General features: G+C 36.2%; 104 protein-coding genes and 3 riboswitches (1 of these 107 running past the window's edge). Of the genes, 65 read left to right on the top strand and 39 right to left on the bottom strand.

Annotated features, from left to right (window positions below; all coding sequences use genetic code 11):
• The 12 genes from panB to ACLMCG_RS18190 form a co-directional block, all read left to right on the top strand.
• Positions 1 to 405, top strand: the 3' portion of a protein-coding gene (gene panB / locus ACLMCG_RS18245) for a 3-methyl-2-oxobutanoate hydroxymethyltransferase (RefSeq protein ID WP_047381678.1). Its footprint begins 411 nt before the window's first position; 405 of the gene's 816 nt are visible here — the last part of the coding sequence; its start codon lies off the left edge, out of view; it ends in the stop codon at positions 403 to 405.
• A 3-nt stretch (positions 406 to 408) separates the two neighbouring features.
• Entirely contained in the window at positions 409 to 723 is a 315-nt protein-coding gene (locus ACLMCG_RS18240; RefSeq protein WP_223601379.1) for a hypothetical protein, read from the top strand.
• Positions 724 to 734: 11 nt separating this feature from the next.
• Positions 735 to 1,412 (top strand): RluA family pseudouridine synthase, encoded by a 678-nt coding sequence (locus tag ACLMCG_RS18235; RefSeq protein ID WP_413960700.1) that lies wholly within the window; start codon positions 735 to 737, stop codon positions 1,410 to 1,412.
• A gap of 20 nt (positions 1,413 to 1,432) precedes the next feature.
• Positions 1,433 to 2,275: a hypothetical protein gene (locus ACLMCG_RS18230; protein WP_413960699.1), complete on the top strand. Its 843-nt coding sequence runs from the start codon at positions 1,433 to 1,435 to the stop codon at positions 2,273 to 2,275.
• A 106-nt stretch (positions 2,276 to 2,381) separates the two neighbouring features.
• Positions 2,382 to 2,478: riboswitch (TPP riboswitch) on the top strand.
• A gap of 57 nt (positions 2,479 to 2,535) precedes the next feature.
• Entirely contained in the window at positions 2,536 to 2,742 is a 207-nt protein-coding gene (thiS, locus tag ACLMCG_RS18225; RefSeq protein ID WP_413960698.1) for a sulfur carrier protein ThiS, read from the top strand.
• 24 nt (positions 2,743 to 2,766) lie between these two features.
• Entirely contained in the window at positions 2,767 to 4,578 is a 1,812-nt protein-coding gene (gene thiC / locus ACLMCG_RS18220) for a phosphomethylpyrimidine synthase ThiC (protein WP_413960697.1), read from the top strand.
• The gene (locus ACLMCG_RS18215; protein ID WP_413960696.1) at positions 4,575 to 5,168 is read left to right on the top strand and encodes a thiamine phosphate synthase; all 594 of its coding nucleotides are present in this window, start codon (positions 4,575 to 4,577) and stop codon (positions 5,166 to 5,168) included. The genes thiC and ACLMCG_RS18215 overlap by 4 nt, the downstream gene beginning before the upstream one ends.
• Positions 5,138 to 5,875 carry a hydroxymethylpyrimidine/phosphomethylpyrimidine kinase gene (locus ACLMCG_RS18210; protein WP_413960695.1) on the top strand — a complete coding sequence of 246 codons (738 nt, stop codon included), beginning with the start codon at positions 5,138 to 5,140 and terminating at the stop codon, positions 5,873 to 5,875. The genes ACLMCG_RS18215 and ACLMCG_RS18210 overlap by 31 nt, the downstream gene beginning before the upstream one ends.
• A 4-nt stretch (positions 5,876 to 5,879) precedes the next feature.
• Entirely contained in the window at positions 5,880 to 6,494 is a 615-nt protein-coding gene (locus ACLMCG_RS18205) for a thiamine phosphate synthase (protein WP_413960694.1), read from the top strand.
• Positions 6,491 to 7,267 carry a thiazole synthase gene (locus tag ACLMCG_RS18200; protein WP_413960693.1) on the top strand — a complete coding sequence of 259 codons (777 nt, stop codon included), beginning with the start codon at positions 6,491 to 6,493 and terminating at the stop codon, positions 7,265 to 7,267. Before ACLMCG_RS18205 ends, ACLMCG_RS18200 begins: the two co-directional genes overlap by 4 nt.
• Positions 7,268 to 7,276: 9 nt before the next feature.
• Entirely contained in the window at positions 7,277 to 8,395 is a 1,119-nt protein-coding gene (gene thiH, locus ACLMCG_RS18195) for a 2-iminoacetate synthase ThiH (RefSeq protein ID WP_413960692.1), read from the top strand.
• Between the two features lie 140 nt (positions 8,396 to 8,535).
• The gene (locus tag ACLMCG_RS18190) at positions 8,536 to 9,246 is read left to right on the top strand and encodes a HesA/MoeB/ThiF family protein (protein WP_413960691.1); all 711 of its coding nucleotides are present in this window, start codon (positions 8,536 to 8,538) and stop codon (positions 9,244 to 9,246) included.
• Between the two features lie 187 nt (positions 9,247 to 9,433).
• On the opposite strand, the gene ACLMCG_RS18185 is transcribed toward ACLMCG_RS18190, so the two are convergent.
• Positions 9,434 to 11,659 carry an outer membrane beta-barrel protein gene (locus ACLMCG_RS18185; protein WP_223601390.1) on the bottom strand — a complete coding sequence of 742 codons (2,226 nt, stop codon included), beginning with the start codon at positions 11,657 to 11,659 and terminating at the stop codon, positions 9,434 to 9,436.
• Positions 11,660 to 11,778: 119 nt separating this feature from the next.
• A riboswitch (SAM-I-IV-variant riboswitch) is annotated at positions 11,779 to 11,876 on the top strand.
• A gap of 294 nt (positions 11,877 to 12,170) precedes the next feature.
• Here ACLMCG_RS18185 and ACLMCG_RS18180 point away from each other — a divergent pair.
• Complete coding sequence (locus tag ACLMCG_RS18180; RefSeq protein ID WP_413960690.1) at positions 12,171 to 14,915, top strand: TonB-dependent receptor plug domain-containing protein; 2,745 nt, start codon at positions 12,171 to 12,173, stop codon at positions 14,913 to 14,915.
• Between the two features lie 111 nt (positions 14,916 to 15,026).
• Here the strand turns inward: ACLMCG_RS18180 and ACLMCG_RS18175 are convergent, their stop codons facing one another.
• Positions 15,027 to 15,866 carry a DUF5694 domain-containing protein gene (locus ACLMCG_RS18175; protein WP_413960689.1) on the bottom strand — a complete coding sequence of 280 codons (840 nt, stop codon included), beginning with the start codon at positions 15,864 to 15,866 and terminating at the stop codon, positions 15,027 to 15,029.
• 28 nt (positions 15,867 to 15,894) lie between these two features.
• Positions 15,895 to 18,018 carry a TonB-dependent receptor domain-containing protein gene (locus ACLMCG_RS18170; protein WP_413960688.1) on the bottom strand — a complete coding sequence of 708 codons (2,124 nt, stop codon included), beginning with the start codon at positions 18,016 to 18,018 and terminating at the stop codon, positions 15,895 to 15,897.
• A 191-nt stretch (positions 18,019 to 18,209) separates the two neighbouring features.
• On the opposite strand from ACLMCG_RS18170, the gene ACLMCG_RS18165 reads away from it, so the two are divergent.
• The gene (locus tag ACLMCG_RS18165) at positions 18,210 to 19,229 is read left to right on the top strand and encodes a sensor histidine kinase (RefSeq protein WP_413960687.1); all 1,020 of its coding nucleotides are present in this window, start codon (positions 18,210 to 18,212) and stop codon (positions 19,227 to 19,229) included.
• Positions 19,222 to 19,899 (top strand): LytR/AlgR family response regulator transcription factor, encoded by a 678-nt coding sequence (locus ACLMCG_RS18160; protein WP_413960686.1) that lies wholly within the window; start codon positions 19,222 to 19,224, stop codon positions 19,897 to 19,899. The genes ACLMCG_RS18165 and ACLMCG_RS18160 overlap by 8 nt, the downstream gene beginning before the upstream one ends.
• 167 nt (positions 19,900 to 20,066) lie before the next feature.
• Here the strand turns inward: ACLMCG_RS18160 and ACLMCG_RS18155 are convergent, their stop codons facing one another.
• Complete coding sequence (locus ACLMCG_RS18155) at positions 20,067 to 22,334, bottom strand: aconitate hydratase (RefSeq protein ID WP_413960685.1); 2,268 nt, start codon at positions 22,332 to 22,334, stop codon at positions 20,067 to 20,069.
• Positions 22,335 to 22,653: 319 nt separating this feature from the next.
• Positions 22,654 to 25,437, bottom strand: coding sequence for a bifunctional aconitate hydratase 2/2-methylisocitrate dehydratase (locus ACLMCG_RS18150; RefSeq protein WP_223601397.1), 2,784 nt, complete (start codon positions 25,435 to 25,437; stop codon positions 22,654 to 22,656).
• Positions 25,438 to 25,790: 353 nt separating this feature from the next.
• Here ACLMCG_RS18150 and ACLMCG_RS18145 point away from each other — a divergent pair, with 353 nt between their 5' ends.
• From ACLMCG_RS18145 to ACLMCG_RS18100, 10 genes are all read left to right on the top strand, one after another.
• Positions 25,791 to 26,495: a WG repeat-containing protein gene (locus tag ACLMCG_RS18145; protein ID WP_413960684.1), complete on the top strand. Its 705-nt coding sequence runs from the start codon at positions 25,791 to 25,793 to the stop codon at positions 26,493 to 26,495.
• 142 nt (positions 26,496 to 26,637) lie between these two features.
• Positions 26,638 to 26,729, top strand: a riboswitch (TPP riboswitch).
• A gap of 103 nt (positions 26,730 to 26,832) precedes the next feature.
• A complete protein-coding gene (locus ACLMCG_RS18140; protein WP_413960683.1) occupies positions 26,833 to 28,950 on the top strand; it encodes a TonB-dependent receptor in 2,118 nt (705 codons plus the stop codon).
• A 202-nt stretch (positions 28,951 to 29,152) separates the two neighbouring features.
• Complete coding sequence (locus ACLMCG_RS18135; RefSeq protein WP_413960682.1) at positions 29,153 to 29,905, top strand: hypothetical protein; 753 nt, start codon at positions 29,153 to 29,155, stop codon at positions 29,903 to 29,905.
• Positions 29,893 to 30,435: an acyl-CoA thioesterase gene (locus ACLMCG_RS18130; RefSeq protein WP_034692538.1), complete on the top strand. Its 543-nt coding sequence runs from the start codon at positions 29,893 to 29,895 to the stop codon at positions 30,433 to 30,435. The genes ACLMCG_RS18135 and ACLMCG_RS18130 overlap by 13 nt, the downstream gene beginning before the upstream one ends.
• 77 nt (positions 30,436 to 30,512) lie before the next feature.
• A complete protein-coding gene (locus ACLMCG_RS18125; RefSeq protein WP_413960681.1) occupies positions 30,513 to 30,899 on the top strand; it encodes a GxxExxY protein in 387 nt (128 codons plus the stop codon).
• A gap of 48 nt (positions 30,900 to 30,947) precedes the next feature.
• Positions 30,948 to 31,877: a 2-hydroxyacid dehydrogenase gene (locus ACLMCG_RS18120; protein ID WP_413960680.1), complete on the top strand. Its 930-nt coding sequence runs from the start codon at positions 30,948 to 30,950 to the stop codon at positions 31,875 to 31,877.
• A 115-nt stretch (positions 31,878 to 31,992) separates the two neighbouring features.
• Positions 31,993 to 32,349, top strand: coding sequence for a hypothetical protein (locus ACLMCG_RS18115; RefSeq protein ID WP_413960679.1), 357 nt, complete (start codon positions 31,993 to 31,995; stop codon positions 32,347 to 32,349).
• Between the two features lie 145 nt (positions 32,350 to 32,494).
• Entirely contained in the window at positions 32,495 to 33,757 is a 1,263-nt protein-coding gene (locus ACLMCG_RS18110) for a serine hydrolase domain-containing protein (protein ID WP_413960678.1), read from the top strand.
• A gap of 25 nt (positions 33,758 to 33,782) precedes the next feature.
• Positions 33,783 to 35,582: an Ig-like domain-containing protein gene (locus tag ACLMCG_RS18105; protein WP_413960677.1), complete on the top strand. Its 1,800-nt coding sequence runs from the start codon at positions 33,783 to 33,785 to the stop codon at positions 35,580 to 35,582.
• A gap of 4 nt (positions 35,583 to 35,586) precedes the next feature.
• Positions 35,587 to 36,045, top strand: a complete 459-nt coding sequence (locus ACLMCG_RS18100; protein WP_413960676.1) for a heme-binding domain-containing protein — start codon at positions 35,587 to 35,589, stop codon at positions 36,043 to 36,045.
• A gap of 101 nt (positions 36,046 to 36,146) precedes the next feature.
• Here the strand turns inward: ACLMCG_RS18100 and ACLMCG_RS18095 are convergent, their stop codons facing one another.
• The 5 genes from ACLMCG_RS18095 to ACLMCG_RS18075 all read right to left on the bottom strand — a co-directional run bounded on the left by ACLMCG_RS18095 (position 36,147) and on the right by ACLMCG_RS18075 (position 40,412).
• The gene (locus tag ACLMCG_RS18095; RefSeq protein ID WP_413960675.1) at positions 36,147 to 36,659 is read right to left on the bottom strand and encodes an NUDIX hydrolase; all 513 of its coding nucleotides are present in this window, start codon (positions 36,657 to 36,659) and stop codon (positions 36,147 to 36,149) included.
• The gene (gene xerD / locus ACLMCG_RS18090) at positions 36,656 to 37,570 is read right to left on the bottom strand and encodes a site-specific tyrosine recombinase XerD (protein WP_142718876.1); all 915 of its coding nucleotides are present in this window, start codon (positions 37,568 to 37,570) and stop codon (positions 36,656 to 36,658) included. The genes ACLMCG_RS18095 and xerD overlap by 4 nt, the downstream gene beginning before the upstream one ends.
• A 6-nt stretch (positions 37,571 to 37,576) precedes the next feature.
• The gene (locus ACLMCG_RS18085) at positions 37,577 to 37,999 is read right to left on the bottom strand and encodes a deoxycytidylate deaminase (protein WP_034692520.1); all 423 of its coding nucleotides are present in this window, start codon (positions 37,997 to 37,999) and stop codon (positions 37,577 to 37,579) included.
• A 52-nt stretch (positions 38,000 to 38,051) separates the two neighbouring features.
• Positions 38,052 to 38,819, bottom strand: a complete 768-nt coding sequence (locus ACLMCG_RS18080) for an enoyl-CoA hydratase/isomerase family protein (protein ID WP_223601405.1) — start codon at positions 38,817 to 38,819, stop codon at positions 38,052 to 38,054.
• A gap of 105 nt (positions 38,820 to 38,924) precedes the next feature.
• Entirely contained in the window at positions 38,925 to 40,412 is a 1,488-nt protein-coding gene (locus tag ACLMCG_RS18075) for a catalase (RefSeq protein WP_413960674.1), read from the bottom strand.
• A 134-nt stretch (positions 40,413 to 40,546) separates the two neighbouring features.
• Between ACLMCG_RS18075 and ACLMCG_RS18070 the strand changes: the two genes are divergently transcribed.
• From ACLMCG_RS18070 to ACLMCG_RS18030, 9 genes are all read left to right on the top strand, one after another.
• A complete protein-coding gene (locus ACLMCG_RS18070) occupies positions 40,547 to 41,497 on the top strand; it encodes a LysR substrate-binding domain-containing protein (RefSeq protein WP_047377365.1) in 951 nt (316 codons plus the stop codon).
• A gap of 237 nt (positions 41,498 to 41,734) precedes the next feature.
• Entirely contained in the window at positions 41,735 to 43,015 is a 1,281-nt protein-coding gene (gene metK, locus ACLMCG_RS18065; RefSeq protein ID WP_413960673.1) for a methionine adenosyltransferase, read from the top strand.
• A gap of 85 nt (positions 43,016 to 43,100) precedes the next feature.
• A complete protein-coding gene (locus tag ACLMCG_RS18060) occupies positions 43,101 to 43,592 on the top strand; it encodes a hypothetical protein (protein WP_413960672.1) in 492 nt (163 codons plus the stop codon).
• 195 nt (positions 43,593 to 43,787) lie between these two features.
• Entirely contained in the window at positions 43,788 to 44,378 is a 591-nt protein-coding gene (locus tag ACLMCG_RS18055; protein WP_047377368.1) for an RNA polymerase sigma factor, read from the top strand.
• 202 nt (positions 44,379 to 44,580) lie between these two features.
• Complete coding sequence (locus tag ACLMCG_RS18050; RefSeq protein ID WP_413960671.1) at positions 44,581 to 45,276, top strand: YjjG family noncanonical pyrimidine nucleotidase; 696 nt, start codon at positions 44,581 to 44,583, stop codon at positions 45,274 to 45,276.
• A 190-nt stretch (positions 45,277 to 45,466) separates the two neighbouring features.
• A complete protein-coding gene (locus ACLMCG_RS18045; protein ID WP_413960670.1) occupies positions 45,467 to 45,916 on the top strand; it encodes a PepSY-like domain-containing protein in 450 nt (149 codons plus the stop codon).
• 25 nt (positions 45,917 to 45,941) lie between these two features.
• Positions 45,942 to 46,154 carry a PepSY-like domain-containing protein gene (locus ACLMCG_RS18040; protein WP_413960778.1) on the top strand — a complete coding sequence of 71 codons (213 nt, stop codon included), beginning with the start codon at positions 45,942 to 45,944 and terminating at the stop codon, positions 46,152 to 46,154.
• A gap of 206 nt (positions 46,155 to 46,360) precedes the next feature.
• Entirely contained in the window at positions 46,361 to 47,032 is a 672-nt protein-coding gene (locus tag ACLMCG_RS18035; RefSeq protein ID WP_413960669.1) for a response regulator transcription factor, read from the top strand.
• Complete coding sequence (locus ACLMCG_RS18030; protein ID WP_413960668.1) at positions 47,032 to 48,318, top strand: sensor histidine kinase; 1,287 nt, start codon at positions 47,032 to 47,034, stop codon at positions 48,316 to 48,318. Before ACLMCG_RS18035 ends, ACLMCG_RS18030 begins: the two co-directional genes overlap by 1 nt.
• 69 nt (positions 48,319 to 48,387) lie before the next feature.
• On the opposite strand, the gene trpS is transcribed toward ACLMCG_RS18030, so the two are convergent.
• From trpS to ileS, 7 genes are all read right to left on the bottom strand, one after another.
• Positions 48,388 to 49,356 (bottom strand): tryptophan--tRNA ligase, encoded by a 969-nt coding sequence (gene trpS / locus ACLMCG_RS18025; RefSeq protein ID WP_223601413.1) that lies wholly within the window; start codon positions 49,354 to 49,356, stop codon positions 48,388 to 48,390.
• A 242-nt stretch (positions 49,357 to 49,598) separates the two neighbouring features.
• Positions 49,599 to 50,243 (bottom strand): vancomycin high temperature exclusion protein, encoded by a 645-nt coding sequence (locus ACLMCG_RS18020; RefSeq protein ID WP_413960667.1) that lies wholly within the window; start codon positions 50,241 to 50,243, stop codon positions 49,599 to 49,601.
• Between the two features lie 14 nt (positions 50,244 to 50,257).
• Entirely contained in the window at positions 50,258 to 50,896 is a 639-nt protein-coding gene (locus ACLMCG_RS18015; protein ID WP_223601415.1) for a lipoprotein signal peptidase, read from the bottom strand.
• On the bottom strand, positions 50,896 to 51,081 hold the full coding sequence (locus tag ACLMCG_RS18010) for a DUF2683 family protein (protein WP_223601416.1): 186 nt from the start codon (positions 51,079 to 51,081) through the stop codon (positions 50,896 to 50,898). The genes ACLMCG_RS18015 and ACLMCG_RS18010 overlap by 1 nt, the downstream gene beginning before the upstream one ends.
• Before the next feature lie 17 nt (positions 51,082 to 51,098).
• Positions 51,099 to 51,344: a DUF6576 domain-containing protein gene (locus ACLMCG_RS18005; RefSeq protein ID WP_223601417.1), complete on the bottom strand. Its 246-nt coding sequence runs from the start codon at positions 51,342 to 51,344 to the stop codon at positions 51,099 to 51,101.
• A gap of 79 nt (positions 51,345 to 51,423) precedes the next feature.
• Positions 51,424 to 51,804 (bottom strand): TraR/DksA family transcriptional regulator, encoded by a 381-nt coding sequence (locus ACLMCG_RS18000; RefSeq protein ID WP_002983772.1) that lies wholly within the window; start codon positions 51,802 to 51,804, stop codon positions 51,424 to 51,426.
• Positions 51,805 to 51,862: 58 nt separating this feature from the next.
• Complete coding sequence (ileS, locus tag ACLMCG_RS17995) at positions 51,863 to 55,258, bottom strand: isoleucine--tRNA ligase (RefSeq protein ID WP_413960666.1); 3,396 nt, start codon at positions 55,256 to 55,258, stop codon at positions 51,863 to 51,865.
• Positions 55,259 to 55,712: 454 nt separating this feature from the next.
• Here ileS and ACLMCG_RS17990 point away from each other — a divergent pair, with 454 nt between their 5' ends.
• The 3 genes from ACLMCG_RS17990 to ACLMCG_RS17980 all read left to right on the top strand — a co-directional run bounded on the left by ACLMCG_RS17990 (position 55,713) and on the right by ACLMCG_RS17980 (position 59,469).
• A complete protein-coding gene (locus ACLMCG_RS17990; RefSeq protein ID WP_413960665.1) occupies positions 55,713 to 57,404 on the top strand; it encodes a M23 family metallopeptidase in 1,692 nt (563 codons plus the stop codon).
• 92 nt (positions 57,405 to 57,496) lie between these two features.
• Positions 57,497 to 58,789 (top strand): phenylacetate--CoA ligase family protein, encoded by a 1,293-nt coding sequence (locus ACLMCG_RS17985; protein WP_413960664.1) that lies wholly within the window; start codon positions 57,497 to 57,499, stop codon positions 58,787 to 58,789.
• Positions 58,790 to 58,866: 77 nt separating this feature from the next.
• Positions 58,867 to 59,469 (top strand): hypothetical protein, encoded by a 603-nt coding sequence (locus ACLMCG_RS17980; protein WP_413960663.1) that lies wholly within the window; start codon positions 58,867 to 58,869, stop codon positions 59,467 to 59,469.
• A 32-nt stretch (positions 59,470 to 59,501) separates the two neighbouring features.
• On the opposite strand, the gene ACLMCG_RS17975 is transcribed toward ACLMCG_RS17980, so the two are convergent.
• Entirely contained in the window at positions 59,502 to 60,758 is a 1,257-nt protein-coding gene (locus ACLMCG_RS17975) for an NAD(P)/FAD-dependent oxidoreductase (protein ID WP_413960662.1), read from the bottom strand.
• A gap of 98 nt (positions 60,759 to 60,856) precedes the next feature.
• Between ACLMCG_RS17975 and ACLMCG_RS17970 the strand changes: the two genes are divergently transcribed.
• The 9 genes from ACLMCG_RS17970 to ACLMCG_RS17930 all read left to right on the top strand — a co-directional run bounded on the left by ACLMCG_RS17970 (position 60,857) and on the right by ACLMCG_RS17930 (position 70,692).
• A complete protein-coding gene (locus ACLMCG_RS17970) occupies positions 60,857 to 62,377 on the top strand; it encodes an HAL/PAL/TAL family ammonia-lyase (RefSeq protein WP_413960661.1) in 1,521 nt (506 codons plus the stop codon).
• Between the two features lie 82 nt (positions 62,378 to 62,459).
• Positions 62,460 to 63,191 carry a 3-oxoacyl-ACP reductase FabG gene (gene fabG / locus ACLMCG_RS17965; RefSeq protein WP_142718894.1) on the top strand — a complete coding sequence of 244 codons (732 nt, stop codon included), beginning with the start codon at positions 62,460 to 62,462 and terminating at the stop codon, positions 63,189 to 63,191.
• Position 63,192: 1 nt separating this feature from the next.
• The gene (locus ACLMCG_RS17960; RefSeq protein ID WP_413960660.1) at positions 63,193 to 64,413 is read left to right on the top strand and encodes a beta-ketoacyl-[acyl-carrier-protein] synthase family protein; all 1,221 of its coding nucleotides are present in this window, start codon (positions 63,193 to 63,195) and stop codon (positions 64,411 to 64,413) included.
• 4 nt (positions 64,414 to 64,417) lie between these two features.
• Positions 64,418 to 64,672 carry an acyl carrier protein gene (locus ACLMCG_RS17955; protein WP_413960659.1) on the top strand — a complete coding sequence of 85 codons (255 nt, stop codon included), beginning with the start codon at positions 64,418 to 64,420 and terminating at the stop codon, positions 64,670 to 64,672.
• Positions 64,673 to 64,793: 121 nt separating this feature from the next.
• Positions 64,794 to 65,678, top strand: a complete 885-nt coding sequence (locus tag ACLMCG_RS17950; protein WP_413960658.1) for a lipid A biosynthesis acyltransferase — start codon at positions 64,794 to 64,796, stop codon at positions 65,676 to 65,678.
• A gap of 174 nt (positions 65,679 to 65,852) precedes the next feature.
• Positions 65,853 to 67,379, top strand: coding sequence for a phytoene desaturase family protein (locus ACLMCG_RS17945; RefSeq protein WP_413960657.1), 1,527 nt, complete (start codon positions 65,853 to 65,855; stop codon positions 67,377 to 67,379).
• Between the two features lies 1 nt (position 67,380).
• The gene (locus ACLMCG_RS17940) at positions 67,381 to 69,069 is read left to right on the top strand and encodes a C45 family autoproteolytic acyltransferase/hydolase (protein WP_413960656.1); all 1,689 of its coding nucleotides are present in this window, start codon (positions 67,381 to 67,383) and stop codon (positions 69,067 to 69,069) included.
• On the top strand, positions 69,066 to 69,431 hold the full coding sequence (locus ACLMCG_RS17935) for a hypothetical protein (RefSeq protein ID WP_413960655.1): 366 nt from the start codon (positions 69,066 to 69,068) through the stop codon (positions 69,429 to 69,431). Before ACLMCG_RS17940 ends, ACLMCG_RS17935 begins: the two co-directional genes overlap by 4 nt.
• Before the next feature lie 7 nt (positions 69,432 to 69,438).
• Complete coding sequence (locus tag ACLMCG_RS17930; RefSeq protein WP_413960654.1) at positions 69,439 to 70,692, top strand: DUF3887 domain-containing protein; 1,254 nt, start codon at positions 69,439 to 69,441, stop codon at positions 70,690 to 70,692.
• Between the two features lie 62 nt (positions 70,693 to 70,754).
• Here ACLMCG_RS17930 and ACLMCG_RS17925 read toward each other — a convergent pair whose 3' ends face one another.
• From ACLMCG_RS17925 to ACLMCG_RS17850, 16 genes are all read right to left on the bottom strand, one after another.
• Positions 70,755 to 71,927 (bottom strand): DUF2062 domain-containing protein, encoded by a 1,173-nt coding sequence (locus tag ACLMCG_RS17925; protein WP_413960653.1) that lies wholly within the window; start codon positions 71,925 to 71,927, stop codon positions 70,755 to 70,757.
• A 4-nt stretch (positions 71,928 to 71,931) separates the two neighbouring features.
• Positions 71,932 to 72,408 (bottom strand): hypothetical protein, encoded by a 477-nt coding sequence (locus ACLMCG_RS17920; protein WP_223601430.1) that lies wholly within the window; start codon positions 72,406 to 72,408, stop codon positions 71,932 to 71,934.
• Positions 72,405 to 72,785, bottom strand: a complete 381-nt coding sequence (locus ACLMCG_RS17915; RefSeq protein WP_223601462.1) for a 3-hydroxyacyl-ACP dehydratase — start codon at positions 72,783 to 72,785, stop codon at positions 72,405 to 72,407. Before ACLMCG_RS17915 ends, ACLMCG_RS17920 begins: the two co-directional genes overlap by 4 nt.
• An 83-nt stretch (positions 72,786 to 72,868) precedes the next feature.
• Positions 72,869 to 73,504, bottom strand: coding sequence for a hypothetical protein (locus tag ACLMCG_RS17910; protein ID WP_223601431.1), 636 nt, complete (start codon positions 73,502 to 73,504; stop codon positions 72,869 to 72,871).
• Positions 73,470 to 74,096, bottom strand: a complete 627-nt coding sequence (locus ACLMCG_RS17905) for a LolA family protein (RefSeq protein ID WP_413960652.1) — start codon at positions 74,094 to 74,096, stop codon at positions 73,470 to 73,472. The genes ACLMCG_RS17910 and ACLMCG_RS17905 overlap by 35 nt, the downstream gene beginning before the upstream one ends.
• The gene (locus ACLMCG_RS17900; RefSeq protein ID WP_413960651.1) at positions 74,089 to 74,844 is read right to left on the bottom strand and encodes a polysaccharide deacetylase family protein; all 756 of its coding nucleotides are present in this window, start codon (positions 74,842 to 74,844) and stop codon (positions 74,089 to 74,091) included. The genes ACLMCG_RS17905 and ACLMCG_RS17900 overlap by 8 nt, the downstream gene beginning before the upstream one ends.
• Positions 74,845 to 75,008: 164 nt before the next feature.
• Positions 75,009 to 76,070: a beta-ketoacyl synthase N-terminal-like domain-containing protein gene (locus tag ACLMCG_RS17895; protein ID WP_413960650.1), complete on the bottom strand. Its 1,062-nt coding sequence runs from the start codon at positions 76,068 to 76,070 to the stop codon at positions 75,009 to 75,011.
• Entirely contained in the window at positions 76,067 to 77,266 is a 1,200-nt protein-coding gene (locus ACLMCG_RS17890) for a beta-ketoacyl-[acyl-carrier-protein] synthase family protein (RefSeq protein ID WP_413960649.1), read from the bottom strand. Before ACLMCG_RS17890 ends, ACLMCG_RS17895 begins: the two co-directional genes overlap by 4 nt.
• 84 nt (positions 77,267 to 77,350) lie before the next feature.
• Positions 77,351 to 77,608, bottom strand: coding sequence for a phosphopantetheine-binding protein (locus tag ACLMCG_RS17885; protein ID WP_034692439.1), 258 nt, complete (start codon positions 77,606 to 77,608; stop codon positions 77,351 to 77,353).
• Between the two features lie 75 nt (positions 77,609 to 77,683).
• A complete protein-coding gene (locus tag ACLMCG_RS17880; protein WP_413960648.1) occupies positions 77,684 to 78,223 on the bottom strand; it encodes a 3-oxoacyl-ACP synthase in 540 nt (179 codons plus the stop codon).
• Positions 78,224 to 78,233: 10 nt separating this feature from the next.
• Complete coding sequence (locus ACLMCG_RS17875; protein ID WP_413960647.1) at positions 78,234 to 79,400, bottom strand: beta-ketoacyl synthase N-terminal-like domain-containing protein; 1,167 nt, start codon at positions 79,398 to 79,400, stop codon at positions 78,234 to 78,236.
• Positions 79,397 to 79,840 (bottom strand): acyl-CoA thioesterase, encoded by a 444-nt coding sequence (locus ACLMCG_RS17870; protein WP_413960646.1) that lies wholly within the window; start codon positions 79,838 to 79,840, stop codon positions 79,397 to 79,399. Before ACLMCG_RS17870 ends, ACLMCG_RS17875 begins: the two co-directional genes overlap by 4 nt.
• Positions 79,815 to 81,083: an ABC transporter permease gene (locus tag ACLMCG_RS17865; protein ID WP_413960645.1), complete on the bottom strand. Its 1,269-nt coding sequence runs from the start codon at positions 81,081 to 81,083 to the stop codon at positions 79,815 to 79,817. The genes ACLMCG_RS17870 and ACLMCG_RS17865 overlap by 26 nt, the downstream gene beginning before the upstream one ends.
• Entirely contained in the window at positions 81,070 to 81,828 is a 759-nt protein-coding gene (locus tag ACLMCG_RS17860; RefSeq protein ID WP_223601439.1) for an ABC transporter ATP-binding protein, read from the bottom strand. Before ACLMCG_RS17860 ends, ACLMCG_RS17865 begins: the two co-directional genes overlap by 14 nt.
• A gap of 1 nt (position 81,829) precedes the next feature.
• Positions 81,830 to 82,825: a BtrH N-terminal domain-containing protein gene (locus ACLMCG_RS17855; RefSeq protein ID WP_413960644.1), complete on the bottom strand. Its 996-nt coding sequence runs from the start codon at positions 82,823 to 82,825 to the stop codon at positions 81,830 to 81,832.
• Between the two features lie 61 nt (positions 82,826 to 82,886).
• Positions 82,887 to 83,291 (bottom strand): hypothetical protein, encoded by a 405-nt coding sequence (locus ACLMCG_RS17850; protein WP_223601440.1) that lies wholly within the window; start codon positions 83,289 to 83,291, stop codon positions 82,887 to 82,889.
• A 310-nt stretch (positions 83,292 to 83,601) separates the two neighbouring features.
• On the opposite strand from ACLMCG_RS17850, the gene ACLMCG_RS17845 reads away from it, so the two are divergent.
• On the top strand, positions 83,602 to 83,781 hold the full coding sequence (locus ACLMCG_RS17845; protein WP_180564740.1) for a hypothetical protein: 180 nt from the start codon (positions 83,602 to 83,604) through the stop codon (positions 83,779 to 83,781).
• A 457-nt stretch (positions 83,782 to 84,238) separates the two neighbouring features.
• On the opposite strand, the gene ACLMCG_RS17840 is transcribed toward ACLMCG_RS17845, so the two are convergent.
• From ACLMCG_RS17840 to ACLMCG_RS17820, 5 genes are read right to left on the bottom strand one after another with little or no spacing between them, the layout of a single operon-like run.
• On the bottom strand, positions 84,239 to 84,682 hold the full coding sequence (locus ACLMCG_RS17840) for an ABC transporter permease (protein WP_309434158.1): 444 nt from the start codon (positions 84,680 to 84,682) through the stop codon (positions 84,239 to 84,241).
• A gap of 7 nt (positions 84,683 to 84,689) precedes the next feature.
• A complete protein-coding gene (locus tag ACLMCG_RS17835; RefSeq protein WP_223601442.1) occupies positions 84,690 to 85,121 on the bottom strand; it encodes a hypothetical protein in 432 nt (143 codons plus the stop codon).
• Positions 85,121 to 86,260, bottom strand: coding sequence for a beta-ketoacyl-ACP synthase III (locus ACLMCG_RS17830; protein ID WP_223601443.1), 1,140 nt, complete (start codon positions 86,258 to 86,260; stop codon positions 85,121 to 85,123). The genes ACLMCG_RS17835 and ACLMCG_RS17830 overlap by 1 nt, the downstream gene beginning before the upstream one ends.
• 1 nt (position 86,261) lies before the next feature.
• Positions 86,262 to 87,176 carry a dialkylrecorsinol condensing enzyme DarA gene (locus tag ACLMCG_RS17825; protein WP_223601444.1) on the bottom strand — a complete coding sequence of 305 codons (915 nt, stop codon included), beginning with the start codon at positions 87,174 to 87,176 and terminating at the stop codon, positions 86,262 to 86,264.
• 39 nt (positions 87,177 to 87,215) lie between these two features.
• On the bottom strand, positions 87,216 to 90,872 hold the full coding sequence (locus tag ACLMCG_RS17820; RefSeq protein WP_413960643.1) for an MMPL family transporter: 3,657 nt from the start codon (positions 90,870 to 90,872) through the stop codon (positions 87,216 to 87,218).
• Between the two features lie 192 nt (positions 90,873 to 91,064).
• Between ACLMCG_RS17820 and ACLMCG_RS17815 the strand changes: the two genes are divergently transcribed.
• The 18 genes from ACLMCG_RS17815 (at position 91,065) to ACLMCG_RS17730 (ending at position 115,110) form a co-directional block, all read left to right on the top strand.
• The gene (locus ACLMCG_RS17815; RefSeq protein WP_413960642.1) at positions 91,065 to 92,072 is read left to right on the top strand and encodes a hypothetical protein; all 1,008 of its coding nucleotides are present in this window, start codon (positions 91,065 to 91,067) and stop codon (positions 92,070 to 92,072) included.
• Between the two features lies 1 nt (position 92,073).
• Positions 92,074 to 93,213, top strand: a complete 1,140-nt coding sequence (locus ACLMCG_RS17810) for an EpsG family protein (RefSeq protein WP_413960641.1) — start codon at positions 92,074 to 92,076, stop codon at positions 93,211 to 93,213.
• A 204-nt stretch (positions 93,214 to 93,417) separates the two neighbouring features.
• Positions 93,418 to 96,837, top strand: a complete 3,420-nt coding sequence (locus ACLMCG_RS17805) for a T9SS type A sorting domain-containing protein (protein WP_413960640.1) — start codon at positions 93,418 to 93,420, stop codon at positions 96,835 to 96,837.
• A gap of 277 nt (positions 96,838 to 97,114) precedes the next feature.
• Positions 97,115 to 99,691: a type I DNA topoisomerase gene (gene topA, locus ACLMCG_RS17800; protein ID WP_413960639.1), complete on the top strand. Its 2,577-nt coding sequence runs from the start codon at positions 97,115 to 97,117 to the stop codon at positions 99,689 to 99,691.
• Positions 99,692 to 100,065: 374 nt separating this feature from the next.
• Positions 100,066 to 100,440: a hypothetical protein gene (locus tag ACLMCG_RS17795; protein WP_413960638.1), complete on the top strand. Its 375-nt coding sequence runs from the start codon at positions 100,066 to 100,068 to the stop codon at positions 100,438 to 100,440.
• 245 nt (positions 100,441 to 100,685) lie between these two features.
• Complete coding sequence (locus ACLMCG_RS17790; protein WP_255812915.1) at positions 100,686 to 101,756, top strand: formimidoylglutamase; 1,071 nt, start codon at positions 100,686 to 100,688, stop codon at positions 101,754 to 101,756.
• 3 nt (positions 101,757 to 101,759) lie between these two features.
• Complete coding sequence (locus ACLMCG_RS17785) at positions 101,760 to 102,761, top strand: glycosyltransferase family 2 protein (protein WP_413960637.1); 1,002 nt, start codon at positions 101,760 to 101,762, stop codon at positions 102,759 to 102,761.
• 113 nt (positions 102,762 to 102,874) lie between these two features.
• Positions 102,875 to 103,993, top strand: coding sequence for a glycosyltransferase family 4 protein (locus ACLMCG_RS17780; protein WP_223601451.1), 1,119 nt, complete (start codon positions 102,875 to 102,877; stop codon positions 103,991 to 103,993).
• Positions 103,994 to 104,031: 38 nt separating this feature from the next.
• Positions 104,032 to 104,901: a polysaccharide biosynthesis/export family protein gene (locus ACLMCG_RS17775; protein WP_374200570.1), complete on the top strand. Its 870-nt coding sequence runs from the start codon at positions 104,032 to 104,034 to the stop codon at positions 104,899 to 104,901.
• 2 nt (positions 104,902 to 104,903) lie between these two features.
• A complete protein-coding gene (locus ACLMCG_RS17770; RefSeq protein WP_413960636.1) occupies positions 104,904 to 107,402 on the top strand; it encodes a polysaccharide biosynthesis tyrosine autokinase in 2,499 nt (832 codons plus the stop codon).
• Between the two features lie 213 nt (positions 107,403 to 107,615).
• The gene (locus ACLMCG_RS17765; RefSeq protein ID WP_223601454.1) at positions 107,616 to 108,506 is read left to right on the top strand and encodes a DUF6089 family protein; all 891 of its coding nucleotides are present in this window, start codon (positions 107,616 to 107,618) and stop codon (positions 108,504 to 108,506) included.
• Between the two features lies 1 nt (position 108,507).
• A complete protein-coding gene (locus ACLMCG_RS17760) occupies positions 108,508 to 109,257 on the top strand; it encodes an isoprenyl transferase (protein ID WP_047424845.1) in 750 nt (249 codons plus the stop codon).
• A 28-nt stretch (positions 109,258 to 109,285) separates the two neighbouring features.
• Entirely contained in the window at positions 109,286 to 111,820 is a 2,535-nt protein-coding gene (gene bamA / locus ACLMCG_RS17755) for an outer membrane protein assembly factor BamA (protein ID WP_223601455.1), read from the top strand.
• Between the two features lie 8 nt (positions 111,821 to 111,828).
• The gene (locus ACLMCG_RS17750) at positions 111,829 to 112,383 is read left to right on the top strand and encodes an OmpH family outer membrane protein (RefSeq protein ID WP_047424847.1); all 555 of its coding nucleotides are present in this window, start codon (positions 111,829 to 111,831) and stop codon (positions 112,381 to 112,383) included.
• Positions 112,384 to 112,450: 67 nt separating this feature from the next.
• Positions 112,451 to 112,954, top strand: a complete 504-nt coding sequence (locus tag ACLMCG_RS17745) for an OmpH family outer membrane protein (RefSeq protein WP_223601456.1) — start codon at positions 112,451 to 112,453, stop codon at positions 112,952 to 112,954.
• A 70-nt stretch (positions 112,955 to 113,024) separates the two neighbouring features.
• Positions 113,025 to 113,510, top strand: a complete 486-nt coding sequence (locus ACLMCG_RS17740) for an acyl-CoA thioesterase (protein ID WP_413960635.1) — start codon at positions 113,025 to 113,027, stop codon at positions 113,508 to 113,510.
• A gap of 48 nt (positions 113,511 to 113,558) precedes the next feature.
• Entirely contained in the window at positions 113,559 to 114,422 is an 864-nt protein-coding gene (gene rfbD, locus ACLMCG_RS17735) for a dTDP-4-dehydrorhamnose reductase (RefSeq protein WP_223601457.1), read from the top strand.
• A gap of 7 nt (positions 114,423 to 114,429) precedes the next feature.
• A complete protein-coding gene (locus ACLMCG_RS17730) occupies positions 114,430 to 115,110 on the top strand; it encodes a hypothetical protein (RefSeq protein ID WP_413960634.1) in 681 nt (226 codons plus the stop codon).
• Positions 115,111 to 115,343 lie beyond the last annotated feature (233 nt).

The raw sequence follows: 115,343 nt of genomic DNA, 5'->3' as shown, positions 1-115,343 counted from the left end.
GGAATTCCGGTAATGGGACACCTGGGATTAACCCCACAGTCTATTTATAAATTCGGAACGTATAAAGTAAGAGCTAAAGAAGAGGCAGAAGCTGAAAAACTGATTGCTGATGCACAGCTTTTGGAAGAACTAGGCTGTTTTTCTGTTGTATTGGAGAAAATACCTGCAGAATTGGCGAAAAAAGTGACTGAAAGCATTTCCATTCCTACTATCGGAATCGGTGCCGGAGCAGATTGTGACGGACAGGTTTTGGTATATCATGATATGGTAGGAATGAACAAGGGTTTCAGTCCGAAATTCTTAAGAAGATATCTTGACCTTTACACAGAAATTACAGGAGCAGTTTCTCAATATGTAAAAGATGTGAAGAATGTAGAGTTTCCAAACGAAAATGAAAGCTATTAATCTATGCAGAATCAACAATCTATCCAGGGAATATTATCTATTGCAGCACTGATTTGTCTTGCTGTAGGATGGTTTAATTTATTTTCCCCGGAAATCAATCATTTACTTTCAAGAAAAGTTTTTTATGTTCTGATAGGTGCGAGCTTCTTTATTCAGGCTCCACTGCTTACCAATAAGAATTTTGTCTATGCTATGTATGCTGCCGCTGTCATTTGTGTATTGGGAGCATTCATTCCGGAAGGTTCAAAACTTTCTGCAGTAAAAACAGTAGGGCTTCTGGCGGGAATCATCCTTTCATTATCCAATAGAAGAAGATAGACGGAAGAAGTATGAAGGAGCAGATTATATATGAAGACAACCATCTTCTGGTGATTAATAAAAAGGTTGGCCAGCTCGTTCAGGGTGATAAAACCGGTGATGAATCACTATTAGAATCCATCAAGAATTTTATAAAAATAAGAGATGCTAAGCCGGGAAATGTTTTTCTCGGCTTGGTTCATCGTATAGACCGTCCAACTTCCGGGCTGGTGATCTATGCCAAGACTTCCAAGGCACTTTCCCGTCTTACGCAGATGGTAAAAAACCGGGAGGTAAAAAAAACATATTGGGCGGTTGTGAGTAAAGAAATGATCCCACAAAGTCAGAGGCTGGTACATTATTTAAAGAAAAACGAAAAGAATAATAAAGCTATTGTTTTTCCTAAAGCTACCGAAGGCGCAAAAGAAGCAATTCTTACCTATAATGTTATCAAGACATTAGACAATTATTTGCTGTTGGAAATTGACCTTGAAACAGGTAGACACCATCAGATCAGAGCACAGTTATCCAAAACAGGAATTCCGATTAAGGGTGATCTGAAATATGGAGCACCACGTTCCAATCCGGATGGAGGAATCAATCTTCATGCAAGAAAACTGGAGTTTATTCATCCCGTAACCAAAGAAAATATTGAAATCATAGCTCCTGTTCCGCAGAATGATGCGATCTGGAGAGCTTGTGAAGAATAAGCATATTATAAAACTATACCATGAAATTCAAATCACTTTTATTAGCCACATTGCTGGTTATGGCATCTTGTTCAGACAATGATGAATTGCCGGTTGATAATTCACAACAGGCGATTACTGAAAATACTAGTAAAATATCGTGGAATTATCCTGTTTTGTCACCTGTCTTTAATGGATCGGAGCAAAATTATATGTTCGAATATGATGCTCAGGGAAGAATTAGTAAAAAAGTAGGAGGAAAGTTGGAACTTTCTAGTAGTACAGGGTTTCCTTATGCTTATTCAAAATCTGTTTATACAGCGGTAACCTATACAGGAAATACAGCAATTATGAAAGATTACAGCTCTGACCCTGGTTTCAATGTTCAGTTGAAGGAAAGAAGATTTGAATTTGATAACCAAGGTAGAGTTAGTAAAGTAGTTATTCCACAGGTTAATAATTCATATATGGATAAGTATTTGTCCTATACTTATGACGCTTCAGGAAAGTTAACTGAGATTTTAACTCAATATCCTAATGTTCCATACGATCCAACTGACTCGCAAGATTATATTTTGACCTACGTAGAAAAGTTTACTTATAATAACTCAGGAAATTTAGAAAAGGCAACTAAAACTGAAAAGCATAATAATGTTGATGCTTACATTACAAATGAAATTACATTTGATAACTTTGATTCTGCACAAAATCCATTTAAGAATTTGGGTATTTTTGAAGATTATTTTTACCTTTCATTATCAAAAAATAATCCTCAAAGAAGATTTTCAAAAGAGTTTAAACCTTATAGCTCCGAATTTTTTCTGAGCCAATCAAACTGGACTAATCAATATAATTCTGATGGAAGCTTGAAGCTTTTTTACTAAAAGAACTATTTAAAATAAAAGTGAAGACTGTCTCAAAATTGAGATGGTCTTTTTTCTTTAAAATCATTTCAGATTTTGCCCATTCTAAAAAAATGTCTAACTTCGTCTCAAACTTTAGGGGTGTCTGTTACCAACAGACTGAGACTTTACCCTTTGAACCTGATCTGGATCATACCAGCGTAGGGAAAAGTAGATGACTTTTGCTGTACATTCTATTGTACAATAATAGCCATTCCTAAAGTATATTTAAAATATTAGGAATGGAACTTATAATCAACCACACCCGAAAAACATTTGATGTACTTCCTGAAAATCTGGAAGCATTACTGGCTATTGAGCTGCCTGGAAAAAAGAAAGGTATTGCTGTAGCCCTCAACAATCGCATTATTCCCCTGACATTCTGGGCGGAAACCATCCTTAGCAACAACGATTCAGTTTTAATCATTACTGCCACTCAGGGCGGTTAATTCTCATATTTAATACCAATACTTATGGCTCACTCCATTACATGTTCGCCATTTCCGAACTCAAAGAAAATCTATGTTGAAGGTACATTACACCCTATCAATGTAGCAATGCGTGAAATACAGCTTAGCCCCACCAAACTTAGCAATGGCGGCTTTGAACATAATGCTCCGGTTACTATTTACGACACTTCAGGTCCTTATACCGATGAAAATGCAGTTATTGATATTCAGAAAGGACTTCCAAGAATCAGGGAACAATGGATTCTGGACAGAAATGATGTGAATATCCTGGAAGGAATCACTTCAGAATACGGAAAAGCCCGTTTGGCAGATCCACGTCTTGATGAATTAAGATTTTCTTACGATCATAAACCTAAAGTAGCACAGGAAGGAAAAGAATTGACCCAGCTTTACTATGCAAAACAGGGAATCATTACTCCGGAAATGGAATATGTGGCGATCCGGGAAAATCAAAGAATAGAACAGCTTGACTCCGTATCCAAAGAAATGTCTTTTCAACATCCCGGACATAGTTTTGGTGCCAATACTCCGAAAAGTAAGATTACTCCGGAATTTGTAAGAGATGAAATTGCAGCCGGAAGAGCTATTATTCCCAATAACATCAACCATCCGGAAAGTGAACCGATGATCATCGGAAGAAATTTTCTTGTGAAAATCAATGCCAATATCGGGAATAGCGCTGTTTCATCCAGTATTGATGAAGAAGTGGAAAAAGCAGTATGGGCTTGCCGATGGGGAGCTGATACCATTATGGATCTTTCAACAGGGAAAAATATTCACGAAACAAGAGAGTGGATCATCAGAAACAGCCCGGTTCCTATCGGTACTGTTCCTATTTATCAGGCTCTGGAAAAAGTAAAAGGAGTTCCGGAAGATCTGACATGGGAAATTTTCAGAGATACCCTTATTGAACAGGCAGAACAGGGAGTTTCCTACTTTACAATCCACGCAGGAGTTTTATTGAGATACATTCATTTAACAGCAAAAAGAGTGACCGGAATTGTTTCCAGAGGAGGATCTATTATGGCAAAATGGTGTTTATTCCATCATAAAGAAAGCTTCCTGTATACTCATTTTGAGGAGATTTGTGAGATCATGAAGAAGTATGACGTGGCTTTCTCTCTGGGAGACGGTCTTCGTCCAGGATCTATTGCAGATGCTAATGATGCCGCTCAGTTTGCCGAACTGGAAACTTTAGGTGAACTGACAAAGATAGCATGGAAACATAATGTACAGGTAATGATTGAAGGCCCGGGACACGTTCCGATGCACATGATTAAAGAAAATATGGAAAAGCAACTGGAAGAATGCCATGAAGCTCCGTTTTATACCTTAGGACCATTAACAACAGACATCGCACCTGGTTATGATCACATCACTTCCGGAATCGGGGCAGCAATGATCGGATGGTTCGGGTGTGCAATGCTTTGTTATGTAACACCAAAGGAACATTTAGGCCTTCCGAATAAAGATGATGTAAAAGTTGGAGTAATAACATATAAACTGGCAGCTCATGCTGCAGATTTAGCAAAAGGTCATCCGGGAGCACAATACAGAGACAATGCATTAAGTAAAGCAAGATTTGAATTCAGATGGGAAGATCAGTTCAACCTTTCATTAGATCCTGAAACTGCAAGAGCTTACCATGATGAAACCTTACCGGCAGAAGGAGCAAAAATTGCGCATTTCTGTTCTATGTGCGGACCAAAATTCTGTTCTATGAAAATTACCCAGGAAATTCGTGAATCTGCAGAACAGGGAATGCTGGATAAATCACAGGAGTTCATTGAGAAAGGTAAAGAAATTTATATATGATCTTTGTTATCACTCCTGATCTGATGGTTCCAAAGGAAACAGATAGTATCAATCAGATGTTTCAGGAAGGTCTTGATCTGCTTCATATCCGAAAACCATGGATCAGCAGAAATGAAATGACTGAATTTATTACTCAGATTGATGAAGCTTTCTATCCACAACTGGTACTGCATACGCATTACGATCTTGGAAAGGAATTTACTATTTCAAGGTTTCATTTCAGAGAGATTGATAGAAAGGAAGATATATACAAGCCTTTTGTGAAAGAGAAGACCATTTCAACATCGGTACACGATATTAAAACATACAATACTTTGGAAAAAGAATGGGAATATGCTTTCATAAGCCCATTCTTTCCAAGTATCTCCAAAAAAGGATATGGAATGGATTCCACCATTAAAGAAGAAATAAATTACAGGAATAATCCGGATGTAAAATTGATTGCCCTTGGAGGAATTAATCAGGATAATATTCATGAAGTTTTCAAATCAGAAGCAGATGGAGCAGCACTATTGGGTACTATCTGGGAAAGTGAAGAGCCTTTAAAAGTATTTAAAAAATGCAGGAACGTCCTTATGTCACAAGTATAGCAGGCTTTGATCCCAGTGGTGGAGCAGGCTTATTATCAGATTGTAAAACCTTTGAACAATCGAAAGTGATTGGGCTGGGAGTATGTACAGCATTGACATTGCAAACAGCTTCCCAATGTCTTAGTCTTGAATGGCGGCCATTGGAGGAAGTGACAAAAGCAATTCAGGTATTGTTGGAAAGCTATCCTGTTTCAGCAGTGAAAATAGGAATTGTGAAAGATGCAGAATTTCTGGATGAAATTATAAAAACCGTAAAGAGTAACGATCCTGAAGTAAAAATAGTTTGGGACCCTGTTCTTAAAAGCACTTCCGAATTCAATTTTTTTGATCTTGAAACACTTCCTCAATTAAAAAATACAGTTAATCAACTCAGTTTAATAACTCCCAATTATAATGAATACAAAGTTTTAAAGGAAAATAATCTTTTACCGGATTCCAATACATGCTCATTGCTGATCAAAGGAGGACATAGAGATGATCATTTAGGAACGGATGTTTTAGTTGAAAACGGAAAAGAAACTCTTTTAGTTGCAACTGAAGATAATACAATATATTTTCCTAAGCATGGTTCAGGCTGTGTTTTATCTTCAGCAATTACAGCAGAACTGGCCAAAGGTGAAAATATGGAAACTGCCTGTCGGAATGGAAAATTATATATCGAAAAATTTTTAAAAAGCAATTCCTCTTTGCTGGGAACGCATTCATAGAAACATGGAAAAATTACAATACATATCACAAGGAAACACAATACAGGAACAGGAATTTCATATCCGAAAAGCCCTTGATAACGGAATCAAATGGGTACAGGTAAGATGGAAAAATGCTCCTGAAAATGAATTGATTCATCTTTGTGAAATATCAAAACAACTTTGTTCAGAATATCAATCGGTTTGTATCATCAATGATCATGTACAAATAGCGAAAGAAATTGACGCGGATGGTGTGCATTTAGGATTGAACGACAGTGCCATCGAAGAAGCAAGATTGATCTTAGGTGAAAATAAAATCATTGGTGGAACAGCGAATACTCTTTCAGATGTCATACAGAGAATCAATGAATCTTGTGATTATATCGGTTTGGGGCCATTGAGATTTACCACAACCAAAGAAAAATTAAGCCCTGTTCTTGGGTTTGAAGGATATCAGAAAATCATAGATGGTTTAAGAGAGCAATCAATTGACATTCCTAAAATATTTGCAATCGGAAGTGTTGGCCTTGAAGATATTTTGCCATTACAAAAAATCGGGATTTATGGTGTCGCCGTTTCCGGGATTATTACCAAGCAGCCAACTATTATTAATGAACTAAAAAAAGTAATGATATGAAAAATCAGAAATTAGAAATAGCAGGAAGAACTTTTGAATCAAGACTGTTTTTAGGAACAGGAAAATTCGGAAGTCTGAGAGATATGGTACAGTCCGTCATCGCATCAGAAACCGATATGGTGACTATGGCATTAAAAAGAATTGATGCCCAATCCAATGAAGAAAATCTGCTTGATTCTTTAAGAGAAACCAATGTTCATCTTCTCCCTAACACTTCCGGAGCCAGAACCGCAAAAGAAGCTGTATTAGCGGCACAATTAGCCAGAGAAGCACTGGAAACAAACTGGGTAAAACTGGAAATTCATCCCGATCCGAAATATTTATTACCAGATCCTATTGAAACGTTATATGCAACCGAAGAACTTGCCAAACTTGGATTTGTTGTCATGCCTTATATTCATGCCGATCCTGTTTTATGCAAACGTCTTGAAGATGCAGGAACAGCTGTTGTAATGCCTTTGGGAGCACCAATTGGAACGAATAAAGGATTAAGAACACAGGATTTCCTTGAAATAATCATCAGCCAGAGTAATGTTCCTGTAGTAGTAGATGCAGGAATTGGTGCACCGTCAGATGCGGCAAAAGCCATGGAAATGGGAGCAGATGCTGTTTTGGTTAATACCGCCATTGCTGTTGCAAGAAATCCATTAAATATGGCTGTGGCTTTTAAAGAAGGAGTTATTGCCGGAAGAAGAGCTTTTGAATCAGGATTGGGGGCAATTGCTAGCCATGCCGAAGCTTCAAGTCCGCTTACTTCGTTTTTGTTTGAATAAATCAAAATTATGAAAACCTTTAAAGATGTTTTTGAACGCTACCAATGGGAGGAGGTAAAGAATAAGCTTGAAAAAGTAACTCTGGCTGATGTAAGATCCAGTCTTCAGAAAAAGAATAAAACCCTTGATGATTTCCTGAATCTTCTGTCACCAGCAGCTTCTCGGGAATTGGAACTGATGGCAGGAATGACGCAGATGCTCACCCAAAAACGATTTGGAAAAACCATTCAGCTCTATGCTCCGCTGTATCTCAGTAATGAGTGTCAGAATATCTGTACCTATTGCGGATTCAGTCTTGATAATCAACTGAAAAGGAAGACACTTTCCGATATGGAACTGATGATTGAAGCATCAGTATTGAAATCTATGGGAGTGAATCATGTACTGCTGGTGAGTGGTGAAGCCAATAAAATAGTTGGAGTTCCTTACTTTCAGAATGCTGTCCGTAAGTTAAAACCTCATTTTTCCAATATCTCCATTGAAGTTCAACCCTTAATGGAAGAAGAATACAGATTGCTGCATGAGGAAGGAGTGCATTCCGTGTTGGTCTATCAGGAAACCTATCATCAGGATGTTTACAGAGAATATCATCCGAAAGGTAAAAAATCAAACTTTCATTTTCGCCTGGAAACTCCGGACAGGATAGGAAGAGCAGGAATTCATAAAATCGGGCTTGGAGTTCTCCTTGGACTTGAAGATTGGAGAGTAGACAGTTTTTTCAACGCATTACACATTGATTATCTTCAGAAACACTACTGGAAAAGTAAGTTTTCTGTTTCCTTTCCAAGGCTCAGGCCAGCAGAAGGAATCATTGAACCTAATTTTATTATGGAAGATAAAGACCTTCTTCAACTCATTTGTGCTTACAGGATCTGGAATGAAGACCTTGAAATTTCCATTTCTACCAGAGAAAATGAAGTATTCAGAAATAATATAGTATCTCTGGGAGCTACAGCGATGAGTGCAGGCTCAAAAACCAATCCGGGTGGCTATGCCGTAGATAAAGAATCTTTGGAACAGTTTGAAACCAGTGACGAACGAAGTATGGATGAGATCAGACTCATGATCAAAAAAGCAGGCTACGATCCTGTCATGAAAGACTGGGATTCTGTTTATAGTGGATTTTAAAATTTTTAAACCATTAAGGACTTTGAAAAAGTAATTAAGAAAAAATCGAAGATTTTTAAGATAACATCTTTTTAAAGCGAAGCTCAGCTTAACTTTTCTTACCAACTTAAAGAATCTTAATGGTTCAATTATCATAAAGTATGAAAAAAGAAGATCAATTTTCACGGTACAGCCGGCAGATATTTATTGAAGAAATAGGATTGGAAGGACAAAAGAAAATATTAGCCTCAAAAGTCCTTGTCATTGGTGCAGGAGGCTTGGGAAGTCCTGTAATTCAATATCTGGCCGCTGCCGGAGTAGGAACTCTGGGAATTGCAGACTTTGATGAGGTAGAACTTCACAATCTGAATCGGCAGATCATTCATACTGAAGAAAAGGTAGGACTCTCAAAAGTAAAGAGTGCTAAGATATTTGTGGAGAACCTTAATCATCAGGTTACATTGAATGGGATTGAGGAAAAAATAAATGAAATAAATGCTCAAGAAATTCTTTCTCAGTACGATGTTATCGTGGACGGATCAGATAACTTTTCCACAAGATATCTGGTGAATGACACCTGTGTACAATTAAAAAAGGCTCTGGTTTACGGAAGCATCTTGGGATTTTCAGGACAAGCTGCTGTATTTAATCATAACGGAAGTAAAAATTTGAGGGATATTTTTCCTGAACCGCCTTTCGATGAAGATGTGCCGGATTGTGACAGTCTTGGTGTATTGGGAGCCCTTCCCGGAATCATAGGCAGTATGATGGCTCTTCAGGCATTAAAAATTATCACAGATCTTCCGGTGAGTGTTAATCAGCTGACATTGGTAGATACGCTGGACTGGAAATTTCAGACGATAGATTTTTGATGTAAATGTAAACACTAATGTCACTAATATTTTCACGAATAACACCATTTTACGATCAATAGGAACGGGCTTTAGCCCGTTTTACTTTTATAAAACCATCCTTCGGCTTTAGCCAAAACTTGCCCAACAAATAAAAAATAGGCGCAAATCATTTTACGCCTATTTTTATTCTATTACAAAAAAAGAATTATTGTGCCTGCTGCATTACGCCTCCGTTATCTTCTTTTTTAGTCTGGTTCAGGATGTTTGGGTCCTCTTTTGCCAGCTTATTTCTTGTCGGAATTTTATAATTGATAGAAAATCCGAAATTTCTCGTGTCATACTTGCTGCTTATCATTACCGGAGTTCCCGATGGCGGATTAGAACGTACCTGCATCATCTGTCCGTTGAAAATATCATTCGCGAAAACAGATAGTGTCAGACGGTTGTTCATAAACTTCTTCGTCAATGTGATATCAAGAGAGTTGTTGAATGGTTTCTCTGCCGTGAAGTAGAAATATCCTGCTTTTGGCGTCAGATAGCTGTAATTGGCTGTCATTTTGATGTCTTTAGGCAAAAGAATCTGAGTCATAATATTGAAAATCCAGAACCCTTTATTGTTCAGATTGTCGATTTCATGTTTCTGATAACCAGCATATAAGTACATGAAGTTGATTTTGTCAGGATTGAAATCAAATTTCATAATCTCACTCAAAGGCTTGCTGAAAATCATAAAAGGGACAGGTAGTCCAACGTTGAAATTGTGAATTTTCATATTTGAAATATTTACCTGCTCATTAAAGAGTTTTCTTCCGTCTTTTCTGATGATTTGTGCCACCTGATTACTTGCCGAACTTACGCTATACCCTATAAACGCATAATCAAAAGCTGATACTTTTATTTCATAATTATCAAAAATTGTGGGCTGTAGATTCGGGTTACCGTTTACTTCCGTGCTTGGTCCGGAGAACGTTACGTTATTCGGGTTAAGTGCGGAAATACTTGGTAAACTGATTTTTCTGTTGTAGTTTGCAGCAATATAAACCTGATTCATCATGTTATACTGCACACTTGCGTTCGGGAAAAATTTAAATTTATTGAAAGGAATAAGGTTAGCTTCTACAAGTTTTGCATCCTTATCAAAATATCTTGTTACCCCGGAAATATCATAGTTTTCAGCACGGGAACCCAATGTGAAGTCAAATTTTTTCAATTTAGCCTGAAATTCTAAATAAGTTGAAGCCGTCTGTCTCTGATATTCAAGATTGGTTAATCCAAAACTTTCTGTATCGTAATCCTGTTTTTCATACAATCCTCCAAAGCTTACCTTTCCTCCATCAAGAAGTTTGATCGGTTGGGCATAATCTACTTTAAAGTTGGCAATATTCATCACAGATTCATTGTTCAGAATATCTTTTAAGCCACTCATAGCACTATTGATAGGAGTGTTTGCAGGTATTACAAATGTACCGTTCTGGAAATAATTGTCCTGAGCAAACTTACTGTTAGACCTTGTATAGCCAAATTGGAAATCCAGCTTTTGAGATTTGTCAGCAAAGCGTTTCTGATATGTTACCACAGCTTCCTGTCTCAAACTATTGGTATGGGCAACATCCGAAGAAGTATAAAAAGCCTCTCTTAAATCCTTTGGATTATTTTCAAAAGGTAAATCCCCATGGCCGTTACTTAAAGTGTAGTTGTCATTATTGTTGTGATAAATATCGTAGTTTAATAACAATCTGTCCTGCCCTAAGTCAAAAGTTAACCCGGATTTTGCAAAATATCCACGTCCGTATCTGTCCGTATGACTCGTTAAAAGCTCATCCTGCTGACCATTCAGCATACTTTCACGATAGTTTTGTCCTACATTCAGCTGCCATCCGAAATATTTATTTCTGGCATTTAAATTAACGGAGTTGGTCGTTCTGCTTCTATACTTGTCGTAATTTGTAAAAGAATAATTCCCTGAATAAGTAGCAGTTAAATATTTATTGGCATTTTTGTTCGTGATGATATTCATGATCGCACCTCCGGAAGTGGCCGGAAATTCAGCGCCGGGTTGGGTAATCACTTCAATTCTTTCCACAGAATTGGCAGGCATTCCTTCCAGGAAGGAGTTCAATTCATTAGAAGTAATGTTTAAAGGTCTTCCGTTAAGATATACTTCCAGCATTTTTCCCTGATACATCATTCCTGCGATGTCGGTAGATACAAGTCCAGGAAGTTTTTTTATTCCTTCCAGAACGTTTCCGTTGTTTAGCTGAGGTTGCTCGGAAAAGTCAAAAATAGTACGGTCTGCCTTTTGTTCAACTGCTTTTTTAGTTTTGGTGATAACTACACCTTCAATTTGCTTTTCCTGAGGTTTATTATTTTTCTCCTGCGAGAAAACAAAAACAGAGCTTAATAAGGATAAAGCGAAAATCGTTTTTTTCATAATGTTTTTACTGATATCCGGTTAGACGCTGAAAAAGATAATTTGTTACGCTAAAATTGTGAAAATCGAAAAATTAAGCTAAAATTTTTTTTATTTCCGAAATAATTATATCTTTGCCAGGTAATTATCAAGAATCTCTAGATGGGATAGCAACCTGCAAAAACAAGCAAGGTGCTGCAATCGATAAGCCGGATCTTCCGGAAAAAATGTTTATCATTCTATCACACTCCCATCTTGAATTTTTGTTTTAAAGTTAAAACCAAATGTTTAAAGACAAGGGAAATCACATTCCATCAGTAATTTTTTATTCTTCGGATCATGAAGTGAATCTTCATTATTCCAATATGTTTTCATGCCATTTCTACATGCGCATGTGTTGTTGCTTCTAGCTATTTCTATTTTTAAAAAATAATATAAACATTTCGAAGACCGATGGTAACCTTAAAATTAAGGCTACAGGATTTGTATTGCTCAAAAACAATTTTTAACAACAAAAGAACACAACAATACTATGCACAATTTCAAAAAAAGAATCTTTGTTCCTTCTATCGCGCTCATTTCTACATTTTATTACGCACAGACGGACACTTTACAATCTAAAAAAATAGAAGATGTAGTCATCCTTGGATCAAGAGGCTCCGGAAGATCATTGACGGAGACCCCTGTTCCGGTAGATATCATTAACATATCAAAAATTTTAAAACAGAGCCCGACTAATAATATCAGCCAGGCTTTAAATTATATTGTACCTTCATTTTCATCCACTTCTCACACCGTTAACGATGGAACTGATTTCGTAGATCCTGCTCTTTTAAGAGGGTTAGGTCCAGATCAGGTTTTAGTTTTGTTAAACGGGAAAAGAAGATACCAGTCTTCATTAATTAATGTTACGCTTACACCGGGAAGAGGTTCTGTAGGAACTGACCTCAACGCCATTCCAGCTTTTGCTTTAGAAAAAATTGAGGTTTTAAGAGACGGTGCTTCTGCTCAATATGGTTCTGATGCCATTGCAGGAGTAGTTAACCTGGGATTGAAAAAAAGATTAGGACTTTCCGGACAGGTATTTCTCGGTGGATACGCTTCACCTGTTGCCAATAATTTCTCCGGAGGAGTGGATGGACAAACCATTTCTGTGGATCTTAATTATGGAGCTAAAATAGGAAAGTCCGGATTTTTTAACGTTACCGGTTCTGCCCAATATCGTGATCCATATTCCAGAGCAGGAGTGAGGGAAGGAGATATCTTTAATGCTTATAATGCAATTAATTACAGAGCATTACAGGATGGAGTGAATATTGACGGTTTGTATAAAAATATTACCAATACTCCCAATACTCAGCAGATTATCAACACGATTAAACAGTATGCAGCCCAAGTAAATTATTTTGGGAATGATTTTCAGTCTCAGATCTCAGGGGCAAACAGTATTTCTGAACTTCAAAAAATATTGGGTAGAGATTTTACCTCCCAGGAGCTTAATTACAGAGGGTTGGAGAGAAAAGATTTCAGTTTGAGAGCCGGACAGTCTAAACTACAGTCAGGGCAGCTCTTTTTCAACTCTGAAATTCCTGTTAATGATGAATGGAAGATTTATTCATTTGGAGGCTACAGCTACCGTCTTGGAAATGCAGGAGGATTTTACCGACTTCCGAATAATGAAAGGAACATCAATGCCGTTACTCCCAATGGATATCTTCCTCAGATTGAAGCAGCGGTAAATGATTATTCTCTTGCTGCCGGAATTAAAGGAAAATGGAAGGGCTGGAATGTAGATTTCAGTAATACGTTCGGGAAAAATGTTTTTGGTTTTGGCGTTGTCAATACTTTTAATGCTTCGCTTACAGACGGTTCACCAAGAACATTTGATGCCGGAGGATCTGAGTTCTCACAAAATACCGTCAATCTGGATTTCTCAAAAAAATACGATGTGCTGAAAGGTTTGAACATAGCATTCGGAGGAGAATACCGACACGAGAATTATAAAGTAAATGCAGGAAAAGAAAATTCTTATGCTTCTTACGACATTTATGGACGTGTGGTAACCGCTAACACTCCTGAAAATGAAAAAGTAACTGATTTCTTTGAAAAAGTAAGACCAGCTGGGGCTCAGGTTTTTCCAGGCTTTAGTCCGGAAAATGCCGTTTCAGGAAACAGAAACAGTGTTGCTGCTTATGCTGATGCAGAACTGGAGGTTACTGACGGATGGCTGTTGGAAGGAGCCTTACGATATGAGAACTATTCAGACTTCGGATCTACATTTAATTATAAGGTGGCAACAAATGTAAAACTGACTCCCAATCTGAACTGGAGAGGAGCAGTTTCTACAGGATTCAGAGCGCCTTCATTGGCTCAGATCTATTACAGTTCCACTTCCACGTTGATTCAGCAGGGAAAAACTACACAGGTGGGTACTTTCAGGAATAATTCTGAAGCAGCACAGGCATTGGGTATTCCGAAATTAAAACAGGAGACTTCACAATCTTACAGCACAGGAATTACCTGGAAGATTCCGGCATTAAGCCTTACTTTCACAGCAGATGCTTATTTAATAAAGATTAAAGATAGAGTAGTGCTTACAGATCTTTTCTACCGTCCTGATGGTAGTTTTACTCCAGGTTCTGATCAGGCTGTTCTGCAGAGTGCTTTTGATTTGGCGAGAGCAAGTGCTGCTAACTTTTTTGCCAATGCTGTAGATTCTCAGACGAAAGGTTTGGATATTACCATTTCTCAGAACTCAAAAATCTCATCGGGAGTTTCTTTGGAGAATAATTTAGGAGTCAATTTTAATCAGACCAAAAGAATCGGGGATATCCATGCATCTCCTAAATTGGTAAGCCAGATCGATAATTATTTCTCAGAACCGAACAGAGTGTATTTTGAAGAAGCTGTTCCACGAGTAAAAGCAACCTTGTCCAATACTTTAAGATTTTCCGGCTTTACTTTCGTACTACGTAATTCTTTCTTTGGTAAAGTGACAGATGCAGATGTAGTGGACGCTAATTTTGATGGGGTAACAGGAAGCACAGAGCATTTCATTCTGAATAGCCGTCTGGTCACAGATTTATCTGTAGGATATGATTTTAATAAAAATATTTCTGCAACCATCGGAAGTAATAATATCTTAAATATACTGCCTTCCAAAAGTCCGAATATAAGTTCTTTAACAGCTGATAATCAGTTTGTCTATTCCAGACAGGTTTCTCAGTATGGTATAGGAGGAAGGTTCTTATTTGCAAGAGTTGAATTCAGATTCTAATCAATAAAGCTTAGAAATTTAATAAAAAAACAGAGAATAAATCTCTGTTTTTTTATATCCTGTTACTCAATAAAAAATGAATTTTTTGTTATCGTCATTGTCGTAATTTATTTATTTTAATGAAGAAAATTCAATAAATTCATATTCTGCTGAAGATGTGAAAAGCTGTCTTAATACTGCCGCATGGCCATTTCCTGCAATCACAAGAATTCTGTCTTCACTGTTGTGTGGTATGTTTTGAATATTGCGGAACATTCTCAGATTTCTGCTGTACCAGTAAAGGGCAAGCATATCGGCACCATCATGTTCTCTTAGTTTAAAATCTCCGCTTAAATAAGCACCATATCCGTATTGATGACTTTCTTTTGAATTCATATAAATAAAAGTGTCTAAGAGCGATTTGAAATTCTTAGGTTCAGAACTCTTGAAGAAACGGTTAAACTGTTGGGAAATCGCATCATCACTACTGAAATCATAATCTTTGCTGAGGTTGTTAAAAAATGTAGAATCAGTTTTTCCAAAATGCTTCTGAAAATCATCCCAAACAGATTCTGCATCAATGCTGAAAAGTTCATTGATTTTAAGTTCATTGGCGATCCTCATAGCAAGCTGATACCGCTCGTCTCTTTTGTCCCGGTGCTTGCCCTCACTGTATTCTTTAAGCTTTTGATTGGCATTCCAGTTTGGCCAGGCTTCAATGGCAATTTTTGTAGGCTTAAATTTTTTGATATAATCCACCAGCTCCGTGACTTCTTTTGAAGTTTTAGGATCCAGTACATCCACCTGGTCTTCTTTATTGGTTTTATTGGCATCCAGATTAGGGTAATCAAAATGAAATGATCCAACAACCAAGACTTTAGTCTTTGGATTTTTAAAATAATCTGAAGGCTTTGTTTGGGCAAAAACAGATGTAGACAGGCATAATAGGAAAATATAAATAATGGTTTTCATAGTATTATTATTTTTTGTTTGTATTAAATTATTGAGCACGGTTTTTCTCTTCAAAATTTACCGTTCTGTTGTTTGATTTTACTTTCTGATTTCCAAAATTGTATGTGATGCTGAGTGTCATTCTTCTGGCATCCCAATAGTTGTTGAATGACTGTGTATTATCAGTAAAATACATATCAGCCTTGAATCCGGACTGCTTGAAAATATCACTCACCGAAAGGTTAACCTGAAGCGCTTTTTCCGCAAAGCTCATCTTTACTCCAGCATCCAGACTAGCTCTGTTCTTCACAGTAAGATAACCATCACGGGAAGGGAGATTATTCCAGTAGTTGATAAATAGCATGAATGTTTTAGCCTTATTCAGCTGGAATGTATTGTTGAAAGAATAATAAAATGACTGCCCGTTTTTAGGAATCAGATTAAACCTTGTAATCTGAGTCTGATTATAGCTGAACGAAGTTGAAATATTACTTTCCCAGATTTTGAAGAATGTATCTGTATAATTCAAATTGATTCCGTAAATATCCTGATTGTAATAGTTTTCAAAAGTGCTGGTAAGATCAATTCCGTTCAGGAAGGAGATCTGATCAAAATTATTCGTTGTTCTCTGGCAATAAAGATTGGCAGAAAATTTATTTTTAAAAATATAATTGAATTCAATATTGTGATTGAAAGAGGGCTGCAGGCTTGGATTTCCTGAATAGTAGGTATTCGGATTAGAATACCATCGGAACGGGTCTAAAGCCCGGAAATAAGGACGGTTGATTCTCCGGGAATAATTAATGCTGAACTGATTATCCTGATTGGCTTTATAAGATACATAAGCTGTCGGGAAAAATTTTCCGTAATTATTCTCAGATTTTATCTGTGTAGTGGGAGAGAAACCGCTGGTTTGTGAATATTCATAACGGAGACCTGCCTTCACAGACCATTTTTCGTTCAAATCTTTACTGGCGCTGATATACGCAGCATAGTTCTTTTCATTATAATCAAAAAGATTGCTTTTTGCAGGATCAATGATATGATTCCCATTGATAACATTAAAATATCCAATCTCTGAATTATTAGAAAACTCGCTGAATTTCGCACCGGTTTCTAACTGAATTTTTTTGAAGTTTAAAGTTAAATCTGCCTGTCCGGAATAGATTTTATAATCTACAGACGAAAGATTTTTGACAACCTGTGTTGAATTGCTGGCAATATTTTTTGTGGTAAAGTTAACTTCAGTATCCGGAAGATTTCCATAGTAATTGGTTCCTAAACTTAGTTTATGTTCTCCAAATTTCTGATCAAAATACAAATTCAGCATTTGTGAAATAAAAGAAGAACGGTGTTTAGAATCCGTATTTGTCTGCAACGTGGGATTGCTTCCGGTGAGGTAATTCTGTTTTGAATTGATGTCCATATTGGAGTGTCCCTTCGAAATATCATATATCAATCCGATATTGGAATTTTTCGTGAGAGAATAATCAAAATTGGCATTCAGGCCTAATCCATCATTCATATCTCTTCTTTCATCTCTGCTTATAGAGGAGTTTTCACCTATTATTTTATAGTTTTCTACCGATCTTTTGTCTCCATCGTATCCCTGAATTTTTACCGAAGCTTTCATCTTTTCATTCTGGTAGTTTACTCCTGCTGCGGTGCTGAATGCAGCGTATGTTTTTTGAGTATAATTCGTAGTCAGATAACCGTTCCACCCGAGATTCTGATTTTTTTTAAGAACAATATTAATAATCCCGCTGTTTCCCTGAGCTTCATATTTGGCAGGCGGTGTGGTGATCACTTCAATTTTAAGGATGTTTTCAGAACGAAGGTTTCTCAGATAATTGATCAGTTCAGATCCGGAAAGATTAAGCATCCGGTCATTCACCATCACAGAAACTCCATTTTTTCCTGCAATGGAAAGAAGACCTTTGTTCTCATCTACCTGTAATAAAGGAGTTCCTGCCAAAACCTCAGTTCCTGAGCTTCCCTGCGAAAGCATAGAATTCTGAACATTATAAACAAGACGATCTACTTTTCGCTCTACCAGAACTTTTTTACCGTTCACCGTTACTGCCTCAATTTTGTTAACGTTTGCAGTATCTTTAGTTTGTGCGGTTACCAAAGAACAAACAAGTGTAGTTATAAATAAAAACTGTTTTTTCATAAGATGTAAATAACAGATTAAATGCTGTTTAGTTTAAATTTCTGTGACAAAAGTATAAGAAGGTCATTTGAAAAGAAATAGCATTTAGATGAAGGCGATGATTTTGGATGTCAAAATAGTTTCGTCGGAAAAAAATAGGTTTTTGTCGAAAAAGGTTGATGAATTGTCCCTGCAGAGATTTATATTTGATTATGAATAAAAAGCAAATTATCTGGCTTCAAATTATTTACTGGGGGTTCAATTTTTTTGGAACCGTCATTACGCCTAATTTTTTTGTTCCGGAGACCAATCGTCTTGAATTACATATTCTGAGAATTACCTATTTTATTGTAAAAATTACCACATTCTATATTTCCTATCTGTTTATATTTCCAAAGGTTTTTAAACTTGAGAAACTGTATTCAGCGGTTTTCGTTTTTATCCTGACATTGTTATGTTTTGCCAGCATGAGATATGCTTTGGAAGAAATGATTCTGCCTTCTACTCTTGGCTTCCGTAATTATGATGAAAGAACAGGGCTTCTCTATTATTTCTTCGATAATATATACAACAGTTCTTTAACTACTTTTATAGCAGGTATTCTATGGATTCTGGAAAAATATGGAGTGGCGGAAAATGATAAGAAGCAGCTTCTGATCGAAAAGAAACAGGCAGAACTGCAGGCACTGAAGACTCAGATCAATCCTCATTTTATTTTTAATTCATTAAATAATATTTATTCCCTGGTCTATCAGAAATCAGATAAAGCACTTCCTGCCATTGAAGAACTTGGGCAATTGCTGAGGTACAGCACAAAAGACCTTGAAAAAGACTCTATTCCTCTGGATAAGGAAGTTGGATATATTGACAGTCTGATTGCGCTGGAGAAACTTAGAATCAGACATCCTGAGTTATTGCTTATCGAAAAAAATATTCAGCATCCTCATCTGAAGATTTCACCGATGTTGTTGGTCCCATTTGTTGAGAATGCTTTTAAACATGGTGATTTCCGGAATAAAGGGTTTGAGATGAAAATTTCAGATCATGACAAGGTGCTGCATTTTTATCTTTTAAACTTTAAGACACAGAAAATGAAAGATACTGTTTCCGGAATAGGAATTCAGAATGTGAAAAAAAGATTGGAAATTTTGTATCCTAAACACCAGCTGGAAATCAAAGATTCAGAAACGGAATTTATTGTAGATTTAAAAATTGATTTGAAGGATGAATAAGATAAAATGCATTATTGTTGATGACGAACCATTGGCAATCTCTCTTCTGGAGCATTATGTGGAGAAAACTCCTTTTCTTGAACTGGTTTTCTCTACAGAAAATCCGATTCTGGCTTTAGAATATCTGCAGAAAAATGATTCTGACCTCATCTTTCTGGATATTCAGATGCCGGAACTTACGGGAATCAATTTTATGAAGATTGTAGGAGCCAATCAAAAATATATTTTAACAACCGCTTATTCGGAATATGCATTGGAAGGCTATGAACATAATGTGGTAGATTATCTTCTAAAACCTATTTCTTTTGAAAGGTTTCAAAAGAGCGTATTAAAAGCTCAGGAACGTTTTTCTTTTCCACAGGAAGAAAATACCCATTTCTTTGTGAAATCTTCGGGGCAAAGGCATCGGATCGGTTTTCAAGAAATTCTTTACGTTGAAAGCATCAAAGACTATGTCAATATCCGAACAGAAAGTAATGAATATATTGTTTTGGATACTCTTAAATCTATGGAAAATCAGCTTTCTGAAAAATTTGTAAGAATTCACAAATCTTTCATTGTCAATTTGGATAAAATCAAAAGTATCGGGGCAAAAAAAGTTATTCTTTCTGAATATGAAATTCCGATTGGTGAAAGCTATAGAGCGGGGCTTTTGGATAGGTTAAAATAAGTATATTGTAAGTTTTGGCTAAAGCCAATTAGAATGGATGCCTAAAAATCTGGTGAACTAAAGTCCACCTCTATTGAATTTCCATAACATCGATATTTCTATGTGGTAAAACAAAAAGACGACTTCAATTGAAGCCGCCTTTATATTAATTAATCTAACAATTAATCTTATTTTTCCTGTTGTTTGATCAGGTTTAGAGCAGAACCAGCCTTAAACCAATCAATCTGCTGATCGTTGTAAGTGTGATTAGCCATGATGATATTTTTAGTTCCGTCAGCGTGAACGAATTCCAAAGTCAGTTGTTTTCCTGGTGCAAACTGATCAAGATCTAAGAAGTTAACCGTATCATCTTCCTGGATTTTGTCATAATCAGCCTCATTGGCGAAAGTGATTCCAAGCATTCCTTGTTTCTTAAGGTTGGTTTCATGGATTCTCGCGAATGACTTTACCAATACAGCTTTCACTCCAAGGTGTCTTGGCTCCATAGCAGCGTGCTCTCTTGAAGAACCTTCACCGTAGTTCTGGTCTCCTACAACAATTGTTGGAACGCCTGCAGCTTTATAAGCTCTTTGTACAGCCGGAACTTCACCGTATTCACCGGTTAATTCGTTTTTAACTTTATTGGTTTCCATGTTGTAAGCATTTACGGCTCCAATCAACATGTTGTTTGAAATATTATCTAAATGACCTCTGTATTTCAACCATGGTCCAGCCATAGAAATGTGGTCAGTAGTACATTTTCCGAAAGCTTTGATCAATACTTTAGCTCCTTCAATGTTTTTACCATCCCAAGCCGGGAATTCTTCCAGTAACTGAAGCCTGTCCGAAGTAGGGCTTACATTCACAACAACGCTTGAACCGTCTTCTGATGGAGCCTGATATCCGTTATCATCTACAGCAAATCCTTTTTCAGGAAGTTCAAACCCTTTAGGCTCATCAAGTTTTACCTGTTCACCAGCCTGGTTGGTTAAAGTATCTGTAATCGGGTTAAAATCTAATCTTCCGGAGATAGCAACAGCAGCTACCATTTCTGGAGAAGCTACAAATGCGTGGGTATTTGGGTTTCCATCCGCTCTTTTTGCAAAGTTTCTGTTGAATGAGTGGATGATAGAGTTTTTCTCTCCTTTTTCAGCACCTTCTCTGTCCCACTGTCCGATACATGGTCCACAAGCATTGGTAAAGATTCTTGCGTTTTCAAATTTTCTGAAAGAATCCAAGAAACCGTCTCTTTCTGCTGTGAATTTCACCTGCTCAGAACCTGGATTGATCCCTAAAATAGCTTTAGGTTTTACTCCTTTTGCTACTGCATCTTCTACAATAGATGCCGCTCTTGATAAATCTTCATAAGAAGAGTTGGTACAAGATCCGATAAGTGCCCATTCCACTTCTAGAGGCCATCCGTTAGCTTCTGCTTTAGCTCTGAATTCAGAAACAGGAGTTGCTAAATCCGGAGTGAAAGGTCCGTTTAAGTGTGGAGCCAGTTCAGAAAGGTTGATTTCAATTAATTGGTCGAAATATTGTTCCGGGTTTGCATATACTTCTGCATCACCTGTTAAATGCTCAGCAATTTTATCGGCAGCATCTACAACATCCTGTCTTCCGGTAGCAGCAAGATATCTTCTCATAGAATCGTCGTATCCGAAAGTAGAAGTTGTAGCTCCGATTTCGGCACCCATGTTACAGATAGTTCCTTTACCGGTTGCCGAAAGAGATTCTGCTCCTTCACCGAAATATTCTACGATGCATCCTGTTCCTCCTTTTACGGTAAGGATTCCGGCTACTTTTAAGATAACGTCTTTTGCGGAAGTCCATCCGTTCATTTTACCGGTTAATTTCACCCCGATAAGTTTTGGCATTTTAAGCTCCCAGGCCATTCCTGCCATTACATCTACTGCATCAGCACCTCCTACACCAATAGCTACCATTCCCAGTCCTCCTGCATTTACGGTGTGTGAATCTGTACCAATCATCATTCCTCCAGGGAACGCATAATTTTCCAGTACAACCTGGTGAATGATACCTGCTCCCGGCTTCCAGAATCCGATTCCGTATTTATCACATACAGAACTCAGAAAGTTGAATACTTCGGAGTTTTTGTTAATACCTTCTTGTAAATCTTTATCAGCACCTACCTTCGCCTGGATCAGGTGATCTGCGTGAGCTGTGGAAGGAACAGCAACTTTAGTTTTTCCTGCCTGCATGAACTGTAAAAGCGCCATCTGTGCAGTGGCATCCTGCATTGCTACTCTGTCTGGTGCGAAGTCTACATAAGAGTTTCCTCTTTCATAAGCCTGTGTAGCATTTCCTTCCCAAAGGTGGGTGTAAAGGATTTTTTCTGAAAGGGTAAGAGGTTTTCCCACGATTTGTCTTGCCGCAGCAATTCTTTCAGGGTAACGCTCGTACACTTTTTTGATCATATCAATATCAAAAGTCATATCGTATTTTAATTTTGTTCTTTTTCCGTTTAATGCTTCTTTCTCTTATGTTTGAAAAAGAAAAATCAATTCTTTATATATCAAAAAACGTTCCTATAATCCACTAACAGGATGATTTTGACGATATATTCAAGAGATTTTATAACTTTCAATTTAAGAAAAAATAGATTCTATTTTCGAGATTTTATCAGAAAAAAAATGTATTTAACTTAAAATAGAAACATTCTAAACAAAAAATTGGAAGATTTTAAATCCTAAAGGACTAAAATCTTCCAATTATATAATTTTCAATAGTCTTACGACTTATTTATGAATTCTATTAGTGAGCGCTTGTACTTGTTAATTCTTTAATAGAAGGTACAAAAGTTGTAAGATCAATGCCTTCAACTGCTGCCTTATACTCATCAATGTTAGGAATTCTTCCAATGATAGCAGATAAAACTACAACCGGAGTTGAAGCAAGTAGAGATTCTCCCTTTTTACGTTCAGAATCTTCAACGACTCTTCCCTGGAAAAGACGTGTAGATGTTGCTAAAACGGTATCTCCTTTAGCTGCTTTTTCCTGGTTACCCATACAAAGGTTACATCCGGGACGCTCAAGATACATTACATTTTTGTATTCAACACGAGCTTCTCCTTTTGGAGCATTATCATCAAATTCAAAGGCTGAATATTTCTCTAATAATTCCCAGTCTCCTTCTGCCTTCAGCTCATCAATGATATTATAAGTAGGTGCTGCTACTACAAGAGGAGCGCTAAATTCTACTTTCCCTTGTTGCTTTTCAATATTTCTAAGCATTTGAGAAACAATCTTAAGGTCTCCTTTGTGAACCATACAAGATCCTACGAAACCAAGGTCTACTTTTTTCTCTCCTCCGTAATAAGAAAGATCTCTGATGGTATCGTGAGTATATCTCTTAGAAACATCATCATTGTTTACATCCGGGTCGGCAATCATTGGTTCAACGATTACGTCAAGATCTACCACTACTTCAGCGTAATATTTAGCATTTGCATCCGGAGTCAAAGCAGGTTTCTCTCCTGATCTGATTTCTGCAATTCTCTTATCAGCTTTGTCAATTAATCCCTGAAGAACTTTATTATGGTTATCCATACCTTTATCAATCATGATTTGGATTCTGCCTTTTGCAATTTCCAGTGACTCAATCAAAGTATTGTCTTCAGAAATGTTGATAGAAGCTTTTGCTTTCATCTCAGCAGTCCAGTCTGTAAAGGTAAATGCCTGGTCAGCAGGAAGTGTTCCGATGTGAACCTCAATGATTCTGCCCTGGAATACGTTTTCTCCTCCAAACTGCTTCAACATCTGAGCCTGAGTTGCATGAACCACATCACGGAAATCCATGTGTTCTTTCATGTTTCCTTTGAAGGTTACTTTCACAGATTCAGGAATCGGCATAGATGCTTCACCGGTAGCTAATGCAAGCGCAACAGTTCCTGAGTCAGCTCCGAAAGCCACTCCTTTAGACATTCTTGTGTGAGAGTCACCACCAATAATGATAGCCCACTCATCTACAGTGATGTCGTTAAGAACTTTGTGGATAACGTCAGTCATTGCGTGGTATTCACCTTTCGGGTCACGGGCTGTAATAAGACCGAACTCGTTCATGAATTTCATAAGTTTAGGAATATTAGCCTGAGCTTTTTTATCCCATACTGAAGCGGTGTGACATCCTGACTGGTAAGCACCGTCTACGATTGGAGAAATTACTGTCGCAGCCATAGATTCCAATTCCTGAGAAGTCATAAGACCTGTCGTATCCTGAGATCCAACGATATTAACTTCTACACGAACATCTGAACCTGCGTGCAATACTTTTCCTGGAGTAGTTCCAACAGCGTTTCTGTTGAATATTTTTTCTACAGCAGTAAGTCCTTGTCCTTCGTGAGAAATTTCTTTTGATGGAGCAAAAACCGCAGGCGCTTCAATTCCTAAAAGCTGGGCTGCAAATGTCTGTAGTTTTTTACCAAATACGATCGCGTAAGATCCACCCGCTTTGATGAATTCCATCTTTTGCGGAGTGAAAGATTTGGTAAGGTCGATCAATTCTTTATCGCCGTTATATAATTTCTTTTCTTTTGTATTGATTGTTAAAACAGTTCCTGTTGCTACTGAATAAGCTTCTTCAAGAACAATGTCTCCATTTTCGTTACGAATTGGGTTTCCGTTTTCGTCAACTTTCTTTACCCAGTTTTTAAGGTCAACACCAATACCTCCGGTAACATCTACAGTTGTAAGGAAAATCGGAGAAATACCGTTTGTTCCTCCTACAATTGGAGCAATGTTTACGAATGGCACATATGGACTGGCTTGTTTTCCTGTCCAAAGAGCAACGTTATTTACTCCGGACATTCTTGATGAACCAACACCCATTGTTCCTTTTTCAGCGATAAGCATAACGCTTGCATCAGGATGTTGTGCCTGTAAAGCTTTGATTTCTTCCTGAGCTTCAGGAGTGATCATACACTTACCATGAAGTTCACGGTCTGATCTTGAGTGGGCCTGGTTACCCGGAGAAAGTAAATCTGTAGAGATATCTCCTTCACCAGCAATGAATGTTACTATTTTGATTTCTTCAGCAACTTCAGGAAGCTTCGTGAAGAATTCAGCTTTTGCATAGCTTTCAAGGATTTCTTTTGCAATTTCGTTACCGCTGTTGAATGCTTCTTTCAGACGGTTTGTATCTGCTTCATAAAGGAAAACCTGTGTTTTAAGAACGGCTGCTGCTTCTTTAGCAATAGCTGCGTCATTACCTAAAGCAAGGTCTAGCAGCACTTCAATAGAAGGACCGCCTTTCATATGAGATAATAATTCAAAGGCAAATGCCGGGGAAATTTCTTCTACTACGGATTCACCCAGAATAATTTCTTTTAAAAATTTTGCTTTCACTCCCGCTGCACTTGTCGTTCCGGGTAGCGTGTTGTAAATGAAAAATTTAAGAGAATCCGATCGGTCAGCATTACCTGAATCTTTAATCTGTGTAATGATTTCGCTTAGTAATTCAGCACCATCAATTGGCTTTGGATGAAGCCCCTGGGTTTTTCTTTCTTCAATCTCTTTGATGTAATCCTTATAAATATTCATAATAGAAGGTCTTTCAACATTAAAGGTAGGCCTGCTTCTTCTTTACCGGTCTGTACAAATACAGTTAATGACATTTTGAGTTCTCACATTTTGATGCAACATTAACCGAATAAAGTCAGCATAATCTACACTTTTTTTTAAAGTTTTTAAAATTATCAAACAATTCAAAATGTTCCCAAAATTACAAATTTTTAATATTTTATAGAAACGAAATTATTTAGATTCTTTATAAATATGAATTTTATAATATCTATTTTTGGTCGTATTTTTGTAGACATATGGCGAATATGAAAAATATCCTTAAAGTTTTATGCATTTTTATTTCGGTTTTCGTTTTTTCACAGACTAAATCTGTGAAGAAAATAACGGTGAAGAAAGGTGTGAAAACTGCGGTTAAGAAAGGGCCTGCAGCCAATAAGCCTAACCCTGATTTAGTAATAATAAATAAAGATCTTCCGGTTTTGATTCCTAAGAAAAAAGGAGATCATTTTGGGTATGTTAACCAGAACGGAAAATTTATTATTCAACCGGAATATCATATTGCCGTATTTTTTTATGAAGATTGTAACCTTCTGAATTCTCCTAATGAAAAAGTCAGAAAATTTGGCACAAAAGAATATGCTACAGTAGAAAAAGATATGATCTCTTACAGGATAGACCAGTCTGGAAAGAGAGTATACCAGTTCAAAGAAGCAGATTTTGGAAAATGTATCTTCGAAGAATATAAACAGCAGCTATTTCAGGCGTATACTATGAATGGCTTTTACGGAATTATTGAAAAATCAAAATTTGTGAATGCTGCAGATTACAGGCAGTTCCAGATTTATCCTCAATATCAGTATCTGTACATTATGGAAGGAGATGATGTGGCCAATCCGATGATTGTTGCTTCCAATAATGATAAATTTGGAGTGATTGATGTTAACAATAAGATCATTATTCCTTTTGAATATTCCAATATTAAAAGAAACTTCAGCTGGAAGCTGGGTAAGATGTTTGAAGTGACCAAAGATGGGTCGAATTACTATTATGTTGACTCAAACAATAAAACCTATTAAAGAATTATAAATGATGAATGATGAATGATGAATGATTCATCCAATAACTCTTATTTTTCATTCTGCTTTTTTCTATCCCGTAACTCAAAACCCTGCACCTCGCACCGCGAATCTCAATTGATATATTTTTTGTAATTTTGCACCTGAAATAAAGGGGTGCTGTAACAGGCTGAGATTATACCCAATGAACCTGGAACAGGTAATGCTGTTTAGGGAACCATTTAAATAATTGATAGATGATTAGCGATAAATGATCGATAAACATCAATGGTCATTTGCTATTTGTCAATTATTTCATAATCACCCCTTTTATTCATTAAATGTCAAGATTTATAGAATGAAAGGATTATTTTTTTTAGGGCTTAGCGTAGGCTCAGTAGCCTTTATGCAGGCTCAGAATAAGGATTCTCTGAAAGTCAGAGAAATTGAGGCGGTCAACTTTACCAAAAGACTGCCGGTTGCAAAGGAAATCATCAACGTACAGAAAGATTTAGACGGTAAAAATTTAGGACAGGATCTTCCTATTCTTTTAAAAAATCAAACCTCCATTATTTCTACTTCAGATGCAGGAAATGGGGTTGGATATACCGGTTTTAGAATTCGTGGAGTTTCAGGAAGCGGGATTAATGTAATGATGAATGGCGTTCCGTATAATGATTCTGAAAGCCAGGGAACTTTTTTTGTGAATGTTCCTGACCTTACAAGTTCTGCTTCACAGATCGTTATTCAAAGAGGGGTGGGAACCTCTAATAATGGCGTTTCTGCTTTCGGTGCAAGTATCAATGTGATTTCTAAAGATCCTGAAGAAAAGTTTTATTTTAAAACAGATGACAGCTACGGCTCATTCAATACCTATAAATATTCAGCTGAGATAGGCTCCGGTAAGTTCTGGAAAAACCGTCTTTCTGTAATGGGAAGATATACCCATATTCACTCTGATGGGTATATAGACAGGGCTTCCTCAAATTTACATTCTTATAATTTTACGGCCTTATTTGAAGAAGGGAATACCAAATTACGTTTAATGGCTTTTGGTGGAAAAGAGAAAACCTACCAGGCATGGAACGGTATTGATAGAAAAACATGGGAAACCGATCCTAAATTTAATGTTTCAGGTGCCATTTATGATGCCAGTTGGGAGAATATTGTAAGCTTCTATGATAACGAAACAGACAATTACAGACAGAACCATTATCAGTTGCTTTGGGAACAGAAATTCAGTGACCGATGGAATATTGAAACTACTTTTCACTATACTAAAGGAAAAGGATATTACGAAAATTACAAGCAGGGAGATCCTTTTTCCAGATATAATTTACCCGATCTGACTGAAGGAGGGCAGACCATAAAATATTCAGACTTTATCAGAAAAAAATGGCTGAATAATGATTTTTATGGAGTTGTTTCAACGCTTTACGGAAAGTTTGAAAACTTAGACCTGAATATGGGAGTTGTAGCCAATCAATATTACGGAAGACACTACGGAAATGTTACGGGAGTATTTTTTCCTCAGATTGATGAAAGTGAGTATTACAGAAGCCGTTCAATAAAAAATGAAGTATCCGGTTTTGCAAAAGCTTTGTTCAGAGTAGATAATTTTGAATTTTTTGGTGATTTACAGCTTAGAAAAATCAACTACAATACTAAGATCCTGATGGCTGGTGATGGTGAAGGAGCTGATTTAAGTAAAAACTGGTTGTTCTTTAATCCTAAAGCCGGGGTAAATTACAGAATTGAAGGAGGTAAAGTTTTCCTTTCCTATGCCCATGCCCACCGTGAACCAAACAGGGATGATCTGATGGCGAATAACGATGTGAAAGCTGAAAAACTTCATGATATTGAAGCCGGTTTTGAAAAACAGTTTGGGATTGTATCATTTACTGCGAATGTGTATTATATGTACTACGTTAACCAATTGGTCTTAAATGGTGTACTTAATAATGTAGGAGCTTTCATCAGAACCAATTCCGGGAAGAGTTACAGAAGAGGAGTGGAGCTTGGTGCATTGGCAAAATTATCTAAACAATGGGAGGTTTCAGGAAATGTAACTTTAAGCCAGAGCAGAAATCAGGATTTCAATATTCAGAATGGAGATGTTCCTGAAAGACTTGGAAATACACAGATTTCTTTCTCTCCGAATGTGATTGCCAATTTAGGTCTGAAATTTAATCCTACAAAGAACTTTCAGTTTGCTTTAATGAATCAGTATGTTGGGAAACAATATCTGGATAATACGGAAGATGCCAATCTGCAGCTTAAAGATTATTTCCTGACCGATTTCAACGCTCAGTACCAGTTTAAAATTGCCAATAATGAAATTGCATTAAAACTATTGGTGAATAACCTGTTCAACAAGAAATATGTCAACAATGGATCTGTGTATGAAGGACAGCCCTATTATTTTTCACAGGCAGGAACCAATTTTATGTTTGGAGTGAGCTGGAAGATTCAGTAATGAGAAATTGGAGAGCAAATAAGTGAATTTGAAAATTTGCCCTTTTACCCGTTTCATTACAATTGTTAAGCTTAAAAAAAGAAGTTTAAATATCTGTATTCCAGTTTTGATACAGAATAATCAAAAGACTGTTTCGACAGTCTTTTTTTATATAGGTTAAATATCTTAAAAAGTCATGAAAAAGTTATAAATTTGCTGCCAAATGAATATTTCAGCATACATTTTAGAATACTTAAAACAATTTGGAACTGCCACGGTTCCAGGCTTTGGGGTGTTTTCACTGAAAAATTCTAAGGCAATTATCAATTCCGAAAACGGGAGCATCTTACCTCCAGCCAGTCAGATTGAATTTACAATAGACTACGAAGTACAGGCTGAAGATCTTACTGCTTTTATTGCAGGACAGAAACAAATGTCTTTAGAAGCTTCAAGAAGTGATCTTAAGATCCAGACAGATTTTTGGAAGAAGAAACTTCAGGCCGAGCAGGTTCTTGAAATTCAAAACCTTGGAACAGTTTTCATTGAAGAAGGACATACTCATTTCAAAGGAAAAAGAATAGAATCAGGGCGTCCGGACTTTTATGGACTGGAAGAGATCAGATTTTCAGATATCAATAACGGAGAAAAGGTAAATCCTTCAGTTAATCGTGAAAAGGATTTTAAATTCAGAAAAACTATTCTCTGGATTTTCCTTTTGGCTATTCCGGTTTTGGGGATTTTATACCTGGCTATTACCCAGCAGGAACTTCTTTTTGGTAAGAAATCTTTCAATAAGGTTTCTGTACAGACCTCTACTCACAGAATTGTAAAAGATACCATTAAAGTGATGGTACATAGCCCGAAAACAACCGTTTCAGATTCTTTGAAAAAAGATTCATTAGCAAAATCTGTCGGAAAAGCTGTAAAACCAGCTCCGGCCGTTCCAAACAACACTAAGACTAGATGGCAAAAATAAAAAAAGCGTCAGAATCTCTGACTATTATGACCAATATCGTTCTTCCGAACGAAACCAATTCTTTAAGAAATCTTTTTGGAGGTGAATTGTTAGCGAAAATGGACCGTTGCGCGTCTATTTCTGCAGCAAGACACTGCGAAAGAAGAGTAGTAACAGCTTCTGTAAACCACGTATCTTTCAATCATCCGATTCCGGAAGGCGGAGTAGTGGTATTGGAATCTAAAGTTTCCAGAGCATTCTCTACTTCTATGGAAGTATATGTAGATGTATGGTTGGATGATCCAATCAATCAGAAGAAAATTCACACCAATGCAGGTATTTATACTTTCGTTGCAGTGGATGAATTCAACCGCCCGATTCCTATTCCGGAAATGATCCCGGAAACAGAGGAAGAGAAAGAAAGATTTGCAGCTGCATTCCGTAGAAAAGAACTTTCATTAATCCTTTCCGGAAGAATGAAGCCTTTGGAATCTGTAGAACTTAAAAAGCTCTTCCAGGAACCGCAGGAATCTAAGAAAGATAAAAAGTAAAAACACAAAAAACACAAATGTCTTACACGAATTTTCACAAATGGTTTGTGTAAGGTTACATGAAAAAAAATATTAAAATGGATATTTCTGAAAACGATATATCAAAAATTGTTTACGAAGCAGGATATACAGTTCACAAGTCATTGGGACCAGGGCTTTTGGAAAGTGCTTATGAAGAATGTCTGTTTTATGAATTAAATAAACATGATATTCTCGTAGAAAGACAAAAACCAATGCCATTAGTTTATGATGAGGTAAAAATGGATGTTGGCTATAGACTTGACTTTTTGATTGAGGAAAAATTTGTGCTGGAAATAAAATCTGTAGAATCTTTGCATAATATTCATCTAGCGCAGATACTCACTTACCTTCGTTTAAGCAATTGTAAGCTTGGGATGTTGATCAACTTTAATACAATCCAGTTTAAAAACGGAGTAAAAAGAGTTATTAACGGTACTTTGTAATTTGTGTTATTTGTGAAATAAATTAGTGTTATTTGTGTTTGAATAAAAATGAAAATACTTCTTTTAGATAAAAACCATCCTCTCATCACTGAACAGCTTTTGGCTCAGAATTTTATATTGGAAGAGGATTTTACGTCGTCTTATGATGAGGTTTGTGATAAAATTGAAAACTATGACGGGATTATCATCAGAAGCCGTATCCCTTTAGATCAGAATTTTCTGGAGAAAGGAAAGAACCTGAAATTTATTGCAAGAGTAGGCGCCGGAATGGAAAATATAGATATTCCCGTTGCTGAAAACCTGGGAATCCAACTGATCAATTCTCCTGAAGGAAACAGGGATTCTGTAGCAGAACATGTGGTAGGAATGCTGCTTGTGATTATGAACAGACTTTTTATTGCTTCTCAGGAGGTGAAAAACGGAATCTGGAAACGTGAAGAGAACAGAGGAGATGAATTGCTGGGAAAAACAGTAGGGCTTATCGGGTATGGAAATATGGGGAAAGCTACCGCTAAAAGACTTTCAGGGTTCGGATGTAAAGTGATCTTCCATGATATCCTTCCTGGTCTTTCGGATGAATATGCAACACAGGTTTCACTGGAAGAGCTGAAACAGTCTGCAGAGGTTTTAAGCTTACATATTCCTTTGACTTCGAAAACTCATTATCTTATTGACGAAAATTTTATTGCTGAGATGCAAAACAACTTCTATTTTATCAATACAGCAAGAGGAAAGAATGTGAAAACTAAAAGTTTAGTAGAAGCATTGAAGTCAGGAAAGGTAAAAGGCACCTGTCTGGATGTATTAGAATACGAAAAGTCTTCATTTGAGCATATTGAAACAGAAAATGAAGATTTAAAATATCTTCTTGAATCTGAAAAAGCAATTGTAACGCCACATATTGCCGGATGGACCCATCAGAGCAAAGAAAAACTGGCCCAGTTTATTGTAGATAAAATTGTAGCATCACATTGTTAAGCTAACAAACGAAGAAAATAAAAGCTAAAGGCGGATTTACAAAAAAGTAAATTCGCTTTTTTCGTATATTTTCAACTTTATATTGATTTTTAAACAAGTAAGAAACTCTGTAATCATGATTTGGACACCAATAACAATTGAAGAAATCTTAGAAATGATTTTCTCAACAGAAAAAAAGTTAAATGGTAATCTTTTAAACTTCTGGGATCTAATCAAAATAGATCCTGAAAAATGGCATGAAGAAGATTATGGACAAGAAGGTGGCGGCTTTTGGGTAGTAGGTTTAATGGGAATAAGAGTCATCTATTATAATGATATTGAAGAAGGATTTAATATTTCAGAGTATACGAAATACGGAACAATTGATCATTATTATTGTAACCAGGATGAACTCCATACTGCAATTTTGAGTCTTTATAGTATTATCTCATTTGGAGGAAGGATTATAGGACAGGCAGGACCCCCTATTTAGAAAACAAATTTACGTTTCTGGTAATTCTGGCTGTTTTGCCTGTTCGCGAATTTTTTTCTCATTTATGTTAAATAATTCATAATGTCCCTCTCTTGGTTATTATTTATTTTTGAGTTTTATTAAATTGCCGCTCATTTTGAATCTCATGACGAAGCGTAATTTTGTACTTATCCTAACTGTTCTTTTATCAATATTTTCCTGTAAAAAAAAGTCTGAAGCCAAAGAAGTTTCAGCTGAAAACACGACTAATCTACCCAACTATGGAAATGTAGACTTCGGAAGTATTTTCGTCAAAGGTGATGGACAGCTTTTGAACAAACAGACAACGGTAAGCTATATAGATCAGTATTACAAAAAAATATGGGAAGAAGGTAACCTTAGCGGTGGAATTCTGGTGGCTAAGGGAGATGAAATTCTTTACGAAAACTACAGAGGCTTCGGAAGAGAAGGCAATCAGATGCCGATTGATAAAAATACACCATTGCACGTAGCTTCGGTTTCAAAAACATTAACGGCGATGGCGATGATGAAACTGATTGAAGCAGGGAAAATAAAATTTACAGATCATCTTACCCAGTTTTTTCCGGGATTCCCATATCCGAATGTTACCGTTCAGACTTTGTTGGATCAAAGAAGCGGTCTTCCGAAATACGAATATTTTATTACCAAAATACAGCCTGCACCGGCAGAACTTTCCAAACAATTTATTACGAACCAGGATGTGTTGAATATGATTATCAAATACAAACCTGATCTGGCAAGAGATACCAATACAGGATTTATGTACTGTAATACCAACTTTGCTTTATTGGCATTATTGATTGAGAAAGTAACAAAAACTCCTTTCCCGCAGGCGATGAAAGAAATGGTTTTCACTCCGCTGAAAATGAACAACACGTATATCTTCCAGGAAAAAGATATTCCTACAGCTTCACAGTCTTTCTATTATGGAGGAAATAAATTGTATCCTTTAGACAGATTGGATCTTATTTATGGTGATAAAAATGTGTACACTACTCCAAGAGATTTGTATAACTTCTCAAAAGCAATGTATTCGAAAAATTTCCTTAAACCAGAACTGATGGAGATGGTTTTTGCTCCTTACAGCAATGAAAAGGCAGGAATGAATAATTATGGATTAGGATTCAGAATGAAAATTTTTGATAATGGTGAAAAGCTGACGTATCACAACGGATGGTGGCATGGTACAAACTCTGTATTTGCCCATCTTTTAAAATCTAAAGTTACCATCGTTGCTATCGGAAACAAGTATTCAAACAAAGTATATACAGCCCTTGCATTATCAGGATTATTTGAGGATTTTCCTTTACAGAAAGAAAAGCTGCACACTGTTATGCATGACAATAAAGATACTTTAAATTCCGGACAGGAAGTTTTTGGAGAATAATGTTTATTTTTGCTTAAACATTTTCATGAAAAGGTTTCTTTTATTATTTGTTATCTGTTTTCTTGTACATTCATGTGCAAGGGTGGGATCTCCTGTTGGAGGGCCTAAAGATACTTTAGCACCGAGGTTTTTAAGTTCAAACATTGATACTACAAGAATTAATGTTAAAAAAGATATTCACGAGCTCCGTCTGGATTTTGATGAATATGTGACATTGAAGGACATCAATAAAAACCTGATTATTTCGCCCCCAATTAAAGGGATAACGAGGATTCTTCCTTCCAATATAGCCAACAAATTTGTGCTGATCCAGTGGACTGACACTCTTCAGGCCAATACAACTTATAATTTCAATTTCGGAAACTCCATTGTAGATAATAACGAGTCGAATATACTGAGGTATTTCAATTTTGCTTTTTCTACAGGAGATAAATTGGACGATCTTTATATCAGTGGTGAAGTAAAAGATGCGCTGGATACCAAAAAGAAGACGGCTGCAACAACGGAAAATAAACTTGTGGTTGGATTGTATCAGGTAAAAGATACCATGGATTATAAGAAAAAACCTTACTATATCACCAAGGTAGATGAAGATGGATACTATGAATTGAATTATCTGACTCCTGGAAAATATAAAATTATTGCTTTTGACGACGAGAACGGAAACTCTATGTATGACCCGGGAAAAGAAAAAGTTGGATTCCAGAAAGATCCTATAGAGGTGGAGAAATCTATTTCAGGATTGAATTTAAAAGTATACCCTTCAAGAAAAGCAGTGAAATATTCGGAGATGAAAGAAATTGCAGGTGGGATTATAATGTCATTTGAAGGAAATCCTGATGACGTGAAAGTTCAGTCTCTGAATGAAAAAATAAAGGATATCAAAATAACACACAACCCAAAATCCGACTCTGTCAGAATCTGGTTTGATGCTGTAAAAGATGATGTGGGACAGACAGCCAATGAAAAACTCACATTTACTCACAATAAAGGTCCGAAAAAAGATAGTGCTTACAGCGTTTCTTTGTTTTACAGATACAATAAGAAGAATGTAATGGATGTTGTTAGCGATAACGACGGAACTTCAATCGCTCCAAAAGCAGATTTAAAGCTTGCATCAAACTATATCATTGATAAAATAGACCCATCCAAATGGACATTAAAAATGAAAGGTGACAGTTTAACAGCTTTACCATTCACCGCTAAAATTTCGGATACAAATCCTTACCAGATCCATGTTCAATCAGATTTTGTGATGGGGAAAAGCTATGAGCTTACTGTTCCTAAGGAAACGGTATCTTCATTCTATGCAAAAAACAGCCAGTCAAAACGTTTTGATTTTGATGTTGCTAAAGCAGATCAGTTTGGAAGCGTTGAGTTTTCCATTGCAAATGCTCCGGAAGCGAATTATTGGATTCAGCTGATAGATTCTTCAGACAAAATCAGCTATCAGAAATATTTAAAAGGAGATAAAGTAAAGTTTGATATACTGAAACCAGGAGAATACATTGTAAGAATATTGGTAGATAATAACGGAAATAAATATTGGGATGAGGCCGATTTCGCCAATGATATTTTTGCCGAAGATGCCTATATCTTCCATAAAAAAGTGATCGTAAGAGGATTGTGGGAAACAAGAGAAGATTGGGATCTGAAGGATACCAGAACACTTGACAGCCCTAAATCAACATCTCCAACTCCAGTCCCAGTACCAACGTCTGCTTCGTCATCAGAAACTTCTCTGCCTGCCGAACCTGCTGCTACGAAACAAGTGCTGAAAAAAGAAATTAAGTCTGGTAACGCCGTATTAACTCCGTCAAAGTAAACAGATGAAAATGGCTAAGAAAATAGTATTCTGGACATTGGTAGCATTTGCCCTGATTCAGTTTTTTCCTATTGACAGGACCAATAAACCTGTTGATTCTGCTGCAAACTTCGTTGATGCAAGGAAAACACCCGAGAAGATCAGAACACTGCTCAAAAATGCATGTTATGACTGCCATTCCAATGAAACGGTTTATCCGAAATATGCTTTTATCGCACCTGTTTCATGGTCTGTAAAAAGCCATATAAATGAAGGGAGAGAGCATCTCAACTTTTCTATCTGGGAAACTTATAATAAGGATCTGAAGGAGAATATGATCACTAAATCTATTCAGACAATCCAAAGCAAAGCAATGCCAATCCCTGGTTACATAGTCTATCATAAAGAAGCTAACCTTTCAGAAGCAGAAAGAGCATTGCTGGTTCAGTATTTTGAAGAAATGCTGAAGACGAAGACCTATTAGGTTCTACAATAAAAAACTCCCGCAGATTTTACACACTAAGCATATTGTTTAAACAATTATCTGCCTGATCTGTAAAATCTACGGGAGAATATTTACAAAAATTATTTCTTTAAATAGCCCTCAAAAAATTTCTTCTGAGAATCAAAAGCAATATCTTCAAGGTCTAGCTCCTGTAAAGGAATCCACACTGCTTCTGAGATCTCTGAGAGTTCAAGATTTACCTCAAACTTTTCTGAAACATGATACTCATAAAAGAGATCGATGGTGTTGTAATCAATTTCTTTATATTGATAGATGTTAGGAAGGCTGGTAAGGTATTTCAGGTTGGAAATATCGATATCAAGCTGAAGTTCTTCAAAAAGTTCTCTTTTACAGGTTTCCTCTGCACTTTCTTTAGGGTCAACGAATCCTCCGGCAAGATCAAGTTTTCCTTTTTTAGGATCTCTGTTTCTTCGGGTAAGGTAAATTTCGTCTCCACATCTGATGACAACTGCTACAGCACCTGCCACATTATTATACAAAGTAAAACCACATTCCGGACAGCTCCATTTTTTTTCGCCATCCCAGTGTAAGGACTCTTTGCCGCAGCTTGGGCAATATTTCAATAGTTTCATTGAGCAATATTAATATTTCTCGGGTGATAACTCAAAATAACATCCCTTAATTCTTCCGTCTTCAGATGCGTATAGATTTCCGTTGTTGTAATACTGGAATGTCCCAGCATTTCCTGAATATAACGAAGATCTGCTCCGTTCTGCAGTAAATGCGTAGCAAATGAATGTCTGAAGGTATGTGGAGATATTTTTTTGTTAACCCCTGCTTTATCTGTAAGTTCTTTAATAATAAGAAATACGATCACTCTGGACATGGATGTCCCACGGCTGTTCAAAAACAGAGTGTCTTCATATTTTTTATTGATTTTACCTTTAGAACGTACCTCTTTGATATAACTTTCCAGCAAATCAGCGGTATAATCAGCCAAAGGAACAAAACGGGTTTTGTTTCCTTTTCCGTGTACCTTGATGTATTGTTCTTTAAAGTTGATATTGGAGATTTTCAGATCAATCAGTTCAGAAACACGGAGTCCGCATCCATATAGTACTTCTATGATGCAGTGGTTTCTTTTGCCAAGATCTGTATTGACTTCAATAGCAGCGATGATTTTGTTGATATCAGGCAGGCTTAGGGTATCAGGTAGGTATAATCCCAGTTTAGGGCCTTCAAGTAACGCAGCAGGGTTGTCTTCACGATATTCATCCTCAAGCAGAAATTTGAAAAAAGCTTTGATGGAAGATATCCATCTTGCCTGTGATCTCTCACTGAATTTCTGTTTAGAAAGATTGAAAATGTATTCCTGCAGGTTTTCGTAACCGATAGAATCTGGACCGACGTTTGCCAGATCTTCTTTTGCATAATCTTTTAATTTCTTAATGTCCCGAACGTAGGCGTCGAGAGTGTTTTCTGAAAAATTCCTTTCGAAACGAAGAAATATTTCAAAATCTTTGATCTTTTCATCCCAAGTCATTTGTGCTTATTTTTTTAGTTCACAGTCCGATATTTGTTCTATTTCAATGTTATGGTTCCTCAGGAACGATATCCCATCGTCATCTGAATACTCATTAATATACACCAGTCTCGTAATTCCTGCCTGTAAAATCAGCTTGCTGCATTCTTTACAGGGAGACAGCGTTAGGTATAACGTTGCCCCTTTCGCAGATTGAGTAGAAGCGGCCAGCTTTAATATAGCGTTGGCTTCAGCATGCAATACGTACCAGTGTGTTTTCCCTTCTCCATCTTCACAGCAGTTTTCGAATCCCGAAGGAGTCCCGTTGTAACCATCTGAAATAATCATCCTATCTTTTACGATAAGAGCTCCCACCTGTTTTCTCTTACAGTAGGAGAGTTTTGCCCATTCTTGGGCCATTTTTAGATAAGCTTTATCAAACTTATTCATACCGCAGCATTGTTTTTTTTCGAAATAATTTGGATTAAAGTCTTTAGAAAGACTAGAAGTTAGGCTTTCTCTTCTCTAGAAACGCATTAACTCCTTCTTTCTTATCTTCCATTTCAAAAAGTTCTCCGAAATATTTGATTTCAGTTTCAAAACCTTTCTCCGTGTCAGATAAATTTACGGCATTTATAGCCTTGGATATTGCCATTGGTGAATTGTAGGCAATAGTATTTGCTAATTCTTTCGTTTTGGTTAATAATTCTTCAATAGGATATACTTCATTGACAAGTCCGATCTCTTTTGCTTTTTGAGCAGGGATCATTTTGGCAGAGAAGATCATTTCGTTGGCAATACCTTTTCCTACAAGCTTTGGAAGCCTTTGAGTTCCGCCGTATCCCGGAATTAATCCAAGAGTTACTTCAGGAAGCCCCAATCTGGCGTTTTCCGATGCATATCTGATGTGGCATGCCATAGCAAGCTCTAAACCTCCGCCCAATGCAAAACCATTTACGGCTGCGATGACAGGTTTAGACATATTTTCAATTTTATTAAACAATGTATTTTGTCCGTTTCTTGCAAGTTCTTCTGCTTTTTCCTGCCCGAATTCGCTGAATTCCTTGATGTCAGCACCTGCTACAAAGGATTTCTCTCCACTTCCGGTAAGGATAATTACCCTGCAGGAATTGTCGGCGTTAAGCTCGTCCAGTGCGGTACTGATTTCCTGAATCGTTTTTGCATTTAAAGCATTTAAACTTTCAGGTCTGTTTATGGTAATGATAGATAATTTATCTTCTTTTTTTAATAATATGTTCTCGTAACTCATTTTTCCACTTTAAAATATCATCCTTTGCAAATTATGAATTTTTTACAAAAAAAAGGAAAAAATATTATTTTTTTTTCCTTTTTTTTAATTTATCATTCAATATGATTATTTGGAATGATTCATCATATTTGCATCAATATTGACGTTTAGCTGAGAAGCTACTTTCATGCCAAGCTCAATGTTGGCTCTGAAAAAGTGACATAATTGTCGGTTAATAATCTCATCTTTTTTCGGCCCGCTGATGCCTTTCATGCTTCCTATAATATTTTGGATCAGCCGATCTCTGTCTTCTGCATTCATTGCTTTTGAATAAAGCAGACCTGGTTGAGTATAATGATCGCTGTCATTATCATTTCTGTTATAGCTGGCAACATGAGCACTGTCTAATTCATACTCAAAACCTTTGTAATCAGAATCTGCTTTGATATCATCGAAACTGTTCGGGTGGTAATTCGGTTTGTCCTGATAGTAGCTTGAATCTGCCATATAACCATCTCTTTGATAGTTGTTGACCGCAAAAGGACATCTGTTTACTTCTAATTGATGAGCGTTGACACCTACTCTGTAACGATGGGCATCAGGATAAGAGAATAATCTTCCCTGCAGCATTTTGTCGGGGGAGAAACTAATTCCATTAATCAGGCTGCTTGGTGAAAATGTAGATTGTTCAACATGGGCAAAGTAATTAACAGGAACTTCATTGAGCTCCATTTCTCCTACCTCAATTAAAGGAAAATCATCATGGAACCATACTTTTGTTACATCGAAAGGATTCCATCTGAAATCTTTTGCCTGTTCCTCGGTCATCACCTGAATGTACATAGTCCATTTCGGGAAATCGCCGTTTTCAATAGCATTACATAGATCTTCCTGAGCAAAGTCAGGATTTTCACCAGCCATTTTTACAGCTTCTTCATCAGTGAAATTTTTCACTCCCTGTTTTGTTTTGAAGTGGAATTTCACCCAGACTCTTTCATTATTATCATTGATCATGGAGAAAGTATGAGACCCGAAACCATGCATATGTCTGTATCCGTAAGGTGTTCCTCTATCTGACATTAATATAAGAACCTGATGAAGCGATTCCGGATTTAAGCTCCAGAAATCCCACATCATTGTAGCACTTTTTAAATTGGTTTTTGGAACTCTTTTTTGGGTATGAATAAAATCCGGGAATTTTTTAGCATCCTTAATAAAGAATACCGGAGTATTATTTCCCACAAGATCCCAGTTTCCGTCTTCAGTGTAAAATTTTAAAGCAAAACCTCTTGGGTCTCTTGCGGTATCTGCACTTCCTTTTTCTCCACCCACAGTAGAGAATCTGGCAAACATCCTGCACGAATTTCCTATTTTTGAAAACAGCTTTGCCTTTGTGTACCGGCTGATATCATGGGTTACGGTAAAGGTTCCGTAGGCTCCGCTTCCTTTGGCGTGCACTATTCTTTCAGGAATTCTTTCCCTAACGAAATGCGCAAGATTTTCCTGAAGAATAAAATCTTGCAGCAATACAGGGCCTCTTGGTCCTACCGTCTGTGAATCCTGATGCTCAAAGTAAGGTGCTCCGTTGCTTAACGTTAATTTTTTAGAATCCATATAATTGAAGATTTGAGTAATTCTTTTTCCTTTTTCTAAATTGAAGTGTAAAGGTAGTGAATATCAAATTTACTTGAATTTTTAATTGCTAATAACAAAAACGTTATATCTTTGTAATAGATAATATTAATCAAATGAACATTCAGCAACTGGAGTATCTTATCGCTGTTGATAAGTATAAACATTTTGGTAAAGCAGCTCAGGCATGTTTTATTACGCAACCTACGTTAAGTGCCATGATACAGAAATTTGAGGATGAACTGGATGTGAAGGTTTTCGACAGAACTACTCACCCGATTCGTACCACAGATGTAGGTCTTCAGATTATTGATCAGGCAAAAGTTATTATAGAGTCTGTCAATGAGCTGAAAAACAAAGCGAACCTTTTGAATAATATTTTAGGAGGAACTCTTAATCTGGGGATTATTCCTACTGTTTCTTCTTTCATTCTGCCTACGGAAATCTTCAAATTCCTTGAAGATAATCCAAAGATTCAGATGAATGTAAAAGAAATGACAACGGATAATATTATTAAAGCTTTAAAAGCCGGAGAATTGGATGCGGGAATTATCTCAACTCCTTATGATACGGCTGACGAGTTTTATCAGGATTTCCTATTCAATGAAGAGCTGATGATTTACAGTTCCAATACAGAAGCCAACAAAAAGAATTCTTACATCATTCCGGAAGACCTGAATGTAGAAAAAGTATGGCTGCTTGAAGAAGGAAACTGTCTTAGAAATCAGTTTGAAAACATCTGTCATCTGAAAGAAAATACATTGAAGCCTAAAAACTTAGATTTCTTAGCTTCCAATATCCAGACTCTGGTACACATGGTAGATAAAGTAGGAGGAATCAGTATTCTGCCGGAACTTGCATTGAGCCAGCTTTCGGAAGAGCAGAAGAAAAATGTTTTCAGATTCAAAAAGCCTTTCCCTTATCGAGAGATCAGTATTATTTATTATAAGCCAACTTTTAAGCAAAAAATTATTGATGAATTGTCACATTCTATCAAAACTTCTTTAGAACTTAAGTTGAATTATCACGAAAGTCCAAAAGAATTTGTAAGCATTAAGCCTCAGTAATGGAAATGCTTTAAAGTGATAGAAATCATCAATTTAAATAAAATTATAATTAATAAACAAAATCTTTGAGTATTACGAAAATAGTGCTTAAATTTGCTGACGTTTATTACGAGGAAAAATTTGACCTGATTGCAACCTCTATAAAAATATGCTAAAACAGTATTCTTTTTTTCTGGGCAATTTCATTCATATTTTTCGTAAATACTATTTTTAAATCTTTAAAAACAAAAGAATTATATGTCTTATTTATTTACATCTGAATCAGTTTCAGAAGGACATCCGGATAAAATTGCCGATCAAATCTCCGATGCATTAATCGACCATTTTTTAGCATATGATAAAGACTCAAAAGTAGCATGTGAAACTCTTGTAACTACCGGACAGGTGGTATTGGCAGGAGAAGTAAAATCTGATGCTTACCTTGATGTACAGACTATTGCCAGAGAAGTAATCAACGGAATTGGGTATACAAAAGGTGAATATATGTTCAATGGAGATTCTTGTGGAGTAATCTCTGCCATCCATGAGCAGTCACCTGATATCAACCAGGGAGTTGACAGAGCTGTAAATGATGAGTCTTTTGAAGCAAAAGCAAATGCACAGGGAGCAGGAGACCAGGGAATGATGTTCGGGTATGCTACCAATGAAACGGCTAACTATATGCCTCTTGCATTGGACCTTGCTCACACTATTCTTAAAGAACTTTCTGCCATCAGAAGAGAAAATAAGGAAATCACTTATCTTCGTCCGGATGCAAAAAGCCAGGTAACTATTGAATATTCTGATGACCACAAGCCAATCAGAATTGATTCTATCGTAGTTTCTACTCAGCATGATGACTTTGCAGCTGAAGAGGAAATGCTGAATAAAATCCGTGAGGATATTAAGAATATTCTGGTTCCAAGAGTTGTAGCACAGCAGACAGAGGAAATCAAAGCTTTATTCAACGATCAGATCAAATATCACATCAATCCTACAGGAAAATTCGTAATCGGGGGACCTCACGGAGATACTGGTCTTACAGGTAGAAAAATCATTGTTGATACTTACGGTGGTAAAGGAGCTCACGGTGGTGGTGCTTTCTCTGGAAAAGATCCTTCTAAAGTAGACAGAAGTGCAGCTTATGCAACAAGATATATTGCTAAAAACTTAGTAGCTGCAGGAATTGCTGATGAAGTTTTGGTACAGGTTTCTTATGCAATCGGAGTAGCTGAGCCTTGTGGACTGTATATCAATACTTACGGAACTGCTAAAGTTGATCTTCACGATGGTGATATCGCTAAAAAAGTTTCTACGATTTTCGATTTGAGACCTTATGCTATTGAACAGAATTTAAAATTAAGAAATCCTATTTATCAGGAAACAGCTTCTTACGGACATATGGGTAAAGAGCATTATGTAGCTGATAAAACGTTCAATAAAGGACATAAAAATGAGCTTACATTAAAAAATCTTGAGTTCTTTACTTGGGAGAAACTAGACAAAGTAGAGGAGATTAAAACCGCTTTTGGAATTTAATTTCTCTTTAAAGAATAATAAATGAGCTGCTTTATCTTTGGATAAGGCAGTTTTTTTTAATTTTACACCTTAATAATATAGAAAGATGATGAATTTTCGAACTGTAGTTGCCGTCCTGTCATTGTTTTTGCTAAGTACATTAGCAAAGGCACAATATACCATGCATAAAATGATTACGGTGGGGTATACTTACCAGAATCAAAGTTTTGGTGAAGTAGGGGGTAAATTACTTTTTCTTAAAAATGATGATGTGATTTACAGGTTGGGTGGATCTGCTTTAATGGGAGCCGTAGATTCTAAGTTTGCTATTATGCCGAAACTGCAGGCGGATGTTCTTCTTAATTTTGAAAAAAATGTAGACTTCTATCACTCGTATTACTTTTTAGCAGGAGTAGAAGGAACCAATAAATATATTGCCCCTAAAATAGGAGTTACCTTATTTGGGATGCTGGATCTTACAGGAGGCTATGCTTTCCCCATCGGAGATACCCGTTTGAACGGAAAAGAGATGAAAGGACTGAATGTTAATTTTACATTAAATATCCCTACCGTGTTCATTCATGACATGTTTAAATGATTTTTTTTAGATTTTTCTCTATAAAATTTAATAATAGGTTAACAGTTATTAAAAAATTATTATATTTACATCATAATAATTGTACTACCGCCTATAGAATAGACTCTACTCTAGAACTGTTTTGTTTATACAGCAAAAGCCAGATGAAATATCTGGTAGAATGCCTGTCTACAAATATTTATATTGAGAAGAGTTATGAAATCAAAATCGGATAGTTTACTAATTTCCCTTTACCAGAAAGGAGACGAGGGCGCATTGTCAACCCTTATTCACCGACATCAGAGAGAACTGTTTACATTCATTTTTTACAAAATTAATGATGAAGATTTAGCTAATGATATCTTTCAGGATACATTCATGAAAATTATTGTTATGCTTAAAGAAGGGCGTTATAACGAAGAAGGTAAATTTATTCTTTGGGCAAAAAGAATTTCCCACAATTTAATCATCGATCATTTCAGATCAAAAGCAAAGAATATAAAAGTTTCAGAAACTACTTTTGAAACTGATGAATATTCTATTTTTGATTTGATCAGAGAGCCTTCTGAGAATATTGAAGATCAGCTTGTAACGAATCAGATACAGGAAGATCTTTTAAGGATGCTGCAGTTTTTACCGCAAAATCAGCAAGAAGTAATCAAACTTAGATTTTTTGACGGCCTGAGTTTCAAGGAAATTGCAGATCATACGGATATGAGCATTAATACGACCCTTGGAAGAGTACGGTATGCACTGATCAACCTGAGAAAAATCATGGATGAAAATAATATAATATTAACCAGATAAATAATATTTCAGGAAATTTCACGTTTTAAGGAAAACATACTTCGCTTATGAAAAAAAATGACTCCTTAAAAGTGAAAACTTTGAAACCTAAGAAACAAACAATTGATTTTTTGCTGAATTTTTCTAAAAGCCTTGAGATTGTGAAAAGCAAGAGCAAAAATTATCCTATTACAAAAAATTAAAATGATTAACTTTGTGCTGTATGAAAATGCAGCATGTTTTTTTTGACCTGGATAATACACTCTGGGATCACCGTAGAAATGCCTATCTTACCATCAGGGAACTTTTTGAACAACAGGAAATAACTTCAAAGTACAATATTGACTTTGAAGAATTTCACTCTGTTTACCATGATATCAACGAAGATTTGTGGGAAAAGATCAGAGATGGGATTATTGGCAAAGAGTACTTGAGAGAACACCGTTTTTATGATTCTTTTAAACATTTTGGAGTAGATAATAAAGAATTGGCTCTTTATTTTGAAGAAAACTTCCTTGATAATATTGTGAGTCATAATGAATTGGTAGAAGGAGCTGAAGATGTCTTGGAATATCTGAAAGCTAAGAATTATACATTACACATTATCTCCAATGGATTTCAGGAAGTAACGGAAAGGAAATGTAGCCTGTCTGGAATCGCACCTTATTTTAAGACCATTACCAGTGCAGATGCTGTGGGGGTAAGAAAGCCCAATCCCAGGATTTTTGAATACTCCTTAGGACTTTCCGAAGCCAGAAAAGAAGAAAGTATCCTGATAGGAGATGACTGGATTGCTGATGCAATGGGAGCAACAGACTTTGGAATGGATGCCATTTTCTTTGATGTTTATAAGGAAGATAAACAGAGAGAAGGATTAAAAGCCATTACTCATCTTCAGCAGATTAAAGAATACTTATAAAATGTAAGACCGTAAAGTTTACAGTATAAATATAAGCCACTAAGATCATCTTAGTGGCTTTTCTGTTTTTATAGACTTGGGGAAATCAACCTAAATTTGATTTAATTTTTTTACCGGATGAGTATTCCCAATTCTTTCCCAAATTGATTTGGAACTTTGCTCCATAATAATGACAGAAAAATTAAATATTATGAAAAATGTAAAGAAAATCGCAGGAGTATTGATGATCATGTTTTTATTGATGGGAAGTTTTGTTTCTGCACAGGATAGAGCGATCAATGCTAATCAGCTACCCAAAACAGCCAAAAACTTTCTAGCGGCCCATTTTAAAGGAATACCTGTAAACTCGGCTATAGAATACAGAGAAATCTATGGAGTAGATGAATACAAAGTATATCTGACTAACGGAATGAAAATGGAGTTTGACAGCAATGGAAACTGGAAAGAAGTGGATGGGAAACATCAGAAACTACCCTATGGTTTTATCCCGGTATCAATCAGAAACTATAGTACAAAGAATTTTCCCAACACTTACATCATCAAAATCGAAAAGAAAAGATGGTCTTATAAAGCAGAACTTTCCAACGGATTGGAGCTTGAATTCGACAGAAACGGAAATTTTAAAAGAATTGATGATTAACACTTAACTACAGACACTAAATTTTATTATTATGGTCAACTGGAATTTAATAAACAGCAACGGAAGAAAAATTTCTTCTGCTCAGATTAGAAAGAATATAGTTTCGTTTATGACAAGAAACCACCCTTGCAGCGTAATTGAATCTATTGAAAAAAAATACAATGCTTACAAAATTCATTTGATGAACGGTCTATGTCTTGTTTTTGATGCAGACGGTCGTAATGTGAAATCAAATTAGATTATTCATGAAAAAGTGCCTGAGGGAAGAAGGTAGGGAGTATTTCCATTTTGTAGACATCTTATCGGTAATTTATCATATAACCCTTATACTGATCATATTCTCGTAGACTTTTGGATGTGTATCCCTATCTCCGGCTTCCCTCCTTATAATTTCCTATATTTGATATAAGTTAATCGCGCAGCAGAGCATATAGATCCAGAGGTATGAAGATTTTAATAGTAGAAGATGAGCCCGAACTGAAAGATACGGTACAGAAATTTCTGGAGGCAGAACATTTCATTGTGGAGTATGCAGAAAATTACAGTAACGGACTGGAGAAAATTATTTCTTATGAATATGACTGTATTTTGCTGGATATTATGCTGCCTGACGGAAATGGAATAGATCTGCTGAAAGAGATAAAAAAAATGCACAAGAAAGATCCCGTAATCATCCTTTCTGCCAAAGATTCAGTGGATGATAAGGTAACCGGGCTGGAAATTGGAGCTGATGATTATCTTGCAAAACCTTTCCATCTTGCAGAACTAATGGCGAGAATCAAGTCTGTGATCAGAAGAAAGAATCAGGATGGTGAAAATATCATCCGATATAAAAATATAAGTATTGATCCGGAGAACAGAACGGTGAAAGTAGGAAATAAGGAATTGGTCCTTAACCGCAAAGAATATGATCTATTGTATTATTTTGTGATCCATCCCGAAAAAACTTTGCAGAAAACGACATTGGCGGAAGCTATCTGGGGAGATTATATTGATCAGGCAGACAGTCTGGACTTTATTTATTCACAGATTAAAAATCTTCGTAAAAAATTAAAAACACTCAATGCCGAAGCTGATTTTCAGGCGGTGTACGGGATAGGATATAAATTCATCTGATGAAAGTTTCTTTAAAATATTATACCATAAAATACCTGATTATCATCCTGCTGTTCATTATTGCAGTTTGGGCAGGGCTGTTTTATGCTTATATCCTGGATGAAGTGCATGATAATGTGGATGACGGATTAAAAGATCGGAAAATACAGATTATCAAAGCCGTTTACCTGAATCCTCAGCTGTTGAAGAATAATGATTTTGGATTTAATGAATTTAAAATCAATCCCATTAAAGCTGAAGAATATCAGAATAAAAGCAGACTGTACAATAAGATGTATTATATGGAATATGATGATAAGGACCAGCCTTACAGAGTTCTGGAGGCAGACTTTATCGATCAGTTTAAAAATCAGCAGAGGCTTGTTATAAGAACTTCTACCGTTGAAGAGGACGAATTGATCTACGACCTTACGACTGCTTTAATTGTGCTTTATATTCTTTTGGTAATAAGTATTGTTGTAATCAACGGATATCTGTTGAATAAGGCAATGAGGCCATTCTATCTGATTTTGGATAAACTTAAAAAATATCAGTTCGGAATTCCTTTTTCACAGGAAAAACAGACTTATAAAATCACTGAGTTTGAAGAATTGAATGTGGAAATCAATGAAATGATTGAACGTAACGAGCTTGTTTTTTATCAGCAGAAACAGTTTATTGAAAATGCGTCCCACGAACTTCAGACTCCTTTGGCTATTGTTATTAATAAGATTGATCTTCTGATTCAGAATGATGACCTTGATAAAAAGAGTCTGACCTTCCTTACCGAAGTTAAAAATGATTTGCGAAGAATGGTAGGCTTAAACAAATCATTATTAATGCTTTCCAAAATTGAAAACAGTCAGTTTAATAAAACGTCAGACGTTGATTTTAACGGAATGATTGCTCAGTTGGTTCAGAATTATGAAGATTTCATCACATTTAAAAAAGTTGAGGTTAATATTATAGAGAAAGGAAAGTTTGTTGCAGATTTTAATCAGGATCTTGCAGATATTCTACTGTCCAATCTTCTGAAAAATGCCATTAAATATAATAACGAAGAGGGAACGTTAAATATTATTGTTGAAAATAACCGGATTACATTCCAGAATAGTGGTGCGTCCGTTCCTTTGGATAAATCCAAAATATTTAATCGTTTCTATAAACAAGGATCAGATCATACCTCTACCGGATTAGGATTGTCTATCATTAAAACCATAATAAAACAATATCCGGGATGGGATATTGTCTATGAATTCGGAGACCAGATGCATTACTTTATCCTGACAAAGAATAATGCATATTAAAGAAGTATACTTTATATCAATAGAAAAAGCCTTTCAAACGAAAGGCTTTCTTATGTTTAAAACTCAGAATTAAAATCCTAAGCTTGTTCTTACTCTTTTAAGAGTTTCCAGTGCAATAGGTCTGGTTTTTTCTGCTCCTTGCTGTAGTTTTGCTTCCAGCTCGTCAAGATTATTCATATAATAAGTGAACGTTTCTCTTTCTTTCTCAAAACGTACCAGAATAAGATCCAATAACTCTTTCTTAGCATGGCCATATCCGAAGTTTCCGGCAAGATACTTGGCTCTTAACTCTTCAGTCTGTTCAGGAGTTGCAATAAGCTCATAGATCTGGAATGTTTTATCCGTTTCAGGATCTTTTGGTTCCTCCAGAGATTTGGAATCAGATTCAATGCTCATTACCTGTTTTTTCAGTTCCTTTTCAGGTAAGAAAATATTGATAATATTTCCCATTGATTTAGACATTTTACGTCCATCAGTTCCGGGAACATATTTCGTGTCCTGCTGAAGTTCTGCCTGTGGTAATACAAGCACTTCCCCCATTTGATTGTTAAATCTGGAAGCTACATCTCTTGCAATTTCCAGGTGCTGAAGCTGATCTTTTCCTACAGGTACAATTTCTGCATCATACAGTAAAATATCTGCAGCCATCAGAATAGGGTAGGTAAACAATCCTGCATTCACATCCTGAAGCCTGTCAGCCTTATCCTTAAATGAATGGGCTAATGTTAATCTTTGATAAGGAAAAAAACATGATAAATGCCAAGAAAGTTCACAGGTTTCAGCGATATCACTTTGTCTGTAGAAAAATGTTTTTTCAGTATCTAGTCCACAAGCAAGCCAAGCCGCAGCAATCTCGTAGGTATTTTGTCTTAAAGTCTGCGCATCTTTAATCTGTGTAAGCGTATGAAGATTCGCAATAAATAAAAATGATTCATTTCCTTCCTGCTTGGATAGTTCGATAGCAGGAATAATGGCCCCTAATAAATTTCCAAGATGGGGTGTTCCGGTGGCTTGAATGCCGGTAAGAATTCTTGACATTTGTTTAAAATTTATATTTAAAAATTAATGAATAGCAAATTTACGAGGTTTGCCGGGAATAACGAAAGATAAAAGATAAAAGATAAAAGATAAAAGATGTTGCTATTAAAATTCAATAGGGGTAGGCTTTAGCCCAGCCAGATTAAAAAAGCATCTCTATTGGCTTTAGCCAAAACCTATTAATCAGCAAAATCTCAATATCCTTCTAAACAATCATCTGTGACAATCCGTGCTTAAAAAAACTAAGGAATCACAATCTTCTCTCCTCCAAATTTCGGTTCTACCCCAAAAAGAAGATCCCAGTATGCTTTAGCTTTGGCCGCATACTCTCTGATATTAGTCTTTAACCCTGCATATTTATTCACATCAGCAGCATTATATCCAAAGGCTTCCATTCCATTTTTTCTGGCCAGGAAAACAGCTCTTTCATTATGGAACTTCTGAGAGATAATAATCACTTTTGTCTGGCTGAAAATATCTTTTGCCCTCACAACAGAATCCAATGTTCGGAATCCGGCGTGATCCATAATAATTTTATCCTGTGGAACTCCGCTCTGCATCAATGCCAGCTGCATGTCTTCAGGTTCATTATAGTCTTTGGTACTGTTATCTCCGCTAACGATGATGTATTGTATTTTTCCGCTTTTGAATAAATCAGCAGCGGCTTTAATTCTGTTATAGAAATAAGCATTCGGAGTTCCGTTACTTAATGTTTTTCCGGTACCTAATAGCAGACCTGTTTTTGCTTCCGGTATATCAGCAATATTGTAGGAAACAAAAGGTTCACTATCTTTTTTGATGCTGTAATTTGCCCAGGCAATAAAAATAATTCCTGCAACCAGAAGAAGCAGGAAAATTTTAAAAATATTTTTGATTATTTTTTTCATCCGAAATAGATCATTTAAAACTCCAGTCCGTTAGGGAAAGCTTTTTTTCTGAATATTAATAAGAATGCGGCACCAACAGTAATGGCAGAATCGGCAACATTAAAAATATACTTGAAGAACTCAAGGTGTTTTCCTCCTATTAAAGGCCAGCTTTCAGGAACATTCCAGTCTACCAATGGGAAGTGAAGCATATCTACTACACATCCTTTCATAAAAGTAGAATATCCGTGTCCGAAAGGAGCGATTTTTGAGATTCCGCCGTAGCCGATCCATCGGTCAATGCTAGGATCATATACCGTCCCGCTGTCGAAAATCATTCCATAGAACATTCCGTCAATAAGGTTTCCGATAGCACCGGCAAAGATGATCGCCATTGGAATCAAAAGATAATTGGAAGCTCCTTCTTTTAACCATTTTTTGAACATGTATACCATTCCTCCGATCAGGAAGATTCTTAGGATCACCAGAAAATATTTTCCAATAATTCCTCCGAAGTGGAATCCGTAAGCCATTCCCGGGTTTTCCACAAAGGTTAGTTTAAATCCAGGCAGAACAGTTACGCTGTCATCCAGATTAAAATGAGTTTTGATATAAATTTTTGAAGCCTGGTCAATTAATAACACCAAAAATGTTATCGCTAAGATCTTTTTCATTATTGCCCTTTAGGTTTTGAAGGCTTTGCAGCCGGCTTATTATCGCTTGCTTTCTTGACTACTTTCTGTCCGTTATACGAACTTTTAACATGAGCTTTTTCAAATTTAATGCCCATTTCCTTCAAAACACTTTTCAGTGCACTCAACTCCATAGAATTTTTAGGATGTACTATGATAGATTCCATTTCTTATATTTAAATATTTACATTTTGGACAGCTCATCAAGTCTCTTTCTCTCTTTTTCAGACAGATCATTGACTCCATTTTTGCCCATCTTACTCAAAAGTCTGTCGATCTCTTTCTCCCGGTCACGTTTATCAGAATTGAACTTGTCATCAATAGTATAGTTTTTCTGCTGATCAGGAAAGAATCTGTTTTTGATCCATTCTCTGTTGAAAAACAGTAATACTATTGCGATAATAAATCCCAAAATTAATAATTCGCTCATGGGTATACATTAAAAATTAGGTTTATAAAGTATTCGTGAATACGTTATAAACCCAATATTATTTTTACAAACCTTGCGGTTATTTTTGCATATTTTTCGCTTCGATGCTCAGCGTAGCGTGAGGAACGGCTAGAAGTCTTTCCTTAGGAATCAGTTTTCCTGTTACTCTGCAAACACCATACGTTTTATTTTCGATTCTGATCAAAGCATTTTTAAGGTCACGCACGAATTTCTCCTGTCTACCTGCCAAAATAGAGTTCTGCTCTTTGCTCAGAGTTTCTGCTCCTTCCTCAAAAGCTTTAAAGGTAGGTGAAGTATCATCGGTTCCATTATTCTGGTCGTTGATAAAACTTTCTCTGATAAGCTGAAGATCTTTTTCTGCTTTTTCTATTTTTTCTTTAATGATCGCTTTAAATTCCTGTAAATCAGCATCGCTGTATCTAACTCTTTCGTCTGACATATTCTTTCTCTTTTTTAATAAAATTATGAAATGGAATTTGAAATATAATAACTACATGTTAATTTTTTTCAACATTTATCTTAAAATTAACCTCATCTATTTCGATTTCGTTAAAATTTGAAAGTGAAGATACAATTTCTATTTTATTTGACAAGACTTCAGAAGAAATATATTCTTCATTTTTCTTAATCTCATTCAAGAAAGGAGAACTTTCTTCTAATGTGATTGAAATTCTGTCTGTCAGTTCAAAGTCTTTATCTTTTCGCAGGTTTTGAATTCTGTTGATGAATTCTCTTGCGATACCTTCAGATTTTAGCTCATCGGTTAACGTCAAATCTAATGCCACAGTTGTTTTTCCATCAGAAGTTACAGTCCATCCTGGGATATCTTTTGTAGAAATTTCCACATCATCAAGGGTGATTTCATATCCCTGAACATCTAGTTTTCCTTCTTTTTCAAGAGCGGAAATCTGTTCTGCAGCAAGATTGCTAATCTCGGCACCTACTACCTTCATATCTTTTCCTAATTTAGGACCAAGAGCTTTGAAGTTAGGCTTTATCTGTTTTACAATTAAGTGAGATGCTTCTTCAGCATTAATTAACTGTAATTCTTTCACGTTCACTTCCTGCTTGATAAGATCAGCAACAGCAAGAATCTGCTCTTCTGTTTTAGAATCCAGTACAGGAACCAATACTTTTTGTAGCGGCTGGCGAACTTTTACATTTTCTTTCTTTCTTAGAGAGAACACCATACTTGTAATGTTCTGAGCCAGATGTGTTTTTTCAACCAGATCCTGATCAATTAAGCTTTCATCGGCTACCGGGAAGTCTGTAAGGTGTACAGATTCACATTTTTCTTTACCTGTTACTTTATTTAAATCCTGATACAACTGATCCATAAAGAACGGAGCAATTGGAGCTGACAATTTAGCAACTACCTCAAGACAAGTATATAAAGTCTGGTAAGCTGAGATCTTGTCATCAGAGTAATCTCCTTTCCAGAAACGTCTTCTGCATAATCTTACATACCAGTTACTCAGGTTGTCGTTCACAAAATTACTGATGGCTCTTGCTACTCTTGTTGGCTCATAGTCTTCGTAGAAAGCTTTTACTTCTTTGATCAGAAGATTCAGTTCAGAAAGAACCCATCTGTCAATTTCAGGACGGTTTTCTACTTCTTTTTCGGAATAGTTGAAGCCATCCACATTTGCATATAAAGCAAAGAATGAATAGGTATTATAAAGTGTTCCGAAGAACTTTCTTCTTACTTCGTCTATTCCTTCAATGTCAAACTTCAGGTTTTCCCATGGGTTGGCATTGGAGATCATGTACCATCGGGTAGCATCCGGTCCGTATACAGCAAGTGTTTCGAACGGATCTACTGCATTTCCTAAACGTTTTGACATCTTCTGTCCATTCTTATCCAGAACAAGACCGTTACTCATTACATTTTTATAAGCAACAGAATCAAACACAGCGGTTCCGATGGCATGAAGGGTATAGAACCATCCACGCGTCTGGTCTACACCTTCTGCGATGAAATCAGCCGGGAATGCTTTATTATTGTCTATTAATTCTTTGTTTTCAAAAGGATAATGCAACTGTGCATACGGCATAGAACCTGAATCGAACCAAACGTCGATCAAGTCGCTTTCACGTCTCATTGCTTTTCCTGAATCAGAAACCAATACTACTTTGTCTACTACATTTTTGTGAAGATCCACAAGCTCATAGTTAGACTCAGACATATTTCCGATGATGAAACCTTTGAACGGGTTTTCAGTCATCAGTCCGGCTGCAATTGATTTCTCGATTTCGTTGTATAATTCCTCTACAGAACCTATGATTTTTTCTTCTTTCAAATCATCTGTTCTCCAGATCGGTAATGGGATACCCCAATATCTTGAACGGGAAAGATTCCAGTCATTTACATTTTCCAGCCAGTTGGCAAAACGTCCTTCTCCGGTAGCTTTTGGCTTCCAGTTGATTTCTTTGTTCAGATTAACCAGTCTGTCTTTTACAGCAGTCATTTTTACAAACCATGAATCCAACGGATAATACAATACCGGTTTGTCAGTTCTCCAGCAATGTGGATAGGAGTGAACATATTTTTCTACTTTGAAAGCCTTGTTTTCCGTTTTCAACAGGATGGCAAGTTCTACATCCCATGATTTCTCAGGAGCAGTTCCTTCATCATAATATTCATTTTTGATATAAGTTCCGGAGAATACCTCAGGCACATTGTCTCCTTTGATGAATCTACCTTGTAAGTCAACCAATGGTACAAGATTGTCATTTTCATCTTTTACCAACATTGGCGGGATCTCAGGCTGAGCCATTTTCGCCACTCTCGCATCATCCGCACCAAAAGTAGGTGCCGTATGAACGATACCTGTACCGTCTTCAGTGGTTACAAAATCTCCTAAGATTACTCTGAATGCGTTCTCAGCATTATCGTTTGGCGTAAACCAAGGAACTAATTGCTCATATCTTGTATCAACAAGTTTTTCTCCTGTAAACTCTTTTAAAACCTTGAAAGGAATTACTTTAGTTTCCGGAGTATAGTTGGCAAAATCCTCATCTGTACCTTCTGCATATTTTTTACCGAAAACCTTAGGTAAAAGAACTCTTGATAAAACAACAGTTACAGGTTCAAATGTATATTGATTGAAAGTTTTAACTACAACATACTCAATATCTCTTCCTACGGTAAGAGCAGTATTGGATGGAAGCGTCCATGGAGTTGTCGTCCATGCAAGGATATGAACATCTCCGTCAACATCATTGAATAACGCTGAAGAGCCTTTCTTTACCTTAAACTGAGCAACCACCGTTGTATCTGAAACATCACGATACGTCCCGGGCTGATTCAGCTCGTGAGAAGAAAGTCCAGTTCCTGCTTTTGGTGAGTAAGGCTGGATGGTGTAACCTTTGTACAATAAGCTTTTATCATACAACTGCTTCAACAACCACCAAACGGTTTCCATATATTTTGACTTATACGTGATATACGGATCATCAAGGTCTACCCAATATCCGATTTTTTCTGTAAGATTATTCCAAACATCGGTATAACGCATTACTGCTTCACGACAAGCTTTGTTGTAGTCTTCAATAGAGATTTTTTTGCCAATATCTTCTTTCGTAATTCCTAATTCTTTTTCTACACCCAGTTCCACAGGAAGACCATGCGTATCCCAGCCTGCTTTACGGAAAACCTGTTTCCCATTTTGAGTCTGGTAACGGCAGAAAATATCTTTCAATGCTCTTGCCATTACGTGGTGAATTCCAGGCATACCGTTTGCTGAAGGCGGACCTTCATAAAAAACAAACTCAGGATTTCCCTGACGAATCTCAACACTCTTATTGAAAGTTTTATTTTGTTTCCAAAATTCCGCTACATTCTCTGCTACGTCAATAAGGTTGAGGTTTTTGTATTCTTTAAATTGGCTCATTGTAAATATCTCAATATCGTTGATTAATTAAGTCTGCAAATTTACTAAAATTTGTCGGTTTATAATATATGTTTTATTTTGATATCATCTATTAAAAAGTTCAATTTCAGAAATATAATAAAGAAAGTGGGAGAAAGTGAATAGTGAATGGTGAATAAGTGAATTTTCCTGACTGTATTTCATATAAAATTTAATGCGATTTATTCAATAGGAGTGGGCTTTAGTCCGCTTAAATAATAAAAACATATCCAATGGCTTTAGCCAAAACCTAATGATTACGCAAAGTTCACAAAGATCTTATGAATGGGTTAAAATTGTTTGCAAAGGCGTTTCACTCAGCAAAGGAAAGCTGTGGTTAAGAAAACAAAGGTGATTCTAAAAAATGAATATCCCAACAACCGCTTATTGGCCGGAATTTTGTACATTTAAATAGATCTATAAACTCAAATGCTGTATGAAAACCTTTTATCAACTGATGCTTTTTGTCTGTTTTATCAACACAAGCATTATTGTACAGGCTCAAAATAATTACCCTCAGAATTATTTCCGAAATCCATTAAACATTCCTATGCAACTTGCAGCCAATTTTGGTGCGATCCGTACGAATCATTTTCACATGGGACTGGATCTAAGAACCAATAGTCAGGAGAATTTGCCGGTTTTAGCAGCTGCAGAAGGGTATGTCAGCAGGATAAAAGTAGAGCGTTACGGATTTGGAAATGCCATATATGTTACTCATCCCAATGGTTATACTACCGTGTATGCCCATCTGAACAAATACTTCAATAAGCTTGACGAATATGTAAAAGAAAGACAATATAAAGATGAAAAGTGGGAGCAGGATATAAGTTTTCAGCCAGGACAGTTTCCGGTAGAGAAAGGACAGCAAATTGCATCGAGTGGAAATACGGGAGGCTCCGCTGGTCCACATTTACATTTTGAAATAAGAGATACCAAAACAGAAGAATGTCTTAATCCATTGCTTTTCGGTTTTGCTATTCCTGATAATATAGCTCCAATTATCAGTGGATTGTATTGGTATGACAGACGTTTCAGTACCTACGAACCTGGTGCAAACATAATTGCAGTGAAAAAAGCAGGAAATGTTTATACTTCTAACCTTGTTAAGGTGAACTCTCCTGAAATAAGTTTCGCCATTAAGGCAGTAGATAAGGCCAATCAAGGGTTTAATCTTGGAATTTATAATGCAGAACTATTGATGGATGGCAAGCTTATTTACAGTTTTAAAATTGATAAAATACACTATGATGATACCCGTTATATCAACGGCTGTATAGATTATACTAAATTCATCAGGGATAAAATGGGAATCCAGCATTTGTCTGACTTACCGGGAATGAAACTGAAGAATTATAGTCTTTCAAATGCAGCAGGAATTATCAAACTGCAGGATGAAAATGTTCATACCATTGAAATTGTCCTGAGAGATGTAAAAGGAAACACGAGCCGCTTAACAACAAAGCTTCAGCTCAATACAACTTCAGAAAAAGTATCTTCTACAGGGAAAACCGTAATGCCAAATGAAGGAAAAATGATTGCTACCGAAAATGCAGAGATTAGCTTCAGTAAAAATGCAGTCTACGATGCTGTAAATTTCAATGCCTATGAAAAACCGGATACAGATCCAAATGCTGTTTCAAATACCATTGTTTTGCATAGCTCATATATTCCGGTTCAGGATGAATATACTTTGAAAATAAAACCCAATAGAAAATTAAGCAACACGGAAAAAGATAAGGCGGTTATTCTTTTTGATTATGGCAGTGATAATGACGTTGTCAAGGTAAAATGGAATAGCGATTGGGCAGAAGGGAAATTTAACAGGTTGGGAACCGCAAAATTATTGATCGACAATAATCTGCCATCTGTTTCATCGGGCTGGACTGAAGGAGCAATGATTAATAGCAATTCTTTACTGTTAAAAGGAACAGCAAAAGTGGGAGATATTATTTTATTCCGGGCTGAGCTGGATGGAAAGTGGCTTCGCTTTGCCCGCGTAAAAGATAATTTTGTCTACATTTTTGATGAAAAATGCCCGAAAGGATCAGGATCTCATACTTTAAAAGTTACCACCATCAATACTGCCGGAAATACCAATACACAAACTTTTGCCTTCCAGAGATAAAAATTGTGGTAGAAATCATGAATACATTTTACATGAATACATCTTACAATCATGTAATTTTAAATAAATTTGCTCTTTAAAAATTAAAATCATTGGAATTTCATCCGTCAATCGAGAAAGCAGGCATTCAGGAAATCAAAATATTTCAGGAAGAAAAACTTCATGGACTTTTGACTTATCTTGAGGCTCATTCACCCTTTTATCAGAAACTGTTTAAAGAAAATAATATTCATATTGCTGACATTCGTACTTTGGAGGATCTTCAGATGATTCCTACCACAACGAAGAATGATCTTCAGCAATGCAACCACGATTTTTTCTGTATAACGCCAGATAAGATTGTTGATTACAGTACCACTTCCGGAACGTTGGGAGATCCGGTTACTTTTGGACTTTCGGATAATGATCTTGAAAGGCTGGCTTATAATGAAGCAATATCATTTGCCTGTGCAGGAATTCAGAAAGGAGATGTTGTTCAGATGATTACTACCATAGACAAAAGGTTTATGGCGGGACTCGCTTACTTTCTTGGCTTAAGAAAAATGGGCGCAAGTGTAGTGAGAATGGGACCTGGAATTCCCGAACTGCAATGGGATTCTATTTTCAGATACAAACCAAAATACCTGATTACCGTTCCTTCTTTTCTGTTGAAAATGATTGATTATGCTGAAAAACATGGATTGGATTATAAAAACTCAAGTGTCTATGGAGCTGTATGTATCGGAGAAAGTATCAAAAGTCAGGATTTTACAGATAATATTCTTTCGCAGAAGATCAAAGAAAAATGGGATATAAAACTTTTTTCCACTTACGCTTCTACCGAAATGAGTACTGCTTTCACAGAATGCGAATTCCAGATCGGAGGACATCACCACCCGGAATTAATTATTACCGAAATTCTGGACGATAACGGAAATCCGGTTAAAGAAGGAGAAAGTGGAGAACTTACGATCACAACTTTAGGGGTTGAAGCCATCCCTTTGCTAAGATTTAAAACCGGAGATATTGTAAAAGCACACTATGAGCCATGCCAGTGTGGAAGAAATACGATGAGGTTAGGACCTGTGGTAGGAAGGAAACAGCAGATGATCAAATATAAAGGAACAACACTGTATCCTCCTGCCATGAATGATATTTTGAATGATTTTAACAACATTTTATGTTATCAAATCGTTATTCAGGCCAACGAAATAGGTCTTGACGAAATTATCATTAAACTAAGTACAGAAGAAGAACATGACAGCTTTGTGAATGAAGTGAGGGACCACTTCCGTGCAAAATTGAGAGTAAGTCCGAAGATTGAAATCATTGATTTTGATATTCTGTCCAAAACGGTTTTCAATCCAAACAGCAGAAAACCAATCACTTTTATTGATTTGAGATAAAATTAAAAATAAAGAGTGGAAGATTTCTTTTTTATAATATCTTTGAACCCTTAAATATATAAAGCTAATAAAAAAACATGAAAAAATTATTATTCTTACTCTTTGCAGTAATTGGTGTAGTGACATTTGGACAAAATCAAATTAATGTTGAATCCGGGAATTTTGACTTTCTGAAAGACCAGACAGAAGTAAATGTTCAGGTGAAATTTGAAAATGTTGCTTTTCAGGTAGAGAATTATACTGAAGCTCAATATCTGGAAAAAAGAAAAACAGAAACTGTAGCTAAAAAAGGTGAAGAAGCTTGGGGGAAATGGATAGGAGCATGGGAAACGTTTAAAAACACGGAATATTTGGATTATTTCCTGAAAGGAATCAACAGAAAGTCTAAAAAAATTGCCTTCAAAAAAGATACTCATGCTAAGTATACGCTAATTGTTGATGCAAAATGGATTTATGCGGGATGGCATGGTGGATTGATAGGACAGGAAGCTAAATTAACCTCGGATCTGATTTTCGTAGAAACAGATAATCCGTCAAATGTAGTGATGAAACTAAAAGGAGACAAAATTCTTGGAAAACCACAAAATAAAGAATTTGTAATGGAATATGGAAGAATTGCAGGGGCATATGAACAAACAGGAAAAGATTTAGGAAAAAAAATCAAAGAAGTTATAAAATAATAAAAAACGGTCTGAAAATTCAGACCGTTTTTTTATGCTTGGTTTTGCTGTTCCTGTTTTTCTAGCTTAATCAGGTTTGCAAGATTTTTAATCACTGTATCGTGCTTTTTCACAAAAGGATTGTCTTTGTTCCAGACATAACCTGCTAAAACAGCACAGATCTTTTTCTTTACGTCCGGATTTTCCGGCTGGTGGAAAAATAGCTCCTGAAGATTTCCGGTATACCATTCTTTTACATATGTGGTGAAAACATCCACGCCATATAAAATATAATCAGTGTATTCTGTCTGCCAGTTGATTGTTTCTCCGTTTAATTGTCTTAACGCCAGTTTTGCTGCCAGCATTCCGGATTCTGTGGCAAAAGCCATTCCTGAAGAGAATACCGGATCAAGAAATTCTGATGCATTTCCCGTTAAAGCAAATCCATCTCCGAATAAACTTTTTACCGAGCAAGAATAGTCTTTCAGATGTCTTGGCTCAAAAAGGAATTCCACATCCCCAAAACGTTTTACATAATAATCAGAAAGAGAAATAGCTTTTCTTAAAGCTTCAGCTGTATCTCCGTTTTCAGATAATTTGTCAATATATTCGGTAGGGCCTACAATTCCTAAACTTGTATTTCCATTAGAAAAAGGAATTACCCAAAGCCATACTTCTGTTTCAATGATGTCAAAAGAAATTAAAGTCCCTTCTTCTCCCGGCGCTCTGTTAATATCATTTACATGAGAGAAAATCGCAGAGTGAGGAGACAGTTTTGATGGTTTTTCAAGATCTAATAGACGAGGCAATACCCTTCCGTAACCGCTGGAGTCAATCACAAACTTAGCATGGATCTCTTTCGTTGCTCCATCTTTATTTTTTACCGTAGTTACAGAATCTGTTCCGTTAAACTTGATGTCAATAACTTCAGTCTCAAATTCAAGATCAACTCCTTTATTAATGACTTCCTGAGCAAGAGTATTATCAAAATCAGCTCTCGGAACCTGCCAGGTCCAGTCCCAGCCTTCCCCGAATTTGTTGCTGAAATCAAAAATGCAGACCTCGTCACCACGAAGGAAACGTGCCCCAAGCTTTTTTTCAAAGCCCATTTTGTCTAATGCAGGGAAAAGCCCAGCCTCTTCAAAGTGATCCATTACCCTCGGAATTAAGCTTTCACCTACTACCAGTCTGGGGAATTTTGTCTTTTCGACTACTTTCACGCTGACGTTATTGTTCTTCAGGTATGAAGAAGACACGCATCCGGAAGGTCCGGCTCCGATTACAAGAACGTCAACAAATTCTTTGCTCATCTTTGATTTTTTATTTTAATAATAACTTTTATCTTTGCCGCAAAATTAGTGACAAATAATTAATATTTTACAAAATTATCAACTATTACTTTTAATTGATGAAAATAAATAACTTTTTAGAACTGAAAGACTTTCAAAAAATTATCATTGAGAATGAAAAAATAGAACTGGATGAATCACTTTTATCAAGAGTGGATAAGAGTTTTCAGTTTTTAAAGGAGTTTTCAAAAAATAAAGTAATATATGGTGTGAACACCGGTTTTGGACCGATGGCTCAGTTCAAAATCAGTGATGAAGATACACACCAGCTTCAGTATAACCTGATCAGAAGCCATTCTTCAGGAATCGGAAACCCTTTGCCTGCAGATGAGGTAAAAGCATGTATGCTGGCAAGACTGAATACCTTATCATTAGGAAATTCAGGAGTGCATCAGTCTGTTATCTATCTTCTTCAGGAACTGATCAACAGAGATATTACTCCATTGATCTTTGAGCATGGAGGAGTAGGAGCAAGCGGAGACCTTGTTCAGCTGGCTCATCTGGCTTTGGTGCTGATCGGTGAAGGAGAAGTATTTTATAAAGGAGAAAGAAAATCTACCAAAGACGTTTTTGAAACAGAAGGATTAGAGCCGATAAAAGTAGAGATCCGTGAAGGGCTTGCTTTGATGAACGGAACTTCTGTGATGTCAGGAATCGGTATTGTGAATGCTTATAAAGCCAATCAGCTTACAGATATTTCCCTTAGACTTTCTTGTGCCATTAATGAGATTGTACAGGCTTACGATGACCATTTATCAGCAGCACTGAACGGAACGAAAAAACATTACGGCCAGCAGAAAGTGGCAGAAAGAATGCGTGCTCATCTGGCAGACAGTAAACTGATCAGAAAAAGAGAAGATCATCTTTATACTCACTTTGAAGAGCAGGAGAAAGTATTCAAGGAAAAAGTTCAGGAATACTATTCTTTAAGATGTGTTCCGCAGATTTTGGGTCCGGTATTAGATACGCTGGAATATACAGAGAAAGTTCTTGAAAACGAGATCAATTCCGCGAATGATAACCCGATTATCAATGTTGAAGACCAGCATGTTTACCACGGAGGAAACTTCCACGGTGATTACATCTCTCTGGAAATGGACAAGCTGAAAATTGTGGTAACCAAACTGACAATGCTTGCAGAAAGACAGCTAAACTATCTTCTGAATGCTAAAATTAATGAGATCTTGCCTCCTTTTGTAAATTTAGGTAAATTAGGTTTCAATTTCGGGATGCAGGGAGTACAGTTTACGGCAACTTCTACCACGGCAGAAAGCCAGATGCTGTCGAATTCTATGTATGTTCACAGTATTCCAAACAATAATGACAATCAGGACATCGTTAGTATGGGAACCAATGCTGCGGTGATCTGCAGAAAAGTGATTGAAAATGCTTTTGAAGTATTGGCGATAGAAGCCATTACCATTATTCAGGCTGTTGAATATCTTGGATTCCAGGATAAGATTTCATCTTCTACAAAGGAATTGTATGATGAAATCAGAAAAATTATTCCTGCTTTCTCAGATGATATGGTGATGTATCCGTATCTGGAGAAAGTGAAGAAATATCTGAAAGGAATGTAACTATTAGCTGTCATAGATTGTCTATTCAATTAAAGACACTCTCTCAACTTAAAAAAACTAAAAACGATATAAACACTAACGCATGAAATGTGCAATTGTAACAGGAGGCTCCAGAGGAATCGGGAGGGCAATCTGTATAAAACTGGCTGAAGAGAAAAACTATCACATCCTTATCAACTACGCTTCAAACGAAACCGCAGCAAACGAAACGTTGGCTAAAGTGGAGGAATTGGGTGCTACCGGAGAAATCCTTAAATTTGATGTAGGGAATACCGAAGAGACAAAGACTGTTTTAACGGACTGGCAGGAGAAGAATCCTGATGCAGTAGTAGAAGTGATCGTCAATAATGCCGGAATCACAAGAGACGGTCTTTTTATGTGGATGCAGAAAGAAGACTGGAACAGTGTGATCAATACAAGTCTGGACGGGTTTTTCAATGTAACCAATTTCTTTATCCAAAAGCTGCTTCGTAACAAGTACGGAAGAATCATCAATATGGTTTCGGTATCCGGAGTAAAAGGAACAGCCGGCCAAACAAATTATTCTGCGGCAAAAGGCGCTGTAGTAGGGGCTACAAAAGCTTTGGCTCAGGAAGTTGCCAAAAGAAATGTTACGGTAAATGCAGTAGCTCCGGGCTTTATCAAAACAGATATGACTCAGGAGTTCAATGAAGAAGAATTGAAAGCCATGATTCCTGCCAACAGATTCGGAGAAGCAGAAGAAGTGGCAGATCTTGTCGCATTTTTAGCATCTAAAAAATCTTCTTACATTACAGGAGAAGTGATTAATATTAACGGAGGAATTTATTCATAACATGGAAAATAGGGTTGTAATTACCGGAATGGGAATTTATTCCTGCATCGGGACATCTTTAGAAGAGGTCAGGGAATCCCTATATCAAGGTAAATCCGGTATTGTTTTAGATCCGGACAGAAAAGAATTTGGTTTCAGGTCCGGCCTTACAGGAGTTGTTCCAAAACCCGATCTGAAAAACCTCTTAAACAGACGCCAGCGTATCAGTATGGGAGAAGAAAGCGAATATGCTTATCTGGCGACCATGGATGCATTGAAGCAGGCAAATCTGGATGAAGCGTTCCTGGATTCTCATGAAGTGGGAATTTTGTACGGAAATGACAGTGTTTCTCAGGCAGTCGTAGAATCTATTGACATTGCAAGAGAAAAGAAAGATACTACATTGATGGGATCGGGAGCGATCTTCAAATCAATGAATTCAACGGTGACGATGAACCTTTCTACCATCTTTAAACTGAAAGGAATCAATCTTACCATAAGTGCAGCATGCGCAAGCGGTTCTCATTCATTGGGACTGGCTTATATGATGATTAAGAATGGTTTTCAGAATATGATCATCTGCGGAGGAGCTCAGGAAACCAATAAATATTCCATGGCTAGCTTTGACGGATTGGGAGTTTTCTCAGTGAGAGAAAATGAGCCTACCAAAGCATCCAGACCTTTCGATGCAGAAAGAGACGGATTGATCCCAAGCGGAGGAGCCGCCAGTCTGATTGTTGAAAGTTTAGAATCTGCCCAAAGAAGAGGAGCTCCAATCATTGCAGAAATTATTGGATACGGTTTTTCTTCAAACGGAGGACATATTTCAACACCCAATGTGGATGGGCCTGCTTTGGCAATGGACAGAGCGCTTAAACAATCAGGATTAAAAGCTTCAGACATCGATTATATCAATGCTCATGCAACTTCTACTCCGATTGGTGATGCCAACGAGGCAAAAGCAATCTATGAGATTTTCGGAAGTGAAGTTCCGGTAAGTTCTACCAAATCTATGACCGGACATGAGTGCTGGATGGCAGGTGCAAGTGAAGTGATCTACTCAATTCTGATGATGCAGAACGATTTTGTAGCGCCAAATATTAACCTGGAAAACCCTGATAATGAGGCGCAAAAGATAAATTTAGTCGCAAAAACAAAAAATCAAAAAATTGATGTATTTTTGTCGAATTCTTTTGGGTTTGGGGGAACCAATTCTGCACTAATAGTTAAAAAATTTGATTAAAAACATGGAAAGGGAAAAAATTATTGCTATTGTTAATGATTTTCTTGTCAACGAATTTGAAGTTGATGGAGACGAAATCAGTAATGATGCCAACCTTAAAAATACACTGGGCTTGGACAGCCTGGACTATATCGACATGGTAGTCGTGATCGAATCCAATTTCGGGGTGAAATTAGGAGAAGCAGATTTCAAGAAAATGGTAACATTTGATGATTTCTATACAACGATTGAAAACAAGATTGCTGAAAAAAACGCGTAGTTATTGAGTAAATCTTTATTCTATAAAAATGAGCCAATGTAATAATATCACGGTGATCCGGTAATGGACACACTTAAAAAGGTATTATTACATTGGTTCTCTGCTATATTAAATTCTATATATGAACAAGTGGAAAGGTAAATCTAAAGGAACAGTACTCGGATACAGAATATTCGTCTGGTGTATTAGAAATATCGGGATCAGAAGTTCATATGGGGTGCTTTATTTTGTTGCGGCATATTACTCATTATTTCAGAAAAAGAGTAATCAATACATATGGTATTACTTTCAGAAAAGGCTGAACTACGGATATTGGAAATCCAAAACTTCTATATTTAAAAGCTACTTTACTTTCGGAAAAGTTCTGATCGACAAAACTGCTATTTCCGCGGGACTCAGAGAAAAATATACCTATGAATTTGATGGTATTGAAAATCTCAGAGATCTTTTGGCGGCTAAAAAAGGAGGTGTTCTCATCAGTGCTCATATCGGTAATTTTGAAATTGCTGAACATTTTTTCGCAGATATCGATTTTGACTGCCAGATCAATCTCGTAACCACAGACCAGGAAGTAACCGTTATTAAGGAATATTTGGAGAGTGTTGCTGTAAAAGAAAGTAATATCAAGTTCATCTATGTAAAAGAAGATATGTCGCATATCTTTGAAATTAACAAAGCTTTATCAGAAAACGAGTTGATCTGCTTCACCGGAGACCGTTATTTTGAAGGATCCAAATATCTGGAAGCAGAATTACTGGGAAAGAGCGCAAAGTTTCCGGCGGGTCCGTTTTTGATCGCTTCAAGATTAGGAGTGCCTGTAGTATATGTCTATGTGATGAAAGAGAATAATCTTCATTACCACCTATACGCGAGAGTGGCTCAGAATATCAAAAATCGTGATTCACAGGGGCTTTTACAGTCATATGTTCAGAATCTTGAAACCATGGTCAAAAAATATCCGCTTCAGTGGTTTAATTATTTTGATTTTTGGGATGATGTTGATTAATTTTTCTATTTTTATCCCATAAAACAAACGAAAAACTAAAAACCATTAAGATGTACTAAGAATTAAGATCATTAAATAGTATTTTCCAAATAAAATTTCTTGGTTTACTATACCAAAGTAAACTTTAAATATCTTAAATTCCCTGTTTCTTAATTATTAAAAGCACATTCTCTTTTGAAGAAAGCATATGACATACTTGTAATCGGCAGCGGATTGGGAGGTCTTGTTTCGGCTCTTATTTTGGCGAAAGAAGGTATGAAAGTATGCGTTCTTGAAAAAAATAATCAATACGGAGGAAATCTGCAGACCTTTTCACGTGACAAACTGATTTTTGATACAGGAGTTCATTATCTTGGAGGCTTATCCAAAGGCCAGAATCTGAACCAGTTCTTTTCCTATCTGGAAATTATGAATGATCTCGAGCTTCAGCAGATGGATGAAGATGGATATGACAAAATCAGTTTCGGAGAAGAAGAAATAGAATATCCGCATGCACAGGGTTATCAGAATTTTGTTGAACAGCTTTCCAAATATTTTCCCGAAGAGAAAGGAAACCTTGAAAACTACTGTGAAGAGATTCAGTATGTCTGCAGCCAGTTTCCAAGATACCATGTAGTAGGAAAAGACAATTACAACGAGGAAATACTGCATCTAAATACCAAAAGATTTATAGAATCCGTTACCCAGAACAAAAGGCTTCAGGCTGTTTTACTGGGTTCTAATTTTTTATACGCCGGAGACTCTGAAGATGTACCTTTCTACGTACATGCTTTAACAGTAAACTCTTATATCCAGAGCGCCTATAAATGTGTAAAAGGAGGCAGTCAGATCTCTAAACTTCTGATCAGAAAACTTCGGGAGTATGGAGCAGAAGTTCACAAGCATTCGGAAGTTTCTGAATTTGTTTTTAATCAAAATAACGTATTGCAATCCGTTAAAACGAAAACAGGGAAAGAATATTCCGCGAAACAGTTTATTTCAAATATAGAGATTCGCTCCACTATTAAACTAATCGGAGAGGATAGACTTAAAAAATCATTTCTGAACAGGGTTTTGAGCTGGAAACCGGTTTCATCATGCTTTAGTATTTATTTGGTTTTAAGACCTCATAGTCTTCCGAATTTCAATTACAACAGATACCACTATTCATCAGAAGAACAGGTCTGGAATGCATTCCGTTACCGGAAAGAAGTCTGGCCGGAAACCTATATGCTATCATCTACCCCTTCAAAACATCATCCTGAATTTGCAGAAAGTCTTACCGCAATTTCCTATATGGATTTTGATGAGGTGAGAGAATGGGAAAATACATTCAATACTGTAGCAGATGAGCATGAAAGAGGAGAGGCGTATGAAAGATTTAAGCTTGAAAAGACCGAGAGAATGCTGGATGCACTGGAAAAGAAAATTCCTAATCTAAGGCATGCCATCAAAACCATATATACTTCTTCTCCCTTGTCTTACCGGGACTATATAGGGAATTTTGAAGGAAATATGTACGGATACATGAAAAGTTCGGAGAATCCGCTTAAAACAATGGTTTCTCCCCGCACGAAAATTGACAATCTTTTTCTGACAGGACAATCTGTGAATATGCATGGAATTTTAGGAGTAACCATCGGTGCTTTTAATACCTGCGCAGAGATTCTGGGAAAAGAAATGATTGACATGCGGTTGACACAAATGATTAATAAAAACTAAAGTGAAAAAAACGAAAACCATTTATTCATCCTATAAAAGAACTCTTCTTTACCTTACTTTTTGTTTTTTCCTCACTGCCTGCGGAATATCAAAATCTATCCATCATATTCCTGATGTAAAACACTATTCACTCGAGGTTCCGGAAGTAACCCGTATCAATGACAGCACTTTCAGTTATAAACAGAATTATCTTACGAAAAATAAACAGCAGCTCTGGGAACTTTATATCAAAGGAAACCCATTGCAGTTGGGATATAATAATGGAGCACTCACCCAAAGTTTAATGCAGAAGCAGGAAAGTATTTTCTTTTCAAAAGTAGAGGGATTTGTACCGTCAAAATTTAAACAGAGGCTGCTGAGGGGCTTTTTAAAATGGTACAACAGAAAAATGTATCTCAATGTAAGAGAAGACTATCAGGCAGAATTATACGGTTTATCACAATATTCATCTGATCAGTATGATTTTATTGCTCCCAAATATTTAAGAAACCTTTATCTGCACGGAGCTCATGATATCGGGCATGCCATGCAGGATCTCGCTATGGTAGGCTGTACTTCCCTTGCGGTATGGAATGAGAATACCGAAGACGGTGATCTGTTGATCGGAAGAAATTTCGATTTTTATGTAGGTGACGATTTTGCAAAAAATAAACTGGTAGAGTTTGTTCAGCCGGAAGAAGGAATTCCCTATATGTCGGTAAGCTGGCCGGGAATGATTGGTGTTGTATCCGGAATGAATAAAGAAGGAATTACAGTAACCATTAATGCTGGAAAATCAAAAATTCCTTTGACTGCAAAAACACCTATTTCCCTTGTTACAAGAGAAATTTTGCAATACGCTAAAAATATTGATGAAGCCATTGCCATTGCTAAAAAAAGGAAAGTTTTTGTATCTGAATCTATCCTCGTAGGAAGTGCTAATGATAAAAATGCTGTAATTATTGAAGTTTCACCTAAAAACTTCGGTGTTTACAGAGTGCAGAATTCCAGCCGGGTTCTTTGTACTAACCATTTCCAGTCAGAGGTCTATAAAGATGACAAAAGAAATCAGAAGCATATAGAAGAAAGCCATTCGGAATACCGATATGAAAAACTTCAGGAGCTCTTGCAGGAAGAAAAAAAGATCACTCCGGAAAAGATGGCATCCATTTTAAGAAACAGATCCGGTTTAAAAGATGAATCTATTGGTTATGGCAATGAAAAAGCACTCAATCAGCTTCTGGCGCACCATTCCGTTATATTTTCGCCTCAGAAAAAACTGGTTTGGGTGTCTTCCAATCCTTATCAGCTGGGAGAATTTGTTTGCTATGATCTGAATAAAATCTTTTCAGATAATAGGCTACAGCCTGATGACTTTTCAAAATCAAGTTTGAATATTCCACGTGATTTCTTTGCAGACTCTGAAGAATTTAAAAACTACGAATTGTCCAAAATGTACGGAAAAGAGATCAATGAGGCAGCCGATGATAAAAATACACTGTTGACAGATGGAGTTATTCCTTCCTATCAATCTATGAATCCGGATTTCTGGCTGGTTTACTATCAGTCAGGAAAATATTATTTTAACAAAAAAGAATATTCAAAGGCAAAAACTGAATTTGAAAAAGCTTTGACGAAAGAGATTACAACGGTTCCGGACAGACAAAATGTAGAAAAATACCTGAAGAAAACTTTAAACAAACTGAAATGATTCCTAAATATATAAAACTGCTGTTTTGCATTCCCTTTATTATCATTATTTGCTATTCGGTTTATTTGTGTACCGTTTACAGCTCAATACCTGAAACCATAACCATTCATGGGTACGGAAATATGAAGGACAATTACGGAAGCAAACTATTTCTTGTGATGCCGGTACTTATGAATCTGGTGATTCTCCTGTTTATCTGGTTGATTATCAGAAGACCTGATAAAATAAAATTTACTTTTGATATTGACGAAAGCGAAAGAGAAAAAATTTATCATATAACGCAGTTAGCTCTGGTAATTATTGCGATATTTGTCACCATCATGATGACTCCGTTAGCATTTTCTGATGTGGTTTATAAATAATTGATCTATGAAAAAACTTTTGACCCTATGCTTTACCGTATGTTTTCTATTATCCTTTTCTCAGGACAGAAAAGAGATCGGAAATACTTTCATCAAAACGTTATTGGTAGATAAAAATATTGAAAAGGCACATTCTTATTTTGATCCTTCCATAGCAGGGCAGATTCCTGTAGATCAGCTTAAGGCCGTTACAGAACAGCTTCAGGGACAGATTGGAAGTTTAAAAACAGTTCTTGAAGTGAATAATGAGGGAAATATCTACTATTACTATTCAGAATTTGAAAAGGCCAAACTGGATATTCAGATCAGCTTTGGAGAAAATAATAAAATGGTTGGCTTCTTTTTGGTTCCCCATAAACCATTTGAAAAGCGGGATGAGAAGACCACATTAAAAATAAAAAGCGATGCCATAGAATTGAATGGGACATTATTGATTTCTCCTTCCAACGATAAAAAGAGGTTAGTCATTTTTGTCCATGGCTCAGGAGCGCATGACAGAGACGAAACTGTTGGAGAAAATAAACCATTTAAAGATATTGCAGAATACCTTTTAAACAATGGAATTGCTTCCTACCGATATGATAAAAGAACATATACTTATCCTGAAACATTCAACGAAAAATCTACTGTAGAGGAGGAAACAATTAATGATGCGGTAAATGTGACCCAATATTTTAAAAACAATGAAGATTATAAAGGATATCAGATCATTATCCTGGGACATAGCCAGGGAGCTTATATGATGCCTGAAATTGCAGAGAAAGCTCAGGCTTCAAAATATGTTTTCATGGCGGGTAATGCCAGACCGCTGCAGAATTTGTTGGTAGAACAGTATGTTTATCTTCATTCCATAGATCCGGCTAAAGTTCCTGCTGAAGCTGTTCAGGAAGTAAAAAAACAGGTTGCCTATTTAAATTCACCCCAATTCAGTTTAAATTCACCGACATCAGAACTTCCATTGGGACAATCTGCTGCGTATTGGAAATATTTAAAAGACTACAACCAGCTTAATGAGGTTAAAAAAGTAAAAGCTCCCATGTTTTTTGCACAAGGCGGAAGAGATTACCAGGTCACCGAGAAAGACTTCAACCTCTGGAAAGAAACATTGAAAAACGATAAAACAGCAGTATTTAAATTATACCCAACTTTAAGCCACTTATTCATAGCAGGTTCCGGAAAACCCTCTCCAAAAGATTATGAAACAAAAGGGAAAGTTGATGAACAGTTTTTGAAAGATCTTGTACAGTTTATTCTGAAATAATGTATTCAGCGAAAAAAAAATATTAACTACTTGTGATGGCCTGGAATTTTATTCCGGGCTTTTTAATTATTTTCCGGGCTCACTTTATTCAAAAATAAAAATGATGTTACTCCGGTAAGAGCAGAAAGTGAAGTGCTTAAGATAAAACTGCCGATGATATATTGAACCAAATTATTCTTTATCAGTTCAAAATTTAAATCCTGACTTAAAATATCACTGTCACCACTTACAAATGGCGCTCCCAGAAACAGAGATGCGGCAATAATAAAAGGAATAAAAGGAGGAAGACTCACATTGGAGGCTACAAATGCAAGTACTTTGTTGAGTTTAAAAAGTACAGATAAACTGATGACCAAAAGCGTCTGAAATCCCCAGAAAGGCGAAAGACCTATAAAGACTCCCAGCGCAATAGAAAATGCCTTTGTACGGTTGCTTCCGTCACTTTCTAAGACATCTTCCTGTATGAATTTTTTAAAGCTTTTTTTTTTGAAATTATTCAGAAAATTTCTCGGAATAATATAAAATAGGGTGATGGTTACCAGAATCGTATTCAAAATACTGATTCTCGTAAAATCTTTAAAAGGTCTGAAATGTGAAACCCGTTCTGCCGGATCATACAAAACTTTGATCGGCACATTCTTTACGGGAACATGTCTCCATGCGGTTCTTACAATGATTTCGATCTCAAATTCAAACTTAGGCGTAAAATATTTCTTTGGAATTTTATGTAAAGGATAAAGTCTGTAACCGGACTGTGTATCTTCCAGCTTTATTCCGGTTTCAAACCAAAACCAGAAATTGGAAAAACGGTTTCCGAAACTGCTCTTCTTGGGAATACCATCCTGAGACATATTTCTGTTTCCGATCAGAAGAACCTCTTCTTTTTCCTGAAGAAGCGCTTCTACAAATACAGGAATATCATCCGGATAATGCTGCCCGTCCGAATCAATGGTGATAGCATAATCATGCCCTGCTTTCTTTGCCGCTCTGAAACCTGTTTTAAGGGCATTTCCTTTTCCTTTGTTCTCCGGCAATGAGATAATAGTAATCTGAGGATATTGAGTAAGAATTTCAGGCGTAGAATCTGTAGAGCCATCATTGACCACAATAATACTTCCGGTGTAGTTGAGAACACCGTCAATAACCCTGTTCAGGGTCTTTTCATTATTGTAGGTAGGTATTAAAACGCATATCTTCTTTTCAGAAATTGCATTTTGTACTTCAGCAAGGGACATTTTTTTATTTTAAAGTGGCTCTTTCCGCCTCTGTAATAGTTTTTGACTGCATTGCAAACCTTTTGATATAGCCTTTTAGCGCTGTATTCTGTTTGCTGTAATTATTCAGAAGGAATGCTTTATCATCCTTCAGACTTCCGCGGTATCCCACAATTTTCGGGATATTTTCCTGAACACTCATTCTGATCAGACGAAGCTCTGCATTGTTGGGGTTACTTTTGATAACAGTTTCAAGACTTGTAGCTCCTGTTTTTACCAGGGACTTTCTGTTACTTTTGACAATTTTTGCTTCCATAATTTTTGCTGCAGCTTTATATCCAACAGTTACGGCATCAGAACCGGATTGTTTTTCCGCAGTTTCGATGAAGCTGGCGGTATTGGTATTGGATTCATTGGCTTTAGCATAGCTGTTTCTCAGCGTTTCAAGATCAGACTGAAAGAAAAAAACAAATGCTGCTATGAATGATAAGATAAGTTTCATGATGGTATTTTTTTATAGCTTACAGACAGTTTTAATGCAATAGTCTCGCCAAAAGAAGTAGTGTTTTTTACTTTAACATCATCTTCATTTTCGTTAATATCCAGTTGAAGTTGTAAGTCAGGAGTCTCAAAAGGATTGATGATCGCCATGAACTTTACATTGGATGCGGTTTTTAAAAACAATTTTGAACCTGTAAATTCCTCAGTCAGTTCTTTGATGATCTGCATCATGCAAACACCGGGAGTTACCGGGTTTCCAGGAAAATGACCTTTGAAAATATCGTGGTCTTTATTAAGATGGATGTGAGCAGTAAACTTTCCGTCTTCTGCTTTCTCATAAGAGGTTAAAGTATAAAAGTCTGTAAGAATGGTTTGCATGATCTTATTTTTAAGATTAAACGTACAATACAGTCCGGTCTGAAAAACGACGTTCATTTATTGTACAGTTTTCCTGTTGGAAATTATTCTGTTTCGGTTATTTGAAATAGTTTTATATTGATCTTAAAATCTTTGTGCTGTAAGTTTAAGCTATCCGCGAAGATAGGTTTTTTTGCATCAAAAGTAAAATCGATTTTTTCCTTATTATTTTTCGTATAAATGATCTGTTTCAGTAAACTATTTTCCTTATTGAAGAATAAATAATAGCTTTTATTCTCAATTTTTGAAAGAAAAATTTTAGCATTGTCATTCTCAAAACTTTCACTTACCGGGTACTGTTTTTTCAAAAGCTGCTGGAAGTCATTTTTGAGGAAATTGATGACTATCTTTTTATCCAGGTCAGGAAGTACATAATTCAGCTTGAAATTATTGTCAGAAACCTCAAAATCAATCAGTTTATTCCCAAAATCTGATGTTAATGCTACACGATGCGTTGTTTCGTTCAGTTTTTTGATGATCAGAATACCGCTTACATGGTTTTTATAAATATCCATCTGGCATTTGTACACATAATCTTCACCGGAAGAGAAATATAAATTTTCAACCGTCTTTTCAGAGGTAGGAACTGGTTTAGCATCAGTTAGCTGATACGTTTTACAGGAAACAGCCAGACTCAGGATCAGGCTATAAAGAAAACTCTGACGCAGGAATGGAAGCATTGATCTTGGTATTTTTGAAAACAATATTCGTAGTATCTCCGGAAGCCTCAGTCATATTCACCTGTGAAACCGTTGATTGGTTCTTTGGGAAAAACAGCTCAATCTGTTTGATGTATTTCAGCAGCTGTGATGTTTTAGGAATAAACTTCGCCACATTATAATTACCATTCTTAAAATACGTTACCGTAAATTCAGGATCATTGAACATCGTTCCGTTTGAACTCCCTACAATCAGTTTGTTGATCTTCTCAAATGTTTTGCTTTTGGCATCTACAGATGATTTCTTCCCCTGGTCATTGATGAAGATTTTATTGCTTTTAAAAACAATGCTATACTGATAAGGCTTGGTATATTTCCAGCTCAGCATATTGGGTGTTTGCAGTGACATTCTCCCATAAGTAACAATGCTTTTATCCAGAAAGTCCATTTTTTTGGTCTGGGTAAAATCACTCTGTAAAGTTTTGATCTCTTTAGTTTCCGAAGATACTTTCGACACAAATGCTTTGGCTTCAGCTCCTGACATGGCCGTGTTTTGTGCAAAAAAGAAACCGGAAACCAGTAAGAATGCTCCGAAAGCAATATTTTTAATCATTTCTATTTGAATTTATAATTGTATCAACAGTAAATGTTGAATATTTTTTGTCCTTCAAAAATACTAATAAATTGGCCAGCACGCGACAGGTCTTTTCCGAAGTATCATGAAGCAGGATTATACTGCCTTTTTTCAAGCCTTTAGTCACTCTGCGGTAGATTTTCTTTTCATCATCAATGATGGTATCTAAAGAGCGGACATTCCATCCGATGCTTATTTTATGCGTTCTTTTGATGGCTTTTGCAATATTGGGATTCGTTACTCCAAAAGGTGGTCGGTAGAGTTTAGTGCTGATATTTCCCGTATTTTTCATGACTTCATCACATTTTTCAATCTCTGTAATCATTTTTGAGGTTGATAAAAATCCTGTAGAATTGGAATGTGATAACGTATGATTTCCGATTGTATGACCTTCTGCAATAATTCTCTGAAAAGTTTCAGGATATTTTTCAATCTGTTTTCCGATACAGAAGAAAGTGGCTTTTACCTGATGTTCTTTAAGTAAATCTAAAAACTTTGGGGTAAATTCAGTAGGGCCATCATCAAAAGTAAGAGCTACTTCTTTGATCTTTGTACGTTTATGGGTGATGCTGTTAACAAAATATCCCAGTTCAATATCAAAAGAACCCCAGACTACAACTGCAGAAAAAGCAAAAAAACAAAACAGATACACCCAAAAGCTTCCATGAAACGCATAAATAAAAACGTTACAGAAAAGATAGAACAGGATGAATGGATAATGTTTCATTGCTGGTTGGTTTATATGGTTTAACTTTCTTGATTTATACACATTTTGTCATTCTGAGTGTAGCGGAGCGAAATGAAGAATCTATAATGTAAAAGTAGAGATTCTTCCTTCGTCAGAATGACAACTGTACTGCTTTAATTGTAAACACTATTGTTTTTCTTCAACTAAACCTTTTCCAATAATACCAGACTGTGATCATCACCTGCCAGATGATTATAAAGAAGTACATTCTTTATACTTTCTTTTTTTTCTGCATTGATCATCATTACTTCCGGGATCTGTTGTTCCTTAAGGATATGACAGGCAATAAATGTTGAAAAACCACTGGCTGTATTAAATTCTCCACTCAAATGCTTGTAATAAAGCAAAGATGAGTCAGGAAACAGATCCATTGCTTTGGTATAGTAAGCGTCAGAATCTGCATCTCCACTGAATCCTAAAATAACAGCATCAATATCTCCGTTTGAAAGATTATTCTGAGCTACGAAGTTCTGGATAAAGTCTTGTACTTCATCTAACTCAATTTTATTACTGATACTAATATTCTTAAGTTTTGCGTAAGAACTTTCAGTCTTATCTTTTCCTACAACAAAGAAGCTGGCACCTTCACCCCAAACCACTCCATTGGTATTGGAATGCAAATAATCAGCAGGAAGATCTGCTTCTTTTTTTATCGTATTATTTAAACAGTAAAGCTCCATTGTCCTGACAGTCTGTTCATCTGTAGAACCTACCAAAACATTTTCTGCTTCTCCGTCATTGATCTGAAGCTGAGCATCCAGTAATGAAAACTCCAGTGAAGAAGAGGTGTTCACATAGGTGAAATTATAAGCATGACATTGTAGTCCCAGAGCAATTTGCCCTGCTACCGTATTGTGGGTAGATTGGATGAAAAAGGTGGGGGTAAGGAACTCTTCATGATTATCAATCACATTTTTCAGGAACTTTTCAGAATCCTGTGAGCATCCCATTCCTGTTCCTACGATGATAGCATCCGGCTGTTCAATACCTGCTTCTTTTAAAGCATAATGTGAGGCTACAGAACTCATTTTTACCGTTTTGGACATTCTTCTGATCATGGCTGGCGGAATGAACTCTTTATAATTGGGTTCTATTGCTTTGATGATATTGGAAGAATTCTCAGGAGTAAGGTTCTGAAGAATATTTTCGTTTAAAGTGTCCTGAACTGAGATACAGGATGCACTGTTGATGTATACTGCACTCATGATTTTGAAAGAATTAAGGTTGAACAGTTTCCTCCAAACCCAAATGAATTGGATAGTACATGATTGATATTTTTCTCTTTCAGTTCGGTAACAGGAGTAAGATCAAATTCTTCCATTTTTGTTTTGAAATTCAGGTTCGGGAAGATAACACTGTTTTGCATGGCTAATATTGAAAATACGGCTTCAATTCCTGCTGCAGCGGCCAAAGTGTGTCCTGTAAATGCTTTTGTAGAGCTGAATTCAGGAACCTGGTTTTCACCAAAGATTCTGATCATAGCGATTCCTTCTGATAAATCATTATTAGGAGTAGCCGTTCCGTGAACGTTAATATAATCTATATTTTCTTTTTCTAATCCAGAGATTCTAAGGGCTTGCTGCATCGCTAAAAATGCTCCCTGCCCGTTTTCAGAAGAAGCTGTTTGATGGTGTGCATCGTTGGCATTTCCGTATCCGGAAAGATAAGCAAGAACCTTTTTATTTTCTTTTTTGACTACCTCTTCAGATTCAAGAACTAAGAAAGCAGCTGCTTCTCCAAGGTTCAGTCCTTTTCTGTTGTTGTCAAAGGGAGTATTGTAAGAATCCGTAAGGATCATCAGGGTATTGAATCCATTCAGGGTAAACTTTGAAAGAGAATCTGTTCCTCCTACAATAACACGGTCCAAAACTCCGTTTTTGATCAGTTTAGCACCCATCATAATGGCATTAGCTGCTGAGGAGCAGGCTGTACTGATGGTAGATACCATTCCTTTTAATCCCAGATAATCGGCAATTGCCAATGAAGAATTTCCGGCATCGTGGGCGTCAATATATTTTTGCTCTTCAGGAAAGTCTTCGTAAGAGTAGAAATATTTTTCAGTAATATCCATTCCTCCTACACTGGTAGAAGAGATTAATCCGGTTTTGTATCCGTTGATATCTGAAATTCCTGCACTTTCTACAGCTTCTTTAGCAGCAACCATTCCCAATAAAGAAGTTCTTGTCACATTGTTGTCTTCATCAAGTTGAAGCTGCTGTACAAGTTCTTCGTTGGATAATTTTATTTCACCTGTTTTAATAATTCCGGCATGTCGGGTTTCAAACATTTCAATGTCTGAAATTCCATGTTTTCCGGATTGTAATGAAATAAAATTTTCCTCCACATTGTTTCCGATGGAGGAAATGATGCCCATTCCCGTTATGGCAATTTTTTGACTCATGGTATTAAATAATGTAACAGTGCAGCGATCTAACAATTGATTAATAATTGCTACATGGCTACACTGTTAGATTGTTATATTAATTTATTTCGTTCTGTTGTCTTCGATGAATTTTGCCATCGTGTCAATAGATTGAAAGATTTCCTTTCCTTTTTTAGGATCAGCTAATTTTATTCCGTAGTCTTTATCAAGAAGAACGATCAGTTCCAAAGCGTCAATAGAATCAAGTCCTAATCCTCCTCCGAATAATGGATCAGTATCTTTGATTTCCTCTACAGATACGTCTTCAAGATTAAGAACTTCAATAATTTTGTGTTTCAATTCTGTTTTTAAGTTTTCCATAATTAAGTTGGTTTATCAGTGCTTCAGTATGTCATTAAGATCATTATATCATCACACTGTTATATTGTTACATTTTTATAAGGTTAGCAAATATACAAAAGCTTTGTAATTTTCCTGATACAATTCCACCCAGCCGCACAATACTTTGTCAGCCTTCCCGGACAGCAGGATTTGTTCTGAATAATCGTTTAAAAAATTTTCATCAAATTCCTCCAAAACAAAAAAAGCATTTTCTGTCTGCATTTTGTGTTTAATGCTGATTTCACCTACACAGATATTAGGAAGAGTGTAGACAAAAACGGCCGGACTCGGGTAAAAGTTATCCTGATCATTGATACTTTCCTGATATTTGAAATCTGTATCCAGGCTGGAAGATCTGTTGGCAAAAACGATGGCGGTTCTGCTGTGATCTTCATCTTTTAAAATGGTTTCAGCAGAAAGAAAGGCAAGTTTACTCAACTGATCCATTTTATGAAACTTGGGATAGCTTAGGTCTAAACTTTTATAGGCTTCTTTGGCAAATTCCTGAAATGTTTTGCCAGGGCTTTCAAAAATAAGATTTCCGTCAACGGTTATTTTTGAATGTTCTATGGTGCAGATGTTTGTTTTCTTCATGATGCTCATTTTAACATTTTTCCAGCACAACAGCTGCATTGCAGCCACCAAAACCTGAAGCCGTCTTCAGAATGTATCTTACAGCTGCAGATTGGTTTTCTCTGATGATATTCAAAGGCTGGGTTACTCCTGTTTCTTCAAAATTCTTTGAGGGAAGCAGTGTGCCGTGAAGGGCGCTTTCCATAGAAATAATACTTTCAAGAAGTCCTGACGCTCCCAGACAATGTCCGTAATAGCCTTTCATACTGTTGAGTGGGACGTTTTGGAGTTCCATTCTGTTGAAGGCAATGGCTTCCATTTCGTCGTTATATAAAGTCGCTGTTCCATGGGCAGAAATAAAATCGATCTGTTTTGAAGAAACATTGGCTTCTGTCATCGCATTTTTAATACTGGCATACAAACCGTCACCGGTTCTTGAAGGTCCGGAGATGTGGTTGGCATCATTCACTGCAGAATCTCCCAGGACTTTAAATCTAAGTTTTTCGTTTTGTGAGATTCTTCCTTCGTCAGAATGACAGCTGGTTACATAAGCAGCAGCTGCTGCTTCACCGATATTAATCCCGTCTCTGTTTTTATCATAAGGCTTGCATGGCCCTGATCCTATCGCCTGAAATGAATTGAATCCTGAAATAACAAATTCAGAAAGCTCATCCCCCGCAATAACAAAAGCATCTTTATATTTTCCCGCCTGAATCATATTCTTCGCCACTGCAATCGCCATTACTCCTGAAACACAGGCATTGGAAACAACAATAGGCTTTGTTGTGAATCCAAAGAAATCTGCTATTTTCTGTGCTAATTTCGATAAATAAACGCCTTCCGGTAATTCAGGTTGGTTTTTTAACAGGCTGATGTTTCCTTTTGTTGTTGAAAGGATAAAAGCGGTGTTATCTGATGGGGCATGTTTTTCAATAAGAGGCCTTAAACTTAAAAGAAGCATTTTTTCAAGCCTTGTGAAATTGATCATATCATTCTGAGCACTGTCGAAGAATCTATTAAATTCATCATTCAGTTTATCAGAATCAATCATGGAAGCATAAAAAGCATCCTGATTGTCTATGATTTTATGTAAAGCAACTCCGGATTTTCCTTCCAAAAGTGCCTTCCAGTTTGCATCTGCTGTGAATCCCAGCGGAGTTACACAATTGTAATCTGTGATATAGACTTCTTTCCTCATGATAACCCCATTTTATCTTTCCAGTTTTGAAAAAATTCCGGATTGTACAGACATAGGCTTCCGTTACTGTCCAGAAATACCTGGATGGTTTCTCCGCTGCATACCAATTGATCTTCCTTGTTGAAGATTTCATATCTGTATATCAGCTTGGCAGATATTGAATTTACATAAGTGGTTACAATCCTGAAAGTTTCTCCATATTTTAAAGGAAGAAAATGCTCACAGGTACTTTTTACAATAGGTGTTACAAATCCTGCATTCTGGATATCAAGATAGGTTAAGCCGTGCTGACGGCCAAAAGCTTCTCTTCCGTCTTCAAAATAAACGATATAATGCCCATGCCAGACAATTCCCAGCGGATCTGTCTCATTGAATCGTACTCTTACTTCTTCAGTACAGGTTAATATATTTTCTTTAGACTGCATTTTGTTTTCTTTCATAAAATATAGAAATAGCTACAGTGGCAATATAGAATAAGAAAAGGAAAACCAGTTCTTTGGCAATCCCGCCAATTCCGCTGTTTCTTAAAATAATATCATAATAGGCATTCAGTCCCCAGTTCATAGGAGAGAATTTCGCTACGGTCTGCATGAATTCCGGCATTAAAAATACAGGAACCCAGATTCCACCGATAGCTGCCAAAACCACTACAGAAGTTGCACCAAATGGAGCAGACTGTTCCTGAGTATCGGCAATAGTTCCCAATAAAACTCCAAATCCAATGGCTGCCAATCCTGCAAATAATGTTACAGTAACAAGCTGGAACATTTTTCCGGATACATCAAATGCCGGAAGATCCATATATGGGAAAAGATAAATTCCGACCGCAACCATCAGTAGAAACTGAATAATACAGATGATAAGATAAGTAAATGTTTTTCCTAAAATATGAACAAAGTAGGGAGTAGGGCTTATTCTTGCTCTTACACTTGTTCCCTGGCTTTTTTCCTTCACCAGGTTAATGGATAAAGGGACTACAATAAAGAAGATTGCAAAAAGAGTCCAGGCGGGAACGTTGTGCTGAACAGAATTCGGCATGACGTCCATTGCACCTTTCTTTGGTGTGATTTCTTTAAAGCTGATCAGGTTTTTATTTTCATCAAGATTTTCCGTTGTTCCCAGCTGTTCCTGGAATGCTTTGTAAATCTTTTTATTTTCAATCTCAAAAACCATTTTGTTGACGGAATTCATCACTGAGTTTTTGAATCCGGCATTGGTCGCAGGGTCAAAGTACAAATGAATTTCTTTGGCCTTTGGAGCGGCTGTTTTTACTTTTGCCGAATCTCCTTCCAGTCCGAATGAACTTACAATGGTCTGAACTTTAGAATCAATATTGGAATTTAAATCTTTCGTTAAATTATCGGGAATAACAATGGCCATCTGATAATCTCCGGAAAAAACAGCATCCTGAGCAGATTTTTCATTGAAATTAGTGAGCAGTTGGAATGTTTTGCTGTTTTCCAGTTCTGCTTTTATATTCTTTGAAACTTCAGACTTGTCATTGTCAATGAATATAATCGGAATCTTTGATCCTTCAAGATTTTTAAAGGTAGAATCCTGAATAAGGGTAATAGTAACAATCAAAAGGAGCGGCATCACAAAGATGATGACAATACCCCCGATATCTCTTTTCAGCAGAAGAATTTCTTTAATAAAGCTTCTCCACAGTTTATACAACAACATCTCTTAATTCTTTTCCGGTTAATGAAATGAAAACATCTTCAAGGTTTTCAGCGCTTGCTACTCTGTTCACCAATTCCTCAGGTGTTCCTACTGCATGGATCTTTCCATGGTCTATAATGGCAATTTTAGTACAGAATTCTTCTGCTTCCGAAAGGTGATGGGAAGTATAAATAATGCAGGTACCTTGTTTATTTAAATCTAAAAGATAGTCAATAATTGCTTTTTTAGACTGAACATCAACTCCTACGGTTGGTTCATCTAAGAATAGAACTTTAGGATTGTGAAGCGTTCCGGCGATGAGGTTGCATCGACGTTTCATTCCTCCTGAAAATTGTCCTACCTGTTTGTTGGCAAATTTTGAAAGCCCCATGATTTCCAGAGATTCATCAATTACCTTTTTAAGCTGGTTATGCTTTAAGCCATACAGACTTCCGAAAAACATCAGGTTTTCTTTGGCTGTAAGCGTTGGGTATAATGCATATTCCTGTGGAACAATACCGATAATCTGTCTTATTTTAAATCCATCCTTCTGTGGAGATAATCCATTGATGGTAAATTGTCCTGAAGTAGGTTTTATCAGCCCCGAAAGCATAGAAATCAAAGTTGTTTTTCCTGCTCCGTTGGGTCCGAGAATTCCGTAAATTTCATTTTTGCTGATATTCAAAGAGATATCATTTACAGAAAACTCATCAGAATTTTTGTACTTCTTATATAGGCTTTTAATCTCGATCATATTTTCTGCCATATCAGATCGCTTTTCTCAGTTTTTTATAGAAAGCTTCTTCCAGATCTGCAATATGCAGCATCGTTTTTGAAAGTTCATTGTAGATATTACTTTTTGAGTTTCTGTTTTTGTACACTCTGGCAATATCCACGGCAAAGTCTCTCCAAAGATCACCAATAGAAGTAATTTCTTTTGATAATTTTTTTAGTTCATCATTTTTAAGAATAACTGATGCTTCCTGAAGAAATGCTCCGTAGATAAATCTGAATCCGCCGCCTCCGGTTCCAATTTCTTCCTGCATTCTGATAAGCTGTCCCAAATAATGGTTGGTTACTTTGGTTCCTTTCTTTTCTGCCCATTTCGGGATGCTTTTTGCGACCCATCTCATGGCTTTTACCCCAATAAGCGGTACCGGAGCCAGCATGTTTTTGCAGGTGTCTTTAATTCCTTTTTTTATGGCTTCTTCAAGGTTTACATTTTCCGGAACATAAATAGGGTAATACATATGCCCTTTTGGAGGCAGTGCTCCTTTGGCGTATCTTACTTTTTCCAATTCGGCTTCGGAAAGAGAAGTGGTATAATCCATCACAGGATCACTGATAAGGAATTTTCCATCTTCTTTTCCATACACCACAAGGTTGTGGGCATTGAAGTGGAACTTATATTCTTCAGGGAAGTAAGTAAGGTTAAAAACACCTACCTGAAGTCCTGTAGGGATATTTTGTTCCAGATTTCTTTCAAGGGCCTTTTGGGCATCTTTAGGATTCGAGAATTTTTCTCTTTTGATTTTAATTCCTAATCTTTTCGCTGCTTTGCTGAAAATAGCACCCGGCATCGGACGATAGCTGAAGCCCGGAGCAAAATTCACCTTTAAAAAAGGAAGATAGACAAAAAACAACCCGGAACCGATCCCGAAGATCATGGGCTCACTTAGTTTCAGGCCTTTATTAAGCAGTAGATTAGAAGCAACACCGTTTTCGCAATGCGCAGTCTGATGGTGTTCAAAGTTTAATTTCATTTGCTGATTGTATCTTTTCATGGGTCAAATGGATCAGGCACTATATATCGCCTTATTTCATTTATTTCCCGTTGAATTTTTTTAATTCATCCACTGAAATCCCGAATGCTTCGGCATATTTTTTCAGTGCAGTTTCGCTTAGTGTGTTAAATACTTTGGGCTTAAAATGTCTCTTTACCCTCCATTGCCACATACCTACATAAGAAGCAAGGACACCCAGATCCATTTTATTCAGTTCCATAAAATAAACAATGGGGCTTACTTTATGATGGGCAACATTTTGTTTTGCTTCCTCAATTCTTTCATAAATAAGTTCCATCGATTCATCCAGAGCAGCTTTCTTGGCATCCCAGCCGGTACTGTTCGCTGTCGTGTAGTTGTCATTCTCATCCGTCACATACAGAACTTCAGTCATGTTGGCGGATTTCAGGTTACTTTCGTCTTGAGGCAGATCTTGTTTTTTCATCTAAATAATGTCAATTTTTTTAGATTCCAGATGAAAAATCTTCACCTGTTTTCTGATTCTTATAATCAGGTGGCTAAAATAGTGAAAATACATTATATGTAAATCATATTAAATCTAAGGGAGCTTTTGCTTGATACATAGGCTGTACCAAAAGTATTCCATAGGTACTGATGACCCAATCTAATTATGTTAAATAGCAGATTTATAAAGTTTTGTTAATTATTAAGGATATATTTTTTATTTGATTGTTTTATCTATATTTGTTTGTGTTAAACAACAAAAACTAATAATCAACAACAAATTAAATTTCATGAAAAATTTAAAGTTACTTACAAAGAATGAGTTAAAAGAAGTGAAAGGAGGACTAACTGCTTACATTTCATGTGCTAATGGAACCAATGGCCAAATCCGTAATGTGAATGTCAATACTGATATTGCTTCTTCTGCAGAGCAGATTTGCGGTGGAAATGATTATGAGGTGATTATCTAAGGAGATATTCAATATCTCAGATAAAATCTGATCGTAATTTATTGTTTTATAAAAAATAAAACCTTTAAGTAGAAATCATAGGCGGAACAGAAATGTTCCGCTTTTTTCTTGTTTTAAACTGTTTCTCCCTGATGATCAGAGTTTCACGGATTTTTATAATGTTTCACGTGAAATAATTCCTCTTACGATGAAGTTTTTTATTTGTATTGCATTGGTTTTCAGTTGGGTTGATTAGCTTTAAATATATGAAAATGAATGTTTTTTTATTGTAAAACAGTTGTAATCAATTCAATAGGAGGGAGCTTTAGCCCACTTGCAAAAAATGTAAAAAATCAACTTTTAACCAAAACCTATATTTTAAACACAAATGGCACCAATGAATTGCACAAATGTTCACATCAAAAATAAAAAAGCTGCACGTTTCTGTACAGCTTTTATATCTATGTTGAATTGATCTTTACGATTTGACTTCCTGAATAAACAGGTTAATTTCCGCTCTGATCAATAATTCATCGTTATGAAATGTTTCACAGAAGATGTGGCAAATGTTCTCAAACTGTGAAATAAGAGATGCCTTGGAAATAATTTTGTCATTCACTTTTGGAAGGGCAAAAATCTCAATTTTCTTAATGTTGGTAATAAACCCGATCACTTTTGTATCTGCTTCAGGATTTTCAAAGAAGCTTTGTCCAAGGATAGATGAGCAGGTCTGCGCCAGATTTTCAATTAATCCGGCTTCAGCAAACTCATTGTTGTGAACAAATATATTATCTTCTTTTATTTCAAAGGAAGTCACTACTTTTTCTTTGGTCAGCTCCAGGATATAGTCTGCCATTAGCATCGGTTCGCGATGCGGTAAAAAGTTGTGTATATTGATGATATTCTCTTCCTTTATTTCCATTTACAGTTTATTTTACAGCGGTTTTCATTTGAGATTTTGCAATCACTTCACCGTTCAGTTTCGTAACAATATCTACCAGAGTTACTCCCATTACTTCATTAAGGATTGTTACTTCAGATGTCAGATGATCTCCTGTTTTGGGCAATATTTCAGCTTCAAAAGATTTAATGGCTCCAATATATCCGGTAGGAGCATCTTTTCCCAGCAGATAATATTTATATCCGGTATGCAGCGCAACACTCTGTGCCTGATGCTCAATCAGTCCTGAAGCCTGAAAAAAACCGTCCTGAATAAAAAGATTATCTTCTTTGATTTCAAAACCGGATAAAAGGTGGTTTTCAGAATATTCTGACAATTCATGCACCATCACAAAAGGAAACCGTTGCGGAATAAGGCTTTCTACAAAATCTTTATCGGAGGTCGGCAGTCTGTTTTCCATTAGCAAACGGTTAATAGAGCACAAGAATAAGCGAATCTTCCACTTTCAGGAACACAAAGAAGTACTTTTTCTCCTTTTTTCAATGTTCCGGAGTTCATCAATTCTTCAAGGGCAATAAATATAGACCCTGCTCCGATGTTTCCAACTTCAGAAAGATTATAGAACCATTTTTCTGCAGGGAAATCCATTCCTTTTTTAGCAAATTCTTCTTTCAGCCCATCTTTGAAATAGCCTGAAGAAATGTGAGCCAATACATGGTCGATTTTCTCCGGATCCAGATTATGTTTGTCGAAAGAAGATCTTAAACTTTCCGCTCCTTTTACAAGGATATATTTATCAAGGATTTTAGTATCCTGTTTGATGGCAAAAATAGATTGCTTCAACCAGTCATCAGAAGGGTAATCTGCCCATGATTTCAGGCTTCCGTCTTCCAGTTTATCACATCCGGCATACATACATGCTTCAATTTCGTGCGCATAAGAATAGAAATCAATGAATTCTACTTTTAAGGAAGTACTGTTTTCCCTCGGTTTATTTTCTAATAAGAAAGCACCTGCTCCGTCAGAAAGCATCCATCTAAGGAATTCTCTTTTGAAAGCAATAATAGGTCTTTCTTCCAGTAATTTTAAATTTTCAGCCTCGTGGTTGAATTTATCAGCAGTCATCCATGCAGACATTCTTTCGGAACCAGCACATACAGCATTTTCCTGTACACCGGCTTTTACAGAAAGGAATCCATAGTTCAGAGCATTCATCCCTGAGTTACAAAGACCTGTTGAAGTATTAATCTCAATAGATTTTCCGATGTTCAGTTCACCATGTACCATAGAAGCATGAGAAGGCTGGATCTGGTCTGGCGAAGTAGTTCCTACGGATAATAATTTCATATCTTCCTTTTTGAAATTTTCGTCAAAAAGTCCTTCAATTGCTTTTGCAGTAAGCTGCGCATTAGAGTGTGTAGGATTTCCCTCTTTGTCTAAAGCGTAGTATCTTGTTGTGATTTTATTATTTCTTAGGATAAGTGATTTTGCTTTAGATGGCGCATCATTGATAAGCCCAAGATAAGTCTCCATTTCATCATTCGCTACCGGCTCATTGGGTAAGTATTTTGATGCTTTTGTTATAAATACGTCGTACATTCTATTTTAAATTAATTCCTTGTAAATATCTTTTTTGTTTTTGTCTTTTAAACCAAAATATAGGGGTTGTAAGCAGGTGTAAAACCAAAACGACAGGTGAGATAATCCATATCGCTGCCATCAAATATACCTTAAAGAATTTTATCAGCAATGGGCGTTTCTCTTTTTTCTTAATAATCAGATTAGACCATACTGTGAAAATTTTGTTTCCTACCTTTTCTACCCGTACTAAAAACGCACGAATTTCAATGGCTCCGTTTTTTACGAGATCCGGCTGTAGATTATTAAGGTCATTATTATTAAAATGTCTTTCAATAATCTCGCCATACTTTACCGAGCCTGTGATTTCTTCATCGGAAACCCCTGCAGCGGGAAGCATTCCGGATTTTTCTTTCTGCCCTGTTGTAAGCCATCGAAGGATAGTTAATACACTTGTATAATTGTCATGTCTGTCTACCAGTGCAATATTCCCGACAAGTTTAGCTTGTAAATCTCTTAAGTATACCTTTAATTTCTCCTGGGAAAGCATCCACATATTTCTGGTTCCGGAGATAGTGACTACAGGTGTATCTTTAAGAATACGTTCTGCATAACCACTCTTTAAAAATGAAATGATAGGAATGGATGGTGTGAGATACCATACCTGATACCCGAAAAGAATAAGGTCGTACTTTTTGTTCAGAATTTCTTCCGATGGAGGCAGAATTTCTTTTGGAATCTGTAAATAAGACTCTGGAAAGGTATTGAAAAAAACATCACCAGGCCAGGGAAAAGGAAAATCATCCTTTAGCTGAATATTATAATAGGTTACATCGTATTTTTCCTTCTGGGCTTCAAAAGGTTTTGCAATGTTCCTCACAATATCTTCGAGTTGTCCGGTTTGTGAATAATATATGACAAGTATATTTTTCTTCATTAGTTTTCTTTAGCGTTTACAAAAGTATGTTTTTCATATTTATTTTTTAGTTTTAAATACTTTTAATGATTCAGAACTAAATTCTAGTATATAATTATCATTTTCAAACGAAGCATTATTTGTGTTGACAAAAATGATGGTCTCAGGAAGAACCTGAATCTCATTGAAGCTGAAATCATCATGTGAGATCAAAAGAACATCAATCTTTTTACTCACTTCCGAAAGGTCTTTTATATACTGTATCTTTCTTCTTTTTACCAGATAGCTGTGCGTGGCTATTGCTCTTTTTTCATCACTTTTTATCAGAGAAAAAATTCTTCGGCTGGCCTGATATAAAGTCAATAATGCATCTTTTTGTCCGAAGTCATCAGCCATGTGGAGGATGTTGGCTTCATTGGAAATATGCTTATTAAGTTCGAAATATACTGATTTTTTGGTGTTGAAGTCTTCTTTTACTTCATTTACCACTTCACTGTCTTTATAAAGATAGCTCAGAAACAGTTTCTTTTTAAAATAATTCTCATCCTCGATCTCTTCTCTCAGTTTTGCAAATTCTTCCCTGAAATAAGCATTGATCTTCTTTGTTCTTTCGGAATAAGTCTTGCCGAAGCTCATATCGTCTTTGCTTATTCTGTTGCCTACCTTTACGGTAATACTTCCGTTATAGATGATGAAGTCTCCTTTTGGTAATACTTCAGAGTTTCCATGAATGTAAAGCGGAAGAACGTCCAGTTCAAATTGCTCAGCAAGATAGAAGGCTCCTTTATGGAATCTTTTAACATCATTGGTATACGAACGCTCTGCCTCAGGGAAAACAACAAGAGAATATCCTTGTGCAATTTTTTCCTTCAGTTTATCCATTCCGTTCTCAATTCCCTGGGAAACCGGATAGAAGCCCAGTGCTTTTACCAGTTTTCCGAAAACAGGAGAATCATATACCCAGTCATTCACCAGATAGATGATTTTATGAGTAGCCATGGCAATCGCCAGAGTATCTAAGAAAGACGTATGGTTGGCAATAATAACGGCCGGTTTACTGAAATCTTCAGCTGTGTTTTTAATGACCCTTTTCTTTACAAAAGGAGTTAAGTAAAGTACCGATGTTAAAAATTTAGCCAGAATCAGTTTGATGATGTCTAATGTTTTTCCTTTCGCATTTTTAATAAATAAACTTCCGAAAGCTGAAAATATCAATCCACCTAATCCGTAATATAAAAACGAAAATACAGCCCTTAAAAATAACCTGAGGGTAATGGGTGATAAACCTTTTTTCGCCCGGTTGATAATGAATAATCGGAACCAGAAAGGATATAGGGTAGAAGTAATAATAATCACGGAAAACATTCCGATCAGGGCTACTAATGCCAAAGAATGCAGCGCAGGATGCTTGGCAAAGATCAGTGATCCAATGGAAAGAATAGTGGTGAAAACCGCAAGAATAATGGATGTTCTGTAAGTTGGCAATTCATTTTTTCCTGTTGTGTGCTCTTTTTGCATAGCCTGTGTCAGGAAGATACTGAAATCATCTCCCACTCCAAAGACCAGGGTACATACTACGGTACTGAAAATATTGAGTTCCAATCCTAAGAAATAAAGGATTCCTGCTGTTACAATTCCCGTTAAAACAATCGGGAACATGGTAAGAATGGTGAGTTCAAGATTTCTAAAAAATACAATAATGGTGAGAACAATTGCTAAAAGAGAATAATTGATCAGCGTATTGAAATCTCTTTTCAGCAAACCGAGGAAATTCTCGTTCATCTGCTGGCGGTCAATGGCAAGAGCATCATGCTTCTTTTCAATATCTTTAATGAAAGCATCTCTTTTGTTTTCATCCACTTTTACTACATTGGAAACGGTGTAAAAACCGTTTTCGCTGCTCATGAATTCTGAGATCTGAAGAGCTTTTATTTTTTCATAGTCTTTAAGGCTTAACGCAGTATAGTTTTTATGCAAAGCTTCATTGAAGGTGTCAAAAGCTGAACCGTTGAATCCAAATTTATTTCCATTACGGGTCAATTCAGAAATAGTCTGATTCTTTTTAGAGTCATTCCAGAAGCTGTTCCATTTCTCAATCTTTTTTTGCTGGTCCTTTTCCGAAAGAACAATACTTCCGATAGAGTTGTAGCTTAATATTTTACCCTCTTTTTTCTCTTTCTCAAGGAAACTGTTTAATTCGGAATTACGGGTTAGTGCCTGTTCTTCAGAATTTCCATAAGAGATTGTATAAATCGATTTTGAGGTAATATCAGAAAGCTTCTGCAGTTTGGCTTCACTGATTTTGAGATCTTTTGGAATATAATTAAGATCGCCAATGTCTTCATTGAAACCTACATGCCTGAATCCGAACAGGCAGGCAAGAATGATAATAGAGCATCCTATAATCAAAGGTTTGTTTTTCTCATAAGGATAAGATCCTATCTTGTCGATGAAATTAGTGTTGAGGTGTTCTCCTTTTTCTTTGGGTTTATACAGCTGGGGAACAATAATCAATGCTGAAACTGAAGAAAGAATAACGGTGATAGCAGCAAAAAGCCCAAGATCTTTCAATGCTTCAGAACGTACAAAAACCAGACACAGGAATGAAACAGCTGTCGTTGCACTACTCAGGATAATAGGCTGGGTGATTTCTTTGTAAAGCTCTTCAATATTGTTGTTGTGCTTGTAATGGGTAAGGATATGGAGGGCATAATCTATCGTAATTCCAATCAGGATAGCTCCTACACTTAATGAGATTGCTGAAATTTTATCTTTAATAAAATAAAGAATCAATAAAGCAAGAAGTACAGAGAATACTGTTGGTAAAAAGACAATGATGGGAGTAAAGAAATTCCTGAAATAATAGATCAGAAGGATCAAAAGAACCGTCATAGAAATTACTACCGTATTCTGAATGTCTTTTTTGATCTGTTTGGCATTGGCCACGGCAATCACCGGAGAACCGAAATAACTGATTTCTGTTTTTCCCTTGAACTGTTTATTAATGCCATCTTTTATTGAGTTGAGCTGGTCTACAAAAGTTTCATTGGCTTTCGTATCATTACTTTTATTTTTAGGATCAATAAATAGTAACAGGTTTTTTCCGTCTTTGGTTACAATATAGCTGTCTTCAAGTTTGAAATCCTTACTGATGTTTAAGGCATTTAATTTTTTGATTCCTAAAAAAGTAAGTCCCAAAGGGTCTTTTTTAATAAATTCTTTGGTTACAAGACTTGTTGGAGAAACCAAAGAGATGTAATTATTCTCTACTTGTTTGGCAATGCTGTCTTTCTGAAGTTTGCGGTCTATTTCCTTGTAATCATTTTCATTAAGGAATAATGGTAAGTTTTGGCTTACAAAATCAAATGTTTCCGAGATTTCATTATCATTTACTTTGCCCTGAACAGAACCTATATACTTTTGCAAAGGTTCTATTTTCTGCAAAAAAGTATCTGCCGTTTCGGAAAGCTGGAAGCTGTCTTCGCCGGATTTATTCTCTATAATAACGATGATCTTATCCGAAAAATTAAGCTGCTTAAGAACCTTCGCCGTAAGATCAGATTTTTCATTTTTAGGAATGATTTGATTGATATCTTCCTCAAAATTGATCTTTGATGCAAAAAACAAGCATAAAACAGCAATTCCTAAGGCTGTAAGTACAGATAGGATTTTATTTCTGGAAATCAGATAATATAAAAATATAAAAAAACGATGCATTGCATGTAAATCAAGTCTGCAAATTTAATTTTTTAAGCATTAGTTCAAAATAGTTGGAGAGAAGTTTTGACTGAAAATCAATAAAATATTCTAGGAAGAATGAAAAAATATTCTACTTTTGCAAAAGTTCCCCTTTAAAAAAATGTATTTTAAATCACAATTATTATTAAAAAATAAGAATCTGTTTTAGATATGTTGAAAAGAAATGATGAAAAAATAAACGGATTTCTATTTGTAATAGTACTTCCGCTTCTGCTGTTTGCTATGTCTTATTATGGATTTGAATCTTCCTATACAAGACTGAAAACATCAGAAACAACTCCCGACTTCTTATTTTCCTCGGTATACGCCTACAGGGTGATTCCCAATTACCTGAGTGTGCAGATGACAGATCTGATGTATAACCTGATCAATGGTCCTCTTTCTTTCTTCAAAGATTTTTTGACAAAAAACGGAACGCCTTTTTACCATGGACTTTTCCTGATGAATAGCGTGTTTTTTATTGGATGCTCCCTGATCTTAGATGCTGTATTTAAACTGAAGTCTACAGGTCTTCTGCTCAATCTTAATGCAAGAAGAATTATCCATCTTTTATCTGTTTTTTTTATCGTAATTACTCAGTATGCACCGACAAATTGTGATACGATTGCACTTTTCTGTTATCTGGCCGGTGTATTTTTAACACTGAAATACTTAGATACCAGAAGAAATATCTTCTTTTTTATTCTCATAGGTCTTATCGCAATCTCTACATTGGTAAGAGAGACAGCCTGTCTGAATATTGCTTTTTTTGCTGCCGTGTTTTTCAATATTGATGAATTGAAAAAAGGAAATTATCAGGTGATCTGGAAAATACTACCTCTGGTTGTTGCTTTTCTTGTTCCTTATCTGGGATTGAGAGCTTTTCTTGTTCAGGATGAAACTACATTCGTAGAAGGTTTTTATATCAACAGAAACTTTTCAAGTCCTTTCAATCTTGCGGGATTGATCTTTGCCATCATTGTGATTTACTTTATATACAGACTTTGTACTGATGAAGAAAACAGGACTGTTTTTGGGAAATATTTTTTCTTTTCAATTCCTTACCTTATCATGATTACTTTAGTAGGGTTATTTTGGGAGGTGAGACTTTTTCTGCCTTTAATTTTGACAGGAATTATCACTGTCTATCATCAGTTTAAAAAAACATCAGAGATTTAACATGAGTTTATTACACCCATATTATATTATTGCAATCCTCTATATGCTGTTCTTCAGTATTCAGGAGGTGTATGGAAAGAAGGTTGATAAAAAATGGTTCTGGTTCCTTGCTGTTTATTTCATTATTATTGTCGGGTTAAGAAATGAAGTAGGTCCTGACTACGGAAGTTACAAAGGGATTTATATTTACTCTGACACCAAAAGCTACTACAGTATCTTTATGAAGATGCTTCATATGGAAGGGTCTGAAAACCTGGATGTAGAGTGGCTGTATACACTGATTAACAAAATACTCCTCAATTTTTTTAATGCACCTTTTTATATGCTGACCTTAGTCATTGCTATTTTTGCGATGATCTTTAAAGTAGAATATACAGAAGACAATACATTTTATCCGTTTACTTTTACCCTTTTTATGTTTATTCCCAACTTTTTTATCGGAGAAAGCGGGCAGATCAGACAAAACCTGGGGACTTTTATCGTTTACTTTGCGATACGGTATATCAAAGAACGGAAATTCTGGCATTACTTATTTTTCATATTCATAGGATCAGGTATACACAGTGTTTGTTATTTATTCCTGCCTATGTATTGGCTGGCTCGTGTTCCACTAAATAAAACGATGATGCTGATTATGATCATAGGTTCCGTGTTTTTGTCTCCGTTTGAAATATACAGGAGTTTTGGAGGTTTCCTGGATGGGATGGCGTCGAACAGCGCTCTTGTAGAAGGTTTTAACGGGTATATGGATGTAACAGCACAACGATTGAATGGTAGTATAGGAATTCCGGAGGTGATGATGGCGATCCTGACCTTCTTCCTTTTTGTTTTTGATACTAAGATGAAAGAGCTTTACCCTTATTATGAATACCATAGAAACTATGCTGTGATTGGGATTTGCCTGTACTTTATCTTTAGAAATAACCCTATTTTCTCATCGAGGCTTGCAGGAACATTTATCGGATTCTCGTATATTATCATTCCGAATGCGATGTATGTTGTTTCGGCGAGGACCAAGAACATGATTTATACATTTATTATTTCACTCGTTGTCTTCAATTTTGTAGTCTTCTCACTCTTTAATAATATCAAGGCGGGACGATTTTCGATAGACCGTTACAAAAACCACATTCTTCCATAATATTTATAAGATAAAATATAAAGACAGCTTCCTAGCTGTCTTTTTTTTTGTGAAAAGGTTGTTCATGTTTGTACTGTTTATTAGTTTTGTTTTGAATTATTAATATCATAATTCAAATATGTTATTGATATTTATAAAATAAATCTCTTTTTATTGAAATAGGCTTAAAAATTGTATTTGGATAATGACACTAAATTATAAGGTATGAAAAGGTTAGCTGGAAAATTAGCGGCAGTCTTCTGTCTGATATCACTCAGTATCTGTTTGAAAGGTAATATCAGAGGAAGTCTTTCTTCAGTTGAGTATATAAAAGCAATTTCGGTTGCTAAAAACGTGGATTCACTGGTCAGGCCGGCACATGAATTGAAAAAAATATTTCTTCCGGATTGGAAAAAAGCACCTAACAGCTACATTTTTGATCCCGGTCAGAATAGTGAAGGCTTGCTGGTTCCTGTAAAGAAAGCATATGCGATGTGGGAAGGAGGCGGATATCTCAACGGAAATGGGATTCCGGCAGGAACAGTGACTGCAGATGTACTCTGGGAAGATGTTCATGGTCTCATAAAATCCGGAGTAAATTATGCTCTCGAAATAATAGGGACAGGACAGGATGCTAAGATCAAAGTTCCCATTAATAAAACAAAAGAAGGAAATGCTGTGGTTGCCTTCAAGGTGAATGGAGAAATCTATTGGAGTTGGCATATATGGGTTACTGATGATCCTACAAATGGAGTAACCTACCGAAGTTTTAATGCTGTTAAAAGAATGAAATCAGACGGTACAACAGAAGTAATTCCGGATGCTGATTGGAAATGGATGGACAGGAATCTGGGTGCACTTACAAGCTCTATCACCGTATCAGACTGGAACAAAAGTATAGGACTTCTTTATCAATGGGGACGAAAAGACCCAATTCCACCATTGGTTACCAGAGGAAACGATTTCTATGAAGCTTCAGGATCTATAGGAAGAGTCAGACATAGAGGAGCGAAAAATATGAGTAATGCTGTAAGTATTGATGATCTTAGAAAATTTGTTTTGCTTTCCGGGGCAGAGGTTACCAATAACTTAAGACTTTCTGTAAAAAATCCGTTGAGCCTTATCTATGTCAATAAAGAAGATAATTCTGGTCAGGCTTATTACAATAATAATTTAAATCTTCCTGTCAATTGGTTTGGGAAGTCTACAACTTTGCCCACCAACCGGCTTTCTGAGCTTAACCTTTGGTCTGATAATGCACAGGGAAAAATAGAAGCTGTTTACAATACCGATGAAAAAGCAAAACCTTACCGGGATAAATCTTCTTATGACCCATGTCCCAACGGATGGCGTATACCCTCTATGCTGGTTGCGAATCTTGCCTCCGGATCCTATATTGATGATATCAGAATAGACTTTTCACCTTTCGGAGTAAAAACCAATATGGCGAAAAATGTTTTTGAGACCAATAAATACCATATTATAAAACCAACTAATGCAGGAATTCCTGCATTCATAACAGGGTTTAAGGTGTATCCTAATCTTGGTTTTGATCTTTCTGCAGTTGGAGGATATAATATGGGAATCTTTCCAGGAAATGGACAGCTTATCAGAGGGGCTCATTCGGGGCAGTATACAGATCAGCATCATATTGCCTTGTGGACGGCTACCATGGCAAGGCAGTTCGATGCTTCCCCCGCTGTTACCGTTAGAGGGCTTTCTATGATTCCGGATAAAACGCAGCCTGATATTCCGGATGCCAATTATCCTAATATCAAAGGACGTTATTATTACTTTCCTATGTCGGTAATGTATACCTCAGATGCGAACGGGTGCAGATGTATAAAAGATCCTTTATACCTTGTTAATGATTATGATTTTCCTACAGAATATCTACCCGCAGCAACAGAATTTAAAGAAGGAATCAATAATCCTAACACCTACCAGATTGTTAAAAGCGGAGCCACTGCCGTCATTGAAATTCCGGTGAGTAAGGCATTTTCAGTCCAAAGTCAATTGTTGAATAATTCAGAGATACTAAACTCTTCCAATTTTAATAATTTAAAAGGAAATGTTCTCTGGACCACAAATAGCGGTCTTATCAGTAGCATTTCGGTAGTCAATCCGTCACCTTCTTCGCTGCAGAGTCTTACTAATTCAAAAATAGCGGTAGAAATAGCTCCTGATCAGAGTGGAAATGCTGTGGTAACCCTACATAACGGAAGTATATCAGCTCCGGTATATTGGAGCTGGCATATCTGGGTTACAGATTCCCCAATACAATCTTACACTTATACAACAGAGTCTCCGGAAGTCGTTACAAATTATGTAAATTATGTGAACAAAGCAGATGTTATATTGCAGACCACTTTCATGGATCGTAATCTTGGGGCAGCAGATGCTTTTCCTAATGTAGCAAATCCCCTTGCACCCACCGCCGAAGAGCTGATGAAGATCCGTGCTTCTACAGGATTGCATTATCAATGGGGACGAAAAGACCCTATTCCTGCTTTTCAAAATGCGGATAACAGAAGTTTCTACAATATTTCTTTAGGAACTGCCGCTGCCAACGGAACGATTTCCTATGCTGCACTTACTCCGGCTGATTATAACAATCTTTCAGGTAGCTATATAGTTCCTTACAATACTTACGCTGCTGCATCAAATGTGCAGGCTACAGACAAGCCGGAAGATAAGATTTCCAAGATACTGTCTTATTCCGTTAAAAACCCTTTGGTATATATGATCCCAAGTACGTTTGCTCCTTATAACAGCGCGACACCCAATTATACTAACGGAACAGACTGGCTGGCAACAGAACCCAACCTGGCACCTGACAGATGGGGAAGAGGAGGGGAGAAATCTCCTTTTGATCCTTGTCCGGAAGGCTGGCGAATTCCCGATCTCATGAATGTTGCTTTGGTTTCAGGAAGTGATTTTGGGCAGACTCCCTGGTATAAAAAAGATAAAAATATAGCCACGTCATATAGTATAGCTACTGATTACTTAGGAACCAGAGTGAGAAATTCAACCAATGCTACGGTAGGATATCTCTTTAATAATTCTGCATATCCTTTAGGAAACTACCCAGATTCCGGATCAAGAGGCTTCAGAAGTGTAATTGCCAATCAGACGGCTCAGGGAACTTTTAATGTTCTTAATTTTCAGTATCCGGCTGTGTGGACATCAGCTTTAAATTCAAATTATTTGGGAAGACCGGTTAATGTACTTTTTGATGCTGCTTCTACTACCAACAGGATAATGGTCTTTCATGATAATAATGATCCGTATTTTGGTGCGGGATGCCGATGTGTAAAAATAGAATATGATGCAAATGGCAATGAAGAAGGGCCTGCTTCCAGAATCACAGTAATTCCTAGTGGCTCAACATTAAGTACTGCTAATGTAGAATTTAGAATCACGGAAAATAAAATTTCTTTATATCCAAGCCCGGTTTCTAATATTCTATACATCAAGGCTGCCGAAAATAAAGAATATCATTATCAGATTTTTAATGCTTTGGGGCAGCTTGTGAAATCCGGTCAGTTTATAAATAATCAGACGGATGTGTCATCCTTGAATGCAGGCGTATATTTGATAAGGATAAATAATTCAGAAACAGTTGTCAAAATTATAAAACGATAAATTCTGAAAATAGGATTTTAAAAAGCAGAATGAGGTCTCTTGTTCTGCTTTTTTATATATAAGCATATCTCTTACGTCTATGATGGCTGATGAAAAATTCTATATCATAAAATGTTGATAACTATATAACGCTCTAAAACCTATACTACAAAGGACTTGATTCTTTAAAAAATGGTTGCTGAAAAGGGGTATAAACCAGCTGGATTGTTAAATTAAACCCGTTTTACAAAAAGTATATAATAAAAAAGCTTTACTTTTGCAAAAATTTTTAGTTAGAATGTCGAAAAATTTAGTAATCGTAGAGTCCCCGGCAAAAGCAAAAACTATTCAGAAATATTTAGGAAAGGATTTTGAAGTGAAATCCAGTTTCGGGCATATCCGGGACCTTCCTAAAAAAGGAATGGGGATAGACCTTACTACATTCAGTCCTGATTACGAAGTTTCCGCAGACAAGAAGAAATTGGTAACCGAATTAAAGGCTGCAGTAAAGAAAGCCGATATGGTATGGCTCGCTTCCGATGAGGACCGCGAAGGAGAGGCTATTGCATGGCACCTGGCGGATGAATTGAAGTTGAAGCCTGAAAACAGAAAAAGAATTGTTTTCCATGAGATTACCAAAAATGCCATTCTAAAAGCAATCGACAATCCTAGAGATATAGATCAGAACTTAGTAAATGCCCAGCAGGCAAGAAGAGTGCTGGACAGAATTGTAGGTTTTGAAATGTCACCCGTTTTATGGAAGAAAGTAAAACCGGGATTATCTGCCGGAAGAGTACAATCTGTAGCAGTACGATTAATTGTTGAAAGAGAAAAAGAGATTCGTGAGTTTAAACCAAAAGCAAGTTTTAAACTTGATGGAATCTTTTTAAATAAAACAGAACAGGAAATAGCTGCCAAACTTAAAAAAGACTTCGAAAAAGAAGAAGAAGCAGAAAAATTCCTTGAGCAGGCAAAAACTACAGAATTTAAAGTTCTGAATGTTGAAACCAAACCGGGTACACGTTCCGCTTCAGCTCCGTTTACAACTTCCACATTACAGCAGGAGGCTTCTTCAAGACTTGGATATAATGTAACCAATACCATGCGTCTGGCACAAAGGCTGTATGAAGAAGGATACATTACCTATATGAGAACAGACTCCGTAAACCTTTCTCAGGAAGCTATCGAAGGAGCTAAAAAACAAATTACATCAGAATATGGAGCAGAATATTCTTCTCCAAGAAATTATACTACAAAATCTGCTTCTGCACAAGAAGCTCACGAAGCAATCCGTCCAACAGATTTTGGAGTGAAAAGCATAGGAGATGTACAACTGAATAAATTATACCAACTAATATACAGAAGAACGCTTGCTTCTCAGATGGCTAATGCCAAAATTGAAAAGACGGTGATTGAAATCGGAAATGCATCATTACCCCATCATTTTGAAGCACAGGGAGAAGTAATCATATTTGATGGTTTCCTGAAAGCTTACGGCATTGTGAAGACAGAAGATGAAGATGAGGAGAACAATGATAAATTACTTCCAAAAGTAACTGTAGGAGAAGTATTGAACTATAAAACCATTACTGCTACTGAAAAATTCACAAGACCAAGTGCAAGATATACAGAAGCCGGATTGGTGAGAAAGCTTGAAGAATTAGGGATTGGTAGACCATCTACTTATGCTCCGACGATTCAGACGATTCAGAACAGAGAATATGTGGATAAGAGAGAAATTGAACCACATACCCGTGAAGTGATCAAAATGTCTTTAACAAAAGATAAGATCAAAAAAGTAGTTCTTGAAGAAAAATTCGGAGGCGATAAAAATAAGTTCATTCCTACAGATATAGGTGAAGTGGTAAATGATTTCCTGACGGATAACTTCAGAGAAATCCTTGACTACGGTTTCACAGCAAGAGTAGAAGAAAGTTTTGACGAAATTGCAAGTGGCGATCAGAAATGGAAGGAGATGATGACGAATTTCTACTCAAAATTCCACCCGAGAATTGAAGATGTAGAAGAAAATGCTGACCGTGCAACAGGAGATAGGCTTTTAGGAGTAGATCCGAAGACTGGTAAAAATGTTCACGCAAGAATCGGAAGATTTGGAGCGATGATCCAGATTGGAGAAACTGATGATGAAGAAAAACCAATTTTTGCTTCATTAATGACGGGTCAGAATATTGCAACCATTACTTTTGAAGAGGCTTTAGAACTGTTCAAACTTCCTTTTGATTTAAGTGAAGTTGATGGACAATCCGTTTCTGTAGGAGTCGGTAGATTTGGACCTTATGTAAAATGGGGAGAAACTTATATCAGCATTCCAAAAGGAGAAGACCCTCTTTCTGTAGATCAGAAACGTGCGGAGGAAATTATCAACGAAAAGAAAATTGCTGATGCTCCTATCGCAACTTATAAAGGAGAACCGGTTACGAAAGGAACAGGAAGATTCGGACCATTTATCAAATACAAAGCTATTTTCGTAAATGTTCCAAAGAAATATGACTTTGAAAATCTTTCTCAGAGCGATATCAATGAATTAATTGATGCGAAGCTTGAAAAAGAAGCCAACCGATATATTCAGCAGTGGGAAAAAGAAAAAATTTCCATTGAAAACGGAAGATGGGGGCCTTTCATCAAATTTGGAAAAGCAATGTTCAAAATTCCGAAGAAAGCAGACGATACAAAATACGAAGCTGATGAATTGAAAGAACTTTCTTTAGATGAGGTTAAAAAATGGATTACAGATCAGGATCCCAAAGCTTTTGCAGAAAAGAAAAAACCTGCCGCTAAAAAAGCAGCCACAACTAAAAAAGCTACTACAACAGCGAAAAAGCCTGCGGCTAAGAAACCGGCAGCTAAAAAATAAATAATTTTTAATAAAAATAGGAAAGCACAGATTTAGGTCTGTGCTTTTTTTGTTTTGGAAAGTAAGTACAACATCATGACACAGATTTATGGATTTTGATTTTCATTGAAATCATTAAAAAAAATAAAATTGCATAGGATAATATGTTAAATAAATTTCCCAATATCGGGAAATAACTTTGCGAATGACCATGATTACTTAGCTCTAAGTATAAATACGCAAATGGAAAATTCAGTACTAAGACTATGATATTCAGTGTTTTAATTCTTTAGTTTTACATCGTAATATTACAAGCGGTGGAGCTCAGAAACCACTTTAAAAAACGAGGCGGATTCTGAAAAGCCAAACGAGTAAGAAAACAAAACTATAAAATCATGCCAGAATTTAAATTTAGCGAAGAAGCTATTTCGCACGCATTAGAAGCAGCAAAAAGATCACACGAAGACAGTCAGGTAAGTCGCCGCTCATCTGGAGCAGACTCAGACTTAAGCCTTGCCAACGCAAGCGCAGGGTATCTTCTTGTAACAGCAGAGTGTATATCAATTACTGTTGAGAACAACAAAGTTTGTATCAACCTACCATTAGGTTTCGGGAAATATTGTTTTAGTATACCATTAAGTATTCCTAATGGGACAGCTGGCCAGGCTTGCTTATCTATATGTACTACCTGGGGAATTCCAACAGGAATCAGAGTTACCATTATTATAGGTGGAATAACGATTATCAGTCAGTCATTCGGGAAATGCTAATCAGTTAACAACCGAATTAGAATAAAAGTCCGTCTCATGCAATGTATGAGGCGGATTTGTTTTTGCAAAACCTTGTCAAAGTTTTAAACTTTGACAAGGTTGATAAAAAATAAGGTCGTAAAAATACAAAGCTGTAAAAAAATGTTGATGCCTTTTTTGTGAACAAAATGAATACACCCTATTCAGTTCCTATGTTTTTTGTATGTTTGTTATATCAAGCAATTAATAAATTATTATATTCAAATATGGATTTCGAAGACTTTATCATTTCACCAAGAAATTTTAAAACAGAAAGCTGGCAGATAGGAAATCGGATTACAAAAGATATTAAAGAAGACAGTATTGTTCTTTTATTTGTATCTGATTACAGAGGGGTGGGCGGAGATGCAGAAGTACAGGATTTTACAGCGGTGAGGAACGAGTTTTATAAACTTTCGCAGATGGATTTTGAAATTCCTGTTGTAGATCTTGGAGATCTGGTGTCCGGGAAATCTGTTCAGGATACCCACTATATTTTGCAGGAAGTCTTGTCGGCATGTCATTACAAAAGAGCGATTCCTGTTATTGTAGGTGGATCCAATGATTTTGCCTTCTCATTATTTTCTGCTTTGAATTTTCATCAGAAAAATATCAATTACACCCAGATCAGTAATATTATTTCTCTTCAACAGGGTGAAACGATCAATGAACATACTTTCTTGGGTAAAATTTTCGGAGCCAAGAATTTCTCTATTAAAAATTATCATCATTTAGGGTACCAGAAGCATTTGAATGAAATGGATTCCGTAAGATTGATCAAAGAAGTGGAGTTTGACATCATCCGTCTTGCTGAAATGATGAATTCTACAGAAAAAACAGAACCTTTCTTCAGAAAAGCTGATCTGGTAACCGTAAATTGTGATGCTGTGGAAAGTTTCAGCGAACCTTTTTCCATGAATCCACAGGTAAATGGATTAAACAGAAGAGAGATTTGTGCCTACATGAAAGAAATCGGATTGAGTGAAAACCTGAAATCTGTAGGGATTTTTAATTATAATATTTATTCAGAAAACCAGTTGAACCACCAGCTTTTAGCGCAAATGTTATGGTATCTGATTGAAGGAATCAATATACAGCATTCCCATCCAAAAGAAAGACATTATGAGCTGTTTTATGTTTTGATAGATGACAGACAATATGCTTTCAAGCGTGATACTTTCAGTAATTTGTGGTATTTTGGTGATGATGAAAATATAGAGAACTGCATTCCATGTTCCAGAAAGGATTTTGATGAAGCTAAAAAAGGCTGGTTGAACGCAAGGCTGACGAAAATTTAATGTATGACAAATGTTCCCCCAAAAGTATCCATTATTGTTCCTGTTTATAATGTCGAAAACTATCTGACAAAATGCCTTGACTCTTTGGTAAACCAGAGTCTTACCGGTATTGAGATTCTTGTAGTAAACGATGGAAGTAAAGATAATTCAGGAAAAATAATTGAAGAATATGCACAAAGATATCCGGAAAAAATAAAAGCTTTTACCAAAGAAAACGGTGGTTTAAGCGATGCCCGAAATTTTGGACTTGACAGAGCTGCCGGAGATTATATAGGTTTTGTAGACAGTGATGACTATGTTTCCGAAAAAATGTTTGAAGAAATGTTTCTGTTAGGAGAGAAGCATCAGGCAAAAATGGTGATCTGCAATATTCAGAAAGTTGACGAAACTGGGAAAGTTACCCAAAAACTCACTCAGCTTCCTGATATGTCCGAGAAAATAGTTCTTGAAAATAATTTTTCAGTGTTCTCGGATATCAGCTATTTTGCATGCAATAAACTGTTCAAAAAAGAACTTTTTAATCAGAGAAGATTTAAAAAAGGAGTTCATTTTGAAGATATTCAGTTGATTCCACAACTTTTACTGGAGTGTGATACCATTGCTCAGACCCAAAATTTCTATTATCAATATCTTGAACGTACCGATTCTATTACGAAAACTCATACGGAAAAAGGACTTGATATGCTGAAAGCAGTGGCAGATGTGGAAAATGTATTCAATGAATCTAAGTATTCTCACAAAAAAGAAGAATTAAAAAATTTCCAGATTTTTGAAGGAGTTTATTCATTCCTGGCTTACCTGGCCTTTGTGAAAAAAGAGGAAATGTTTTATAATATGTCTGATCAGTTGGCCCTTTTTATGAAGGAAAGACAAATAAAAATTCAAGATATATTGAACTATAGTCGTTTTGGTAAGAATTATCTTTTATCTTTGCCTTTGAAGAAAAAAATTTTTTATCTGTTGTTTTTTGGAGGACAGAAAAGATTGATAAGAAAGTTGATTTAATAAACACAAATGTACGTACTATTGTTTCGAGCAATAGAAAATGATGATGAAGTTCTTTAGAAGTCCTGCATTATGAGTTTTTATTGAGAAATACAAGTGCTGAATAAGAAAGAATGAAAAATTTTGAATTGTTCTTAAGCGGATCGGGAATACCTATTTTCTATATAAAAATAGGACTTGGTTTCGTATTCGCCTTTTTAATTACCTTTTTCTCTATTCCTACCATCGTCAAGATCTCGAGAAGGAAGAATCTGATGGATGAGCCTGGGATAAGAAGTTCGCATCTTAGAGAAATTCCTAACCTTGGTGGGATTGCCATTTTCTATTCAATAGGAATCTGTGCTTCTATTTTTGCCTATGAGCTGTTTGACCTTTACAAATTTTTATTTGCCTCATTGATTATCCTGCTGTATGTAGGGGTAATGGATGATATTGTTGTGATGAGGGCTTATAAGAAACTTGTTGCACAAATTGTCGTGTCTTCACTGGTGGTTATTGGTTCAGATATTAGAATAAGAAGTTTATTTGGAATATTTGGTGTGTATGAGCTGGAGTATTTCATAAGTGTCCTGTTCAGTATCATCACCTTTATCATTCTGATCAATGCTTTCAACCTGATCGATGGGATAGACGGATTGGCAGGTGGTTATTCTGTAATCTGCAGTGCCTTATTTGGAATAAGCTATTACCGATTAGGAGAATATAATTATCCGCTGGTCGTATTATCTGTTATTATTATTGGGACTGTATTGGCTTTCCTGTACTATAATTTGTCCAACTATCGTACCCGTAAAATATTTATGGGAGATACAGGATCCATGCTGCTGGGCTTTTTGCTGGCCTTCACTTCCATTTGCTTCATAGATATTTTTATTGATAAAAACCTTGCAGATGTACCAAGATATCACCTTCAGTCTGCTCCTGTAGTAGCTGTAGCGATCCTGATTCTTCCGATCGTAGATACCTTAAATGTAATATTCATAAGGCTTTATAATAAGAAATCACCATTCGATGCAGATAAAAATCACATTCACCACAAGCTGTTGAAGCTAAATCTTACCCACAGGAGATCTACTTTTTATATCATTCTTTACTATTTAATGATTGTGGGAGTTGCTTATTATTTAAGACATATTGATGTCAATCTGTTATTATTGGTGATTATTTCATTAGGCTTTTTCGGAGCTTATCTGCCAGATTTGCTATATCGATTAAGAAATAACAAAAATTAACAATTAAATATTACTTTTGTAAACAATATTCAAATATGATGAAGAATTTTAAGTATTTATTTTTAATATTCCCTTTTTTAGTTACCTCATGTATCACAACAAAAGATGTGAGGTACTTGCAACCAAGCGAAAGCCTTGTCATTAACGAAGAAGGTCTTATCCCGTACAATATTCCCGTGTACAGGATTACCAAAAATGACATCCTTAATCTTAATATCGTAACGACTCCCAAAGGTGATGCCGCACAGTTTTATTCCTCTTACAATGTTTCAGGCGGAGTTTCAGGCGGAGGTGCAACAAGTTCCGCAATGTCAGGCGGAGGAGCTGTAGGAGCCACAATTGGTGGAAACAGAGGCGGAAATATGAACTTTTATTTTAACGGACTCAAGGTTGACTCTAATGGTGATATCAATGTATTCGGAATCGGATATATAAAAGCGGAAGGAAGAACTCTTGATGATATTACAAAAGAAATACAGGATAAAGTAAATGAAAATTTCCAGGAAGGTAAATCTGAAGTAAGACTGAATACAGATGGTATTACCTATTATATTCTTGGTGACGTGGAAACTACAGGACTTTCAGGCGAAAAAGTAGCCCACAAAAATACCCTTACCATTACTGAGGCATTGGCCATTAATGGTGGATTGAACAGAACTATTGATAAAAAAGAAGTTGTTATCCACAGAAAACTTCCGGAAGGAATCAAAATTGCCAAAATAGATCTTACCCGTGAAGACCTTATGAACTCTCCTTATTATTATGTGCAGAACGGAGATGAAATCTATCTGAATACAAGAGCGAAAAGCTTGAATGGATTCGGAAAAGATCCTATCCAGACTTTGACTACAGGAGTTTCTGTAATTACTACTGCATTATCTATCTATTTACTCCTTAAAAATCTTTAGCCATGATTCCAGAAAGAGTAAACACTGCAGAGAAGAATAATTCTCAGAAAGATAAATCCGGGACATTTGCATTATTTGATTTAGAACACTTTTTAAGAAGGATTCTTAAAAACTGGTACTGGTTTGTATTGATGTTTATCATTGGATATGCCATGGCCTGGGTGTACAGTAAATATTATGCACAAAATATTTTTGCATCAGACTTATCATTAAGTACCTCAAGTAAAGCTTCCGAATTTCTGCCAACTCAATCTAACCAGTCTATTAACTTTATCTGGGGAGATACAGGAAATCAGGACGGGCTTTATTTGAAAAAAATGCTTTTATCCAGATCTCACAACGAATTTTTGGTGAAAGAATTAGATCTTTTTGTGAACTATTCTACCAAAGGTCTTATAAAATCTACTTATCTGGACAAAGATGACTCACCCGTTTTTCTTCAGATCGATAAAAAGCACCTTCAGCAGATTAATTATCCTATTACGCTGATACCAAAAGGAAATGGTTCTTATGAAGTCGTTTTGCCTGAAGAAGGAGAGTCTACGAACTTATATAACTATGAAGTAGAAGGATTCCAGGATATCAACTCTTATGGAAGGCCAGCGGATAAAACTATTAAAATTAATGAATGGTATACTTCTCCTAACCTGAGATTCAGACTGCTTCAAAACCCTGTTCCTACCAAAATTAAGCTGGATAATATTATCATTAACCTGAACTCTGTCAACCAGAGTGTAAATGAAATTGTTTCTACCACAGGAGTAGACTTTGATAAAGAAATCAGGTCTATTATGATTATTACTAAAACAGGATATAACCTTAATAGTACAGTTAATTTCCTGAATAAATCCGTTGCAGAACTACAGAAAAAGAGACTTGCTGATAAAAACATTGTTAATAAGAATACAGATATTTTCTTAAAAGACAACCTTGCGAACATCCGTAAAAAACTTGATTCAAGCGCAAATGTGCTCAATTATTTAAAGACTTCTGAAAAACTTTATAATATTAAAGACAGAGACGAAAAATCTCTTGAAAAAATAAAAGAACTTGAAGCTAAAAAAGCTGATATCATCAGTAAAATCAGTTCTTTGAACAATATCAAGAATACACTTCAGTCTCAGAATTTCGATAAAATGATTGGAACTAATGCGGCAGGTTTTGAAGATGGTGTTTTCTCAGCAACGGTTTCCGAACTTAAAGCTTTATACACCAAAAAAGCAGAAATGGCTACTATTTATAAGCCGTCATCAGAACCAATGAGAGAAATCAACAGGCTTATTGATGAAGCAAGAATGGGGTCGTCCAATAGCTTGAGAAACTATTATAACAGATATTACGAAGAAATCAATAAAATAGATCGTGAAATGGCTGGAGCCAATTCTGATTTAGCGACTTATCCTGAAAAAGAAAGGAGATATCTGGATGCAGAGAGGGGTTATAATATGATTGAAGCTACTTATAACAGTCTTTTGGGCAGACAAAGTGATACTCAAATGAGAATGGCTACCAATCAGTCTGATATAACGGTTATTGACCCGGCTAAAAATTTAGGACAAAGACCAATTGGACCTAATGTGAAATTGGCAAAAACAGCTATTATTTCAGGAATGTTATTGCTTCCACTGTTATTTATCCTTGTCGGTCAGGTGTTTGACAACAAGATCAGAAATATCAAAGAACTTTTAAGTGCTACAAAAATTCCACTTCTTGGGGTTATCGGAAATAACAACAATGAAAATATGCTTACCGTTCTTGAACAGCCAAAATCATCTGTATCAGAAGCTTTCAGGGGAATAAGAGCTAATATGAGATTTTTGATGGATAATGAGGACCAAAAAGGTAAGGTCATACTAATCACATCATCCATCGGAGGAGAAGGGAAGACTTATATTTCCATTAATCTGGCATCAGTAATAGGATTAAGTGATAAAAAAACCATCTTATTGGGAATGGATCTTAGGAAACCAAAAATCTTCGGTGACTTCAAGATTGATAATAAATATGGTATTTCCAATTATCTGACCGGAGAGGTAGGAATTGATCAGATTGTCAACAAAACAAAAATTCCAAATCTTGATGTTGCCACTTCAGGGCCAATCCCACCAAACCCTTCTGAGCTTTTAATGAGCCAGAGAAATATCAAATTTATAGAAGAGCTTAAAGAAAAATATGATTTCATTATCATAGATTCACCACCGGTAGGATTAGTAGCGGATTCGTACGAGCTGATGAAACATTCTGATGCCAATATTTATGTTGTGCGTCATGAATACACAGAAAAGTACATGCTGAAAATGATTACGGAAAAGTATCATAATGATGAAATTGATAATTTAGGCCTTGTTTATAATGATTATAATACGAAACAGGGCTACGGTTACGGTTATGGCTACGGATATGGCTATGGTTACGGATATTTTGATGAAGATAAAAATTATAAAGAGCCATTATTGATTAGGATCAGAAATAAAGTACAGGTATTATTTAATAAAAAATAAAGCATTAAACCCTCATTTAATGGGGGTTTTTTCATATTTAATGTATTTTCATTCTATGAAAAAAAGAATATTTTTGCCACTTTGCCGTTTACTTTATAACAAATTATGTTTTTTTGTTTATTTTTAACTAAACATTAAGATTATCATTAATATAAAAATGTTTTATATTTGCAAAAATTAAATTTTAAAATAACCATAAATCCATATTCTTTTATGAATAAAAAATTATTGTTTAGCTTCCTTGCCTTCCTTGGAGTGGTAAGTGTTAAAGCACAAAGAAACGAATTGGGAGTTCGTCTAGGTATGAGTAACCTAGTGGGAGATGTAGGAAGGACAAATTATATTTTACAGAAGCCGTTGGATTTAAACAGAGTGTCAGATTGGGGCATCCCATTTTATGGAGGTTTGTTATATAGATTTAATTTTAACCCGCATCAGACCGTTAGATTGGATTTAGGATACAACCAGGTTCAGTTTAGTGATAAAGCTGCGAAAGAAGATTATAGAAGAAATAGAAACTCATACGGAAAAAACAATGTGTATGAGGCGAGTTTAATGTTTGAATATAACTTTTTCCCGGTAAATAATGAGCAGATCAGCATGCTAAGCCCTTATATCTTCGGAGGTGTTGGTGCTTTGATGTTTGATGCTCCTAAAGCTACTCTTATGAATGATTTCAGAAGAGATGCGGATGGTGTGGCGCAGGCTCCAATCAATGAATTGGATTTCACTACGAAAACAGACTATTCATTAGGGAAAAAAGTAACAATGCATATTCCTTTTGGAGTAGGTTTGAAGTATAAATTCAACCATTCCTGGGCAATTTTTGCAGAAGCTACGTTCAGATATACATTGACAGATCAGTTGGATCATAGTAAGATCCTTGACAAAGATGTAAAAACTTCTTTTAATACAGATATTTTGGACCCGGCAACAGGAGGTTCATTATTGCAGTCAGGAAATTATTATGCAGTTTCTAAGGAAAGAGAAGCAGAGTTTATTAAAAAGAGAAATATTGGAGATAGTAGATCGAAGGACTGGATGAATACTTTCAGTTTAGGACTTACGTATTCGTTCGGAAGACCTCCATGTTATTGTGAATAATATGTCGTTGATTAAAGATAAAATAAATTCTGAGAATTTACCAAAACACGTAGCCATCATTATGGATGGTAATGGAAGATGGGCAAAATCTCGTGGCGAAGAAAGAACTTTCGGTCACAAAAATGCCATTAATGCAGTAAGAAATGCTATTAATGCCTGTAATGAGATTAATATCCCTTACCTAACACTTTATACATTCTCTTCAGAAAATTGGAGCCGTCCTACTGAAGAAGTGAATACTCTTATGAACCTGTTGGTAGAGACCTTACTGCTTGAGGCAGAAGAAATCTTCAGCAAAGGATTAAGAATGCACGTGATAGGGAACCTGGAAAAACTGCCTGTTTTAGTAAAAGAGCAGTTGGAGCGTGTGGTAGAACTCACAAAAGAAAACACAAAAGGAAACCTTGTATTGGCTATAAGCTATGGCTCTCAAAATGAAATATTGGAGGCCGTTAAAAATATAAGTTCTGATGTAAAAGAAGGAAAAGTAGAGATAGAAAATATTAACGAAAATTTATTTGAAAGCTATCTTTATACAAAAGATTTTCCTCCTGTAGATTTACTGATCAGAACCAGCGGTGAAATAAGAATAAGTAATTTCCTGCTTTGGCAGATCGCTTATGCAGAACTGCAGTTTTTAAATGTTCTGTGGCCGGATTTTACCAAAGATATTTTCTTTCAATGTATTGTTGATTATCAAAACAAAGAAAGAAGATACGGTTTAACCGGTGAGCAAGTAAAAGGCCAATAAAATTTTAAGAAAAGAAAGACTCGATAAAATGAAGTTTAGACTATTACCCATCATTATGTTTGCTGCTTCTGCACATTTTTATGGACAAGTAACTCCACAAGACAGCACAAAAGTAAATAATGCTGTTCACGCAGAAAATGAGGCAGGCACTTATACACTTAAAGACATCGTTGTAGATGGGGTAAAAAAATATACACCAGCTCAGATCTTAAGATTTACAGGTCTTACCAAGGGAGAAAGCGTAGACATTCCAGGACAGAAAATCAGTAATGCTGTTAAAAAACTTTGGGATACCCAATCTTTTTCTGAAGTGGAAGTTTATGTTCAAAGCATTGAAGGACAGACAATCGTTCTGAAATTTCACTTACAGGATCTGAAAGAACTTGGAGAAGTGAAATTTGCAGGAAAAGGAATTGGTAAATCTAAAAGTGAAAAACTGGCAAAGGATAACAACCTTAAACCAGGAACTAAGATTACTCAAAACTTAGTTTCTAGTCTTAAAACAAATGTCCCTAAAGATTATATTAAAAAAGGTTTTGCAGATGCCAAAATCAGCATCCAGGATAAAGTAAACGCGGGAGACCCTGCTTTAGTAGACTGGACCATCAATGTAGAAAAGGGAAAAAGAATTAAGATTGATCATATTGAATTTGAAGGAAACGAAAATGTAACCGATAGCAAGCTTAGAAACAAAGCTTTCAAAGAAACAAAACAAAAACGTTTCGGTATCGGTGGTATTTTGAAATCCTCAAAATTCATTGAAGATAAATATCAGGAAGATAAACAAAGTCTTATCAGTTATTATAACTCTCTGGGATATAGAGACGCAAAAATCGTTTCCGATTCAGTTTGGAGAAACAAAAGAAATAACTACGAAATCAATGTAAAACTTAACGAGGGTAAAAAATATTACATCGGGGACGTTACGTTCACAGGTAATACGGTTTACGCTACAGAATACTTACAAAGATTATTAGGATACAAGAAAGGAGATATTTACGATGCTGTAGGATTCAACAAAAAAGTAGGAGAAGACGGTGGTAAAGAAGATGACTCAGATATCAAATCTGTTTACATGAACAATGGTTACCTTTTCTCCAATGTTACACCTGTTGAAAAATCAGTATCAGGAGATGCTGTAAATCTTGAAGTTAGAATTAATGAAGGAGAACAGGCTACCTGGAATAAAGTAACATGGCAGGGGAATACTACAACCCATGACCACGTAATTCTTAGAGCACTGAGAACAAAACCGGGAGAGCTATTCAAGAAAACAGAAATTAAAAGAACATATTTCGATCTTGCAGGGATGTCATTCTTTGACCCTCAGCAGATCGGACAGGATATTCAGCCAAATCAGGTAGATAATACCGTGGATATTAACTGGAAACTGGTAGAGAAAGGTTCTTCTCAGGTACAGTTGCAGGCGGGTTATGGTGGTAACAGCTTCATCGGTACTTTAGGATTAACATTTAATAACTTCTCATTAAAGAACTTCCTTAAGTTTAAAGATTTCAAACCAGTACCTCAGGGAGACGGGCAAACCTTCTCAATTCAGGTTCAGGCAGGACAGTACTTCCAGAACTATGGAGTATCATTCACAGAACCTTGGTTATTTGGTACAAGAGCAACAGCCCTTTCTGTAAGTTTGAACAACTCCAGAGTGAGATATACAGACCAATACGGAGCTGCTCAGAAATTGAATATTTTCTCCGCTTCAGCAGGTTTGAACAGACTATTGAACTGGCCGGATGATTATTTCTCACTTTATACAGGATTACAGTTCCAGAAGTATGACTTCAATAACTATCCTTTCCAGTTTGGAAATACAACAGAAAATAATGGTACAGCCAATAACTTCAGTATCAACTTAGGGTTGAGCAGAAACTCGGCAGGTATCGATCCAATCTTCCCGACAATGGGATCCAATATTGAGCTTTCAGCAAAACTGACACCTCCATACTCATTGTTTAAAAAGAAAGACTACTCAACAATGTCAGCTATTGACAAATATAAGTGGATGGAATTCTATAAGATTAAATTCAAGGCAGATGTATACAATGAAATCATTGGAAAGCTTGTCTTAAGATCTTCTGCAGAAATGGGATTCATGGACGGATATAACAGTAAATTGGGAGCTCCGCCATTTGAAAGATTCTATATGGGAGGTACAGGACTTTTCGGAGGTAGATATGACGGTAGAGAATTGATTCCTTTAAGAGGATATGAAAATGCCAGTACAGAAGGAGGTCAGGCAGATGATATTACCCAGACAGGTGGTGGTACAATCTATAACAGATTTACTTTAGAATTGAGATACCCGATCTCAATGAGCCAGACTGCAAAAATCTATGCATTGACATTTGCTGAAGGAGGGAACGTATGGAACTCATGGAGTTCTTACAGTCCATTCCAATTGAAAAGGTCAGTCGGAATTGGTGTAAGAGTATATATGGGAGCATTTGGATTAATCGGATTTGACTTTGCACTTGGTCTTGATAAGACATTGTCAGGTGATAAATCAGGATGGCGTAACCACTTCTTGATGAACCAAACATTATAATTACAAATATGAAGCACTTTAAAATAACTTTTACATTCGCATTACTTTTGCTTTTTGGATTCAGCAATGCCCAGAAAATCGGAGTGGTGGATACTAATGAAATTTTAAATAAATTACCTCAGTATAAAGAAGCTGAAGCAAGACTGAATTCTCAGATCGATACCTGGGAGTCGGAACTTCAAAATCTTCAATCTGAATATGAAAGAAAAAAAGCTGCTTTCGAAAGTGAAAAAGTATTATTGATAGGAGACCAGCTTAAACTGAGAGAAAAAGAAGTTGTAGACCTTGATAAAAATATTAAAACAACTACTAGCTTACGTTTTGGAGCTAACGGTGAGATTACAAAACTGAGAACAAACCTTGTTTTGCCTTTTCAGGATCAGATCTGGGGAGCCATCAAAACAATGTCCGAAAAAAATGGCTTGGGCATAGTTCTTGATAAAAGCAATAACATTAGTGTTATCTTCCTTCAGTCTAAATATGATTACACCGAGAAAGTATTGTCTGTTTTGCTGAAAGGAACAGATAAGAAAGAAAAAACAAATAGCAAAGGCAAAAAATAAGTTTAAAAAATTAACTTTTGCTATATTTTAAAATCTAAAAACAAATTAAATTATTTATTTACCAATTATGAAAAAATTAAGTGTATTATTTGCAGCAGTAATGATGGTTGTATCTGTAGGTATGGCAAAAGCTCAAAAAATTGCTACTTTAGATGTAATGGGAGTTCTTAACGCTATGCCGGAGAAAAAGAAAGCAGATGCTGATCTTAAAACATTCTTAGATACAAAACAGGCTGAGATTAAGAAAAAAGCAGACGCAGCTCAAACTAAATATCAGCAATATCAGACAGAAGCTCCGAAAAAAACAGCTGATGAAAACGCAGCAAGAGAAGCTGAAATGAAAAAATTAGCTGAAGAAATCCAGCAAATGCAGGACAAAGCTCAAAAAGATCTACAAGCTAAGCAAGACGTAGCTTTCGGACCGGTTGAGAAAAAACTGAATGATGCAGTAGAGAAAGTAGCTAAAGCTAGTGGATATGACTACATTATGGATGCAAACTCACCAGCATTCCTTTATAAGGCAGGAGCAGATGCTACTGCAGCTGTAAAGAAAGAATTAGGAATTCAATAATTTCAGCAAATTAACAAAGATTTATAAAACTAACCACCTCTTTTAGAGGTGGTTTTTTTATTTTTGCGGAATGGAAAAAGAAGTATCAACTACGGTAAAAGTCAGGTTTAGTGACTGCGATCCGATCGGACATTTGAATAATGTAAAATATCTTGATTATATGTTCAATGCAAGAGAAGATCATGTAGAAACATTTTATGGATTTACATACGAAGAATATACCAAGAAAACCGGCTGTACCTGGATTGCCATTCAAAATGAAATAGCATATTTAAAAGAAGTAAGATATAACACCCAGGTCGTAATCAGCAGCAAAACCATCGATGTACAGGATAGAACTGCAAAAGTGGAAATCCTGATGAAAAGTTTAGATAAAAAAACAATTCATGCCGTACTCTGGGTAACTGTTATTTATTTCAATGTCAAAACAAGAAAATCTGAAGTTCATCCTGAAGATGTCAAAGAAATTTTCGATAAGTTTTATGTAGATTTGATCCAGAAAGACTTCCAGTCAAGAGTGAAGTTTTTAAGAAGTCAAAATGCTAAAAATTCTTAATCAGCAACTCTTATTGAAAATTCCAACTTAAAAATTAATAATATATAAATGAAAAAAATAGCAGTAATAGGAAGCAACGGACAATTAGGAAACTGCATTAGAAAAATAGCTCCGGACTTTGAACATCAATATGAATTCTTATTTACAGACTCATCCACTCTTGATGTTACCAATGAAGACCAGGTAAATGACTTCTTTTATGATAACAAACCTGATTACTGCATCAATGCTTCAGCATATACAGCGGTAGACCTGGCTGAAACAGAAAAAGAAAAAGCTTTTGCAGTAAATGCCGACGGTGTAGCTCATCTTGCGCAGGCGTGTGCAGATTATAAAACTATCCTGATTCATGTTTCTACCGACTACGTTTTTGATGGAACTACAAACCTTCCATACTCCGAAGACGATTTTACCAATCCAATAGGAGTATATGGAGAATCAAAAAGAAAAGGAGAAGAGCTTGCTCTGGAAATTAATCCTAAAACAATTATTCTGAGAACCTCATGGCTATACTCAGAGTTCAATAAGAATTTTGTGAAAACAATGCTGAACCTGTTCTCTCAGAAAAAAGAATTGGGAATAGTTGCTGATCAGTTTGGGCAGCCAACCAATGCAAATGATCTGGCAGAAGCTATCATGGACATTATCGAAGCTCACCATAAAACCTACGGAGTTTTCCACTTCTCAAACTATCCGGAGACTACATGGTTTGAATTTGCCAAAAAAATTGCTGAATTTTCAAAATCTTCAATAAAATTGAATCCATTAACAACCGAACAGTATCCAACACCTGCCAAAAGACCTGTAAGAAGTACAATGTCTTTAGATAAAATAGAAGAAACTTACAAAATAGAGCCCAAACATTGGGAAAACAGTCTTGAAGAATGTGTTGATACACTTTCACAACAATAATATATATATGAAGAATATTGTAATCATCTTTTCAGTATTGTGTATCCAGCTGTGGAATGCACAAAATGTTTATCTGACTAAGGTTGAAAAAACAAATGATAATCAGGATAAATTCTTTTATAAAAAAGAAGCAGCCGCTGCAGATGCCGTTTATTTAGGAGAAGTAGAAGTTCAGGGTTTTTCAAAAGATGATGCGCTTATATTTTCCTTAGTCTATAAAAAAGCAAAAGAAATCGGTGCTAATACTTTTGAATTAAAACCTTTCGAAAATGTAGATGGGACAGCTCAGTCATTCAATGCTGCCAATTATAAGATTGCTTTATATTATACACCTAAAGAAAAGTTAGCAACACAGCATGGCGAGATGTACATATTTGCTTCCTCTGAAAAAGATCAGAAAATAAGCATCAATCGCAAAGACTATACCATCTCTCCAAGATCATTTTTAAAATTAAAAGTTGTTCCAGAAGAAATCTATACAATTTCTACCAAGAGACTTTTAGGTTCTACTATCAAAGTTCAGCCAAAAGCGAATGATGATAACCTATATTTTCAGGTTTCCTCTTTAAAAGTAAAGCCGGATAACTCAGGAGTAGGTGGTTTGAATCTTAAATCCGGCGATATTATTGGTCTGGAAAAGTCTTATGCCGAATTTTTGAGCGCAATTTACAAAGAAAACAATCCTTAAGAAGTAGTCTGTAACAGCATTATTGCTGATTTTACTTTATATAGATTAATACTGAGGAAAATTGTTTAAAATTTTTCTTCCTTTGTTTCAGTTGTTTAGGGTTAAATATTACGAAACGGTAAAATTTATGTTAAATAAAGTTGTGTAGTGTGTAGTAAGTTTCTATCTTTGCCCCACTGAAAACGAGAGTAAGACAGTAGCGCAGAAGAGCTTTTAGATAAGCTAGAAACATT

The organism is Chryseobacterium sp. S90 (assembly GCF_047444895.1).
Taxonomy (GTDB): Bacteria; Bacteroidota; Bacteroidia; order Flavobacteriales; family Weeksellaceae; genus Chryseobacterium.
Note: the sequence above shows the minus strand (reverse complement) of the source record. Positions and strands in the feature narration are given on the sequence as shown.

Coding starts and splice junctions, on each gene's coding strand:
- ACLMCG_RS18185 (WP_223601390.1), bottom strand. CDS start 11,659: ATGAAAAAAACGATTTTCGCTTTATCCTTATTAAGCTCTGTTTTTGTT.
- ACLMCG_RS18210 (WP_413960695.1), top strand. CDS start 5,138: ATGCAGGAACGTCCTTATGTCACAAGTATAGCAGGCTTTGATCCCAGT.
- xerD (WP_142718876.1), bottom strand. CDS start 37,570: ATGACTTGGGATGAAAAGATCAAAGATTTTGAAATATTTCTTCGTTTC.
- ACLMCG_RS17840 (WP_309434158.1), bottom strand. CDS start 84,682: ATGGAAATAAAGGAAGAGAATATCATCAATATACACAACTTTTTACCG.
- ACLMCG_RS18160 (WP_413960686.1), top strand. CDS start 19,222: ATGAATAAGATAAAATGCATTATTGTTGATGACGAACCATTGGCAATC.
- ACLMCG_RS17795 (WP_413960638.1), top strand. CDS start 100,066: ATGCCAGAATTTAAATTTAGCGAAGAAGCTATTTCGCACGCATTAGAA.
- ACLMCG_RS17835 (WP_223601442.1), bottom strand. CDS start 85,121: ATGGAAAACAGACTGCCGACCTCCGATAAAGATTTTGTAGAAAGCCTT.
- ACLMCG_RS17805 (WP_413960640.1), top strand. CDS start 93,418: ATGAAAAGGTTAGCTGGAAAATTAGCGGCAGTCTTCTGTCTGATATCA.
- ACLMCG_RS17910 (WP_223601431.1), bottom strand. CDS start 73,504: ATGCTTCCATTCCTGCGTCAGAGTTTTCTTTATAGCCTGATCCTGAGT.
- ACLMCG_RS17860 (WP_223601439.1), bottom strand. CDS start 81,828: ATGGCAGAAAATATGATCGAGATTAAAAGCCTATATAAGAAGTACAAA.
- ACLMCG_RS17750 (WP_047424847.1), top strand. CDS start 111,829: ATGAAGCACTTTAAAATAACTTTTACATTCGCATTACTTTTGCTTTTT.
- ACLMCG_RS18165 (WP_413960687.1), top strand. CDS start 18,210: ATGAATAAAAAGCAAATTATCTGGCTTCAAATTATTTACTGGGGGTTC.
- ACLMCG_RS17770 (WP_413960636.1), top strand. CDS start 104,904: ATGATTCCAGAAAGAGTAAACACTGCAGAGAAGAATAATTCTCAGAAA.
- ACLMCG_RS17820 (WP_413960643.1), bottom strand. CDS start 90,872: ATGCATCGTTTTTTTATATTTTTATATTATCTGATTTCCAGAAATAAA.
- ACLMCG_RS17990 (WP_413960665.1), top strand. CDS start 55,713: ATGAAAACCTTTTATCAACTGATGCTTTTTGTCTGTTTTATCAACACA.
- ACLMCG_RS17935 (WP_413960655.1), top strand. CDS start 69,066: ATGATTCCTAAATATATAAAACTGCTGTTTTGCATTCCCTTTATTATC.
- ACLMCG_RS18235 (WP_413960700.1), top strand. CDS start 735: ATGAAGGAGCAGATTATATATGAAGACAACCATCTTCTGGTGATTAAT.
- ileS (WP_413960666.1), bottom strand. CDS start 55,258: ATGAGCCAATTTAAAGAATACAAAAACCTCAACCTTATTGACGTAGCA.
- ACLMCG_RS18070 (WP_047377365.1), top strand. CDS start 40,547: ATGAACATTCAGCAACTGGAGTATCTTATCGCTGTTGATAAGTATAAA.
- thiS (WP_413960698.1), top strand. CDS start 2,536: ATGGAACTTATAATCAACCACACCCGAAAAACATTTGATGTACTTCCT.
- ACLMCG_RS18180 (WP_413960690.1), top strand. CDS start 12,171: ATGCACAATTTCAAAAAAAGAATCTTTGTTCCTTCTATCGCGCTCATT.
- ACLMCG_RS18060 (WP_413960672.1), top strand. CDS start 43,101: ATGATGAATTTTCGAACTGTAGTTGCCGTCCTGTCATTGTTTTTGCTA.
- ACLMCG_RS18205 (WP_413960694.1), top strand. CDS start 5,880: ATGGAAAAATTACAATACATATCACAAGGAAACACAATACAGGAACAG.
- ACLMCG_RS18175 (WP_413960689.1), bottom strand. CDS start 15,866: ATGAAAACCATTATTTATATTTTCCTATTATGCCTGTCTACATCTGTT.
- ACLMCG_RS17730 (WP_413960634.1), top strand. CDS start 114,430: ATGAAGAATATTGTAATCATCTTTTCAGTATTGTGTATCCAGCTGTGG.
- ACLMCG_RS17870 (WP_413960646.1), bottom strand. CDS start 79,840: ATGAAAGAAAACAAAATGCAGTCTAAAGAAAATATATTAACCTGTACT.
- ACLMCG_RS18115 (WP_413960679.1), top strand. CDS start 31,993: ATGATTTGGACACCAATAACAATTGAAGAAATCTTAGAAATGATTTTC.
- ACLMCG_RS18055 (WP_047377368.1), top strand. CDS start 43,788: ATGAAATCAAAATCGGATAGTTTACTAATTTCCCTTTACCAGAAAGGA.
- ACLMCG_RS18190 (WP_413960691.1), top strand. CDS start 8,536: ATGAAAAAAGAAGATCAATTTTCACGGTACAGCCGGCAGATATTTATT.
- ACLMCG_RS17925 (WP_413960653.1), bottom strand. CDS start 71,927: ATGTCCCTTGCTGAAGTACAAAATGCAATTTCTGAAAAGAAGATATGC.
- ACLMCG_RS18125 (WP_413960681.1), top strand. CDS start 30,513: ATGGATATTTCTGAAAACGATATATCAAAAATTGTTTACGAAGCAGGA.
- ACLMCG_RS17825 (WP_223601444.1), bottom strand. CDS start 87,176: ATGAAGAAAAATATACTTGTCATATATTATTCACAAACCGGACAACTC.
- ACLMCG_RS18110 (WP_413960678.1), top strand. CDS start 32,495: ATGACGAAGCGTAATTTTGTACTTATCCTAACTGTTCTTTTATCAATA.
- ACLMCG_RS18085 (WP_034692520.1), bottom strand. CDS start 37,999: ATGAATAAGTTTGATAAAGCTTATCTAAAAATGGCCCAAGAATGGGCA.
- ACLMCG_RS17810 (WP_413960641.1), top strand. CDS start 92,074: ATGAGTTTATTACACCCATATTATATTATTGCAATCCTCTATATGCTG.
- ACLMCG_RS17980 (WP_413960663.1), top strand. CDS start 58,867: ATGAAAAAATTATTATTCTTACTCTTTGCAGTAATTGGTGTAGTGACA.
- metK (WP_413960673.1), top strand. CDS start 41,735: ATGTCTTATTTATTTACATCTGAATCAGTTTCAGAAGGACATCCGGAT.
- ACLMCG_RS17955 (WP_413960659.1), top strand. CDS start 64,418: ATGGAAAGGGAAAAAATTATTGCTATTGTTAATGATTTTCTTGTCAAC.
- ACLMCG_RS17900 (WP_413960651.1), bottom strand. CDS start 74,844: ATGAAACATTATCCATTCATCCTGTTCTATCTTTTCTGTAACGTTTTT.
- ACLMCG_RS17745 (WP_223601456.1), top strand. CDS start 112,451: ATGAAAAAATTAAGTGTATTATTTGCAGCAGTAATGATGGTTGTATCT.
- ACLMCG_RS18130 (WP_034692538.1), top strand. CDS start 29,893: ATGGCAAAAATAAAAAAAGCGTCAGAATCTCTGACTATTATGACCAAT.
- ACLMCG_RS18020 (WP_413960667.1), bottom strand. CDS start 50,243: ATGAAAAAAATAATCAAAAATATTTTTAAAATTTTCCTGCTTCTTCTG.
- ACLMCG_RS18095 (WP_413960675.1), bottom strand. CDS start 36,659: ATGAAACTATTGAAATATTGCCCAAGCTGCGGCAAAGAGTCCTTACAC.
- ACLMCG_RS18000 (WP_002983772.1), bottom strand. CDS start 51,804: ATGTCAGACGAAAGAGTTAGATACAGCGATGCTGATTTACAGGAATTT.
- topA (WP_413960639.1), top strand. CDS start 97,115: ATGTCGAAAAATTTAGTAATCGTAGAGTCCCCGGCAAAAGCAAAAACT.
- ACLMCG_RS17895 (WP_413960650.1), bottom strand. CDS start 76,070: ATGAGTGCAGTATACATCAACAGTGCATCCTGTATCTCAGTTCAGGAC.
- ACLMCG_RS17875 (WP_413960647.1), bottom strand. CDS start 79,400: ATGAGGAAAGAAGTCTATATCACAGATTACAATTGTGTAACTCCGCTG.
- ACLMCG_RS18100 (WP_413960676.1), top strand. CDS start 35,587: ATGAAAATGGCTAAGAAAATAGTATTCTGGACATTGGTAGCATTTGCC.
- ACLMCG_RS18005 (WP_223601417.1), bottom strand. CDS start 51,344: ATGAGCGAATTATTAATTTTGGGATTTATTATCGCAATAGTATTACTG.
- ACLMCG_RS18015 (WP_223601415.1), bottom strand. CDS start 50,896: ATGAAAAAGATCTTAGCGATAACATTTTTGGTGTTATTAATTGACCAG.
- ACLMCG_RS18230 (WP_413960699.1), top strand. CDS start 1,433: ATGAAATTCAAATCACTTTTATTAGCCACATTGCTGGTTATGGCATCT.
- ACLMCG_RS17765 (WP_223601454.1), top strand. CDS start 107,616: ATGAATAAAAAATTATTGTTTAGCTTCCTTGCCTTCCTTGGAGTGGTA.
- ACLMCG_RS17970 (WP_413960661.1), top strand. CDS start 60,857: ATGAAAATAAATAACTTTTTAGAACTGAAAGACTTTCAAAAAATTATC.
- ACLMCG_RS17780 (WP_223601451.1), top strand. CDS start 102,875: ATGAAAAATTTTGAATTGTTCTTAAGCGGATCGGGAATACCTATTTTC.
- ACLMCG_RS17790 (WP_255812915.1), top strand. CDS start 100,686: ATGGATTTCGAAGACTTTATCATTTCACCAAGAAATTTTAAAACAGAA.
- ACLMCG_RS18135 (WP_413960682.1), top strand. CDS start 29,153: ATGAATATTTCAGCATACATTTTAGAATACTTAAAACAATTTGGAACT.
- ACLMCG_RS17975 (WP_413960662.1), bottom strand. CDS start 60,758: ATGAGCAAAGAATTTGTTGACGTTCTTGTAATCGGAGCCGGACCTTCC.
- ACLMCG_RS18215 (WP_413960696.1), top strand. CDS start 4,575: ATGATCTTTGTTATCACTCCTGATCTGATGGTTCCAAAGGAAACAGAT.
- ACLMCG_RS17890 (WP_413960649.1), bottom strand. CDS start 77,266: ATGAGTCAAAAAATTGCCATAACGGGAATGGGCATCATTTCCTCCATC.
- ACLMCG_RS18050 (WP_413960671.1), top strand. CDS start 44,581: ATGAAAATGCAGCATGTTTTTTTTGACCTGGATAATACACTCTGGGAT.
- ACLMCG_RS17785 (WP_413960637.1), top strand. CDS start 101,760: ATGACAAATGTTCCCCCAAAAGTATCCATTATTGTTCCTGTTTATAAT.
- ACLMCG_RS17950 (WP_413960658.1), top strand. CDS start 64,794: ATGAACAAGTGGAAAGGTAAATCTAAAGGAACAGTACTCGGATACAGA.
- ACLMCG_RS18010 (WP_223601416.1), bottom strand. CDS start 51,081: ATGGAATCTATCATAGTACATCCTAAAAATTCTATGGAGTTGAGTGCA.
- ACLMCG_RS17960 (WP_413960660.1), top strand. CDS start 63,193: ATGGAAAATAGGGTTGTAATTACCGGAATGGGAATTTATTCCTGCATC.
- ACLMCG_RS18120 (WP_413960680.1), top strand. CDS start 30,948: ATGAAAATACTTCTTTTAGATAAAAACCATCCTCTCATCACTGAACAG.
- ACLMCG_RS17760 (WP_047424845.1), top strand. CDS start 108,508: ATGTCGTTGATTAAAGATAAAATAAATTCTGAGAATTTACCAAAACAC.
- trpS (WP_223601413.1), bottom strand. CDS start 49,356: ATGTCAAGAATTCTTACCGGCATTCAAGCCACCGGAACACCCCATCTT.
- ACLMCG_RS17930 (WP_413960654.1), top strand. CDS start 69,439: ATGAAAAAACTTTTGACCCTATGCTTTACCGTATGTTTTCTATTATCC.
- ACLMCG_RS17850 (WP_223601440.1), bottom strand. CDS start 83,291: ATGAAAAAACAAGATCTGCCTCAAGACGAAAGTAACCTGAAATCCGCC.
- ACLMCG_RS18150 (WP_223601397.1), bottom strand. CDS start 25,437: ATGAATATTTATAAGGATTACATCAAAGAGATTGAAGAAAGAAAAACC.
- fabG (WP_142718894.1), top strand. CDS start 62,460: ATGAAATGTGCAATTGTAACAGGAGGCTCCAGAGGAATCGGGAGGGCA.
- thiC (WP_413960697.1), top strand. CDS start 2,767: ATGGCTCACTCCATTACATGTTCGCCATTTCCGAACTCAAAGAAAATC.
- ACLMCG_RS17815 (WP_413960642.1), top strand. CDS start 91,065: ATGTTGAAAAGAAATGATGAAAAAATAAACGGATTTCTATTTGTAATA.
- thiH (WP_413960692.1), top strand. CDS start 7,277: ATGAAAACCTTTAAAGATGTTTTTGAACGCTACCAATGGGAGGAGGTA.
- ACLMCG_RS18080 (WP_223601405.1), bottom strand. CDS start 38,819: ATGAGTTACGAGAACATATTATTAAAAAAAGAAGATAAATTATCTATC.
- ACLMCG_RS18200 (WP_413960693.1), top strand. CDS start 6,491: ATGAAAAATCAGAAATTAGAAATAGCAGGAAGAACTTTTGAATCAAGA.
- ACLMCG_RS18035 (WP_413960669.1), top strand. CDS start 46,361: ATGAAGATTTTAATAGTAGAAGATGAGCCCGAACTGAAAGATACGGTA.
- ACLMCG_RS18170 (WP_413960688.1), bottom strand. CDS start 18,018: ATGAAAAAACAGTTTTTATTTATAACTACACTTGTTTGTTCTTTGGTA.
- ACLMCG_RS17775 (WP_374200570.1), top strand. CDS start 104,032: ATGAAGAATTTTAAGTATTTATTTTTAATATTCCCTTTTTTAGTTACC.
- ACLMCG_RS18030 (WP_413960668.1), top strand. CDS start 47,032: ATGAAAGTTTCTTTAAAATATTATACCATAAAATACCTGATTATCATC.
- ACLMCG_RS17855 (WP_413960644.1), bottom strand. CDS start 82,825: ATGAAATTAAACTTTGAACACCATCAGACTGCGCATTGCGAAAACGGT.
- ACLMCG_RS17740 (WP_413960635.1), top strand. CDS start 113,025: ATGGAAAAAGAAGTATCAACTACGGTAAAAGTCAGGTTTAGTGACTGC.
- ACLMCG_RS18155 (WP_413960685.1), bottom strand. CDS start 22,334: ATGACTTTTGATATTGATATGATCAAAAAAGTGTACGAGCGTTACCCT.
- rfbD (WP_223601457.1), top strand. CDS start 113,559: ATGAAAAAAATAGCAGTAATAGGAAGCAACGGACAATTAGGAAACTGC.
- ACLMCG_RS18140 (WP_413960683.1), top strand. CDS start 26,833: ATGAAAGGATTATTTTTTTTAGGGCTTAGCGTAGGCTCAGTAGCCTTT.
- ACLMCG_RS17880 (WP_413960648.1), bottom strand. CDS start 78,223: ATGAAGAAAACAAACATCTGCACCATAGAACATTCAAAAATAACCGTT.
- ACLMCG_RS17830 (WP_223601443.1), bottom strand. CDS start 86,260: ATGTACGACGTATTTATAACAAAAGCATCAAAATACTTACCCAATGAG.
- ACLMCG_RS18075 (WP_413960674.1), bottom strand. CDS start 40,412: ATGGATTCTAAAAAATTAACGTTAAGCAACGGAGCACCTTACTTTGAG.
- ACLMCG_RS17885 (WP_034692439.1), bottom strand. CDS start 77,608: ATGGAAAACTTAAAAACAGAATTGAAACACAAAATTATTGAAGTTCTT.
- bamA (WP_223601455.1), top strand. CDS start 109,286: ATGAAGTTTAGACTATTACCCATCATTATGTTTGCTGCTTCTGCACAT.
- ACLMCG_RS17845 (WP_180564740.1), top strand. CDS start 83,602: ATGAAAAATTTAAAGTTACTTACAAAGAATGAGTTAAAAGAAGTGAAA.
- ACLMCG_RS17905 (WP_413960652.1), bottom strand. CDS start 74,096: ATGATTAAAAATATTGCTTTCGGAGCATTCTTACTGGTTTCCGGTTTC.
- ACLMCG_RS18240 (WP_223601379.1), top strand. CDS start 409: ATGCAGAATCAACAATCTATCCAGGGAATATTATCTATTGCAGCACTG.
- ACLMCG_RS17920 (WP_223601430.1), bottom strand. CDS start 72,408: ATGAAACTTATCTTATCATTCATAGCAGCATTTGTTTTTTTCTTTCAG.
- ACLMCG_RS18045 (WP_413960670.1), top strand. CDS start 45,467: ATGAAAAATGTAAAGAAAATCGCAGGAGTATTGATGATCATGTTTTTA.
- ACLMCG_RS18105 (WP_413960677.1), top strand. CDS start 33,783: ATGAAAAGGTTTCTTTTATTATTTGTTATCTGTTTTCTTGTACATTCA.
- ACLMCG_RS17865 (WP_413960645.1), bottom strand. CDS start 81,083: ATGTTGTTGTATAAACTGTGGAGAAGCTTTATTAAAGAAATTCTTCTG.
- ACLMCG_RS17915 (WP_223601462.1), bottom strand. CDS start 72,785: ATGCAAACCATTCTTACAGACTTTTATACTTTAACCTCTTATGAGAAA.